The sequence below is a fragment of the Cohnella fermenti genome, from assembly GCF_004801405.1.
GTDB classification, from domain to species: domain Bacteria; phylum Bacillota; class Bacilli; order Paenibacillales; family Paenibacillaceae; genus Cohnella; species Cohnella fermenti.
In genome coordinates, this window is the sequence record NZ_SSOB01000008.1 from 1 (window position 1) to 115,343 (window position 115,343).

Here is a 115,343-nt window from a genome sequence, read left to right on the forward strand (position 1 = left end):
TCGTCTGAAAATTTCGACAACATGGTGGGTCTCGCTTGGTGTTCGCTTTTTTCGGCACCGATGGCGTTTCGTCCTGACTTTTTTCCAATTTCACAGTTTCACCTACTTGACATTGCACCGCTGGGCTCTTGTTGGTCATCTATCCAGTGTATGCCTGGAAGGAGGCGATGTTGCGGCGGAGACGAGAACGATCGGGCACAGTCGGGACGGCCTTCCTTGGCTTAGCCTTCCGCTTGAACGGTGGAGGAGGAATCGCCAGGGAGGAAGTCGGCTTGCGCGGCCTTCTCTTCCTGTCCATCGGCGACGATTCTCAGGCCCCGGGAGATCTGAAGCGCGAGCGCAAAATAAATTCCGTACAGAACGAGCTGGGCGGCGCTGGATGCGAGCAGCAGCCCCGAGCCGATCTGGTCGGCATTGGACACGAAGCGATTCAGGAGGTTGGTGCCGAACTGGAAGAAGAGCAGCGGGGCGGCGAGCCCGAAGATCCAGCGGCCCGGCACACGAGCCTCCTCCGAGTCATCCTGCGTGATGCTGCCGATGATGCGGAAGGTGGACGGAATGCCGTAGAAGTTGTAGAACGGGATCATCATGGCGGCGAGCGATCCGCCGGGAGTCCGCGGATAGGCGAGGAACAGCCTGTTCAAGTCCATGTGAACCCGGTAGATCCAGATAAGGAACAACACGAGGACGACATAGTACACAATGGACGAGAGAATCTCGACGAATCCGTAAAGGGAATAGAGCGAATCGACAAAGAAGTCGTAATCGATCGCATAGGCGACGGAACAGACCAGGTCGGTCGCGGCGAATACGCAGAGAATGCCAAGCAAGATCTTCAACAATTGGGAGAGCCATTCCGACTTCAGCTTCATGGTACACGCTCCGGATTAAGGTAGTGGGGTCTCGGCAGGGTCCAGCCCTTCCAAATAAGTTATCGCTTCCTCGAGGGTGGAGACGGGAACGACATCCAGGCGCAGATGCAGCTCCTGCTTGACGAGCTCGGCTTCCTCCTCGTTGCTGAGCCCTTCGTAGAAGAACGTCAGCTTATCCTTGGGCACGAAGAAGAGATCGACTCCTTGCGCTTCGGCCGTTCGCAGCTTGTCGCGGATGGCGCCGACCGAACCGACCGAATGATCGGCTTCCAGCGTTCCTGTGCCCGCAATGACGAGTTCGCCGCCATGGGAGCAGTCTGTGCTTCTCGTCTCTTCGTACAGGCCGATGCCGAGCATGAGGCCGATCGAATCTCCGTAATAATTTGACGTGTCTGCGATCAGCTCGTCCAATCGGGTATCCGATTGTTCCTCCGAAGCGGCATCCGACGCCAGCTCGTTCACCGATTCGACCGCATGAACGATCGTCTCGTTGCGCAGCTCCTCCCCGATGTCCAGCATCTCGTCGTAGTCGTTCACGGCGGACGGATCGACGCGGGTGAACACCGCATCCGGCATCTCGCGCTGAACGGCGTATTTCTGGTAACGGCTGCTCGCGATGCCTTCCTTGACGTAGACGAAGTGCACGCTTGCGTTCACGCCGATCTCCCGCATCGGGACGATGTCGCCCAGCGCCGTAAAAGCATAATACTGAGGCATGGTGAAGTAAGCCGCCGGCAGAGCCAGGACGAGCAGCAGCAGGATTGCAACGATCCAGGGACTCTTCCGGCCGCCCCGGCGGGCCGCTCCGGCGGCTGTTCGGGGGACAGGCGAGGCCGGAGTCGGAGCATTCGTATTCTCTTCCATCATCAACATCCATTCCTACAATTGGGGGTGGGGGTAGAAGGGAATTCGACACCAACTCCGCAAATCCTCTATTCTTCGCGAACCCTCCCCTCCCTCCGATGTTGTCAGGCAACCAGAAATTGATATAGTAGAGGTGAACGATAGAACAGAAGGGGATGTTGGTCGTGCAGATGGCAAGAGATTGGAAAATCTTATCCGGGGAACCGGTGGATTCGCTCCTCTTCCGCCAGGCGGGGGACAAGGAGTTGCGGCTGCTGGTCATGCGGCCGGAAGAGGGCGGCGGCGCTGCGCCGTGCATTGTATGGATTCATGGCGGGGGCTTCACCTCGGGAACGGCAGAGGTGCTGCTGCCGCAGTGCCGCTATTACAGCTCGCTTGGCTATGTATGCGTCAGCGTGGAGTATCGGCTGATGGAGCTCGACGGCGAGACGCCGCGTCCGGACGGGGCGCAATTGGAGCAGCAGGTGGCGGACTGCCGCGAAGCGGTGCGTTATGTGCGCCGCCATGCCGAGCAACTGGGCATCGATCCCCGGCGCATCGCGCTCGTCGGCGAATCGGCGGGAGGATACTTGGCGGCCGGGGTGACGACTCTGCCGGACGACGAGGAAGAGGAGGGCAGCGCCGATGCGGTCTCGTGCGTGCCCGACGCGTTGATTCTGTACAACCCGATCACGCAACTGCTCGGGAACTGGAAGCGCCGAATCGCCGCCGCCGTCGAAGAGAGCGCGCAGAGCTGGCTGGAGCGGCATACGCGTGCGCGGGAGATGTCTCCGCTGTTGCGCCTGACGGCCGCTCATCCGCCGACTCTGCTCATGCACGGCTTGGCCGACTCTATCGTGCCGCCCGAGGACAGCGCCGAATACGCCGCGAGATTGACAGAGCTGGGCGTGTCGGCGCAGCTCGAGCTGCTCCCGGCAAGCAGCCACGCGTTCGCGCTGTTCAATTATAAGGCGAGCGAGCGCGAACTGGCGCTGACGTTGGAGAAGACAACCGAATTTCTGAAGACGGTATTCGAGGGTTAAGCGAAGCGGCCGCACGAGACGGAGCGATTGTCCGAAGTTCGGGTAAGACTAGAGAGAGAAGACCCGACAAGGAGGAGTTCGCGATGGAGAAGAGCGGAGCTTATCAGGGAAGGCTGCGGGGCAAGGTGGCGCTCGTTACCGGGGGAGCCTCGGGGATCGGGCTGGCGACGGCGATTCGAATGGCCGAGGAGGGCGCGAAGGTGGCTATTCTCGGGCGGGACGAGCAAGAATTGAAGCAAGCGTCGGAGCGGATTGTGAAGGCTGCCGCCGTTGCTGCGACGGAAGCCGGGGACGGGACCGCCGAAGCGGGCGAGAGCCGCTGCATGACGGTGCTGGCGGATATCGCGAACGAACGGCAGGTGAAGGAGGCGATGGAGAGCATCGGCAAGCGTTGGGGCCGGCTGGACATCCTGTTCGCCAACGCGGGCGTCAACGGCGTTCTGGCTCCGCTCGAGGAGATGGAGCTTGAGGATTGGGAGACGACGATCTGGATCAACCTGACGGGGACGTTCCTGTGCGTGAAGCACGCGATCGGGCCGATGAAGGAGGCCGGCGGCGGCAGCATCGTTATCACCAGCTCAGTGAACGGCAACCGGATCTTCTCCAACTTCGGGTTCAGTGCGTACAGTTCGTCGAAGGCAGGGGAAGTCGCATTGGCCCAAATGGCGGCGTTAGAGCTGGCGAGGTACCGAATTCGTGTCAACGCCGTCTGTCCGGGGAGCATCCGCACGAACATCGGAGAGAATACGGAGCGGGAGCCGGAGGTCGACGAGATCGTTATCCCGGTCGAGTATCCGGAGGGCAATCAGCCGCTGCGGCACGCGCCCGGCGACCCGAGGCAGGTCGCGAACGTCGTGCTGTTCCTCGCTTCGCCCGAAGCCGATCATGTGACGGGCTCCGTCGTGTATGTGGACGGGGCGGAGTCGCTCCTGCGGGGGTAACGAATAACGGATGCGGGAAGCCTCCGGCGGCTCCGCTTAGGAATGGATTTTGCCGACCGCAGGCTCCGGCTTGTTGGCCGGCTTGCGGCGCTTGGCGGGGCTGGCGCACACCTGGTCGATGTACATGTCGAATGTCTCGGCCAACACGTGATGCTGGAACTGCGTCTTGGCCCGGCGGCAGCCGTTGCGAATAAGGCGCTCCCGCAGCGGGGCATCGCTGCGCAGCCGCACAACCGCCTTCGCGATCTCGCCCGTCGATTCGGGGTCGACGAGAAGGCCCGTGACTCCGTCCAGCACGGCCTCGGAAGCGCCGCCCGAACGGCCGGCGATGACCGGAACGCAGGCGGACGCCGCTTCCAGGTAGACGATGCCGAAGCCTTCCGCGTTCCCTTCCTTCAGCTCGCGAGCCACCATGATAAACTGGCTGGCCAGGTTGAAGTATTCGTTCAACCGTTCGCTTCCGCTGACGCTCCCGACGAATCGGACCGCATCCGCCACTCCTTCCTCCTTGGCGAGCCGCTCGAGCCGTTCCCGTTCCGGCCCGTCGCCGACGATCATGTACACGGCGTTCGGGATTCGCTTCAGAATCGCGGGCAGCGCTTCGATCACCCGGTCGTGCCCCTTGCGCGTGACCAGTCTCCCGACAGTCAGCAGCACGTACCTGCCCGCCAGATCATGCCTTGCGATCAGCTCCGGGCTCGGTTCCCGCTTATGGTAGATCGACTCGACTCCCGGATTGACAATGCTGATCCTCCTCGAATCCACCCCGTACTCCAGAACGAGTCTCCTCGTATATTCGCTGTTTGTCAGCACGCCGTCGGCTTTTCTCAGGATGAGCTTCACGACTTGATTTAATCCCGGGAATCTTCGGAACATGAGCATATCCATCCCGTGGGTGGAGATGATGTAGCGCCTGCCGCCGAACCAATGGAACAGCAGGCCGATAAAGCCGATCAGCACGTACCCGTACAGCGTGACGTCCGGCTCCTCGCGGCGCAGCAGCCGGCGGACATGACGGAACAGGCTGCCCCAGCGGCCGAGGTCGACGCTCTCCCCGCGAAGGAATTCACCCCGTACAATGGGAAAAGCCTGCTCCAGATCGAAGGCCGAGCTCCCCGGATAGTCGGCGGCGAGCACGGTTATCTCGTGTTTGGTGTGCTTGGCGAGGTTATAGTAATAGTTCTGCATGCCTCCGATTCCCGGCGGGAACACTCCGGTGACGAGAAGGATTCGGCTACGGTTCAAGGGTTCTCTTCCTCCTTGTGAAGGGGTAGCGGAAGGCGTGTACGAGCAGCCAGAACAGCACTTCCGCCATGATGTTCCACAGCCTGGCGATGACCGAGATGTGCAGGGCCGCATTCGCGTCGAGCTTCTGGGACAGGAAGTAGACCAGGAAGCCCTCCCGAACGCCGAGGCCGCCGGGAAGCGGACTGAGCAGGCCGAGCAGCCAGGCGGCCGCGAACGTTCCCGCCGCATAGAGAACGCCGATCTGCCCCCGATCGAAGCTGCCGACCATGAGCCAGAAGGAGATCCCCATGACGAAGTGGCTGGCCAGGAAGCAGAGCAGGCAGCCGAAGAAGCGATGCCGCGGCAGGATGGCCAGGGCGGCGCCAAGCTTCTTGCCGTCGTCTCCGGGCCCGTTGAAGCGCCGGATCAGCTTCTGCACCGGCTTCCAGCGCGACGCGAAGGCGAACGCTCCGGCGGTGAGGGAGGCCAGCCGCGGGTAGAACGCGTAGGCGAGTCCGAGCAGCGCCGCTGCGACAAGAATTAGCGGGAGCAGCGGCACGGAGCCGAGCATCGCCAGCAGCAGGATGGCGTACAGGAAGGCGGCGGCCACGAGCAGCACGGTCTCGTAGATAACGGAGGCCGTCAGCGCCTCGAACGAGATGCCTTCGCGCCCCGCGAGCACGATGCGTCCGGCATAGTTCCAGACGCCGCCGGGAATGTACTTCGCGAATTGCGAGTCGATGAAGATCTGCAGCCCCGTTCCCATCCGGAGCCGCGGCATCGTGGCGGCGTCTTCGCGCGAGCTTGTTGCCCGCACGATGAGCACCCAGATGCCGGCCTGCATCATGAGGAACAGGGAGAAGAGCAGCAGCGACGCGTAGAACCGGGCGTTCGCGCGGTATAGGAACGAAGCGATCTCCGACGGTTTGACCGGAATGTTGCGAACCAGGAAGAACAGGATGACCGCAACGAGAGTCCACTTGAGAGCCGACTTCAGCGTTGCCGGAGCGATTCTCCACCAGGCCGTCATGGCCTCGCCTCCTTGACGATTGCATGTGAGCCCCAATAGTGTGCGCAATGTTGCGAGCAATGCTTCGGGACAAGCTCCGAACAAGCTCCGAACAAACTCCGAACAAAGCTTCGAAACAATGCGAAACAGTGCGAACTGTGCGAATGGTCCGATACGGTCCGTTCGATCGGGAGCAATGCCGCAGGGAAGTCATTCCTTCATTCTAAAGCCGAATTGTCATTGCACGTTTAACTCCGATGGCGATTGAGATCAATTAACCCGGAGGAGGCGCTTGTGCATATTTCGCCTGCGAGAGACAGATGCTACCCGCGAGTTGCGAATGGAGGGAAGCATCCCATGGCGGAGAGAACGCTGTTTGCTTATTTCAATACGCCCGATCAAGCCAAGGAAGCCGTGGAGCGGATGAAGGAGCTTCGCCTGATCGACTACGCCATCGAGCGGATCGACGGCTTCGCCGGCACGGGAGTCCAGAGTCTGGACACGGTCGGTGGAACGATCGCGGGCGAGTTCCCCGGCCTCGGCCAACTGACGCTCGGAGGCGACTTCGACGGTCCGGACGCCGGCGTGCTCGCCGCCGCCAACGTCAGCGCGAGCGGGATGAGCTCCGGCGGCCCGGAGAACGTGGTGACCGGCCGCGACATCATGCTCGTCGCCGTCCTCGAGGAGGAAGACCACGACGAGGCGGAGCGCATCGCTCAAGGGTGCGGGGCTTTGTAGCCCCGCGCCGCGTTTCTTTTTCCCCCCGCCGCAGCTCTGCTCCCGTTCTCCCTCCACTCCCGTTGCTCCCTCTTCTCCTCGCCCCTCTTTTCCGCCGCTCCTGTCCCTCGCCCCCACCCTCGATGGCGGCGCTCCGACTGTCCAATGAGATGCAAAAATACACTACATATCCGGAAAAACGCCGCAATAACGCTGAAGAGATGCAAAAATACATCTGATTTCCCAGAAAGGCCGCTTATTGGCCGTTAACCGTCCCCAAGAGATGCACTTTTGCATCTCTTTGTTAGATTTTGTGCCAATTCGAGACAATGTGATGTAGATTTGCATCTCATTAATCCGACTGTCACACGGCGCAGACAGGTCCTGCTTTTCGTAATATTTTGCACATTGCGGTGAACAAACAGCATGAAATGGATAAATGAATATCCTATTTTCGTAATTGTAAGCGGCTTCTTTATCGAAGCTTCGAATTTATAATTAGATCACCAAGCTTAAGCAAGCGATGACCTACAACTGCAATAGAGCCAAAGGAGATTACGCACATGGATAATGCCAATCGACGCGCCGGCAGATGGATGCGTCAAGTGTGGGAGCAGAAGATTCTGTATTTATTTGTATTGCCTGCGTTAATGGCGACTCTTGTCTTCAGCTACGGACCGATGTACGGTGTCATTATGGCCTTTCAGGACTATGATATACTGCGCGGTCTCGGAGGCAGCGACTTCAACGGCGTTGCTAATTTCAATGCCTTCCTGTCGGATCCCGACTTCTATCGCGCCGTTCGCAATACGGCAGTGTTAAGCACGCTGAATATTCTTGTTTGCTTCCCACTGCCTATTGTATTCGCCATCTTGATCAACGAATTCGGTCCTGCGAGGTTGAAGAAACTCGTGCAATCGATCACCTATCTCCCTCACTTCATCTCTTGGGTCATTGTGTCAGGGCTGCTGTATCGGCTGCTCGATCAAGACACGGGGGCGGTCAACCTGCTGCTCCACACGCTCGGGGTGGACAAGATCGGCTTCTTCCGCGATCCCCAATATTTCTGGGGCATCTTCATCGTGGCTTCGATCTGGAAGGAACTCGGTTGGAGTTCGATCCTGTACTTGTCTGCGATGACGGCGATCAATCCGGAGTTGTACGAAGCGGCGCTCGTGGACGGCGCATCGCGCTTCAAAAGAATTTGGCATATTACGCTGCCGGGAATTCTGCCGACGATCGTGATGCTGTTGATCCTGACGATTGCCGCCTTCTTCAGCGGAGCGGGCGGATTCGAGCCGGCTTATGCACTTAGAAATCCGATGGTGGCTACTCATTCGGACATCATCGACATCTTTGCCTATTTCCGGGGCGTCCGAAACGGAGAGTACGGATATGCCGCCGCGATCGGATTGTCGCAGTCGATAATGGCGATCCTCTTCCTGTTCGTCTCGAACAAAGGCCTAAAGAAGTTGACAGGCTATTCGCTGTTCTAATTCGATCAGAAGGAGAAATGGATATGCGTAAAAGCAAGCTGAATCTTTTTGACATTCTCGTCGGCATCGTTTTCCTCATTCTCTGTTTCCTTACCGTGTACCCGTTCATCTATGCGCTGTCCTTCTCGATCAGCGATACGATCATGGCGGCGCAGCACAGCGTCGTATTCTTGCCGAGAGGACTGACCTGGCAAAATTACGAGATGATCTTCAAAGACGATAGGGTCATACAAGGCTTCCTCATATCGGCAGGCAGGACGATCATCGGCACGGCGTTGTTCGTGCTCGTTACCGGCTTATGCGCGTATGCCATGTCGAAGCAGCGGCTCAAGGGCAGGAGAATGCTGTTCATCTTTTTCGTTATCCCCCTGTACCTGAGCGGAGGCTTGCTTCCTTATTATGTTCTCATCCACGATCTGAACCTGTTCAACAACTTTCTGGTCTACGTCATACCGGGTTGCTTCTCGGGATTCTATATGTTTCTCATTAAAGTCTACCTGGAGAACGTTCCCGAGAGCATGGAGGAATCCGCAATGCTCGACGGGGCGAATGACTTGCAAATCGCCTTCCGCATCTACGCGCCGCTTGCCATACCCGTGCTCGCAACGGTGACCTTGTTCATCTGCGTCACGCAATGGAACTCCTGGTTCGATGCGCTGCTATTCGTGACGAAGCCCGATCTGCAACCGCTGCAGCTGATTCTCCAAGTGATCCTGCGCGAGACGCAGATTGACAACCTTCTGCAGGTGTATGCGATGACGACAGGCGTGAAGCCGAAAGTGAACGCCGAATCCTACAAGATGGCCGTATTGATCGTTACGACCCTTCCGATTGTGTTCATCTATCCGTTCGCCCAGAAGTATTTCGTCAAGGGCACGATGATCGGAGCCGTGAAAATGTAAGGGGATGGAAGCCGCAGGGAGAGAGATATGGGATACGTTGCCACAACGGCGATGTATCCCTTACAGCTGTTTGCAGGATTCGACACATGGAACTAAAATGGGTATCAATGATTGGCGGATATGCGGCACCTTATTGTAAGCGCTTATAATCCGGGAGGTGGCACGTATATGCACAAAGACGGATACCGATGGAATTCGTTGGCGCGATTCGTTGCCGATTTGTCGATCAAAACAAAGCTGTTGTTCTTGTTTCTGTTGTTCTCGGTTATTCTGGTGCTGGGCGTCGGCATCGTATCTTATGAGAGCTCCTCGCGTGTCGTGGACAAGCAGACGGTCGTCTATTCGAAATCGCTGTTGGAGCAGTTCAAGGATCGGGTTGACGATATGAGGGATGAGGTGCTGAAAGCCAGCATTCCGATCGTCATCAATCCTTCGGTTCAAAATAACGAGCTCAAAGGCCTGGAAATTGAAGATTTGCTTAACCGGCAATACGATATCAACTCCGATATGCTCCTGACGCTCTCCCAGAAAAAATATATTGGGTCCATCTATCTATGCAGCGAAAGTGGAATTGTAATCTCTACGGAAAACCTGGACGAACGGGACCAAAAAGGCTGCAAAACAACGGAATTCTATCATGTCGCGTTCGAGAACGTGACGGAGCCGGTGTGGATCGGGGTCCACAACAACGAGTTTGCGCGGGACACGAACAAGGAGGTCTTCACCTTCGCGCGCACTTTGTACAACAAGGAAACCTTTCGTCCGTTCGGTGTTCTGGCGATCAATCTGCCGGCCTCCGTGCTTGATGATATCGGCGGCAAAAGTGTCGGAAACCTGATCATCGCGGACCGAAGCGGATCGATCGTATACGAGGGCAGCGGCGCGTCGAGCGGCGAAGAGCGCGGCTACCTGGATGATATCGCGAACGGGGCGGTGCCGAGCGGCACGTTCGACTGGAGTCGCGGCAAGGATAAATACAAAATCCAATACAACGTATCGAAGCAGGGGGATTGGATCTATATTGCGGAAGTGCCGATCGATTACTTGCTGCAGAATTCCGCGCAAGTGAAAAAATCGATATCCGTCGTCCTGATCACCGGCATTGTCATGTCGGTCGCCGCGTCTTATTTGATTTCCTCCTACTTCACTATCCCGCTGCGCCGGATGATCCTTACCATGAGGCGGGTGCAGAAGGGGGACTTCCGGATCAACCTCGACATTCGCAATCGAAGCGAGATCGGCCAGTTGGCCGACAGCTACAAGATCATGGTGGCGGAGCTCAAGGAGCATATCGACACCATCAAGCTGGAGGCCCGTAAAAAACGGGATGCCGAGTTGAACGCCCTGCAAGCCCAGATTACCCCGCATTTTCTATATAATACGCTCAATTCGATCAAAATAATGGCCAGATTGCAAAAGATGGATGGCATAGAGGAACTGACGTCTGCGCTTATCGAGCTGCTGCAGATGAGCATCAGCCACAAATCGACGTTCATTACGATCGAGCAGGAGCTGGATATGGTTAAAAAATACGTTCTGCTGCGGAATTATCGCAGCGGAAATCGGTATTCCGTGGAATTCGATTATTCGGAGGAGGTGCTCTCGTTCATGACAGTCAAGCTTTCCCTGCAGCCGATCATCGAGAACGCGATCAATCACGGGCTTGAGCCGAAGAGTGGCAAAGGAAATATACGGATATCCGTTCGGAAGGAATATCACGATCTTAAAATTACCGTCGATGACAACGGCATCGGGATGAATGCGGAGCAAATCGCAAAGATCTGGTCGGAGGAGCGGTCCGGCGGCAGACAGTTCAGCGGCATCGGCATCCGAAACATTCATGAGAGATTCGTCATGCAGTTCGGCAGCGAGTACGGGATCGTCTACGACAGCGTGCCTGGACAGTATACGAGAGCCGTGCTGACCTTGCCTGCTTTCCGGGAAAGCGAGGCTGATCGGTATGTATAAGGCGCTTATTGCCGACGACGATATTCTCGTTCGGATGGACCTGCGCTCGATGATCGATTGGCACAAGCTTGGCATCGAGCTGACGGACGATGCAGCTAACGGCGAGGAAGCCGTTCGCCTCGCTCGCGAGACGCAGCCCGATTTGTTGCTTCTGGATATCGAGATGCCATTGATGAACGGTCTGGAAGTGATTCAACGGCTTAAAGAGGACCGATTCGACGGCAAAATTGTCGTACTGAGCTGCCATGATGACTTCGACATCGTTAAGGAAGCTTTGAAGAACGGGGCTTCGGAATATTTGCTCAAGCATATGCTCAAGCCCGACAATCTGATCGCTGTCCTGCAAACCGCGATTGGCGACCTGGAGGAGCTTCATGCCAGCAGAAATGAGCAGATGCTTATTCGTCATCTGACCGAACGCGGCAAACCCGCTTTGCGGGAGGAATTGCTGAAGGAATTGTTCGCCGGGGTATGGCGGGATCGCGAGCAAGCCGCGGAAGCCGCATCCAAGCTGGATCTCCGTCTGGGCTTTGCCAGATATGTCGTTGCCGCCATTGAGATCGACGACATGTACCGGCTCAGAAGCACCTTCGCGAAATCGGAATTAAACGGATTGCTGAAGTCCGTATTGGACGTTATCGATGCCACGCTGCCAAGGACGGCGAGTATTTTCGGACGCGTGGACGAAGGGGTGTACGGCATCTTGGTCGATTATCGACCTGAGGAAAGCTTCATGAGCGTCAATAATCGAATATTCGAAACGTGCGAGACGATTCTGGACAATATCGGAAAGTACTTGAACATACAAGCTTCAGCGGGGATCAGCAGAATCGGCGAAGGCCCGGCGATTGCCGATCAACTGTTCATGCAAGCGAAGCTGGCGCTCGAAGGGAAGCTTTATTGCGGCAAGAGCAAGGTCATTCATTACTCGGAGCTGGACTACGATAACGGCAATCCGAATCTCTGGCTTGCGGAGCCGGAGAACGACAGAGTCAGAGCGATCTTGGCGGATACCGCCAAGATCGACGACTATTTCAACTCCATATTCTCAGGACTGAGATTAAAGCCGGTGAAGCCCGTCTATATTCGTCAGATTTGCCTTGAGCTGCTCATGTTTTTAAACACGGTTGCCAAGGAATACAAGCTCTCCTACTCTGAGGTCTTTGGGTTCGATTACGTCCCTTATGATTATGTCATCGGGTTGGAGACATTAGAGGATATCGAAGGCTGGTTCTCGGCTGTCTGCCGCCGGATCAATGGCGCTTTCGCCACCCGGATCAGCAACGTTGATCCTCGGCATATCCGCTTGGAAATCCGCAGAGCGATTGAATATATCGATAAGAACTATGGCAAAGAAATCTCGCTGCAGGAAATCGCGGATCACTGCCATTTGAGCCGAACGTATTTTTCGCAAATTTTTTGCCTGGAGATGAAGGAGAGCTTCTCCGACTACCTGTCGCGGTATCGAATTGAAAGGGCCAAATATTTGCTCATGGAAACGGATCTGAAAATTTATGAGGTCGGAGCGGCATGCGGATTGCCCAATTATCGTTACTTCACGAAGCTGTTCAAGGATTTGACCGGAGTCTCTCCCGGCAAATTCAAAGGGGGAACTCCATAACCGATTGGACATCAGGCTTAACATAGCGAACAAAAGGAGAGAACAAAACGGATAAATTCGCAAGCCAGGCTCGTATTGCGGGGGGCGCCCGGTTTGATACGATAATGTTGCAATATTAATATCGCCCAATAGGGGGACAGAATCGATGAGAAGCAAACGAAAATGGATGTCGCCGGCGATCGCCATGCTCGCAATGGCGACCGCACTGGCAGGCTGCAACAGCAACAACGGAGGATCGGAGGCATCGAACGGCGAAACTTCCGCCTCAAATGGAAGCGCTTCCGAAGGAGCAGGAGCTCCGGAGCTCCCGCTGTTGACGTACAACATATTCTCCGACACGCAAAGTTTGCCGACCTGGGTGAATGAAAGCGACGACGTCATGGCTCAGTACGTCAAGGAGAAATTCAACATCCAGGTCGGAGAGGTAAGCTACCTGCAAGGGATGACGCTGAAGGAGAGGCTCAACCTGTTCATCGCCTCCAACGAACTGCCCGATGTCATCATGACGTCCGGTGCGAATGCCGCGATTGCGGCAACCGGACGGTATGCGGAGCTGGGGGACTTGATCAAGGAGCATGCGCCCAACTTCATGGAACTGGTGCCGGAGGAATATTGGAAGGACCAGTTGATCGACGGCAAGCTGTACAGCTTCGGCACTCCAATGCTGGACGGAGCGGATTATCCCGACGATCCCTTTGCGCAGCCGAACCAAACCTGGAAAGTGTTCTTTACCTCGGAAAGTCTATTGAAGCAGTTGGGCTACAAGTTTACTCCGAATGCAGAGATCAACAAGCTAATCAATGAGACGGGGCAAAAACCGACCGCCGACATGTACAAGATCGAGCCGGAAATCAAAACGCCTGAAGATTTCTACCAGTTCCTGAAAAAGATCAAAGAGACGATGCCTCAGGTCAACGGCCAGGATGTGATCCCGTTCTCGATCCCGATCTGGCTGGAGCCGCACTTCGGCGCGACATTCGGCTTGACCGGATCGTGGAAGCTGAATCCGGATACCGGCAAGGTCAGCTCGTTCCTGACCGACGATATGAGCAAGGAATACTGGCAGTACATGAATAAATTGTATACTGAGGGGCTGCTGGATAAGGACTTCGCCATACAGAAGACAGATCAACTGAACGACAAAATATTGCAGGGCAGAGTTAAGGCGTTTATGTGGTCGAGCAGCTACTCTACGAATGCAGACGTGCAGCAGGCCATTAAGGCTGCGGATCCGAACGATTCGCTGCGGGCGATTCCTCTGCCTCTGGAGCCGGGGGCAACGCTCGTGGGAATCGATCATGTAGGCAAGACAGGGTGGAGCTTCTACGTCAACAAAGACTTCGAAGATATACCCAGATTGATCGAATACTGGGATTGGACGCTCTCCCAGGAAGCGAAGGACTTGGCGGAATGGGGACCGGAAAGCCTCGGCCTGTGGGAGATCAAGGACGGCAAGAAGGTGTGGAAGGACGAGCAACTGCTAGCAGCTCTCAGAAATGACGATACGGAATATTTGAAAGAGAACTATTACGGTAAAGGTCTTGGCGGCGGCAATGAATCGATTGCGTCCAAAACCTACAGCGGTCGCGTTATACCGGGAACCGGCGGCTACAACCCGTACAGTTGGCCGCACAGCTATCCGTTCGAAGTATCGCCCGACAACTATACGATCCAGAACGGGATTCTGTCTGTCGGCGGCTTCGACAACAAAGGGTATATCTCTTCCGGGGTTTCTGAAGCGACGAATAAAGTGGTCGATTTTATCTACGGAGAGTTCGAGCAGCAATTTTCCGCGAAGCTGTTCGCCGCAAAGAACGAGGAACAGTTCGACAAGGGCTGGGATGAGACGTTGAAGTACTTCAACGACAAGATCGGATATCCGAGCGCGCTGCAAGAAATGGAAGCGGTATTCCAGAGTCGAGGGTTCAATGTCTCGTCGAACGAATAGTAAACGTTGAAGGATCGGGAGGATCGGCAAGGTGCTTTGTGTGCCGTGCCGTTCCTCCCGGTGCTTCTATCTTGAAGGAGGTTAAATCTTGGCAACGACCTATTATGTCAGCTCATCCGGAAATGACAGCAATGCCGGCACGAGTGCTTCGGCGCCTTGGCAAACGTTGACCAAAGCTTCCGCATTGACCTATCAACCCGGAGACCAGCTGCTTATCAAACGCGGAGACGTATGGAACGAATCGTTATCCCTCAAAGGTACGGGCACATCGGCATCGCCGATCGTTGTCGGCGCCTATGGCGCTGGTGACGCGCCGAAGCTATACGGCAACTGGCCCGCCTCTGGCCCGACGAAGATCAACGACGACAATTCGGGTATAACGTATACCGGCTCTTGGGGCTACAATTCATCCGCACCGGGTTACTACAACAACGATTTTCATCATTCCAATACGGCAGGCAACGAAGTGCAATTTACATTCACAGGAACCAGCGTTGCCTGGATCGGTCCTAAAGGGAGCAATGAAGGCAAGGCGGATGTATACATGGACAACGTTCTTCAGAAGACGGTGGACCTGTACAATGCTTCGTCGTTGCTGCAGCAATGGCTTTACAGCGTACAAGGGCTGCCTGATGGCACGCATACGATCAAGATAGTCGTGAGGTCTGACAAAAACCCCTCCTCCACCGATACGAACGTGTTGGTCGACTGCTTCCAATATGCGTCCTTGGATGTTGGAATTCTGATCGATACCCCTTCCGGCTGGGAAGTACGCGATCTCGAGCTGGCGAATTTCCCGACGGCTCTTAATGCAAATGCCGGAACGAGAACCAATCTCCAATATGTGCGACTGGAGAACTTGTTTATTCACGATTGTTACTTGGCAGATCACAGCCTGACGGCAGGCGACATTCTGCCACGCGCCGTGTCGATCGGAGCGGGGGATACCGGAGCATCCGTTGCGCTGTCGGATATCTACATTAAAAATTGCGTATTCGAGAATTGTACGGTCGGCATCGATATGGGCGGGGGCGTTGACGGGGCCTATAACATCAAAGATGTGACGATCTCGGGGATCACTGCGTTGGAGATGGGTTCGTCTCCATTGTCGTTGTTCCGTCTCGAGAATGCAACGGTAACGGAACTGATCTCCGTTTGCGGCGCCAACGATTATTTCTACGTCGGTTCATGCAGCGGCTTTGCCCAACATTGCAAGGATGTGACTTTTGTCCGATGCGAATTCGCTGACGGCCGACGCAACGATTGCTACGACGGAGCCGGCTTCGACTACGAAGGCTCGAACGACGGGGTCGTGTTCGATCAATGTCTGTTCCACGACAATGCCAACAGCGCGATTATGATTATGAATAATCCGTCATACAACGTCGATATCGAAATCAAGAACAGCGTCTTTTACAACGATTGCCTGAATCCGGATCCGAGATCCATCTACGCGCCAGTGGGCGAGATTGCGCTGTTGGATATCAACAACACGGGCATCGTGCATGACAACACCATTTACGATAATGTCAATGTCGGCTCCCAAGGCGGTCACAAGAAGTACGACAATAGCGGACTCAGCTTTTACAACAATGTCGAGATGCAGGAGCCGCTTGAGGTCAATGGGGCGAACCTTGCCGCCGCGGCGTCCGCCACGGCTTCCACGAACAGCGGCAGCGCGGGGAATGTCAAGGACGGTAATTTGGGCACGGCATGGACGGCCGCGACATCCGCCGACCAGTGGGTGCAGCTCGAATTTGCATCCAGCGTGACAATCAGCAAGTTTTATGTAAAAGAAGCGTCCGGTTCCAGCATCGACAGATTCCAGGTGCAGTATTGGGATCATGTCATTGGCGAATGGCGCAGTTGCTTTAACGGCAAACGCGTTCAGGCAAAACGGGTGATGCCAATCATACCCGTGAGCACATCCAAAATCCGATTTTATATTTTTAACACAATCAGCGGCAATCCGTCCCTGTCCGAGTGGGAGGTTTACCAGGCGCTTCCTCCTGCGCATACCGATGAGTTTGATAGCGCAACCCTTAATCCGAACTGGAGCTGGATCAGGGAAGATGCCGCGAACTGGAGTCTGACGTCAAAGCCTGGAAGGATGAGCATTACGCTTCAGAGCCAAGACATTTGGGGGCCGGTCAATACGACGGAAAATATTCTGCTGCGGGATACCCCGATGCTTCCGGAGTGGCAGGCCAGCACAAAATTGAACTTCCAGCCCGTTGCAAATTACCAGAACGCAGGTTTGATCGCGTATGGAGATGACGATAACTATATTCTGCTTGGTTACGGTTACGACAGCGGGGCAGGAGGGCTGTGCGTCTCAGTTGCAAGGGAGACCGGCGGAACGCCGTCCAACAGTAAGATTGCGTTCCAATCCAATCCGGTTTATCTGAGAATAAAGAAAAGCGGGACGACTTGCACGCTCGATTATAGCCATGATGAAATCACGTGGACGACGGGAGCGACCTATACCGGAATTGCCTTTGCCATCAACAAGATCGGGTTGATCGCGCAGGGCACTGCCGGGGTGAGCGCGGAGTTCGAATGGTTCGACTTTCCGTTATTGACGCGGGACCGTTTCGATGTGGATACGACGGGAATCGGCCCGGCCGGGTGGACTACGGTTGCTTCCGGAGGAACGGTCACGGTGCAGAACGTTCCGTCTGCGACCGATAAAAGCGTCAGATTACAGGATACGAACGGGTCCGCGATAGTGGGAATGAGCAAGACCTACACGCTTCAGAATGGGTGGCTGAGGGCGGCGGCAAGCATCAGGCCGGAACAAACCAATCACGGCTTGGAATTCGAATTGCGCAGCGCGGGCACTTGGATCGGATGCATTCGCTTCCATAGCGATGGCAATATCAAGTATATCGACGGGACCGGCGAGCATACCGTACAGGCTTACAGCAGCGGCGCGTTCTACAAGCTTGCATTCATCGCTAACATTAACCTGAACAAGTTCGACGTTTACGTGGACGACGTTCTGAAAGCGAGCGGCTGCGTCTTCGCCAACGGCGGGGCATCTTCGTTGGACAGCCTGAACATCGAGTCCTGGGACAGCACAACGGGAACGCATTACGTTAATGAAGTGGAATGGACGAATGTCCTTGTGATGATCGACGATGATTGGAACCGGGAGCCCCAAGGGTTCCTTCCGGGCGGATGGGCCGTCGATGCAACGGGAGGGACAATCACGGTGGAGAACGTGCCCTCCGCGGAGGACAAGAGCGTTCGGCTTCAGGATTCAAGCGGCGCAGCCAAATCGGGCATGAGCAGAACGTTCGTGGCGCATAGCGGGTGGGTCAATGCGGCTGCGTATGTCAGAAGCGATCAAGCGAGCGGACACGGTTTGGATTTTGAACTGAAGAATGCAAGCGTACGGGTCGGCTGCATCAGGTTCCATAGCGACGGCAACATCAAGTATGTCGATTCCTCCGGGGAACATACCATTCAATCTTACAGCAGCGGTGTGTTCTACAAATTCGGATTTGTCGCCAATCCGGGAACGAACAAGTTCGATGTTTATGTGAACGATGTGCTGAAAGCGAGCGGCTGCGGCTTCGAGAACAGCGCTTCCTACCTGGATAGAATCAATATCGAATCTTGGGGCAGCACTTCGGGCACTCATTATGTCAATGCCGTATCTGTACTTGCCTATTAGCAATAACGCTTTTGAATTGGGAGGTTGAATAAATTGCCGGCTTAGCCCGAGATTTCGTTAGGCCGCTTGATTGGAAAGTTGAAGCTACGGCTGCTCAAGTTCATGGGTAAGGAACCGGAAGGGTTCGTCTACAAGGGGGCAGATCGTTATCTGGACCGTTCGCCGGCCGAAAATTCTTAAAAGTTGTAATTTTGACAAGCCTGGCCGAGACTATCGGCCAGGCTTGTCAATGTTGACAGAATAAACGGAATGAGACCGGGAACTTCGCCCCTCTTTTCCGCTGCTCCTGTCCCTCGCCCCCACCCTCGATGTCGGCGCCCCGACTGTCCAATGAGATGCAAAAATACACTACATATCCGGAAAAACGCCGCAATAACGCTGAAGAGATGCAAAAATACATCTGATTTCCCAGAAAGGCCGATTATTGGGCGCTAACCGTCCCCAAGAGATGCACTTTTGCATCTCTTTGTTTGATTTTATGCCAATTTGAGGCAATGTGATGTAGATTTGCATCTCATTAGGGTGGCGAGGGGCGGTCAAGGCGAAGGACTCGAATAGGTGACAAAGGCGCGCAGGGGGCCTCTTCGCGCGGGCGCGAGAGGTTGACGCTCGGAACGAATGGTGTTAGCGTTTAAGCCATACTTAACGGCTCAGGAAAGTTAGTTTTGGGGTTGAGGAGGGTGACCGTACGATGAGCAGCAACGTTAGTTTCGCGAGAACGCGGGAGCAGGAGGAGCGTCTCCGGCTCATCGGCCAGGCGGCCGACGAGATGAAGGCGGGGGCGCACGAGACGGATCAGGCGAATGGCTTCAGCCATAAGCATATCGAATTGCTGAGGAGGATCGGTTATCCCGGCTGGACGGTTCCGAAGGAGTACGGGGGCGAGGAGATCGGCCTGTACGAGTTCTTGCTCTATCAGGAGCGGCTTGCGCAGGGCGATCCCGCCATCGCGCTCGGGATGGGCTGGCACCTTAGCGTCGTGTTCGAGCTGGCGGTTCGGCGCCCGTGGACGGAAGCGGCGCTGGCGCAACTGTTCCGCTCGGCCGTGGCCGGGGGCTTGACGAACCGGGCGAACTCGGAGAAGGCGACGGGCAGCCCGTCCCGCGGCGGCCAGTATCAGACGACGGCGAGACGGACGGCCAGCGGAAGCTACGTGCTGAACGGGCGCAAGACGTTCACGACGCTGTCGCCCGAGCTCGATACGGCGATCGTCGGCGTGACGATGGAGGAGGAAGGGGGTCACGCGGACTTCGTAATCCCGCTGTCGACTCCCGGCGTGACGGTCGATCCGACCTGGAATATGATGGGGATGCGCGGGACGGGGAGCCATGACCTCGTGCTCGACGGCGTGGAGCTGCCGGCGGAAGCGCTTGTCTTCCGGGCAACGCAGAAGAGCGGGCCGACGGTGAACCCGTACCTGCTGCACATTCCCGCGTGCTACCTGGGAATCGCTCTTGCGGCGAGAGAGGAAGCGCTGGCCTTCGCCGCGAGCTACCAGCCGAATACGCTCGACCGCCCGATCCTGTACGCGCCCAACATCGGCCAGCAGCTCTCCGGGATCGAGCTGGAATTGTCGGCGGCGCGGCACTATATGTACGCGGCGGCGGCTCGCTTCGAGGAATCGGACGGCGATCCGGGCTACTGGCAGGCGGAGCTGGGGGCGGTCAAGGTGTTCGCGGTTCAGACGGCGCTGTCCGTGGTGGACAAGGCTCTCCGGATCGCCGGGGCCCACGGCTTGGCGCAGTCCCATCCGCTGGGCCGGCTCTACCGCGATGTGAGGTTCGGGCTGTCCAATCCTCCGATGGAAGACAGCGTGATGCGCCTTCTCCATCAGAGAGCGATCCTGGAGGTTGAGCGGCAGGCGGACTAGGCGCTTCGCCGCCTACTTGATCCGGAACGTCCGGGGCCCGATCCGCTTCACGAGAACGAGTGCGGCAACGAGATACAGCGGCGTCAGGATCAGGGCGGCGGCGAAGAAGATGGAGGCCGGGGCCTCGATCCAGATGCTGGCGCCGCAGAACATCGAGACGAGCGCGTTCAAGACGTGGAACATCGGGTTCTTCGAATTCCATTCGACGCTATACGGTTGGAAAATATAATACATAAACAGGTGGTGCACCGAGAAGAGGACGGACAGCGACAGCGCGTAGACCCATAGCATGACGAGATCCCCGCCTAACGGGGCGCCGATCGCAACGGCCACAATCGTTAACGCGGCGGCGATGGCGGCGGCGACAATCAGGTTGAGACCGACGATCCGTCTCAGGCGGATTCGGAAGTGCCGATTGGCCGCGTTGCGATAGAAGCCGTATCTCAATAAACTCAGGTCGCAATTGTAGAACATCGCCTTGCACACTCTCTCTCCTATGGAGAGGAAGAAGAGCGCCAGAGGCAGATAAGGGAAGATAACCGACAGCTCCGGTTCGGCGATCGACTCGCGCTTCAGCAGCGCGAAGAGCGTTCCAACGAAGGCGATGCCGCCGATGATCGCAAGCCTCCTGTACAACGGCTGAGCGATCAGTTTGCGATGCCGAGCGAAGAAGAGGGAATTTAAGTACGCGTACCCTTCTTGTCCCCGTGCCGGCTCATCAGTCAGATTTTCCCCCGTATAGTCTCCTGTCGCCTTCTTCACGTCGGCCTTCTGCGCGTCCGCGAACACCTGGCCGAGATTCAGCAGCGGGTCGTCTCTCTTCGTCGCGGCTTCGACCGCTCTCGCGTAATCGGGGTAACGGGCCAGCCGGACGGCTGCGAAGCTTCCCCATAACGATACCGTTAACGCCAAGGGACCATTGACCAGCAGCTCCACCCGATACGGCACCGTCTCCAGGAGGAGAGGAGCGTACGCCGCAGCATAGCCGATGCCGATCGTCAGCCAGACAATGGCGTTGTTCTTGATCAGCACCATGCCTGTCTTCTCGAACAGTCTCAGATGCTGATACTCGATCAGCACTCTCCACAAGGTGGCCGTCGCCGCCAGCAGAACGCCTTGAAGCGCGGAGCCTCCGAGGATCTTGATGAAGAATAGCAGCGCCGGGACGAATTGGACGAAGAACAGGACGTACCGATAGCCGAGAGAGGCCTTCATGTACCGGGCGGCCGCCACCCTCATCAGCTTCACCGCGATATACTTCTCCCTCTTCGTCTCCAGAACAACCGCAGAGGTGACGCCCGCCACGACGAAGCTGAGCAAGAGGAACAGATGGAAGAATAGCCGAAGCCGGTCCTCCTCCGGAAGATCCCCGCCCAGCGCTCCGATCGGCAAGTAGAAGAGCAGACCCAGGTAGGCGAACTTGGCAGCGAATCCCCACAGGAGGCTGACGATGCGCACGATGACGTACATGAAGCGCTTGAGCTTCAGGTTGGAATAGGCGGTGTCGGGCAGAAGGCGGCCGATGAAGGGCACCTTGCGAAAATAATAAAAGAACCGATTGGCGGTCGTCGACGTCCGGATGGAGAGCAGCGTATTAAGCGTTCCCGTCATGGTTCTCATTCCTTATCTCTCATCTCTCATCCCTCATCCTTCAGCAGCTCGATGACGCTCGCCTCGAACTCCGGACTATGCAGCAGCTCGGACGGCACGGAGGACAGCGCCCCGTTGTTCAAGACGACCAGTTCGTCGCACAGATCGGTAGCCAGTTGCAGAATGTGGGTCGAGAAGATCAGAATATGATCCGTCTTCATCTCCCGGAGCAGATTCTTCATCTCCAGCGCCACGATGACGTCGAAGGAAGTCAGCGGCTCGTCCAGCAGAATGACCGGCGGCTTCGTCAGAAGGAACAGCAGCATCTGAAGCTTGTTCTTCATGCCGTGAGAGTATCCCTTGATCAGCCGGTGGCGGTCTTCCTTCGCGATGCTCATCAGATCGAAATAATCGTCCGGCGTCCGGCCCGGTTCGAGCTTGTCCTTGTTGATGTCCATGAAGAACTTCACGAACTCGTAGCCGGTCAGGAACTCGGGCAGAATCGGAAGCGAATAGACGTACCCGACGTCCTGCTCCCGCAGCTCCCTCGCCGTGTCGTTCTCCTCGAGCAGCGCCCGGCCGCCATCCATCTTCGTTTCTCCGCTTAGGCAGTTGAACAGCGTTGTTTTGCCGGCGCCGTTGCGCCCGAGCAGACCGTAAATCTTCCCTTGTTGGAAAATAAATTCCGCTCCCTGGAGCACCTTCTTGTTGTCGAATGTCTTCACGATATGGTCAAGGACCAGTTGCAATCGCATTCCCTCCGTTCTCCCGGTTAAGCCGCAAATCGGGCAGTTCTATCTATTTACGGGAGAAAGGGGGCGTGGTCTCAGCAAAGGCCGGGACACTCCCTCGACAGCACGACGACCCTGCCGGTAATGATGCCGTTGTCGTCTCTGTGGAACAGCACGGCCTTGTAGCTCTCGTCGTCCCCGCTGATAGGGAAATAATCCGAATAGCCGACTTGATCCTTCTTGAACAATTGATCGATAGGCCGCGATACGTTCCAACCGTTATACGAATACTCGATATCGCCCGATTCGTCATAGCTTACTTCTTGAACGGATTCGGCGATCGTCTCGCCGATCAACTCTCCGGCGCGAACTTGGGCCCGCAATCGTTCAATCCATTGCACCCAGTCTTCCTCCTGCTCCTCCTGCTCCTCTTGCTCGGCAGAGTCCGAAGTCGGGTTCGACAGCGCTTCTACGTAAGCATCCGCTTTGGCCGGGTCCGCCTTGGCTGCATCGAGAGGGAGATCGAATAGCACCGAGGCACCGGGATAGTCTTCTCTGGCATGGATCTCGCCCGTCGCTTCGTCATAGCGGAACGCATCGTTGCTATAGAACGGACTGCCGCTGCTGATCGCCAAGTACACTCCTCGATCCGCAAAAATCTCCACCTCATCCAATGAGATGATTCTGTACATGACCCCGTCTATGACGTCTTCGCTGAATCCACCATTCATTGAGGCAATGTTCACTTGCCACGGCTTCAAACCTTTGACCAACGGCGAGACGAAGAAGGGGACCTTGCCGAATTCGGGGTCCGGGACGTCCGGCATTGGCTGGCCATCTCGTCTGGCAATGGAGACGACCGCATAGGTTCGGTTAGGATAGACGTCCTCACTGGAATGGCGGGATATGCTAAGGTCGACTCCGGATACGATGCCAAGCAACGTAAACCGATAATCTCCGGAGTCCTTGGCAGCATTGATCCGAATGGCCTCTTCGCTCTCGAACGCTTCCGCCAATTGCGGGTCACCCAGGTGCTCGGCAACCTGCTTGGCAGTGAATAACTGAGTCGCCGCGTACGCGGATGCTCCTGCTATCAGCACGAATATGGCAACGAATAACCCAATGAATAATCTCTTCTTGTAGTTGGTTCTCATTCGGCTCCGCTCCGTTATTTGATGGATGATGCTCTGATTCAACGGCTCCTCAGGCTCCGCCGCAGAAGCCAGAGATTGTCTGAGCATACGCTCCAAATCCGCATCCTTCATGGGGATTCAACCTCCAATGCTTGTCTCATTAGCTTGCGCGCCGTATGAAGCCTGCTCTTCACCGTACCTGCCGGAATTCCAAGCGCCGAAGCAATCTCTTCGACGGCCATATCCGCCGTGTAGTACAGGTAAAGGGGGAGCTTTAGCTTATCGCCTAGACGATTGGCGGCGTCCTGAACCATGCTGCGAAGCTCGAGCGACAGCACGGCGTCCTCCGGCGTTGCTTCGCTTGCGAGCGAATCGAACGTGCCGGCGCCAGTTGCTGCATCAAGCTCCGACGTAGGAACAATCCGTTGCCTCCAGGCGAACTTGCGACGATGATTCCTATTCAGCCGGATGGCGATCGATAGGAGATAAGCTTTAGGATTGCGGGACGCGTCCATCTTGTGTCGGAGCTCCACGGCCTTAAGAAAGGTTTCTTGATATAAATCGTCAGTATCTGCTTTGTTCCCCGTCAGTCGGTAGCAGAAAGCATAAATCGACTTGCCGTGTTGCCTCACGAGCTCGATCAACTCATCGGGTTCCAAGCGACTTGCTCCTTCCTGAATGGCCATTCTCTTAAATATTGTCATAACGGCGGGCTTGGTTCATTTCTTTTTTTGGGGGATTGGGGGGTGAGGGGAATCGAATGAGCATCGAGCATTATACGACTCTGGCGAATACGGCGAAGTCCGCTTGTCAGCAATTCGTTGCAGTAGGACAAAAAAAGAATGCCTTTAATCCGCGCATCCTGCGGGTTAAAGGCATTCTTATATAAATATCGAACTGTAAGTGCAAATTGGTTGCGGGGGCAGGATTTGAACCTGCGGCCTTCGGGTTATGAGCCCGACGAGCTACCGGGCTGCTCCACCCCGCGATAGAATAACAAAGCATATTGAACTTTAACGTTCCCAGAAGACATATATTACAGCAGTTTGAGTTAATATGCAACCCCAAAATAATCTTTATGGCGAGATCAACACGGTGTGAACGATTCTTGGGTTCGCTCCGCGCATAGGGCCAACTTCTTGTTCCGCAACCGGTTCATCAACAACAAGCCGGGCAATATCCAAGACGAAGGCGAGAACAACCCCGTCATCTCGAACAAAAACGGCTAAAGCTGACTAGACCGGAAGTAGTCATTAGAGGGCCTTGGCAATTTGCGTTGTCGGCGGTATATTGAATCTAATCAAGCTTACCTGAAGGGAATAGGGAGTAACGGATGGATAAATTTTCTTTCTCTTCGATCTTGGACGGGAAGTCCCAATCGTTGCCGGAGCAGATCGCAAGCCACATCATGAGGAAAATATTCAAAGGCGAGCTGACGCAAGGAACCCGGCTGATCGAATCGGATATAGCGGAAGAGTTGAACGTCAGCAACATTCCCGTTCGGGAGTCCTTTTATCTGTTGCAGAATACCGGTGTCGTGGAACGGCTGCCCAGAAGGGGCGTGCGCGTGAAGTCCTTCTCCCAGCAGGAGATGGACGACTACACGGAAGCGTTGGTTCGCTTGTCCGAGCTCGCGATCGATTATTCGGAGCCGAAGTGGGATGAAGAGAAGCGCGATCGGCTGCGGAAGTATCTGGTCGAGGCAGAGCGGTCACTTTCGCAAAATGACATTCTGGAGTATGTGGTCAACGTGCATCGGTTATGCGGGCATATCTTCCAAGTGGCCGAGAATATCGCCTTTATGAGAATTTACTCGGACATCACGTTTATTACGAACGCCTACTCTCAGTTGAAGTGGAGTGACGTCGAGAAGACGCGAAGCCGCTATGCTTACCTCGAACAGATGGTCCAAGCCATTCTTCGTTCGGACTTTGCCCAAGCGAAGGAAGCCTTCGAGATTTTAATCCGGCAATCCTTGAATCTATAAACAACAAGAGACAGCCCCCTCGCGGGAAGCTGTCTCTTGTGCTATTGCGAATGCATTTCTCTTAGTTGGCCATAACTCCGCCATCCACGGGCAATTCGGTGCCGGTGATGAATTTGGACTCGTCCGAGGCCAGGAAGAGCGCGGCATAGGCGATATCGATCGGATCGCCGAAGTGGCCCATCGGCGTTTTGCCCAGATAGTATTGCTTGGCTGCCTTCGCTTGCTCGTCTTCTGTCTCCAGGAAAGCCGACATCGGAGTGCGGATTTGGCCCGGGCAGATGACGTTGGAGCGCACGTTATCCTTGCCGTAGTCGACTGCGATGTTGCGGGACATGCCGATCAGGCCCGCCTTCGCGGCGCCGTAGCCGGTGCCGCCTTGGCCGCCGATCAGGGCGCCGATGGAAGAGACGGTGACGATGGAACCGCCGCCGTCCTTGATCATCTCGGGAATGGCGTATTTGCATCCCAAGAACGCGCCTTTAAGATTGATGGCCATGACCTTGTCCCACTCGTCGGGATCATGGTCGACCGCCTTGAAGGTGAACGGACCGACGATTCCTGCCGTATTCACCAGGACATTCAATTTGCCGAAGGTGTCGACCGCCGTTTGGATGGCGCTAATCCACTCTTCGGAGGAAGAAATATTTAATTTAACCGCGATGGCGTCTCCGCCGTTAGCCTTGATCTCATCCACGACAGCTTGAAGACCTGCAACGTTCATGTCCGCGCCGACGACTTTCGCGCCTTCCTTAGCGAACAGGCGGGCCTGCTCGGCTCCCATTCCGCTGCCTGCACCCGTAATAATGGCTACCTTGCCCGTAAGTCTTCCCATGATGACGCCTCCATAAGTTTGATAAGAATCGCCAACAATATTATATATAATATATAATTTCGTCACAGACATTATATATTATATATAATTTAATGTCCATCGGGCGAACGCCGGGAATCCTCTCGACCAAGGAACAATCTCCAAACCAACCATGCTATAATCACCCTAGAAGCTGCACCCAGAAAGGTGATCGCCATGAGCGTAATACGTCTAGAGAACGTCACGAAGAAGTACGAAGACTCGATGATCTTCCGCGATATTTATTTCCGAGTAATGCAAGGAGAGCGGATCGGTCTCATCGGCCGGAACGGCGCCGGCAAGTCGACGGTGTTTAAGCTCATCCTGGGCAAGGAAGAGCCGACATCGGGCAAGGTAGAGGTAGATCCGCAGGCGAGAATCGGCTACTTCTCGCAGTTCTCGGAGCTCAGCGGGAGCTTGTCCGTTCAGCAGGAGCTGGAAGCTTGCTTCGAGCAGGTGGCTCTTATCGAACGGGAGCTGCAGGAGGTCGGGGACAAGCTCGGTGTCGTCACCGACGATAACGAGATGGACAGGCTGCTCGCCAGGCAGGCGGAGCTGTTCGAGCAGATGGAGCATCTTGATGGCTGGAACGTGTCCGTCGAGATCGATACGGTGCTGACGAAGCTCGGGTTCAACGACCGATCGCGGCATCAGCCGATCGACGAGTTGTCCGGAGGATGGCGCAACCGCGCGGCGCTGGCGAAGATGCTCATCGAGCTCCCCGATGTCGTACTGCTCGACGAACCGACGAATTACTTGGACATAGAAGGCATCGCATGGCTGGAGCAATGGCTGTTCCGGTTCAAGGGCGCCATGATTCTGGTGTCCCATGACCGGCAATTCATTGACAAGGTCGTCACTCGCACCATCGAGATCGAGAACTATCATTTTCAGGAATATGAAGGCAACTACACCGATTACGTCCGCAAGAAGAAAATGCGCAAGAAGGAGCTCGACCGCCAGTTTGAGTGGGAGGAGGAGCTGCTTCTTATGGAATCCGAGGCGATCGACGAGCGCGCGAATCGCAAGTCGGGCTCCAAGGACCGTCTCTCGCGCAAGCTGGCGGACAACAAGAAGCGGGTCGAGCCGCATCCCGTCAACGTGCTGATTACCGATATTTACGAGAGGCTGCGCTTCCCGGACAAGCTGTGCGAGGCGAAGAAGATCGGGCAGACCTACGAGGGGCGGCAGATCTTCAAGAACGTCAGCTTCGATATTCAGAAGGAAGATCGGTTGGTTATCTCGGGGCCGAACGGAAGCGGGAAGTCTACGCTCATCAAGGCGCTTACCGGGCAGGAGAAGCCGGAGTCCGGAGAGGTCATCTGGGAGAAGGGCGTCAGCTACGCCTACTTCAACCGGATGTGGGAGGAGCTTGATCCCAAGGATACCGTCAGCCACGCGGTGAATACGTACGGACTGGGGCTGGACGCCCCGCGCAAAAAGGTGAATAAGTTCTTGGCCATGCTGCAATTCTCGGAGGCGGACCTGAGCAAAGTGATCGGCAATCTGTCGGGCGGGCAGAAGGCCCGGGTGGCGCTGGCCAAGTGTCTCCTCTCGGGCGCCGCCGTTATCATCCTGGACGAGCCGACCAACCATCTGGACCTCACGAGCATTCAGGTGATGGAGCAGGCTCTGATTCATTTTCCCGGTGCCGTCATTACGGTAAGCCACGATCGCTTCTTCATCGACAAGATCGGGACGAAGATGCTGGTCTTCGATCCGGCAACGGGAGTGACCGAGCGGAGTTTGTAGGGGCGCCAAGGAGGCGCATGGTAAAAAATATATCTTGAACTTGCGTCAAGTGAACATCATCTGACAAATTATGTTATAATGGGACAGGCACATAGAACGGCTTGCAAGGGTGGTCGGCTACCTCTCTATGAAGGGAGGGATGCCCATGGAGGTTAAAGACTCTTTGATGTTGATGATCAGTTTTGGTGCGTTAATCGTTGCGCTGATCACGCTGATTGTTGCCATCATTGCAGTAATTAATCAACAAAAATAGACCGCCCTCTTGACAGGTAAACGGTCTATTTCCGACTTCATTACCGAAGCCGACCGCCTTTGAAGCGGTCTATTGTGCTGAAGGAGTCGTGTTAGCCGCACGTCTCCTTCTTTAGCTTGATTATAACAGCGCAAGTTTATACATGCAATAAACAGCCCGGCAACTCAAAGACTATCATTTGAACAATGCCATCTCACTTCACCCGATCCAACTCGTCCATAAAGGCCGATTTGTTCGCATAAGAATCGCGAAGCTCGCCAATCAAGCTCGCTTGATTGGCGCTTCCCGCTATCTTCCGATAACGCCGCAACATGTCGCATACCTTCTGGTAACCTTTCCTTTTCGTCGCCAAGCTTGCCGTCTTCCTGACATGAGCGCTATAGATGTCGCTAATCTCATCCCCGAATTTCCCCGCAAGCCTGTCGGCGTACGATTCAATGACATCCGGGTTCTCCTTCACATACGCCATCATCTCGTCCAAGTCGTTCGCCTCGGAGATGAGCCGGAGATACATGCCTTGTGCACGCCAGCCTTGTTCCATCTTGAGCTGCTGCTTCAAACGATCGTACAGGGCATCCCGATCTTCACCGGCCAACTGCTGAAGCTCGTTATAATATTCGAACTTGCCGGCAAGCAACAACTGCTCGGCCAGTTGTGCCTGATCTTCCTTGCGTTGCAGCTCGCGGTAGGCGGCATACCTGATTTCCTGCCATTGTAACACTAACCCCGCATAATTCCCGTCCTGCTGTTCGCCTTCCACAGCCAATTCCACCACACGGGGATAATTCTTCTCTCGCATAAATTTATTAATGAGGGTTTCTCTAAAGGAGCTGTAGTGGAGATTGTCCGCAATAAATTGTTCCGTCTCTTCTTCTTTGCCGTATTCCTGAAGGACGCCCAGCCACACTTTGTTTAAGGCCTCACTCGTGTACCTCCGCCCCTCTTGGGTTGCGTTCGTGTGAATGCTATCATCTATTTTCGCTTTTAACGTATGTCTTAAGGTGTTAACATCGGCGAAGCGGGCACACATGCCGAGCAGGGCGACCTTGTAATCTTCCCATCCTTCCAAAACCGCACTGTCGCTCTGCCGCAGCAGCTTGTGGAATACCTGTTGTCTTAATTCCGGTTCCCATTCAACGTTGTCCGCTATTGCCCCGTCGATTGCCTCAAGCGCTTCATCAGCCAGCCAGCCGATATCCCCATCGGAATCGTCCGCATATTGGAAGGCTTGCACCGCTTCCTCCAACACGAGGCAGGCGATATCCAGCGCTAGAAGCATATTCTCGGTCTCCCCGCACTTCTCGAGCACCGCGATCATCTCTTCCGCGAAGCGGTCCGCTTTGGTTCTTCCGCAATCAATCCAGCCGTATCTGCCCTTATGCTTCTCGATGATAGAAGCGATCAGCTTCTTGCATCTATCAAGCTCTTCGGCGTCATGATAATGAATGTTCATTCGTTTCTCTCTCTATCGCTTTTCAATTTGATCTGTGATGCCATAATATCATATTATCTTGTCATTATCGCGCCGACGGGCAAGGGGGACTCCCATGAAGAACGATGTCGAGGCGATCGCTCGGGAATTCGCGGAAGGGGTCCTGACCATCAAGGCCGTGCATCTCGGGGCGATGAAGCCGAATGTGCATTATCCGGAGAATACGAGCGATGAGCCGATCGCGTTATCGGGCTTGCTGTTCGTCATCAGAGGCAGAGCTATGTTCAAATTCGACGGCAAGGCTTACGAACTCAAGGCAGGCAAGGCTGTTCACGGGGCGGTCGGCATGAAGCTGCGGCATCAGGTGACGGGGCCGGAGGACTTGGAATATCTGCTCGTCCATTACGAGCTGTGGGAGCCGGGTTCGGAGTCGCAGAACGGCATCCGTTACAACAGGACGAGCTATATGATGAATTACGGGAACCAACCGACCACAGTGGAGAAAATGTACCTGTTAAACCAGGCATGGAACACGCCTGGACAGCTTACGTCGGTTCGCTGCAAGGAGCTGTTCTTCGGCCTCGTCCACGATATGCTGTCTGCCGCGCGAGGCGGAAGCGTGCAGGTTCATCGCGGCGAGATCGACGATGTCGTCTCATACATTCAACGGTTCTATATGGAGCCCCATACCGTCGATTCGCTGGCGGCGCGATGCGGCATGAACGCCAAGCGTTTCTCGTACCTGTTCAACAAGTATACGGGGATGTTCCCGATCGACTACCTCATCCGGCATCGGCTCGACCGGGCCAAGCAGCTTCTCGCGACAAGCGACTGCGCGATTCTCCAGGTGGCGGGGAGCGTCGGGTATGCCGACACGCATTACTTCAGCCGACTGTTCAAGAAGAACGAGGGCTGCTCGCCGGGCGAGTATCGCCGCCGGTTGGGCAATCGTCCACTTCCGTTCCGCTAATCGTCTATTTGTCGAACCCGCCTGATTCTTTATAATGTTCTTCGATTAGACTGTCGGCCGAGCAGGTCGAGGAGAGCAGGGTTCCCATGAGGACAATCGAACGTGCAAGCATCGGAGGGCGGACTATCGACGTTTGTTTGCCTCCTTCTTATTTTACCTCGGGCAAGCGATACCCCGTTGTTTACGTCATGGGCGGGGGAGAACTCGTCAAGCATTGCGAGAATCATCTGCACCGCCTGTTCCTGGAGGGCTGGCTGCCGGAGCTGATTCTGGCAGGCGTTGAAGCGTTCGACGGGCACTATCGCGCCTGCGTTGACGAGTTGGCGGGCCGGATCAAGCCTTATGTGGACGAAAATTACCGTACGGTGGCGGATGGCGCTCGAACGGCGATCGTCGGGAGTGCGGGGGGCGGGCTGATTCCCTTATATGCGGCGCATCTTCGGCCCGACGCCTTCGGCCTCATCGGGGCCTTGTCTCCGTCATTGGGGGACGAAGGGGCAATGGGGTTCTTGCGCGAGCAATCGGCGGTGCCCGAGCCGCTGCGGATTTTCTTGTCCGTTGGCGCACAGGAGGGCATTGCGGAGCGGGATGCCCGGCGCAACGCGGCCATGTATGCGCTCGAGCTTCGCAGGCGGTGGCAGTCGCAGGGGCTCGGCGAGGACCGGCTGGCCTTCGAACTGGAGGAAGACGGCACACACGATACGATGTTTATCGCACGATATTTTCCCCAAGCGTTGTTGTGGTTCTACGGGCAGGATGCGGAACGGCCGCCGGGCATGACGGGGCAAGGCGCAGCCGAGCCGTTGCGCTACGAGATCCCGGGCACGGACACGTACCGGCTGCGATCCGAACATACGGGGCTCGGCTACTGCATCTTCGTCTCGCAGCCGATAAGATCGGCTCCGGCGGAAGGGTATCCGGCGCTCTATGCGGTGGATGGCAACGCGCACTTCGGCTCGATGGCGGAAGCGATGCGAATGCAATCGTGGCATCCCGAAGGAATTGCGCCGGGGCTGATCGTCGGCATCGGATACGAGTCGGAGGAGCCGTTCGTGTATGGCCGCCGAATGTACGACTTCACCGTCGAGACGCCGGAATCGGAGCTGCGCTCCGACGGGATGGCGTGGCCTCCGACAGGCGGAGCGGACTCGTTCCTTCTCTTCTTGGAGCAGGAGCTTCTGCCATTTATCCGGAGCCGTTACCCGGTTGACGTATCCCGGCAATCGTTGTTCGGCCATTCTCTGGGAGGGCTGTTTGCCTTGTACGCGCTCTTCGACCGGCCTTCGCCGTTCCGTTCGTTCGTGGCGGGGAGTCCTTCGATCTGGTGGAACAAGTATCATCTGCTGAGCAAGGTGCCGGAGTTCGAGGCGAGGCTGGGCCGGGGAGCGGTGCAGGCGGAGCTGATTCTCGCGGTCGGGTCGGAGGAGGAGCCGTCGATGATCGAGGACGCCGTGCAGCTCTGCCGGAGATTGAAGCCGTATGAGAATCGGGGGCTGGAGATCGCCTGTATGCTCATCGAAGGGGAAGACCATCTGTCGGTTATCCACCCGATGATCAGCAAAGTGTTCAGGCAAATATTCCGCAACGGCCGGGCAACGCAGAACGGTTGAGGGACGTGCGGCGGAACGCTGGAGGGGCGAGCGATGGGGAGCGGTGGAGCTGCCGAGCGTCTCCGCCGGCCGGACCGTCTCGGCGGTCGATTGGGGAATCGTCCACCTTCGGTTCGGGAATTATCTATTTGAGAACCGGGTCTCTTCCGCTATAATGTTTATGCGAATGAAAATCATTATCATAAACATAGCGGAAAAGGGGAAAGAAACACACGATGAAGAAGCCCATAAGAAAATATGCGTTATCCGTCATGACCGCTGCTGTCGTTCTGCTGCTTGGCGCCTGCGGCAATGCCGACAACTCGAATGTCACGCCGTCGGCCTCGTCCGCCGCTTCCGAATCGGCCGCGGTCTCTCCATCTGCTGCTGCCTCTGCCGCGGCTTCCGCCGCAGCTTCATCCGAGCGCACGTTGACCGACGATTATGGACACCAGGTGAGCATCGAATCCACCCCCGAGCGGATTCTTGCTCCTTATATGGAAGATGCGTTGGTGACGCTCGGCGTAACTCCCGTAGCGAAATATTCGGCGGGAGGCACGGTGCAGGAGCACCTGGAGCCGTGGCTTGCCGACTTGCCCGTCATCGATCTGATGAGCGGCCTGTCTCCCGAAGCGGCGCTCGGCTTCGAGCCTGATCTTATTATGATCAGTTCACACTTCCTGCCGGTCGAGAATTACGAGACGATTGCGAAGGTGGCCCCGACCTATCTGTTCAACGGCGAGGCTGGCGATTGGGGAGAGCAATTGCGCAAGGTCGGCGAGCTGCTGGGCAAGGAGGAGCTGGCGGAGCAGAAGCTGACCGAATACGACGCCAAGATCGCCGAGGCGAAGGAGCAATTGTCCCAATCCGTCGAGGGGAAAAAGGTGGCGATCCTATGGCCGTCCGAGAAGGAATTCTACGTGGTGGGAAGCGAGTTCCTGTCGGGCAAGTTGCTTTACGGCGAACTGGGCTTGGCAGCGCCCGAGCTCGCGAGCGCAACGCCGGATAACTTCGGTACGCTCTCGCTCGAGAAGCTGCCGGAGTTGGATGCGGATGAGCTGTTCGTCATTACGCCGGAAGGCCAGACCGAAGAGCAGGTCGACAAGCTGCTCGCCGACATGCCGCTATGGAAAACCATGCCGGCAGTTAAGAACGGCCGCGTCCATCATGTGTCCTCCGGCCACTGGATCAATTCCGCTTACATGGCTAACCTGGCCGTGCTGCAGGATGTGACCGAAGCTTTGCAGGGTTAGGCTAGTGGCATTAGTGACAAAAAGGCCAGGATTCCTCGGAGGAGGGTCCTGGCCTCTTGGCTGTTGGGACGGGGACTGTCGACTTCCGAATTCCGGACAGAATTCCTTCCGGGCGCCGATTGACAATTGTGCAGGGGAAACGATAAACTGGATTTAGTTAAATATTAAACTATATATCGGGGTTCACTCTAGTGGAATTCACGGAAGAGGTTCAGGGCTATGGATGATCTGCAGCGCTACGTGTTGGAGCAGCCGGTAGAGGTGGAGGCTTTCTTCGCGATGGTGGACACGACGGCCGAGCTTATCGGCGTCTCGGAGAAGTACTGGTCGTCGCAAGGAATCAATGGAGCGCGCATCCGGATTCTGGTCGAGATCGCCAAGGCGGGCGGCGCGATTCTTCCTTCGGTTCTGGCGGAGAGAATCGGAGTGACGAAGGCCAATATCAGTGTGCTGCTGGCTCCGTTGGAACGACAGGGTTATATTCGCAGCGCCGATGACCCGGAGGACGGCCGCAAGCGCCGGGTGCTGCTGACCGAGGTAGGGGAGAGACTGCTGCTGGACGCGCTGCCCGGCAACCGATTGACCATTGGCAAGCGGATGACGAAGCTGAGCGCCGACGAGTTGAAGCAATTGCTGTCGCTGCTGCGCAAGCTGCGTGGGGACTTGGGCGAACCGGGTTAGCTTTACTTAGCGGAAGCTTCCGCAGGCGATCCGCCGATCGGCCGATGCATCGGTCCGGGAGGGCCCTGGCCGGATGTCCTGTCTCTTGCCGGCGGCCCCTCCTGCATCCCGCATCCATCGCCTGACAAACCACCCCGCCGACCATTTTTATGCTAAAAACCACATACAATCGTTGCCCGACGGACGCTAACGTCCAATTTATGCTAAAAACCACATAAAACCGGCGAATGGAGGGGGTTCGGAGCGCGATAAGTGTGAAAAATCACATAAAACCGGCGAATGGAGAGGCTTCGGAGCGTGATAAGTGTGAAAAATCACATAAAACCGGCGAATGGAGGGGGGGTGGAGCGCGATAAGTGTGAAAAACCGCATAAAAACCGCCGCCCGGTGGCTGTAGCCGCCCGTTTGTCCAGCCGTCGCCCCGATAGGAGTTCAACAATCCGCAATCTAGCGATTTTCACACCCATGTTCCCGTCGTGTTCAGCATTTTCGGCAATTGTTCTCGTTAATGCAGTTGTTTTCGCCAATTTAGTTAAATATTTAACTTTCTAATCCAAGGAGACGATCCCATGCGTATAGTCCTTACCGGTTCAACAGGCAAGCTCGGAGGATTGATTGTGCAGCAATTGCAATTCCGGTGCCGTCCGGAGGAGATGATTCTCAGCATCAGACGGCCGCAGGGGGCTCAGGCCCAAGCGTATCGGGAGTCCGGCCTGGACGTTCGGTATGGGGACTACGATGTGCCGGAATCGCTCGCACCTTCTTTTGCCGGGGCTGACAAGCTCTTGATGATCTCCTCCCCGAGCATGGACGATACGGCGCGACTGGCCCAGCACCTCTCCGTCGTCAATGCGGCGAAGCAAGCCGGAATCGGGCACATCGTTTATACGAGCCTATTCGCGCCGGAGAAGGGACGGTTATCCGTGCACAAGCTGCATCTGGATACCGAACGGGCGATCAAGGAGTCGCAGCTTCCTTACACCATTCTGAGGAATGCCTATTATTCGGATATCGTGAAGCTTCTGGGCACTCGGGAGGCTGCAGCCAGCGGTATCCTGCCAAGCCCACCGGGGAAGTGGGTGTTCAATACCGCCTCTCGCATCGACCTGGCGGAAGCCGCCGCCAACGTATTGACGGAGGACGGGCACGGGTACCGGACCTATGAACTGACCCCGCCTCGTACCTGGAATCTAGGCAATCTGGCACGTTCCCTTACGGAAGCGACGGGGAGGCGGGTGGTTCACCGCACGGACCCGGGCTATCGGAATGACCTCTACCGAATGCTGCCCTGCTCCGAGATGTCGTTCGTCTCCGGCGATCTGGCCGGGCTGGTCGGACGCCCTCTTCGTTCCGTGGCGGACGAGGTCCGGGATTTGTTCGGTTAGACGCTTAGCCGCCTTGACGGTGCACCGTTGCCATGGTATTATTTACTAAATTTGAAGGCCATGTAACCTTAGGGTTCAACCTCGCGGCAGTGCGCGGTTGGGCCCTTTTTTGGCATTGGCGGCCTTCCGGAGGAAGAGAGGAGAAGGAGTATGGCGGATAAACAGGAGTTGCTGCGGAGAATGGACGACATCGGGCGGTCGCTGGCGGGCCATCAAGGGGCGCATGCGGTATTCGGACTGGGCTCGGTGGGAGTGGAGACGGATCGCATCGACGAGTATTCGGATCTCGATTTTTTTGTTGTTGCGGCAGAAGGGGAGAAGCACCGGTTCATCGACCGTCTGGATTGGCTGGAGGACGTCTGTCCGCTGGCCTACCGGTTCATGAATTGCGAGATGGGTTACAAAATCCTGTTCGAAGACGGCATTTACGGGGAATTCGCGGTGTTCGAGGAGACGGAGCTGGACAGCGCCCTCTATTCGGGCGGCCGAATGGTGTGGAAGCACCCGTCGTATACGAACGAAGCAATCGTCGACGGGCAAGCCGCGATTCCGAGCAATCGCTCGGTGTCGGTCGATCATGTGTTCGGCGAAGCGCTGACGAACCTGTACGTCGGGCTTGGCCGATACCTCAGAGGGGAGAAGCTGTCCGCGATGCGCTTCATCGAGAGCTACCCCATCGACGGCTTGTTGTCGGTGATGCACCTGTTGGAGCCGGAGGTCGACTATTACCCGGATCGGTTCGGCAACGAGAGGAGGGCGGAGCGGCGGTTCCCGAAGTTCGCGAGCGTGCTGGGCGGCATGCTGCAAGGGTACGACCGGATTCCGGAATCGGCCCTGCAGTTGCTGAGCTACCTGGAGAGCTTCTACCCCGTCAATCCGAGGATGTGCGAGGAGATTCGGAAGCTGGCCGAACACGGCATTCGGATGCGGGAAGCAGCCGGGGGCTCGGGGAAGTGAAGATTTGCTGGCGGCTCATCAGCCCTTCGGCGGATGAGATGAAGAAGGGACACAGATGGCGGAGTAGACGCGAATTTTCAACTTCATTTCCGCCATCCGGTGCCAAAATAATGAATATAGTTGGTTTTTCGACTATATTTTGCGGATTTGTTTTTTTAGGCTCGAATAAGATTGAAATTTCGATCATAATCGTCCATTTAGCGCTTCCCGGCTGAATTAAACATGAAATTTCGAGTTTAATCTGCCAAGAGGGGGGGAGTGGAGGAGGCGAGGAGAGGGGCGAACAGGCCTCTCCGATGCCCTCGCGAACGTTCTCATCAATGCCATCATCCATACTCTCAATACCGTTCTAACCTACGCCCCCGTCAATGCTGCAAGTGCCCGCACCGTCACCTCTCCTCGCTGATTCGCCCAACTAACTAACTAACTAACTAACTAACTGTTCTCTTGGAGACAGTATTCTCAGAATAGGTCCGGGCTCTGGACCGTCCCGATATATTCGTAAGTGGTGACTCTTCTGGACGATCCTTTGGCGATGGCTCTGAACTTGCCCTTCTCCACAAGCGTTCGGCAATGTTTGACAACCGTGGTGGGGTGAATCTCCAATTCCTCCGCGGCTTCGGCCGGACGCAGAATTCGATCATGGCGTACTGCGATGCGCATCAATTCCCGCTCCATCCGCGAGTGGCGGTTGTGCCCCGTACTCCCCCGGTTCGTAGACAAGAAATACGGGGCCAGAGCCGATCGCAACGAGGATAAGATAAAATCGGGATTCTCCTTCAGTTCATCCAGAGAGATATAAAACACGAGGTAACCTTGAGTCTGCAGGTAGAGTCCTCGGTTGAGGTCCATTCGATATTTGCTTCGATCGGTACCGTGCGAGCCAAAGTCCATAATCTCGAAGACGATGTACAGAGCGCCAACAAGCCACATGAAGTCGACGAAGTAGGGTCGCCCACGCCAGTCCTTGACCTCATATTCGGGGTGCAAGCCATGCAAGTGGCCGACAAGACGCCACCACACCCGCTCCGCGAACAGCCGATTTCCATATCCGTGCCCACGCTTGAGCGCATCCCTCCGCTCTCCTTTTCTGCGTTTGAGATGATCCCTGATCCATTGCTCGTGTTCCTTCTCGAGGCTCATTCCCTTCACCTCTTCCCATTGGATAAAAAACACAACGCCCCGCCTCCTCCCATTCGGAAGGAAGCGGGGCGTTCTTCGCCTCGCGGTTGAACTGCTATACTCCGTATTGTGCCACAAAACGGTCGCGTACGGCAAGGGGGAGGCGCCATCCCGACCGATTAACATGCCGGCCGCTCAGAGTCTCCAGCCAATCTCCCCCGGGCGCCCAAGCAGATAGCCTTGCGCGTAATTCACCCCCATCGCGAGAAGCTTGTCCAGCTCGTCCTGCGTCTCGACGCCTTCCGCGATCAGGTCGATGCCCATGCGGTCGGCGGTGAGGACAAGGGTCTCGAGGATGTGCGCTTTGTACGAGTCCGTGTGGAGGCCGCTGACGATCGCCCGGTCGACCTTGATGTAGTCGGGCTTCAGCTCGACGACGGACAGCAGCGAGGAGTAGCCGGCGCCGACATCGTCGATGGCGATGCGGTAGCCTTGGCTCCGATAGTGAGCCAGAACGCGCTCCACCGAGCCGAAGTCTTCGATGCTGGACCGCTCGGTAATCTCGAACACGACCTGCTCCGGCGTCAGGCGGTGCTTCCGCAGCAGGTCGAGCGTCCGCCACGGGGTGAATTGCGGGTCGTTGATGATCTGGGGAGTCAGGTTCAGGAACAGCTTCTCCCCGGGGCGCAGCCCGGCGCTGCCGGAGATCGCCTGCTCGCGCGCGAGCTGGTCCAGCGGATAGTCCATGCCGGCGCGCTCCGCGAATTCGAACAAGGGAAGCGGACCGGGGAAGACGGCGGACCCCTGCGGCCGCGACAGCGCTTCGTAGCCAAGCGGCCGCCCTTCGCGGATGTTGACGATCGGCTGGTATACGCAGCGGAGAGCCTTCTCCCCGAGCAGGCGCTCCAATTCGCTTAAGCGGAGCGCTTCGTCCAGCGCATCGGCGTTATGGCTGTTCTGCAGCGCTTCGCGCGTCATCTCGTGGACCTTGAGCTGCGGGTCCCTGCCCCTCTTGAGCAGGCCGAAGGAGCAGCCGGCATGGAGCCTGGCGTTCGCGGCCGCCCCGCGATGCGGACGCATCGTCTTCTCCAGCTTGCCCTTGAACTCCAGGGCAGCCGTCATAAGGGACCGCTTGAAGGGCAGAGGGCCCGAAGGATCGGGCGAGCAGAAGAGCAGAATCAAGTCGCCATGAGCCCATTCGACTCGATAAGGAAGCAGCGGCTCCTCGAAGCAGTCGCGGATGAGCTGCTCGACCCGCTGCTTGGAACGGGAGTCCAAGAGGGTTCTTCTTCTCTCCTCCCCGCTCCAATAAAAGTAGATTAATGCCATCTCTCTGTCCGAGGCCCTTGATATGCTTAGCCCGGGGTACGCTCCCAGCGCCATTCCCTTGTCCTCCTCGCTGTCGTTAAAGCTGTTCACTGAATGACGCCTCGTAGATTGCGTACGAGCTGCCCGGCTTATCCTTCGCGGTCTTCTTGCACGCCGCGGCCCATTGGGACAACTGCTCGTGGCTGACGGCCCGTGAACCGTCCCAGCGGACAACCGCGATGGACAACGATACGCCGGGCTGCTCCACCTTGGTCCCGTGCCGGTTCACCACGGTCATCGGGCGGGCCTCCCCGTAGAAGGCGTCGACGCCTTCATGGAATCTATCGATGAAGGAGCGGCAGCAGGCCTCCGCATCCGAGCGTTCGCTAATGGCGATAAAATCATCCCCGCCGATATGGCCGAGGAATCCGTTCATTCCCAAGGCCCCGTTCGCTCCCAAGGCCCCGTTCGTCCCCATGCTCCCCGGCTTGTCTTCCTCCGATTCTCCGAGCACGGAGCCCAGGGCGGAGGCCGTGTACTTGATCATGTCGTCTCCGGCGCTGTAGCCGTAGCTGTCGTTGAACCACTTGAAGTAGTCGAGATCCGCGTAGTAGACGCTGAAGGGCCGCTTCGCCTTGACGCGGGCTTCGATCTCCCGGCGGATGCTGTCTCCGCCCGGAAGCCCCGTGAGCGGATTGACGCGGCGCGCGGCTTCCGCCTGCAGCGAAGCGAACGATTCGAGCAGCACCTTCACGGTAACGCCGCCGATGCAGTTGCCTCGTTCCGTCACGATCACCGCATCGTACAGTTGGGAATCCGAACGCTTCATGGCGCGCCTGGCCACCGTCTCTACCGGGACGTCCGCTTCCGCGACCAGAGGAGCTCCCTCCATGATCTTGTCGATTGTTCGATGCCAGTACAGCGGCACGCCGAACTTGGATGCCAGCATCCCGTTCAGCCGTTCCCGGGTGACGAGGCCCTGCGGGGCCGTCCCCAGCCCCACGACGATCCCGTGGCAATCGGGATGAGACTCGAACCATTCGGCTGCGGCCGCGACAAGCGTATGGGGAGCCATGACCGGCATCGGAGCCGCCAATCGCCCGATCTCCATGCCGGAGATATCGCGAAGGGGCGCCTCGGCGGCCTGCAATACGCGATCCTTCCCGCTATCCCTGCTCCCGTCACCCTTCTGCTCGCTATTCTCTCTCTCCCTGATCCTCTTCGCGAGCTTGGCCGCATCGGCGTTCAGCGCGGTCTTGGCCAACGACAAGGCGTCCGCGATCGTATCCAGCAGCCGCTGCTCGGCTTGGCGATCGTACGGGCTCGCCCCCGCCGGAACGAAGCCGAAGCCGATCGGGCCGGGCGCTTCGGGCCGCTCGCAGGCGATCTGGCGCAGGTGCGTCTCGGTTCGGGCGAGAACCTCCTCCAGACGCCGCTTGTCTTCGGGCAAGCGGAGGGCGAGCAGCAGCGTCCGGTCGCTTAGCCAGGCCCAGACGATATCCGGCCGGCCTTCCGACCACAGCTTCAGCTTCTTCTTCGGCCATGCCGACGCCTCGGGCGGCAGGCGTCCGGCCAGAAGACCGACGGGCCCCTTGCGCGCTCCTTCCGCAATCGCCCGCACGCGATCCTGATTCAGTAGACTATCCGACCATTTGCCCAATGGCAGTCGCCTCCCTACATATTTCCTATTGTAGAAGAGAAACGTTAACTGTATGTAAGATTTTCCCTCGTAAAATAAAAAAACGTCGAAATCAGTCGAATCGTCCGGGATCATGCGGACCGGCTGCCGATATCTTCTTCGTGAACACGGTGCAATTCCGAAGGAATTCGGGCGATTGCCGTCGAATTCGTAACCTATGATGAGAAGAAGGAAAATCGCGATAATCGTAGCGCTGTATCTCCTCGCCCTGCTGATCGTGCGGTTCGCCTGGATGGTCGTCCAGACGGATTCCGAGCGGGCGGCGGCGGAGAATGGACTGCTGGACCTAAGCCGGTGGAACCCGGCCTCCCAACCGATTCTCTCCCTGTCCGGAGAATGGGAGTTCTATCCGTCCCGGCTCCTGACGTTCGGTCAGGCCGACGGCGAAGGCCCAGCCTCGGCCGGAGTCGTCCCGGAGCTTGTGTCCGTGCCCGGAAACTGGAAGAAGCATCTCGATACGGCTCAAGGGTCCAGCTTCGGCTACGGAACCTATCGGCTGCGCATCGTGCTGCCCGATGGGGCTCTGCCCGAGCTGGCCGTTCGGGTGCCTTCGCTGTCCGTGTCGTCGGCGTTATACGTGAACGGACGTCTGCTCGGCAGCTCCGGCCGCCCGGCGGAGAACGCTTCTTCGTATGAGGCGGACGTCGTGCCTTATTCCGTCCGCATCACGGCTGAAGGCGGCATTCTGGACCTTGTTCTGCAGGAGGCCAACTTCGATGATCGGGTCAAAGGCGGGATGACGACATCGATCAAGCTCGGAACGGCCCATGCGATCGATCGGGCCTATTGGATATCCGCGGGCGCACAGGCGGCGATTATTCTGCTGACGGCGATGCACAGCCTGTACGCCTTCGCCTTGTACTTCATCGGGACTCGGCAGAAGACGCTTCTGATCTTCGCGCTGCTGGGGATGTGCTCGGCGGTGAGCGTCCTTTGCAACTCGGACCTGCTCCTGACCACTTGGTTCGGGGTCGGATTCGAAGCCGCTTATGCCACCTTCTATTTATCCTACTTGGGAGGAGCCGCGCTGCTGTTGCAGTACGTCAGGCACCTGCTCCCCGAAGACGCGTCCCTCCGCCATTCCCGCTGGCACCTCGTCGCCAGCGTTCTCTTCGGCCTGTTCGTCCTGGCGATGCCGGCCAGGGTGTATTCCTATGCGGATTCGCTTCATTCGCTTCTGCTTCTGACGGCGTACGCAGGTGCCCCTGTCTACTTCTACCGCGCGGTTCGCAGAGGCGCTCCGGATGCGATCTACCCGCTGCTCGGCACGGTCGCCCTTGCCTCAAGTCTGCTGTGGGGACTCATCGACACCGCATTCTTGCTTGATTACGGCTTTTATCCGTTCGATATCCTCGCCTTCTTCGTTGCCTTCGCGCTGTATTGGTTCAAGCGGTACTTCCGCAATGCCGACGAGGCCGCCCGGCTCACGCAACGACTGCAGGCGGCCGACAAGCGCAAGGACGAGTTCCTGGTCCACACGTCGCACGAGCTCAGGAATCCGCTCCATGGCATTCTGAACGTGGCGCAGGCCGTGATCGACAGCGGCGAACGGGCAGATGCGGGAGCCAACCGGGAACGGCTCGAGCTGCTGCTCTCCGTTGGCAAGCGCATGTCCTTCCTGCTCAGCGACCTCATCGATCTGAATCGGCTGAGGGAGAACCGGCTGCGGGTGAACCCGAAGCCAATCCGGCTGCAGGCGAGCGCGGCGGGCGTGCTGGACATGGTCCGGTTCATGGCCGAGGGCAAGCCGATTCAACTGGAGCATCGCATTCCGAGCTCGCTGCCGGCGTTATTGGCGGACGAGAACCGACTGCTGCAGATTCTGTTCAATCTTCTGCACAACGCGGTCAAGTTTACGAACGAGGGACGGGTCTGGATCGAAGCGGAAGCCGAAGGCGGCCAGATCGTCATTCAGGTAGCGGATACCGGGATTGGGATGGACAAGGCGACGATAGAACGGATTTTCCAACCTTATGAGCAAGGGGAAGTTCAGGAGGAGACGAATGCGTCGGGATTCGGCCTGGGCCTGGCGATCAGCAAGCAACTGATCGAGCTTCAAGGCGGTCGGCTGACGGTCCGCTCGGCGCCGCATGCCGGCTCCGTCTTCCGATTCACGCTGCCCGCAGCGGAGGCGTCCGAGGAAGAATCGGCGAAGAACGAGGTCGCCGCCGCGTGGCTCGAAGCGGGAGCGGACGAGGAGAAGGAGGAAGGGAAGGAAGAGGCAGCGCCGCCTGGAAGCGGGCCGACAGCCATCGTTCCAAGGCCCGGCGCTCCCGAGGCCGACGATCGCGCACGCATTCTCGCGATCGACGACGACCCGGTCAACCTGCGCATTCTTAAGCATGCGCTCGCGGCGGACCGCTACGAGATTGCCGCGACGACGAGCGGAGCCGAAGCGCTCGTTCTGCTGAATTCGAAGCGGTGGGATCTGGTTATTGCGGATGTGATGATGCCGGGCATATCCGGCTACGAGGTCGCGCGGACGGTGCGCACGATGTTCACTTCCTCCGAGCTGCCGATTCTGCTGCTTACGGCCCGCGACCGGGCCGAAGACATCGAGGCGGGCTTCCGGGCGGGCGCGAACGATTACATCGTCAAGCCCGTCGATACGCAAGAGATGCGAATGCGGGTGAAGGCGTTGACGGACGTGGCCCGCTCATCCCGCGAGCAGAAGCGGCTGGAGGCGGCGTGGCTGCAGGCGCAGATTCAGCCCCACTTCCTGTTCAATACGCTCAATTCCATCGCCGCGCTTGCGGACGTCGACGTGGCCCGAATGCGCGACCTGTTGAGCGCCTTCGGCGAATACTTGCGGGGCAGCTTCGACACCGCCAATTCGGAGCAACTGGTTCCGCTCCGGAAGGAGCTGGATCTCGTTCGCGCCTACCTCTACATCGAGAAGGAGCGGTTCGAGGACCGGATACGGATCGAATGGGAAGCGGACGACCATCTCCAGCTTCTGGTGCCGCCGTTGTCGATCCAGCCTCTGGTGGAGAATGCCGTCCGGCATGGCATTCGGAGGCGGTCCGCAGGCGGCACGGTGCGGATTCGCGTTCGGGAGTCGGGGGACGGGGTGGAGATCGCGGTCGAGGACGACGGAGACGGCCTGGAGCCCGAGCTGCTGGCCCGGGCGCAGCAGGAGCGCAGGTCGCTCGGCCGCCATTCGGGCATCGGGCTGTCCAATACCGATCGCCGGTTGAAGCAGACGTACGGGGAAGGACTTCGTATTCTGAGCCGTCCGGGAGAGGGGACGATCGTCTCCTTCGTTATTCCGAAGCCGTCGTCTTCCCCTTAAGGAAGGCCACCGCACCTGGCGAGCACCGCTCACTCCGCCAGGCAGGGCAGCGCCTCCGCGGCGCTGACGCAATTGCGTCCGTTCCGCTTGGAAGCGTACAGCGCCTCGTCCGCCCTGCCGAGCAAGGAATCGAGCTTCTCGAGTTTATCGAGTTTATCGAATTTATCGAGCTTATCGGATTTATCGAATTTATCGAGTTTCCCGGGCGCACCGCCGCCCGCCCGCGCTTCGGCCGCGCCGAAGCTGGACGTGAGCGCGATCGCTCCCTGCGGCGCTTGCGGCACTTCGAGCGGAGCCGTCTCGATGGCGATTCGCAGACTTTCGGCGAACCTCTGTCCGCCCGCCAAGTCGTACCCCGGCAAGGCAATGACGAACTCCTCGCCGCCGTATCTGGCGAACAGCATCTCCTCCTCCATCCGCCCGCGGCAGACCGAGACGACGTGGCGGATGACCTTGTCTCCCATATCGTGGCCATACGTATCGTTAACCCGTTTGAAGAAGTCGATGTCGAACAGAACGACGGTGAACGGCCGCCCGCCTGAGGCGCACTGCTCGAGCAGCTCCCGGGCGAGACGGACGAAGTGGGTTCGATTATAGATCTGGGTCAGTCCGTCGTAATAGGCTTGATGCTCCAGCTCCGACTGCAGCCGCTTCAGCGCCGTGACGTTGGCCAGGGAGAGCAGATGTCCGGCCTCTTCTCCGTTGGGATGCTTCAGAACGGAGGTTCGAATCTGATAGCAGACGGGGGAGCCGCCCGATACCGTCCAGATGACCTTGTCCAGGCTGCCGTTCGGGAGCAGTCGGATCGAGGCGGGCATTCCCGTCAGCTCGCTCCAGAGAGGGTCGAAGTCCCGTCCGATCATGGAGGCCTGAAGCCCGGGGAAGATGCGCGCCGTCGTCCGATTATAATCGACCAGTCGCTCCGTCGAATCCAGAACGATGAAGCCGATCTCCGTGGTGTCGAAGATCGTCTCCTTGGCGATCGGCACGACGGTTAGTTGCCGATTGGCAAGAAGCGCCCACACATACAGTCCCGAGCTGACCGTCAGGCCGATCGGCACGGGATCGAATCCCGGCGGCAGCAGCTCGAACAAGTAAGCGAGCCCGGCTATCATCGGGGCGGCTTGCCCGCCGATAAGGGCCAGAAGCTGCGGGCGATAGGGCCGGCGCGATTGTCTCCATCTGGCGAGCAGCAGGAAGAAGCAGATCAGCCAGCAGCAGAACACGAAGCTGTTGAAGACGATATACCATTCCGCGACTTCGATGACCAGATGAGGCGAGACCGGGTCGTCGCTTAAGCGGAATTGCTGGTAGAAGTAGCGGTGGCTGTCGTTCGTCGCGAGAATGATCCACGTGACGACGGGCATGGCGAACACGGCCGTCTGGAGAGGCCGGGCGAGCGGCGTGCCCAGGTAGCGGAGAACGATCAGCAGGCCGACGGGGACGGAGAAGGGCATCCCGATATATTCAAGCAGATTCCACCGCTTGATCTCGTCAATCGTTTGGCTGCTCAGCTCGAAGGCATAGCCGAAGCTGTAGACCGCCAGCAGGGCCGAGTACAGGATCAGGAGACGGGAAGTCGGCACCCGGGTTCTTCGCGGGAAGACGTATAGGCATAGGAAGAGGTTAAATATTCCTGTGAGACTGATCGTCGTGATATACATCGTCAAGTGCGAGTTCACCGTGCTCGACTCCATCCTTCATCCATAACTGTCGTTACAAGTAGGTTACCATAGGATACTGTCGCGCGTACGATTTTTTTACAAAAATAGGACTCGATTCGACGGCAGCTCCGGTTTATCCTCGCACGGGATTCTCCCCCTTGTTCACGATTGGCTCGACGGACGGGCATGACGAACGAACTTGCGGCCGTACTCCCGGCATTGCTCCTGCTCCTCCCGGCTCGGTCCGTATTCGATCTTCAGAGAATCCTGAACGATAGTCGCGCCGCGCTGTCGCAGCTTCTCTTCCAGAACATCGACCGCTCCGCAATAAATTCGGTAGCTCATATCCCCGCTGCCGAATACGGCCGCCCGTCGGCCCTCGAGCGCAAGCTCCTCCAACTCGTCCGTGAAGTCCAGGAATTCATCGGGCAGCTCCCCGTCTCCCCACGTATAAGCGCCCAGCAGAAACGCGTCGTAGAGATACAAATCTTCCGCACGACACTCGTCTGCCAGAATCAGCTTGGCCTCCGAGCCTTCGGTGCGGATTCCTTCCGCGATCAGTCCGGCGATGTCCTCCGTATTGCCTGTCAGGCTGGCGTAAACAATCAAGATCGTACTCATGTTGTACTCCTCCTTAAGAGATAATGGGTACTCTCTATTTTATTGATAATGATTATCAACTTCAATAAGCGATTGGTTTTATTTTGAAGTTGGCGGGCATGGCGCCTGCATTATTGGCCGATCTATGGCTGAGTTGCGTTCGCATTCGCGGATTCGCGGATTCACGGATAAGTCGTCATGTCCTCGTCATGTCCTGCCCCGTCCGCTCGTACACTGGATAGGAGGAAGCCTGTACGGAGGGCTTGCCGCAGCGGGAGGGGAAGACATGCGAATTACGTCCGGAGGGTATGAAGCGGTGTACCATGGCAGGGTGTTCGGTTACGGGCTGAATCCGATCCAGATCGTTCTGTCCGAGGAGCGCGACCCGCTCACGTTCGTGTTCAGCATCGAGAATGATCCGGAGCGGGACGACTTCGACACGGACATTCGGCTCGTTCGCCAGGATACGGTGAAGATCGTCTGCGTCAACTTCCCCCGGGGCAAGCCGATCGGCAACCGGGACATGATCCATCTCGGCGTGCTGAACAACCGGAAGCTGAGCCTGCGGTACGAGGTGAACATCCACTACGACCTGTCGACCTGGGTGCTGTCGTTCACGTTCTTCGCGGGAGAGGGGGTTCCGGAGCATGAATAAGCTGGAGATTCAGGACCCGAAGGTGGCCAGCAAGATCATCGCGGCGAACGCGGAGAGCGAGAAGCGCAAGGCGGAGCTGGGGGTGCTGGGGAGATTCTTCGGTTCCGGGGAAAATGTGCGGTTATACATCGTAGGAATGATAGCGCTTCTGATTCTGCTGACCGCGCTGGCGTACACGATGATCCCGGATCGGTATCGCTCGGCGGAATTCGGACTTAAGGAGCTGTGGACGCTGGTGGTGCTGCCCGTGGAATCGACCATTATCGGCTATCTGATCGGATCGAGGTCGGCAAGCTCATCCAACGGCTGAAGAGCCGCGCGGGGGAGTCCCCGGCGGCTCTTCGCCTGCATCACGACTTGATCTCGTTCATCTGGTCGATCAATTCGTCGACGGCCTGGTCGACCAAGTACGGGCCGTAATTCCACTTGTCGCGGGTGACGTTGATGATTCGGCCGTGCTGAACGGCGGGAATCGTCCGGTAGACGGGCTTCTGGATCATCTCCTTGAAGTTCGCCAGCTCCTCGTCCGTCATCTGCGTGAAGAAGTAGTCGGCCGGCTGGGCGACGAACGCTTCTTCCGACAGCGCGGCGCCTCCGTCTGAATATTGCTTCAACTGCTCCGGCATCTCGAAGCCGTAATCCTTGTAGATCAGCTTGCCGAGCGTGCCGCCTTCCCCGCCGATCAGGAACTCCCCTTCGTAATGGATAAACGTGATCGCCGTCGTGCCGGGAGCCAGCTTCACGTCGATATGGTCGCGAATGCGCTGCAGCTTCTCCTCGAACTTGGCGATCCAGGCTTCCGCCTCGTCCTGGCGATTCATGATGTCGCCCATGTCGCGCAGCGTGTTGACGACATCCGGGTCCCCGCCCCAGGCGACCGCGATTGTCGGGGCGATCTTGCCGTAGTTCGCATAGCTGGCAGGATCGAAGTAGTCCGGCACGACGATCAGATCGGGCTGCAGCGCCGCGATCGTCTCTTCGCTGCCGAGTCCTTCTCCGATATTGCTCACGCCGGCCAGCTCATCGGGATATTGCTCCAGCGTTCCTTGATCGGCGCCGACCGGCTTAAGACCGAGCGGAAGGAGGTAGCCTCCGTACACGACGACGACGGCTCTCTGCGGCGCGGCGGGAATCTCCACCCGATTGCCGAGAGCGTCCGTGTAGGTTCTTGTCCCCGACTCCGCAGCTTGTCCCGTCTCTTCCGATGCGCCGGGCACGTTGTTCGTTCCGGACCCGCCGCACGCGGCCAGCAGCAGGGAGAAGGCGAAGAGCAGGCTTGCCGCCAAGGTAGGCTTTAACGTTCGATTCAATGCGTTCACACCCCATGTCACTTGTTGATAATGATTATCACTAAGACTATCAACACTATAATCGCCAGCGGCAGGCGGGGCAATGAACGAATTGGACGTCAATGTCGGACGAATTGAACCTTGCAGGCCGAGCAGCCGCATCCGGTATTGGACCGGCGTGACTCCCGTCTGCTTCTTGAACAGCCTCGTAAAATAATACATATCCGAGTACCCCACGCTCTCGGCAATGTCGCGGATGGAGACGTCGGTCTCGGCCAGCAATTGCTTGGCACGGTTCATTCGGGCGTGAACAAGATGGGAGAGAGGGCTTCGCCCGTACTTGCGCCGGAACACCCGCGAGAGATAGTGCGGGCTGTAATGGAACGTCTGGGAGAGCGTCTCCATGGAGATCGCTTCGCGCAGACGGCTGCGGATATAATCGGCAATCTCGTCGGCCAGTTGAGGCTTGGCGGGCTGCTCGGCATCTTCGTTCAACTGGCGGAATTGCTCGTGTACGAATTGGTAGAACAGGCCGAACGCTTGAAGCTTGTCCAGCTCGCCGCCTTCCGTCCACAGCGGGTGCATCCGCTCCAAGAGCTGGCGAAGGAGCCAGGGACGGCCCGCCTGGTAGTGATAGCGAAGAGAGTGCGCCGGCGTTCCGGACGCAAGCTCCAGCGGCTTATACAGAATCAGATAGTATTCCAGGGGCGGCCGATCGCTCCCGACAGACAGGCTGTCGCCGCGCACGCCGTGCAGCATCAGCTCGCGCCCGTTCGCCGTTCGCCCGCCATCGAGACGGATCGCGGCCTCCCCGCGGGAGACGAACAGGAACGCGTTCGCCGGCAGGCGATAAGGAGGTTCGCTTCCGGGCTGAGGCGCAATGCGCCGAATGTCCAGCAGCTTGACCGGCACCGTTCTCCAATCGCCAATCGCTCCCGCCTTGTCCATGCTCGCAGCCCCCTTTTGTGCCCGCAATATCGTCTTTAGCGATCATACCATTCCGCCTGGTCCTATGTTACCATAATGTTGCTTCCCGCTAGACACATAGAACGGATTGGAGAGATTCCCGCTCGTGGACTCCTACCTGACGACATTCGTAACGCTGGCCAGCACATCGGCCGTGCTGAACCTGTTCCTGTGCGCCTTCGTGTTCCTGAAGCGTCGGGATTACGGGGAACTGGCTTCTTCCTTCATTATGAGCGCGGCTGCAACCACGATTTATGCCTTCGGATACGCCTTCAGCCTGACTTCTTCGACACTTGGGCAATTGAAGTTCTGGAACGTCGTTCAATATATCGGGATGCCGTTCGCACCGCCGCTCGGGCTGCTGTTCGTCATGCGCTACCTCGGGAAGCGGGTCCCCAAGCGGGGGATGGCCGCGCTTCTTGTCATTCCCGTGCTCAGCCTGCTTATCGACGCCACGAACGATCTTCATCACCTTCAGTATGCGGTTTACGAGACGGACCCGGCCCGCGGGGCCCCTTATGTTCATATCGAATACGGCATCTGGTTCGTTATTCAGGGGATTTTCCTGTTTAGCTGCATGTTGGCGGCGTTCCTTCTGCTGCTGGCTCGCTGGAAGGAGACGACCCGGCCTTACCGGCCGCAATTGCTCTCGCTGCTGTGCGGGCAGCTCGCACCGATGCTGACGGCTTTCCTCTACCTGGTGGGGATTGCGCCGGAAGGGATCGATACGGTGCCGATGGTCGTCTGGATCTCCTCGGCGATGTTCCTCTGGGCGATCGTGTCCTCGCATATGCTGACGATCGTTCCGATTGCGAAGGAGACGATCTTCCACAGCATGAACGACGGCGTGCTTGTGCTCGACGGCCAGGACCGACTGGTCGAATTCAACAACGAGGCGAAGAGCATGCTGGAAGGGCTGGACCGCTCCATGCTTGGACAACCTCTGGGGAAGGTATGGGCCGCCCTGTTCGGCACCGCCTTCCCGTTCGCCTCCCCGGCTCGGTCGGATAATGGGGAGCTCAGCCTGACGGTTCAGGGAACGGAGCGCATCTATCAATCGCGGGTGGCCGCTCTGCGGCGTTCCGGCCGGCAGGGCGAAGGTCGGCTGCTCATCTTCACCGACATTACCGAGCTCAAGAGACTGCAGACCCGGCTGGAGCATCTGGCCTATTATGACGAGCTGACGGGCATCTACAACCGGCGCGCGTTCTTCGAGCGCTGCCGGGCCGGCTTCGCCGAAGCGCGGAAGGAAGGGGAGCCGACGGCGGTTCTTCTGATGGACATCGACTTCTTCAAGAAGGTCAACGACACGTACGGCCACGACACCGGCGACCGGCTGCTTGAGCACTTCGTCGCGGTGTGCCGGGCTTGCTTGTCTGAGGACGCCGGCCTGTCGGAGGACATGCTGTTCGCCCGCTATGGGGGCGAGGAATTCGTGCTGGCGCTGCGCGGGTTCTCGCCGGAGGAGAGCGTGGCTCTGGCGAATCGGGTGCGCGAGCGGGTCGCGGCGAATCCGCTGCTCACCGCCGAGGGCGAGATCGCCGTCACGTCGAGCATCGGCATCTCCGTATCCGCAGGCGAGCAGGAGGAGACGCTGCGGCAGCTTCTTCAGCGGGCCGACGAGGCTTTGTACGCCGCCAAGCGGAGCGGGCGGAACCGTTCCGTGTTGCACGAGGGTGCGGCGACGGCTCCCGCATCTTCCGCGCAATAAGACGGGGGGCCAGGCGGGGATGGTGGGGAGACGGGATGGCGGGATGGGTGGGATGGACGGATTGCGCGGCATAAGCGGGGATGTTACGGGACGAGCGGGATGAGTGGACTGGCGGGGATGGGCGGATTGGGCGAGATGAGCGGAACGAGCGGGATGGATGGGATGGGCGGATCGAGCGCGATGGGCGAGATAAGTGGGATGAGCGAAATTAGTGGAATGAGCGGATGGGCGGATTGGGTGGGACGAGTGGAGCGGGCGGGAGGGCGGACTGTGCGGGATGGACGGGATGAATAAGCTTCCCACGCAATGGGGCCACGCGGCCGCGAAGCTGATGGAGCTTCGCGAGGCCACCGAATCACCGTCGCTTCCGCTGATCACCACCGAATTTTATGTGAAAATTCACATTCGCGCAGCTCGATATCGGGCACTTTGAACGATTATATGTGAAAAATAGCGTATATGGAGAAAATTCCGTCCCGAAGTGCCGGATATATGTGAAAAACCACATAAAACGCCGCGATTGCCTCCCTATCCAAGCTGACGAATGTGAAAAATCACATAAAATCGCAAAAGTCATCCAACCAGAGGCGCAAATAGCGCAGCAGGAGAGCGGACAGCCTCCCCGACCAGCTCCCGAGATCCCCAACCGCAAGCTGATCTTGAAATTTTAATCCTGATGGCTCGGCGCAGACCTTATCGGGTCGCACGAGTCGTTTTTGGATGGAGTGGAGTCTCGGCCATTCTGTAAAAGAAGGGGTGTCCAGAAGCGTTGGGGACACCCTTCTTGGCGCGCTTCCGTTCCGACCGAGCTCCTCCAACCGCCCGCCTCGACCGCATTCGTCCAACCGCCCTCCTTCAATCACGCCCCTCCAACCGCGCTCCCCGCCCGTCCGCCCTCGACCACGCTTCCCCGACCGCGCCCCCTTCAACACATTATCCTCACCCGCACTCCTCCGCAACAATCCACATTTCTCCGCGGACTTTCATTGACAACCCGTGCGCTTGGTTTTATAATGACCATTGGAATGATAATCATTATCAATCGACTAAAGGTGTCTTCGGAGCCCCAATTGGTGCCGAAGCGGCTCTGTGTCGGTGACGGATAGGATAAGGCGATTCGATTCGCTCCTTCTCCTTATCCGACATTCTAAAAAAATATAAGAATAGGGTGGGTCTGCACAATGAATACGCAACGGAATACCAGACGCAAAATCGCACTGCCAACAATGTTCGCTTCTCTTGCCCTGATGCTTCTCCTCGCCGGCTGCGGCGGGAACAACAATAACAACAACGGCAGCGCATCGCCTTCCGCTTCTCCGAGCGAGAGCGCGCCTGCCAGCGCGTCGGCTTCGTCGGAGGCTTCCGCTTCCTCGGAATCCGCTGTTCAATACCCGCTCACCATCAAGCACGCTCTCGGCGAAGCGGTCATCGAGAAGAAGCCGGAGCGCGTCGTCACGATCTCGTGGGCGAACCAGGACGTGGCGCTCGCTCTCGGCGTCGTACCTGTAGGCTTCTCGGAAGCCAACTACGGCGTCCAGGACGGAAGCGGCCTGCTGCCTTGGACGAAGCAGAAGCTCGAAGAGCTCGGCGTAACGGCTCCGAATCTGTTCAAGGATACGGACGGCCTGGACTTCGAGGCGATCTCGGACGCGGAGCCGGACGTCATCCTCGCCGCTTACTCGGGCATTACGCAGGAAGACTACGCGACGCTGAGCAAGATCGCTCCGGTCGTCGCTTATCAGACGACCCCGTGGGTAACGAGCTGGCGCGAGCAAATTCAGTACGATTCCTTGGGGATGGGCTTGCAAGCGGAAGGCGAGCAGCTTATCAAGGACACCGAGAAGTTCATTGAAGAGAAGGTCGCCGCGTATCCGGAGCTTCAAGGCAAGACGGCTGCGTTCGCTTACATCTCTGCGGCGGATCTGTCCAGCTTCTACGTCTACACGCCGGGCGACCCTCGCGGGGACTTCCTGACCGATCTGGGGATGAAGTACTCCGAGAACGTGACGAGCAAGGTTGAGGCCGGCAGCTTCTACCTGACGGTCAGCGCCGAGAACGCCGACATCCTGAACGACACCGACATCATCGTGACGTATGGAGACGACAAGCTGCTCGCGGCGCTTCAGGCCGATCCGCTGCTCGGCAAGGTTCCGGCTATCGCGAACGGCGCCGTTGTCGTGATTGGCGATGGCACCCCGCTCGCAGCCTCCGGCACCCCGAGCCCGCTCTCGATCCAGTACACGCTCGACGAGTACCTGGGCCTGCTCGGAGAAGCTGCCAAGAAGGTCAATGGCTAATCTGACGGCTTCTCAAGACAAGCCGCAAGGCACGCAGGTGCCGAAGCGCTTCGCGATCGTTCTGATTGTCGGTCTGATCGCGCTCGGCGTCTGCGTGCTGGTGTCGCTGGCCTTCGGCTCGCGGGCCATGGGGCTGAAGGAAGTGCTGGACGGACTGTTCCGCCCGGAAGTCGATTCTTACAGCGCAAGCGTCGTTCAGAAGAGAATCGGCCGAACCGTCTTCAGCCTCCTGGCCGGAGGAGCGCTCGGCGTCTCCGGTGCGCTGATGCAAGCGGTCACCCGCAATCCGATCGCCGACCCGAGCATTCTGGGCGTCAACACCGGCGCCACGCTGTTCGTCGTCGGCGGGATCGCATTCTTGAATATCGGCTCGGCGAATGAATATATCGTTCTGGCCTGCATCGGGGCTGCGATTACCGCAATCTTCGTCTTCGGAGTCGGCTCGCTGGGACGCGGCGGAGCGACGCCCATCAAGCTTGTGTTAGCGGGGGCGGCCACCAGTGCGGCCCTCTCTTCGCTTATCAGCGCCATTATGATTCCGCGCGCTCAAGTGATGGATCAATTGCGTTTCTGGCAAGTGGGCAGCGTCGGGGCGGCTACTTGGGACGATATCGCCGTGTTCTCGCCCTTCCTGATCGTCGGCATCCTGATCGCCTTCGTCACGGCTCCCGCGCTCAACGCGTTGGCGCTCGGAGATGAGGCGGCGACCGGACTCGGCGTGCGGACGGGAGTTCTGCGTCTCGTCGCATCGGCGGCCGGAGTCGTGCTGTGCGGCGCCGTAACCGCGCTGGCGGGGCCGATCGGCTTCGTCGGGCTGCTTGCCACTCACCTTGTCCGCCTGTTGATCGGCCCGGATCAACGGTATTTAATCCCCATGTCGGCCTTGGCCGGCGCCGTCGTCCTGACGGTGTCGGACGTCATCGGCCGTATTCTCGGAAGCCCCGGAGAACTGGAAGTCGGCATTGTCACCGCATTCGTCGGGGCGCCGATTCTGATTCTACTAGCGATGAGATCGAAAGTGCGATCCTTATGATGAATAACCTTACGACGAATAATACGATTGCGTACATTATGGCCGGCAGGCGGCAGAGAAGCCGCCGATATTGGGGGGTTACGACCGTTCTCGCGGTCATCTCCTTGCTGCTGTGCTTCCTTATGCTCTACTTCGGGAATACGATCTATTCGATCGACAAGATCGCCCGGGTGCTGGGGGGAGAGCAGATCAAGGGCGCGACCTTCGCCATTCATACGATCCGGCTGCCGCGGATGCTGGCGGGGCTGTTCGCCGGCTTCGCCTTCGGCGTGGCCGGGCACATCTTCCAGACCATGCTGCGCAACCCGTTGGCGAACCCGAACGTCCTCGGCATCACGACCGGCTCGAGCGCTGCGGCCGTCTATTGTATCGTTATCCTGCATACAAGCGAAGCGGTCGTCTCCGTCGTCTCGGTGGCGGCCGGGCTGGTGACGGTGACGCTCCTCTATCTATTGTCCCGCAGGCGAGCCTTCTCGATCGGACGATTGATTCTGGTCGGCATCGGCCTCGACGCCATGCTCAGCTCCGTCATCACGTACCTGCTTCAGAAAAGCGCCTCCCAGGACGTTCCCGCCGCCTTCCGGTGGCTGAGCGGCAGCCTCAACGGCTCCAAGCTGGAAGAGCTTCCTCCGCTGGTGATCACGGTTCTTGTGCTCGCCCCGATCATTCTTCTGCTTGGGAAGCATCTCAGCCTTCTGGAGCTGGGCGAGCAATCGGCGTCTTCCCTTGGCATCCATACGGACCGCACCCGAATCGCGTTGATTCTGTGCTCCGTGTGCATGATCGCGATGGCTACCGCGACGACGGGCCCGATCGCCTTCGTGTCCTTCCTGGCGGGCCCGATTGCGAGAAGGCTGGTCGGCGTGGGCCATACCAACATTATTCCTGCGGGTCTTGTCGGCGTCATTCTGGTTCTGGCGGCGGATTTAATCGGACAATTTGCGTTTGAGACCAGATTCCCCGTAGGCGTCATCACCGGCATTCTCGGAGCGCCTTATCTGATCTTCTTGCTTATCCGAATGAATCGAAAGGGAGATTTCTAACATGAAGCCGACCCATCAGTTCCTGGCCGAAGATACCGTCGCGGGATACGAGCACAAAACCATTATTCACGGAGTCAGCCTCTCCATTCCGAGCAACAAGATAAGCGTCATTATCGGAGCGAACGCCTGCGGCAAGTCCACGCTGCTCAAGACGATGGCCAGGCTGATCAAGCCGGAATCCGGGAAGATCACGCTGGACGGCAAGCCGATCGATAAGTTCGCTCCGAAGCCGCTGGCGAAGGTGCTCGGCCTCCTGCCGCAATCTCCGATCGTGCCGGAAGGGATAAGCGTCTCCGATCTGATCGGGCGCGGCCGCTTCCCGCACCAATCCTGGCTCGGCGGCTGGACCAAGAAGGATTACGAAGCCGTCGCCGAAGCGATGGAGATCATGAAGATTACGGAGCTGGCCAACCGGAATATCGACGAGCTGTCCGGCGGCCAGAGGCAGCGCGTCTGGATTGCGATGGCTCTGGCACAGCAGACCGACATCCTGTTCCTCGACGAGCCGACGACCTTCCTGGATATTACGTACCAGGTCGAGATTCTCGACCTGCTCACCGACCTGAACCGCAAGCACGGCACGACGATCGTCATGGTTCTCCACGACATCAACCTGTCCGCCCGGTATGCCGACTACATCTTCGCGCTTCGCGAAGGCAAGCTGCTGGCGGAGGGCGAGCCGTCCGAGGTCATCACGAGCGAACTGATCAAGGACGTGTTCGGTCTCGATTCCACGGTGATCAGCGATCCGGTGTCCGGCTCTCCGCTGATCGTGCCGATCGGCCGCCATCACGTTGTGAAGTAGAACCGCCGAAGCCTCTTGTTATGTGCATGATAAAGTTTTCCGATCGTTCCGGGCCTTGTATCTCTTCCGAATCTAGTATAGGTTGGAGGAAAAGGAGGCCGATGGCGATGGAGACGTTACGAAGAATGGTTCGGCATCTGTTCTGGGCGGACCGCGAGCTGGCGGCCGGGGTAGAAGCAAGCGGCGGCGACAACCGCGAGGCGCTTCGGCTGCTGCGGCATGTCGCAATCGCGGAGAAGGTGTGGCTCACCCGGCTGAACGGCGGAAGCAGCGTGTCCCTGCAATTGTGGAGGGACGATGCGGAGCTTGGCGAGATCAAGGCCTTGTTCGCCGACAACGAGCGGGGGTACGATGAATACCTGGATACTCTGAGCGAGGATCGGCTGGACGACATGATCTCGTACACGAATCAGAGCGGAACCGGGTTCCGCACGTCGATCCGGGACATTCTGACCCATGTCGCCCTGCACGGCCAGTATCACCGGGGACAGATCAATCGCGCCATCCGGCAATCGGGCGGCGAGCCGAGAGGTCTGGACTTTATCCTGTTCTCCAGGCTAAGCGAATAGCAACGAGTAGAAGGCCGGCAGGCTGCGCAATGGCGCGGTCCGCCGGTTTTTTGTGTCGATTGGGGTGGGGCTGCGGAATTTTATGCGCAAAATCACATTGGAGCGGCTCGATAGCGGGTGGTTTGGACGATTATATGTGAAAAATAGCATACATGGACAAAATTCCGGCTCGAGCTGCCGCATATATGCTAAAAATCACATAAAACGCCGCAATTGCCCCTCAATCCGCGCCGACGAATGTGAAAAATCATATAAAATCGCAAAATTGCTCAAACCACGAAGGTCGAATGGCGGCGCGTCGGGGGCGGGGGGAACAGAACGGGCAACCTTGCCTCCAAATTCGCCGTGAACTTATTCGCTGTCTCGAGCGTCTTAGGACCGAAGGCGAACGATCGAAGCGGCGCCGCTGACGAGATACAAACCGGCGATTGCCGAAGCCGACGACATTGCCCGAGAGGAGCACCGCACGACATGAGCGCGAACGAGCTTGAAGCCTCCGTCCCGTCCGCCGCATCCGCCGCCCGTATCCGGCTTGCCGTGCGGGGCGATGCGAAGGCGCTGGCGAGCCTGCTGCAGGACCATTATCCGATGCTGTACCGATACATGCTCAAGGTTGCGATGAACAAGGCGCTGGCCGAGGACCTCGTGCAGGAGACGATGCTGAAGGCGATCGAGCGGATCGGCACCTTCCGGGCGACGGCGAAGTTCTCGACCTGGCTCATCTCCATCGCGACGAGGCTGTATATGGACGAGCAGCGCCGCAAGGGACGGGAGCGCAAGTGGCAGACCGGGGAGCAAGCCGTCCAAGCGATCCGGTTCGAGGCATCCTTGGCGCAGGAGGATTGGCCGCAGGCGCTTGACGCACTCTCGGGGCTGCCGCCGGACGTTCGCGTACCGATTCTGCTGAAGCATTACTACGGCTATTCCTACGAGGAGATCGCGCGGTGGCTCGACATTCCGATCGGGACGGTCCGCTCGCGGCTGCACAATGGCTTAAACCGATTGCGAAGGGAGTTGAACGACGATGACGAAGCGCGGACGTGAGCGGGAGACCGACGGCGACTTGGGGGGGAACGCGGGCCCAAGCAGGACGTCCGGGGAGCAGAGAGAGACGGAGGCGGAGGAGGCGAAGGCGTTCGAGGAGCTGCTCGGCGACTCGTTGAGGGGCTGGGACGCCAGAATCGAGCCGTCCGTTCCGCATCTTCTGGAGCTGGAGGAGCTCGTCTCCAGCCATCGCGAGGAGACCCGGCGCAAGCTGCGGCGCGAGCTGGCGAAGCTGTGGCTGCTCGGCCTGCCGATCATTGTCGGCATGCTGATGCTCTTCCGTTGGAACGCGATCGTCTTCGCGATCGCACAGGGAGCCGCGGTGACGGGCGCCATCCTCTTCCTGGCCGTCGACTCGCGCCGGAATCGGGAGGGCAAGCGCCGATGGAGCTCCTAGACATGGCTGTTCTGGCGGGAGCCGTCCTGATCCTGCTCGGCCAGTCCACCTGGCTGTACACCGACGCGCGCGGCCGCAGCCGTTATCCGTGGTTCTGGGCGATCTGGGGGCTGATCCAGTGCCCGATGCCGCTGATCTTCTACTGGTTGATCGTACGAAGGAGAAAAAGGTAGCCAAGGAGGCCAACTTGCAATGGACAATCTGACCCAATCGCAATGGATATCGCTGCTCGTCCCGCTGCTTGTCCTGCAGCTTGCTCTAATGATCACCGCGCTGGTCGTTCTGGTCAAGGCGGAACGAACGCGGGGGCCGAAGTGGCTGTGGGCTATCATTATCGTAATTGTTAATCTGCTCGGTCCGATCGCGTTCTTCCTGTTCGGCAGAAGGGCGGACTGACAATGGCGCTGCTGACCGTAGATCGGCTGACGAAGCGGTTCGAGGGAGCGCTTGCGGTGGACGAAGTCGGCTTCTCCGTCGGAGAAGGCCGCTGCGCCGCGCTGCTCGGACCGAACGGCGCAGGCAAAACAACGACGATCCGAATGCTGACGGGGCTGCTTGCTCCGACCGCCGGAACGATTGCGCTCGAAGGGATGAAGCCCGGCCAGGATCGCCGGGAATGGATCGGCTACCTGCCGCAGCACCCGGCGTTCTATGGCTGGATGTCGGGACACGAATTCCTTGTCTGCGCCGCACGGCTGTGCGGGCTGTCGAAGAAGGAAGCGGCAGAGCGCAGCGGCGAGCTGCTGGAGCGAGTCGGCCTCGGCGCAGCGGGCAAACGCCGGATCGCCGGCTATTCCGGCGGGATGAAGCAGCGGCTCGGCCTCGCGCAGGCTCTGATCCACCGGCCGAAGCTGCTCATTCTGGACGAGCCCGTCTCCGCGCTCGACCCGATCGGCCGGCGCGAGGTGATGACGCTGCTCGGCGAGCTGAAGAGCGAGACGACCGTGCTCTTCTCGACGCACGTTCTTCCGGATGCGGAGGAGCTGTGCGACGACATCCTCGTCATGGCCGCCGGACGGCTCGCCGCGGGAGGCTCGCTCGCGGGCATTCGCGAGCGGAATCGCCAGCCGGTGCTGTCTCTGGAGACGGAAGGGGACGCCCGGTCCCGGGCTTGGCTGGCGGCCTGGCTGAAGCGGCTGCCGGATGGGTTCGAGACGGCTTCCGCAACATCGACGGGAGCCCGGCTGGTCGTCCGCGATCTCGAGGCGGCGCGGCGGACGGTGCTGCGCGAGCTGGCGGACGAGAACGTCCGCGTGACGAAGCTGGAGGTCGGCTATACGACACTCGAGGATCTGTTCCTGAAGGCGGTGGGGAGCGCATGAGCCTGAGCCTGAAGATGAAGATGAAGATGAAGATGAGTACTGGCATGCAGAAGTGGCTTGTCCTGTTCCGCAAGGAGTGGCTCGAGATCGTGCGCAGCTATCGCATTCTGTGGCTGCCGATCGCCTTCGCCGTGCTCGGCGCCTCGCAGCCGATCACCTCGTTCTTCATGCCCGACATCCTGGCGAGCGCGGGCAACCTGCCCGAAGGCACGGTCATCTCCATTCCCGCGCCGACGCCGCCCGAGGCGCTGGCCGGCGCGCTGTCGCAATTCGGCGCCATCGGCCTGCTGCTCGTCGCGTTATCGTCCATGGGAGCCGTCTCGGGGGAGCGGACCAGCGGCACATCCGCGATGATTCTTGTCAAGCCGGTGCCCTTCGCTTCCTTCATCACCGCGAAGTGGGCGGCGCTTGTCCTGCTCGCGTCGCTCTCGCTCGCCGCAGGCTACGGCGCCGCCTGGTACTACACGGAGACGCTCTTCGGCTCCGTCTCCTGGCGGGACGCGCTGCCCGCCGTGCTCCTGTTCGCGCTGTGGATGAGCTTCGTCGGCACGCTGACGCTGCTCTTCAGCGCGCTTCTGCGAAGCGCTGCGGCCGCCGCCGCGGCGGCGCTGGCGACGGCGGCGGCGCTCTCGCTCTCGGCAAGCTCGCTGCCGTTCGAGCAGAGCTGGAACCCCGGCCGCCTGTCCGCACTCGCGGCCGGGAGACTGGTCGCCTCTGCCGCATCGCCGGCAGGCGGCCAGACCGCCGGCGACGTCTGGCTGACCGTCGCCGTCACGGCGATCGCCATGCTCGCCGCGCTCTTCGCCTCGGCTCGCGCCGTCAGGCGCAGGCCGGCCGACGCCTAGCCGCCCTATACAAGAAGGCCGGAGCCCTCGATTCGAGGTCTCCGGCCTTTGCCGCCCTTGCTTATGGCTTTGCCTTGAGGTGCCCTTACGCCTTCGCCTTGATGTACCCTTCCGCCGTCAGCAGCTCGGCGATCAGCACCGCGCCGCCGGCCGCGCCGCGCAGCGTGTTGTGGGAGAGGCCGACGAACTTGAAGTCGTACAGCGAATCCTCGCGCAGACGACCCGCGGACACCCCCATGCCCCCTTCGAGGTCCCGGTCGAGGTTCGTTTGCGGACGATTTTCCTCTTCGAAGTAGGTGATGAATTGCTTCGGCGCGCTCGGCAGCTCAAGCTCCTGCGGGCGTCCCTTGAAGCTGTTCCAGCGATCGAGAATCTCTTCCTTGGACGGCTTCTGCTCGAAGCTGACGAACACCGTCGCGAGGTGGCCGTCCGTGACCGGCACGCGAATGCATTGGGTCGTGATGTGCGGCTCGCTCGCCTTGACGATCGCCCCGTTCTCGACCGTGCCCCAGATGCGCAGCGGCTCCTGCTCGCTCTTCTCTTCCTCGCCGCCGATGTACGGGATGACGTTGTCGAGCATCTCCGGCCAGTCCTTGAAGTTCTTGCCCGCGCCGGAGATCGCTTGATACGTGGATGCGACGACCGTCTTCGGCCCGAATTCCCGGAGCGCGTTCAGCATCGGAACGTAGCTCTGGATGGAGCAGTTCGGCTTGACGGCGATGAAGCCGGTCTCCGTGCCGAGGCGCTTGCGCTGCGCTGCGATCACCTCGAGGTGGCTCGGGTTGATCTCCGGAATGACCATCGGCACGTCCGGCGTCCAGCGGTGCGCGGAGTTGTTCGAGACGACCGGCGTTCCCGTCTTGGCATAGGCTTCCTCAAGCGCCTTGATCTCATCCTTCTTCATGTCGACGGCGCAGAAGATGAAGTCGACGTCCGCGGCGACCTCTTCCACCTTGGAGGCGTCCTGCACGACAATCGCCTTGACGTCCTCCGGAATCGGAGTGGACAGCTTCCATCTTCCTTGCACGGATTGCTCGTAGGTCTTGCCGGCCGAGCTTGCGCTCGCCGCGATCGCGGTCACCTTAAACCAAGGGTGACCGTCGAGCAATTGGATGAAGCGCTGCCCCACCATGCCCGTTCCCCCGACGATGCCTGCCTTCAATACTTGCGTCATTGTATTCACGATCTCCCTTCGATCTGGTTCTGAGTCTGATTCTGAGTCTGATTGCGGTTCATTCGTCGTCCTCGTTACTTCCTATTACATGTGTTCCGGTCCCATATTGCAACAATAAAAAAATCCCACCCCCAAGACAGCAAGCTGTCTCAGGGACGAGATTGGATTCCCGTGGTACCACCCCAGATTCGCGGAGATGTCGCCATGTCCGCCTCTTCGAGTACGGCCCGCTGCGCCGGGGCTTATACTCTAGCTCTGTAACAGGAGCTCCTGTCGCGCCACCCTCCGCTTGCACGGGTTCCGGCTCGCTGCTCGGAGTCTTTTTTCGATAGGGGACGCCATGCTCCTTCACAGCAACCGGAGCTCTCTGGGACGGTATCCGTCTACCTACTCTTCTCGTCATCGCATTTCGTTGTTGAATTATTTTAACAGATGGGGATTGCTTCCGTAAATGCTTTTTTGATGGATTCCATTGACAAGGAAAAGAATGGTACAGTATACTCCTCTTAAATGTAAATATTACAATTAAGAAGTTGGGGAGGATTACGTGGCACATCTTCTAATGATCGAAAGTTGGGTAGGAGCAAGCGGCAATCTGCTGCCGCCGCTTCTCCGGTCGCTGGGGCATACGTATACGTTCGTGACGCGCAAGCCGGCGCATTATCAGAATGCGCACAGCGAGGAATTGCATCCCGTGCTGCGGAATGCCGATTCCGTGCTGGTGACGGACACGAACGATGTTCCGGGCATGATCGACTTCCTGCAGCCGTACCGCTTCGACGGGGTTATTACGGTATGCGACTACTATATCGAAGCCGTAAGAGAGGTGGCCGGCGCTCGCGGCTTGCCCTGTCCGTTCCCCGAGAAGGTGAGGACGGTGCGGCAGAAGCACCTGATGCGCCGGGAGCTTGACCGCGCGGGACTGAGCAATCCGAAGTATCGGCTCGCCTACAGTTGGATGGAGGCTGCCGAGGCTGCCGAGGAGATCGGGTATCCGCTTGTGCTGAAGCCCGTCGATCTGGCATCAAGCGCGTACGTCCGTCTTATCCGCGATCGCCGGGAGCTCGAGGAGGCTTACCGGGGGCTTGAGGCGTTCCCTCTTAACTTCAGAGACCAGCCGCGCGAACGGGCCTGCCTGCTCGAGGAATTCATGGAAGGGGAGGAGGTCAGCGTCGAGAGCTTCTCCTTCCGGGGGGAGACGACGGTGCTTGGCATAACGGATAAATCCGTCACGGGCGCTCCCTATTTTATCGAAAATGGGCATATGTTCCCAGCCAAGCTGGACGAGTCGATACAGGCGGAGACGGTACGGTTTGTCCGGAGTGTGCTGGAGGCGGTCGGCTTCGATCATGGCATTGCGCATACGGAGGTGAAGCTGACGGCGGCTGGCCCGCGGATTGTCGAGATCAACCCGAGAACGGCCGGCAATTATATTGTCGAGCTGATCGAACGCGTGACGAGCGTTGACCTGCTGCGGGTCTTCGCGGAGCTGTCTCTCGGCCTGGAGCCGACCGTCGCGCCTGCGACAGACGGGCCCGCCAGCGCGGCCGCCGTCTTCCTCGTTCCGCCGCAAGGAGGCTGTGTATCGCAAGTTGATGGAGTCGAGACGCTGGCTGCGGATGAGCATGTCGTGCGCTACAAGGTGGAGAATTGCGCCGGCAAGTCCATCGCGGCTCCGATCGACAATGCGTGTTATCTGGGCCACGTCATTGCGGAGGACAAGGACGGGCCGAATGCCCGGCTGTTCGCGGAACAGGCTCTGGGGCGCATTGCGCTCAAGTATGCTCCCGATCCCGAAGGAGCCGGCGTATGAAGCAAGAGCGGGGAGACGCCCGTCTGAGCGTGGCGGAATTGCGGCAATCCATCCTGCGGGGAGAATGGGGGAGCCCGCCGGAATTGCTGCCGATCACGGGAGCGTCAACGATTTACCAGACCACGAAGTTCCCCTCCTCGACGATCAGATACCATAACCGTTATCTGCTGCTCCGATCGGAGGCTTACTTCGGAGCCTGCTCCTACACGGCGGATCAGTTGGATGCCGAGGTTGCCGGGCAATTGTCGGGAAGCTCTCTTGCTAACGTCATACGGGATGACCGGCTTCCCATACATATAGCGGCCATGGACGCTTATCTCGGAGTGGTGCGGCCCCATGCGGAGAACTGCAGCGAAGTCGTGGACATACCGGCCGGAACGCCCATTCAGAGAGCCAAGCTCCGCGATGCGCTTATAGCGGACATGGCCGACATTCGGCCGAAGCGGAATGTTGCCCTGATCGGAGTCGTCAATCCGCTGGTGGAGGCGATTCGGGAGCGCGGCGGCAATTGTCTGCCTTGCGACCTGCAATTGGAGACCACTGAGTGGGGGGATGCGGTGGAGAAGGACATGGAGAAGGTGCTGGAGCGCGCCGACAGCGTAATCTGCACCGCCATGACGCTCGGGAACGGGACGTTCGATCGCATTGTGCAGCGAGCCGCAGAGCGGCGGATTCCGCTCACCGTGTATGCGCAGACGGGAAGCGCGGCGGTTGCTCCATTCGTAGGCAGGGGCGTCGCCGCTCTGCTGGCCGAGCCGTTCCCCTTTACGCAATTCAGCGCCGGAGCCACGACGCTCTATTGCTATAAGGGAGGAGGCGACGGATGAGGCTGAGGACGGACACGGACAATCTGCTGCATACCAATCCATCGCTTTACCTGGCATTCAACGGGGACAACGATGAGAGCATGGCGCAATTTATTCTGAAGCTCTTAAGCGATTATAAGGCCGGCAAGGCGGTGCTGGATGTCGGCTGCGGAACGGGGCGCGAGGTTGCCGCTCTTCGGCGGGCGGGGTATGAAGCCGTCGGCCTGGACAACTCGGAGGAGATGCTCGCATGGGCGAGAACGCATCATCCCGGAGCGGAATTCGTTCACGGCGATCAGGCCGACTTCTCGCTGGGGCGCCGGTTCGATGCGTTGTATTGCGTAGGCAGCACCTTCCTGTACAACTTCACGAACGAAGCCGTTCTCGCGAGCCTGCGCAGCTTCAGAAGGCATCTTCAGCCGGGAGGCCTGCTCTATCTTGACATGCGGAATGCCGCCTTCTTCCTGACGCCGGAGGGGCAGCGATGGCTCAGCGAGGAACTGGCGGAAGAGACGACGGCGAACGGGCATACGGTCTCGCTTCGCACCCGGTTCAGCATAGACTGCGCCAAGCAGCTTCTGCTGAGGGACTATCGCTGGACCGTGCCGGGCCGCGAGCCCATTGCGGAGCGGCTGGAGCATCGGCTGCTGTTCCCGCAGGAGCTCGCCCTGTATCTGGAATTGACCGGCTTCCGCCCTTTGCAGCTCTTCGATGAACCTGCGCCTCATATCAGCCGTTTCGAACGGGGGCTTCCGCTCGAATTCGGCGGGGATATGCAGGGAAGACGCATGCAAGTCATTGCGCGTGCCGTGTAAGATAAGCAAGACATTACGAGTGCTGCCGGATGGCAGGTGGAGGATAAGATGAGAAAAATAATGTTGGCATTGTTTCTAATCGTAATTATTACTATTATGGGGTGCGGCAACGGGGACAACGGCGGGAACGGCGGCAAGGGCGGCAAGGGCGGCAAGGGCAACAACCAGGCGAACAATGCATCGGCTTCTGCCGAGCCGTCGACCGCAAGCGCGGCTGCGTCGGAAGCGCCTTCCGCAGCCAATGCATCGAACCCGCAAGAGCTGATCGTGGCAGGACCGGACATTGCGGCCAGCCTGGACCCGGTTCAGCCGCTCACCTCCAGCTACCTGCGTCTGATCGGAGCCGGGGAGGCGTTGTTCAAAGTGAATGCGGAGGGAGAGGTGGAGCCCGAGCTTGCGGAAGGAGCGACGGAGACGGACGCCACGACCTGGGAGATCAAGCTGAAGGAGGGAATCCGCTTCTGGAGCGGCGAGCCGATTGACGCCGACGCGGTTATCGCTTCGCTGGAGCGCTCCAGGAAGCTCGATGTGCAGGCATTGCCCTTCCTTGACGATCTGAGGCTGAGCAAGATTGACGACCGGACCATCCGGGTTCAGACCACGCGCGAGCACCTGCCCGTTCCGCTGAACCTGTCATACTACCAGACGATTATTCATAATGCTGAAGCGAAGCAGGATTCCGTGGAGACGATGGATCTGTCCGGCATGTACAAGGTTGTGGAATTCGTTCCGAAGCAGAAGCTGGTTCTGGAAGCGAACGACAACTATTGGGGAGAGAAGTCCGGAATTCAGCGAATCGTATTCGAGGAGATCAAGGATGAACAGACGAGGGTGCTGTCCAGCTTGAGCGGACGCAGCCATGTGGTGCTGAACGTTCCGGTGACGAGTCTGGCGCAATTCGGCGGGAACCCGGATGTCGAGCTGGTGTCCGCTCCTGCCGCCAATACGCAGACGGTATATCTGAATCTGAGGCAGCCTCAGCTCTCGGATGTCAAGGTCAGGCAGGCGCTGTCGTGGGGACTGAATCGGGAGGAGCTGATTACGCTGGCGGCCGAGGGGCAAGGCGAGCCGGTCGCGACCTGGCTTAGCTCCAATCCCGCCTATGCGGAAGCGAGGAACGCGGTGTACGACAAGTTCGACCGGGATCGGGCCGCCAAGCTGCTGGAGGAGGCAGGCTGGAGTCTGGGCAAGGACGGCATTCGATATAAGGACGGCAAGCCGCTTGTTCTCCGCCTGATGACCTGGGGAGGGGACAAAGCGCTCGGCGAAGCGCTTCAGAATCAGTGGACGCAGCTCGGCGTGAAGGCGGAGGTGCAGCATGGGGATTACAGCCTGATCGAGACCGCTCGCGAGTCCGGCAATTGGGATGCCGTCATCGAGGCGTGGAGCACCTTCGGCGATGAGTTCGCTCTGCTGTCGGGGCAGTATTCGCCCGAGGGAAGCGCCAACTACGGCGGCTACAACGATGAGCGGACCAACGAGTTGCTGGCGGAGCTGGAGCAGGCGTCCGATGCGAAGATGCGTCACGAGCTGGCGCTCCGGATCAACGAACGGGTGGCGGAGCAAGCGCCTGTCCTCAGCTTGTTCCCCCGTCCGCAGATTACGGCCGTAAGCAAGTCGCTGCAAGGGCTTGCGCCTCACTTCCGGCAATTCGAGAATGTCGTGAGCGCCAAGCTGGCATGGGCATCGAATTAGGCTGCCCCTATGCAGAGGATGTTCCTGCGGAAGCTGACGGGGGCGGGCATTACGTTATTGTGCGCAACGCTGATCCTGTTCGTCCTGATTCGGCTTGCGCCCGGGGACCCGGTCAAGCTGCATCTCGGCCCCTCCTCGGATGTCGCGCTCGACAGCACGGAGGCCTACGATCAGAGAGTGGCCGAGCTGCGCACGCAGCTTGGTCTTGACCGGAGTATATTCGCCCAGTATACGACCTGGATGAAGCGGCTGCTGCAACTGGATCTGGGGACGTCCATCCACACGGGGAGAGCGGTCGGCTCGGAGCTTGCCGACAGGCTGCCCGCTACCCTTGCCCTTGCCGTCGCGGCCCTGGCTATTCAACTGGCGCTGGGGCTGGTCCTCGGAACGGCTTCGGCGCTGAAGGCGGACCGGCTTCAGGACAACGTTATTCGTCTGGCGTGCGTGGTTCTCGCCTCTGCGCCGGCGTTCGTGATAGGGCTGTTTCTGCTGTCGTTCTTTGCCGTATCCCTGCATGTGTACGACATAAGCAACGAGGCGAGACCGGAGAGATTATGGCTGCCTGCCGTCACGCTTGGAGCGATGGGAGCGCCGAATTTGATTCGGATCATCAGGGCGAACCTGTTGGCCGAGCTTGGCCAGCCTTATGTGCTCTCGGCGCTGTCGAGAGGGCTTGCCCGCAAGCTCGTCGTCAGGCATGCGCTGCGCAACGCCCTGCTGCCTGTCGTTACGGTTGCCGCGCTCTCGTTCATTGGGCTTATCGGCGGCGCGGTCGTCATCGAGAGCATCTTCTCCTGGCCGGGGATCGGCAAGTACGCGCTCGACAGCATATTGCTCAAGGATTATCCCGCCATTCAGGGCTACGCTCTGGTCGTGATAGCGATGGTGGTTGCGATTCACCTGCTTGTGGATGTGGTTTATCTATTCCTTGATCCGCGAATCCGGCGGGGAAGGGAGGGGGATGTCCATGCCTAGCTCCGCCATGAAGCGTCCGCTCGGTCTGACGGTCGGGATCATCCTCCTTGGCCTGCTCGCCCTTGCGATCGCGGGCGCGTCCTGGCTGTCGCCGTATGATCCGCTGGAGCAGCGCGTCGCCGAACGGCTGGAGCGGCCAAGCGTCGAGCATCCGCTGGGAACGGACCGCTTCGGCCGCGACGTTCTCTCCCGCTCGCTCCACGGCGGCCAGCATACGCTGCTCGCCTCGGGCACCGCGCTCGGTGCCGCACTTGCCGTCGGGCTGGTTATCGGGCTGCTCGCCGGCCTCTATCAAGGCTCTGTTCTCGATACGGTGTTCATGCGTCTCATCGATGTGCTGCTGGCTTTTCCCTTTATGGTTCTTGCCCTGATTATCGCGGCGTTCTTCGGCACCGATCTGCTTCATCTGCTGGCGGCCGTCGTCTCGGTATGGTGGGTGTCCTTCGCCCGCTTGACGAGGAGCGTTGTTCTGCATGTCAAGAATGACGGCTCCTTCGCAGCGGCGAAGGTGCTGGGCGCTTCGGACGCAGCCATTATGCTGCGGGAGCTGCTTCCCAAGGCGATCGGTCCGGTGCTGATTCTGGCAACCTTCGAGCTGGGGAGCCTGATTCTGTCGATCTCGGCGCTCTCGTTCCTGGGGCTCGGCTCGCAGCCGCCGACTCCCGAGTGGGGCAGCATGCTTGCGGACGGTCGGGATCACTTCCTGCAAGCGCCGCACATCCTGATCGGGCCGACCCTCTTTATCGTGCTGACAGTGCTGGCGTTTAATCTGATCGGAGAAGGGCTGCGGGATCGGCTGGACCCGTATGAGAGGTCGGATATATAGGAGGGCGTGGATGTTGAACAGGAACGGGAACGGTCATGCGATATTGAACGGGAACGGTCATGCGATATTGCGGGTTCAGGGCTTGCAGGCGGACTATCAACAGAATGGGCGGTACGCCGAAGTGCTTGGCCCCCTCTCCTTCGAATTGGGCAAGGGAGAGATCGTATCCTTGCTGGGAGAGAGCGGCTCGGGCAAGTCGACGCTTGCCAAGGCGTTAACCGGGCTGCTTCCGCCGTCCGCCAGGATTGCGGGAGGGACAATGACCATCGCCTCGGGCTCGCCGGTTGATCTGACCGGCAAGCAGGTGCCGTGGCAACAGATTCGGGGAAGACAGATCGCGATGCTGTATCAGGACGCGCAGCAAGCGCTGAATCCCATGCTGACGATCAAGCAGCATTTTCGGGAAAGTCTGCGATTCCATCGTCTCGCTTCGGCAGAAGAAGTGGAGGACATAAGCTTAAAGCTGCTGGGAGCCTTGAACTTCCCCGATCCGAACAGCGTATGGGGACGATATCCGTTCCAACTCAGCGGGGGGATGTGCCAGCGGATTTGCCTTGCCTTGGCGCTATGCCTGAAGCCGGCCGTGCTGATCGCGGATGAGCCCACATCCGCCCTGGATACCGTAAGCCAGAAGGAAGTGCTCGATTTATTGCTGCGCGTAAGGGAGCAATTCGGCCTGACCGTGCTGCTGATTACTCATGATATCGCCGTGGCGAATGCCGTGAGCGATCGGGTGATGGTGTTGAACCGGGGAGCCATTGAAGAAGAGGGAAGCACAAGAGCGGTGCTCAGGAAGCCGAAGGCGGCCTATACCCGCGAGCTGCTGGCTTCCCGCGTATCCAAGGCAGGCTCCTCCGAGGAGGTTGAACGGCTGCGGCTTCATGAACCGCTCATGGAGGTCGTGCAGCTTAAGAAAACTTTTAACCGGAGCAAGCATGTGCTTCAAGGAGTGAGCTTGACGCTGCACCGGAAGGAGATTCTGGGCATTCTGGGGCAGAGCGGCTGCGGCAAGTCGACCTTGGCGGGGTGCATGGCCGGCCTGGATTCCCCCAGCGGCGGCAGCATCCTGTTCCGCGGCACGGATATCGGCCGATTACGGGGGAAGGCGAGGCGCGACATGTGCAGGCGAATCCAACTGGTCTTCCAGAATGCGCGGGCGAGTCTCCATCCGGGCCGCACCGCCATTCAGATCGTTCAGGAGCCGCTCCGCTACCTTCGTATCGGGAGCAAGCGGGAGCGGAAGAGGCTTGCCGTGCATTATCTCAATGAGGTGGGCATCGTCGGCGACATGCTGACGAGGCGGCCGCCGCAATTAAGCACGGGACAGTGCCAGCGGATTGCGATTGCCCGTGCCCTTGTCCTGCAGCCGGACGTTCTCATCTGCGACGAGGCGGTCTCCGCATTGGATATGAGCGTGCAGGCGCAAATTCTCGATCTGCTGAAGCGTCTCCATCGGCAGCATGGGATCGCGATGGTCATGATCTCTCACGACATTCGTGTCCTGAGATCCTTCTGCCACAATATAGCCGTCATGAACAACGGAAGCTTCTGCGAGGTTCGGCAGGCAAGCGCGCTGCTTCAAGAGAGCGATCAGCCCTATACGCAATTGTTGCTTAAATGCGCGGGAGATATGGAAGTCGGGCTGGGTTAATCTAGGCAAGGGGGAGACGCCATGATCGGGAGCATTCTCGAGACGATCGGCCGTACGCCGCTTATCACCATTCCTAATACGAATACGAAGCACGAAGGGCAAGTGCTGCTCAAGTATGAACGCTATAATCCGGGAGGAAGCATCAAGGATCGCCCGGCCTTGTTTATTATACAAGAGGCTGAACGCCGAGGCTGGCTGCACCCCGGAGGTACGATTATTGAATCTTCCAGCGGGAACTTCGGCATCTCTCTCGCCATGATCGGAGCGGCCAAGGGCTACCGGGTGGTGATTCTCGCCGATCCGAAGACAACGGGCGCCAATCTGGCGCTGCTAAGGGGGTTCGGAGCGGAGGTCATCATTGTTACGGAACAGGACGATTCGGGAAGCTATCACAAAACAAGAATCTCGCTCGCGAACAAGCTGGCCGGAGAGATCGACAATTCCTTCCGCCCCGATCAATGCTTCAACTTGTTGAACAGCGAGGCGCACTACCGGAGCACGGCGCGCGAGATCCTGGAGGCTTGCCCCGGCAAGCTCGCAGCGTTCGTCACGGCGGTCAGTACGGGCGGGCAACTGGGCGGCATATCGCATTATATGAAAATATACGCACCGGAGGTGCAGATCATAGGAGTGGACGCGGTCGGTTCTACTATATTCGGCGGCGAATCGGACGCCTATCGCATTCCCGGGATCGGACTTAGCTGGACGCCCGTGAACCTGAATCTGAACGATATCGATTGCGCCTACAAAATAACGGACGAGCAAGCTTTCGTTGCCGCGCGGGCCTTCGCCCGCAATGAGGGCATTCTGATGGGACCGTCGAGCGGAGCCTGCGCATTGGTCGCCCTGAAGACGGCTCAGGAGCTGGCTCCCGGCGAGCGGGTTGTCTGCATGGTCTCCGACGGCGGGGAACGTTATATTCAAACGTTGTTTAATGAGGAGTGGATGGGAGAGCAAATCTTCGCCGCTTCCGTCGGCGCGGAGGAGCTTCGCACCATGGCCCGCCGGCTGCAGCCGTGGAGCGTGCGCCCGAATTATCGGCCCGACTTGGTTCAGAGTCTTGGAGTGCCGGAGACTACGTTGCATATGAACAGGGATTCGGGTCGCCTGGCCCGGCAGTCGACGGAATGACGGCGATGACTAACCGCGCTCTATCCCCGCCCTTCCTGCGCTTATATGCGCTTGCCTTCTTATTCTTCAGCGCCAATGCCATATTGAATGTCATCCTGCCGTTGCGAAGCGAAGCGCTTGGGGCGAGCAACGGGCAGATCGGCCTGATTATGGGCGCCTACATGTTCACGTGCATGTTCTTCAGGCCCTTGGCCGGCCAACTGATCCATAAGCACGGGCCGGCAAGCGTGCTTCGCATCCTGTTGATCGTGAATGGCCTTGCTCTTGTCGTGTATTCCTTTGCGGGGGTGGAGGGCTATGTGGCCGCTCGTATGATGCAGGGAATATGCACCGCCTTCTTCTCCATGTCTCTGCAGATCGGAATCATTGACGCTTTGCCGGAGGAGCAGCGCTCCCAGGGCGTGTCGCTTTATTCCTTGTTCACCTACATGCCGACCATTATCGGTCCGCTCCTGGCCATCGGAATTTGGGACTGGGGAGGGATGGGGGCGTTTACGGTTGCGATGATCGCTATTGCGTTGGTGACGGGCCTATTCGGCTATAGCGTGCCTATACAGTCGGCGCAGCCCATCCAGTCGGTTCAGCCGCAGAGCATGGGCGGCTCGATCAGGCAGCTCGTTCGTCAACGTCCGCTGCTGGTCTGCAGCGCGCTGATGCTCGGCATATCTGTCGTGTTCGGTGCTGTCACCGCTTTTATTCCCTTGTATAGCAAACAAGTCTCGGGCGGACATTCGGGTGTGTTCCTTATGATTCAGGCATCGGTCATCGTGACGGGGAGATTTGTGTTCCGCACACGGATTCCTTCCGATGGCAAGTGGCCAGCCGGATTCGTCTGTACGGTGTGTCTGCTTGCTTCTGTCGGGGCCATGCTGCTGTCCCTCTCGCTGGCCTGGGGGCCGCTGGCCTTCTACGTCGCAGCGGTTACGATCGGCGTTGCGCAGGCGCTTCTGTATCCGACGCTGATCTCGTATTTATCCTTTGTTCTTCCGGGCGCAGCTCGCAATGCCATGATCGGATGGTTCCTTGCAGCGGCCGACCTCGGCGTCTCCATGGGAGGGGGGGCGCTGGGACCGGTAGCGGATCGCTATTCGTACAGCGTGATGTACGGTGCCGCCGCCGGGCTGGCCGTTCTCGCCGCCTGCCTGGTCGTGTTGAACCGGACGGACAACCGTTCACGATCGGAATAACCGGCGTCCAATCGCGGATTTTTTTCGTTCCTTTGGCATCATTTTCATGCTTTCTTTAGTCGGTCTTCAGCGGGATTTCAGCTTCGGCGGACTATAATCGGAGCATGATTCACAACTGAAGGAGACGACCCCGATGAAGCAATCCTCCACGTTCGCCCCTGCCGGAATCCGGCGGAGATTCGGCTCGGTCCGCAGCAAGCTGATTCTCTCGTTCCTGTTCGTTATTCTTGTGCCGAGCCTCGCCATCGGCGGCTTTGGCTATTTTATCGCGAAGGACAAGCTCGACGGCCAGCTTGAGAACGTGGCGAACAGCGATATCGCGCTCGTCGACAAGCTTGTCGATCAATACATACAGCCGAAGATGTCGGATGTCGAATTCCTGGCGAGCCGAATGACGGCAGCGGCCGATCAAGAGCTTCTGGACAATTATGCAAGCGCTCATCCCGAGGCGGAGCAGGTTCTGTACATCCCGGCGACAGGGGAGGCGCTGTCCGCTTCGTCGGCAGCGGAGACGGACGCCGATCCTAGAGGCAACGACTTCTACGCCCTGGCGTTGGAGAGTAAAGGAACCGTCGTCTTGTCCGAGCCGTATACGTCGGAAGCGTCCGGGAACACCGTCGTCGCGATCGCGAGAGCAGCGGAAGACGGCAGTGCGGTTGTCGCCGTCGTCGCCGATCTGACCGGGCTCGCGGAAGACATCGGCGAGATCCAGATCGGCGAGGACGGCTTCGTCATGATCGTCAGCGCCTCCGGAACGAGCATCGTCTCCCCTCCGTGGGGAGCGAGAGGGGAAGGAGGCGCGTCAGGGACGGGAGAGGAACTCCCTGCGGATGCGAGCGGGGTGACGGCAGGCCAGGAAGCCGCCGCCGCACCGGACGGAGAAGCGGCGCCGGAGGGAGGCGAAGGCGGCCCGCAAGCTCTCTTCGCCGGAGACACGGGCGAGATCGACCAGGAGTCTCCGGGGGGCGACAGCCGCCATCTGATCTACATCACGAATGAGCTGACCGGTTGGAAGATCGCTGGCGACCGGTCCCCCAGCGAGGTGACCAAGGCGGCGGCGCCGATTCTTAGCAACACGATTCTCGTTCTCGTGATCTTCGTTCTGATCGGAGCTGCGCTTATGTTCGTCATCGTCCAGTCGATCGCACGGCCGCTGAAGTCGCTGACGAATGCCTCCCGCATTGTCAGCGAAGGCGATCTCAGCTTCCGCGCCGATGTGAATTCCAAGGACGAGTTCGGGGAGCTCGGGGCATCGTTCAACCGGATGGTCGACTCCTTGCGGGCGGTTGTGTCGGAGGTGTCGGAGTCGTCCCACCGCCTCGCCTCGTCCTCTCAGCATCTGTCGGCCGGTGCGACCCAGACTTCCTCCGCCGCTCAGCACATCGTAGAGGCGATCGGCGAAGTGGCGGACGGGGCCGCGCGCCAGGTTGAGCTCGTACAGACCGGCTCTCGGGAGATTTGGACGGTCTCGGAGCAGATCCGGCAGATCGTCGGCAGCGCGCAGCAGGCTTCGCGGACGACGGGCGAAGTGGCGGAGAAGTCGGCCGAAGGCGGGCAAGCGGTCCGCGACGCCGTGCGCCAGATGAATTCGATCAGCGTGTCGGTGGACGGATTGGCGGAAGTCGTTCGCCGGTTGGTCGACTCCTCGATGGAGATCGGGAAGACGATCGGCGTCATCTCGGACCTGTCCCAGCAGACGAACCTGCTGGCACTGAACGCAGCCATCGAAGCGGCCAGAGCCGGAGAAGAGGGCAAGGGGTTCGCCGTCGTTGCCGGCGAGGTGCGGAAGCTGGCCGAGCAGTCCGACAAGTCGGCGCGGCAGGTCGCCTCGCTGAACCAATCGATCCGGACGGAGATTTCCAGCGTGCAAGCATCGCTGAAGGCCGCGCTCGAAGAGGTAAGCGAAGGGCTGGACGTTGTGGAGACGGCGGGCAGGCTGTTCTCCGAGATTGAATCCTACGTCGAGGAAGTGGGCGGTCAGGTACGGGGAGTGTCCGTCACGGCGGAAGAGATCGCCGCCGGTGCGACGGAGGTCGTCAAGGCGATCGAGGACATCTCCGGCGTCTCGGGCGAGGCGGCGGCCGGAGCGCAGACCGTCTCCGCCGCGACGGAGCAGCAGCTCGCCTCCATGGAGCAGATCTCGTCGTCCTCGGCTTCCCTGACCCGCATGGCGGTCGAATTGCAGTCTCTCGTGGATAAATTCAAGCTATAAGCAGAGCTTTTACCGCTTTAGTAACATCGTCGACAATAAGATACATGCTGCTGCACTTTGTTGCAAAATATCTTAATGCAGTTGAGTTTGCTAGTTCGTCTACCATTTTCCATGAGGCAGGACTGATAGTAAGACTTCCTTCGGCTTTCAGGAAACTGGATTTTATAAATTCCCAAACAGCATCGAATGCCTCATCGCCAAACGGCTCGATCTTTCTGCAATCAATTTGATAGGTTTTAGTTAAGTTATGTGCATGGCTATCAGAGGAATACGGAGTCCCAAATAAGTCTTTTACAATAGGATGCAACCTGTTTTCCGCATGTAATTTTTTGAGCTGACATTCCGTGCCGGGAAGCAGGTTTTGCATTTGAATCTTGAATAACTCTTTTTCCCTATATAAATATTGAATTTTTGCAAAATGACACGCAACTTCGTTGATTGCCGTCTCACGCACTTCGGGTGGCGTTGGTATGTGAACCAAGGCATTTGAATAATGCATTGCTGTCGTTGTTAAAAAGAATTGGGCGATTAAAGAAATGTCGGTCGTTGCAGCATCGTTCTTTAAGGTCTTTATGCTCAGATTAGGACTGTGTTGTTCATGAGAAAAGTCACTCATTCTCCTGTCTATTTCTTTTAACCAATTCAAATTATCACCTTCAAAGTGGGCGTTTTTTTCATTTGGAAGTTGAACCGGGGATTTTAACAAGCACCCTCGTTTCGATACTCCATGTATGGTATGAGATGCTATTGCGATGAGGTCGGAGGCTGCGAATAACAACGATCCGCCCTCCTTATCTAGCATAGGAACCGCAAAAATGTCGAAATTAATAAATAGGTGACGAATTTTTCCAATCTGTGGTACACTGGAAGAGTAGTCCAATATTACCGGAGAGGTCGTGTCGCCAGTGTCCGTAGAATCGTTAAAAGTGCAGATCATCAAGAAGGCATGGGAAGATCCGGAATTTAAGCAACTTCTGCTGGCTGACCCTCAGACCGCGTTGAAGCAGGAATTCGGCGTCGACATTCCGGAAGGAGTCGAGCTGAAGGTCGTTGAAGAGACGGCTTCGAGCTTCTATCTGGTCATTCCTCCCGAACCTTCGGCAGATGACAACCTGAAGTATTCTTGGACCTAGTTCGAGCGGACCAGAGGGAACCGAATGAGCGCTTCGGTTCCTTTTCCTTTCTCGCTTCGGAACTCTAAGCTTCCATCCATGATCTCAATAAGGCGGTAGGTGACCATCAAGCCCAGGCCAGTGCCTTTAGACTTGGTAGAGAAGTAGGGTTCTCCCAACCTTGCGATCTGTTCAGGGTTCATCCCTTCGCCGTTATCCGCAATTCGAATCAGTACCCAATCTGTTTCCTTCTCCGCATCGATCTCGATAACCCCGTTCTCCTTAAGCGCTTCAATGCTGTTCTTGATCAGATTCATAAAGGCTTGCTTGAACTTCGAAGGGTTGCCCACGATAATCAGCCCATCCGGAAGCTGGATTTTGAAGACGGCGCCGCTAATGGAGGCGAGCGGACTCATGATCGTTTCGACCGTGTTAAGCTCTTGTTTGATATCGATCTCCACCACGGTATCCAGCTCGGGCTTGGCGAAGGTCAGGAAGTCCGTGATGATGAGGGAGGCCCGGTCCAACTCGTCAATTGCCATGGAGAAATGATTCTTGTTTGTTTGATCCGAAGAGCTCGAGATCAATTGCAAGAACCCTCTCGTGACCTGCAGAGGATTGCGCACTTCGTGAGCGATCGAAGCCGCCAACTCGCTGACGAATTTTAATTTCTCCGTTCGTTGCAATTGGTGATTAAAGAGCTCGAGCTCCTTGGAATAATCGAGCAGCTTCTGGTGGTCCGACTTGATCTTGCGGGCCAGCACAATAACCAACGATACGATCAGCAGAATAATGCCGAACTTCCAGAGATAGACGATCGGCAGCGCGTCGCTGGTATATAGCTGAATTAGATCGACAACGCCCGTCGTCGCAAGCGCGAGAAAGCCCAAGGAGAGGATAATGCTGGCCTTGTTCCCGCGGATGGCCTGAATAATGGACTGGCTGAGTACGAGCAGCAGATGCATCAGAATTAACGGTGCCAGCATCCAGAACGTGAAGAGCTTGTAGTAGACAAAGAAGGGATCGCCGATGATAGCGTTCAAGATGAGGATCAGGACGCCGAACGCGCAATAAACCGCAAACCATGTTCCGAACTTGCGGAATAACGTCAACTTCCCCTCGAATATCGTGCCTACGTAGAGATGCAAGGCAGGGAAGACGACAAGCATCGACATATCGAACAAGAATTGAAGCCACTTTCCGATATTGCGGAAGTAAACATAAGGGAAAGTGGAGTAGGTGATAATCAATATACTGGTTGCCAAGGCTATCAGGCTAAGAGCAATCCATGCCCTGCGTTGCTGATGGGTCAGGTAACCGGAAATAAGAAGCATAAGGATGGCCAGGAAGCCGACGGAAGCGCCAAGGAGCAAATTGGGCATCTCTTGTCGGATGAACGATTCGGACAACTGGTTGAATTCCCCGAGTTGAATATGGCTGACCAGCCCCGCTCTATCCAAGGAGCTGATTCGAATGAGCAAGGTGGAGGGCTCCGTTCGGGCTGGAAGTGCGGACAACAGCATATTACGATCGTAGCTGTAATTCCGATCGGAGTGATAGAGCATCGTGCCGTCCTCAAAGACATCAATGTTCAGGCCGTAAATCTGACGAACAAGAAGTCCGGGAGTTAACCACTCGGATGTCGGAGGGATCGCAATTCGAACCCATGCTCCCTTGTAGCCTTCCGGAATTGCTACGAGGGGATTGTGAACGTTCGCGGCTATCCAAGAATCGGAATGCGGTGCGGTATCGGTCGGAGAAGCGTTCTTCTCGATCCATTGGATATCCCAATTTGTAATGGAGGTTGCATGTTTCTTTTCCGCTGCGAATGCATGTTCGGGCAAGCTTGCCCCTCCAATTGTAACGATAAGGGCAAAGAGAATAAGAATAACCGCCTTCAAGCGGAAAGCAAGCATGATTTCCCTCCTTCAGACTGGTGCCGATATCCAATTTATATTCGACATCATTCGCCATATTCCTATTCGTTCTTTTTTATCTCTATATTAATTTGTAGTCAAAAGGTACTATCAAATTGTATACGGACAATATACGGATTAGTATGGATGCCGTATAGACCCCGCCTCCGCTCGGGAGGCGGGGTTAGCGGGGCCGGTTGCCGCTCCGGAAGAAGGTCCGCTCCAAGAGGAGATAGAACGCATACAGCCCCAAGTACGAGCCGGACGCAAGAAAGACCTCGTTCAAGAAAACAGCATGGATTTTCGTCATAAACACGGTTCCGTCCCGAATGATCTCGTACACGGAGAATGCGGCGATGTTCCCGAAGAGCAGGGCCGCGATCCAAGCGCAAGCGTCGAAGGCGCGCGCAGCCGCCGGCCAGCGTCGTCCCGCCAGCAGCATGAGACCCGGAAGCAGCAGGCTGGCTATTCCAATCATTAATCGCATCGTATCACCTCGAATTCAGCTTTGCCGCTAAGCCTTCTTTTCAACCGTGCCCGCACCCGCCTGTCCTCCCCGGAATATCCTGCTAATGGAACCTTACTCTAAGCAGGAGAGGATGATTCGGTATGATTGGTTCGCTGACTCATTGGATGGAGGTTGCGCTGTGGGTTGTGCTCGGCTCGATGGCGGCCGACTTCCTGGTCGGGTTCTTCCAGTCGCTCCAGAACAGCAAGCTCGCTAACGCGAACGAACCGGTTCTCGGCTACCTGAAGGGGATCGTCATCTATGTGCTGCCGCTTCTTATGCTGGCGGGAATCGCTTTGCTGGACGAGACGGGCTGGATCGTCAAGACGGCCTATTATATAGGTGCCGCCGCCGTCGTCATCAAGTATCTGAAGGACATCAAGGCGAAGCTGTAGCTGCGGCTCCGCGTTCCGCCCCGGAACGGAACCCGGCTCTCTGCCATTCAGGCGGAGGGCTTCTTGGCGTGCGGACGAATGATATAATTCACCTATCAGGCCGTTCGGGTCAGGCTGCTCAGGCTGCAGAACGGGGCACGGATAGTCGGGCGGCGGCGCCGAATTTCCATTACCGTTAGAAGCGAAGGAGGTCGTTGGGTGGATTCCTTGAAGCGGATGAACGATGCGATGACGTATATCGAAGAGAATCTGGCGGGGGAGATCGATTACGCGGAAGCTGCGAGGCGGGCGCTCTGCTCCGAGTACCACTTCAAGCGGATGTTCTCGTTCCTTGCCGGGGTTCCGTTGTCGGAGTACGTTCGGCGCCGGAGGCTGACGCTGGCTGCGTTCGAGCTGCAAGGCGGCGGTGCTCGGGTGATCGATGCGGCGGTGAAGTACGGCTACGAGTCGCCGGATTCGTTCGCGAGGGCGTTCCTGCACTTGCATGGGATCAAGCCGTCCGAAGCGCGCGAAGGCCGCGGTTCGCTTAAAGCGTATCCGCCGATGACCTTCCGACTATCGATACAGGGAGGACACGAGATGAAGTATCGGGTGACAGAGAAGGGGCCGTTCCGGATCGTCGGCCTTCATCGGAGGGTGCCGATCGTCTTCGAAGGGGTGAATCCGGAGATCGCGGCCATGTGGGCCAGTCTGGATGAGGAGACGATCGCGTTGTTGAAAAGCTTGTCGAACGATGAGCCGCAAGGGCTGCTCAGCGCTTCGGCGAACTTCGGCGAGGGGCGGATGGAGGAACGGGGGCAGCTCGATCATTATATCGGGGCGGCGACAACGAATCCGGCTCCGGCCCATCTGGCCAGCCTGGAGGTTGCCGCTTCGACCTGGGCGGTTTTCGAAGCGGTCGGGTCGTTCCCGCAGACGCTTCAGAACGTATGGGGACGCATCTACTCGGAGTGGTTCCCGTTGTCCGCGTACGAGCTGGCCCCGGGGCCGGAGCTTCTGTGGAACGAGTCGAAGCTCACGTCCTCGCCGACGTTCCGCAGCGAGATCTGGATTCCGGTTGTCTATCGGGAGCGCCCCTAAACGCCCTCTTGCCAGATCGGTCCGGGTCTCCTACACTCATAGGATAGACAGCATAATCGGACCGATAGGATGGACGGCAGCGTCCTTCTTGACTTCACCGGCAGGAGCGAATTCCACTTGATGAATCGGCAACATCTGATGTCCAATCTGCTCCTTCTGCTGACCGCATGCATCTGGGGCTTCGCCTTCGTCGCGCAGCGACAGGGCATGGAGCACGTCGGCCCGTTCACCTTCAATGCGGTGCGGTTCGCCTTGGGCGCCGCATCGCTTGTGCCGCTTATTCTGTGGCTGGATCGGCGAGCGGGGCGATCGAAGGCGGAGAGACGGCGGCAATACGGCAAGGGGATGCGGGCCGGCTTCTGGGCGGGGCTCGTCCTGTTCGGCGGCGCCTCTCTCCAGCAGATCGGGCTTCTCTATACGACGGCGGGCAAGGCGGCGTTCGTGACCGGCTTGTATATTGTGATCGTGCCTTTCCTGGGGCTCTTCCTTCGGCAGCGTCTCGGCTTGAACAGTTGGGCGGGGGCCGTGTTGGCGGTCGTCGGGCTGTATCTGCTATGCGTGACGAACGATCTGTCGCTTAACCGGGGCGACCTGTACGAGCTGATCGGGGTGTTCTTGTGGTCGCTGCACATTCTCGTCATCGACAGGCTGTCCAAGACGACGGACGTGCTGAAGCTCTCGCTGTTCCAGATTATCGTCTGCTCGGCGCTGAGCTTCCTTGTGGCGCTGGTCACGGAGTCGATTCGGCCGGAGGATGTGGCGGACGCGCTCATTCCTCTCCTGTACGGCGGCATCTGCTCGGTCGGCATTGCTTACACGCTGCAGATCGTCGGTCAGAGGGGCGCCCAGCCGACGCATGCGGCGATCATTCTGAGCATGGAGTCGGTGTTCGCGGCGATTGGGGGCTACTGGCTGCTGGACGAGCTGCTCGGCACGCGCGGCGTGCTCGGCTGCCTGTTCATGCTGGCCGGCATGCTGCTCCCGCAGCTTCCCTCTTGGAAGCGGAAGAGCCCGCAGACGATCTCTTAGGGGCTGTCCGGGGGAGTGCGGCAGGCTGGATGTCGTGGGGCGGACGGGATTTTGCGAAAAATCATACTGGTGAGTTACGGCAACGGGGAGTTTGGACGATTGTATGTGAGAAACCGCATATATGAGGGTTGTTCCGACCCGGACGGCCCTTATTTATGCTAAAAACCTCTATGACAACATGGACAGTTGCCACCCCCTGCAATGAAAATATCGCGTATAAGTTCCGCTTGCCATCCCGCCCGACATCTCTTCCCCCTCCCCATGCACCTATTCCCTCAGGCGGCATTAGGTCTCTTCTCCCTTTCGTTCAGGATAAGGAGCTGCAAGGTGAACAAGCTGACCCAAGAGCAAAGGGTATGTTCGTCAAGCGGAGGTTCCTGATCCAAGGGGAGAAGAAGCATAAGGGGTTAGCAGGGGGATCGCGCCCTTGCCCGACCCATAATATGGAAGTTGCCTCGTCGACATGCCGACCTAGCGGGGCGGGTGCTAGACGGTAGCGGGACTTTTTTGTCTAAATCCGGTACAAACTGCCATTAGCGAGACTTTATTTTCGTATTAAATCGTATAAAAAGCTGCGATTCATACGGAATCCAGGCCGACGAATGTGAAAATTGCATAAAATCGCGTCAATCGTCGGATCGAGGGACGGGAGGAGCGGATGGAGGGGCGCGCCGACCATGTCGACCATTGCCTAACGCCGTGCCCCGCCCGCTCCTTTGCCCGCCGCCCTTCTTGTAGAACTCTCCTTCAAGAGCTGTAGTATCTCGTCTCGGTGTAGACGGCCCGGCCGTCCGCGTCCAGCCATTCGATCGTATACTCGCGGCCGCCGGACGGCAGGAGCGCGAACCAGTACGTCTCTCCGTCCGCCTCCATAAGCTGCACGGGGATGGACGGCCGCTCGGCCGCCGAGACGATCTTCACCTCGCGGATTCGGGGGTCGATGACGATTCCGAGGCTGTACGGGTACATCTTGCCGTTCTCGCCGCCGAAGGCGTTGTTGTCGACGATCATGTAATCCTCCCGGGCCGCGTACTTGTTGGATGCCACGGTGTAATAGACCCCATTCTGCTTCATGAGGCTGGTGGATCCGGCCTGCTTGGTGCTCCACCGCAACTTCGCTGTGCTCCAATCCGGATCATCCCACTTCCACAGGTTGACCCCGAGCGAGATGGATTCGTTGCCTGCGGATTCATGGGAGACCTTCCATACGACGAACGCCGTTCCTTCCTCGTCCGACTGCGTGCCGATCCATTGCTTGCCGCCGACAAGCGTCGTATCCGCCGCGGTGAGCCTGCGCCACTCTTCGTCGGTCGGCTCCGGCTTCGCGGCGATCGCATCGACCTCTTCGGCCGCATCGGCCCCGGCGGCAGCGGAAGCGATGGGAGAAGCTCCGGCAGGGGACGGAGAAGCCGCTTCCTTGCTCAAGAAGGAGAACAGCACGATGACCGCCGCTCCGACGATCGCCGCAGAATAGGATAGGGTTTTCCCCCAGGCTATTCTCCCCTTACGGTTGCCCGCTTGGGCTTCCTCTCGAATGGCCCAGGCCAGCCGTTCGGTGAATCCCGCGGTCCGGACGGGCTCCTCTCGCAGCTCCTCGTACCACTCCGGATTAGATGGGCTCATACGACCATTCCTCCTTCAACAGGGTAGACATTCGCTTGCGCGCGCCGAACAGCCTCGACTTCACGGTTCCTTCCGGAACGTCGAGAATCCTTGCGATCTCTTGCAGGGAGAGCTGGTACTTCGCATGGAGCACGAGCGCTTCCCTCATCTTGACCGGCAAGGAGAATACATGCCTCCACACATCGCTTGCCGCTTCGCGCTCGAAGTAGGCCTCCTCGGCGGAACGGTCCTGGCGGGAGGGGGCGAGCTTGCCCGGAAGAAGCACCCGGCGGAAGAACGCCGAGTTCCGGTAATTGAGGCTGATGTTGCGCGCGATTCGCAGCAGCCACGTTCGCACGGAGGACTCGCCGCGGAAGCTGACGAGGTGGCGGTAGGCCTGCAGGAACACGTCCTGGGCGATATCGTCGGCCGTGGCGCGATTCTTCGTGATGGAATAGGCGAAGCTCCAGACGTCTTGTCCGTACTCCTTCATCAATTCCTCCAGCGTCATCGGGTCCATGGCCGTCATGTGCTTCAGAGAATCGGGGCTCAATGGGATCACCTCAACCATATAGACAAGGGATGGCCTGCCGAGGTTCATAATTATTATGGGGAATTTGGGCGATTGCCCGGCGAAGGGTCTCCGTTATTGTTGCAGATTGGCGGGCAAAAGAAAATCGGGAGCCCGTCAGGCTCCCGATTGCGGCTGTTGCGCGTATAAGGTTCAGTCGAGGAAAGAAGCGACGATCTTGGCGATCTCCGCACGGGTGATCGTCAGCTTCGGATTCAGCTTGCCATCCGTTCCGCCTTGCAGGACGCCTGCCTGAACGAGCGCAGACACGGCTTCGCGGGCCCAGGAGGAGACGTTCGCGTTATCCTTGAAGGAATCCAGGCTGCTGCCCCCGGAAGCGGAACCGAGCTTGTCCTTCATCGCGCGGTACAGCAGGACGAACGCTTCTTCGCGGGTGAGGTCCTGATCCGGGTGGAAGGTGCCGTCCGCGAAGCCGCCGGCAATTCCTTGCTCGGCCAGAACGTTGATGTAGGAAGAGTACCACTTGCCGCTCGGAACATCCTTGAATACGTTAGCGGAAGCGCTGCTTGTGTCCAAGCCCAGCAGTCGGGCGAGAACGGCCATGTATTCGGCGCGAGTCATCCGCTTGTTCGGCTGGAAGCTGCCGTCCGGCATTCCTTGCATAATGCCCTTGGATGCCAGCTTGGCGATCACTTCGCTTGCCCAGTGTCCGGTGCTTACGTCGACGAAGCTGGGGGCATTCGTTCCAGGGTTCGTCGGATTGGTTGGACTCGTCGGGCTGGTCGGATTCGTCGTCGATCCGTCCGTCTCTTCGCCGGATTCGTCATCCGGTTCCGTGGTTGTCGGATTCGTAGGCGTAGAAGGCGTGACAACCGGTGCGGCGGCTACCGTCACAACGGCTTCGGCGCTTCCGTAGCCGTCGGCGCTGACCGCGCGAATGACGGCCGTTCCTGCGCTGAGCGGGCTAACGACGCCGTTCTCCGTTATCGTTGCAACCGCCGTGTTGGAGCTGCTCCACGTGACCGACGCTTCGCTGCCGCCCACTGGAGTGACAGCAGCGGTCAATGTCGCGCCGGAACCGGATGCGGTAAGCGAGAGCGTCTTCCGGCTCAGCTCGACCTTCGTCGTCTCCAGCTCGTAGACGCCGACCTTGCCGCCGACTTCGAAGGCGACGAGCAGCAGGGCTCTGCCGGTCGGGCTCTCTTCCGCCGGGATGAACTCGAGGCCTTCCGGACCGGTGAAGGTGTCCAGGTTGACCTTGTTCTGTTCGTCCGCGAAGACGCGGCTGTTCGTGTAGTTCACGAACGTCGGAGCGGTCGGATTCGTGATGTCGTAGGTCATAATGCCGCCCACGCGCTCCAGGCCGACGAACGCGAAGATATGGTTGCCGACGACGCCCGTCTTGATGTCTTCCGGTTCAGGGCCCTTCTTCGTGCTGCGGTCGTCCATCTTGATCTTGCTGTTGCTGGCGTTGAAGTATTCGGGAAGCCGCTGCGACGTGATCACTTCGAAGTCGCTGCCGCTGTCGTACACTTGCTCCAACGTATCGGCGTTCCAGATCGAGAAGGAACGGCCGCCGAGCATGTAGATGCTGTCATTGCCGCGGTCGGTAAGAACTTCCACGCCGTCGTACTTCGTCGTTCCGTTCACGAAGGCGTACGCTTCGGAATCCGGGTCGAGAGACGCCTTGATGTCCCCGAGCTTGGCGATATTCGCGCGGATCGGATCTTCCTCCGGCCATTCGGTGGCGTCGCCTTCGTTGGCCGTCAGCAGGTACGTGACGCCGTTCACGCTGTAGGAAGCGATGCCGTCCGGCATGTAGGTGCCCTTGAACGGAACGTTCTCCAGCAGGATCGAGGAATCGCTCTGCACATCAAGCGCGTTGGCCGCTTCGCTGAAGTCCTTGTAGCCCAGGCTCTTCACGCTGACAACCTGCTTCGCCCCGATGTCGATCGTTGCGATGGCATTGTTCTCCTGCAGGGAGACGTAGGCCGTCCCGTTGTCGGAGGACAGCGTGATATATTCCGGCTCGAAGTCGAGGTAGGCATCGGCCTTGGAGCCCTTGCTGCGAATGATGCCGTCCTCGTCGACGCTGCCGCGGATATGCACGTCGTCCGCGATCGCCTCTTCGTCATCGAAGTACACTTGAACGGACGTTCCCGTCGTCGTGTCGACGATCGTGACGCTTCCCGCCGGATCGTTGATTCCGTCGCGAGGCTCCCCTTCGTCCGCGGACAGCACATAGCGGCCGTCCTTCGTGGACTTGACCATGTCCGGCTGCACGCCCGCCTGGAAGGAGCGGAGCAGGTTGCCGTCGTAATCGAGCTCAAGAATCAGGCCTTGCTTAAGCGAATCTTCTTCTTGAACGGCGGCGTAAATCCGCTTGGTCGTCGTATTGACATCGACGCTCGTCAGATCGCCGAACGCGAAGCCTTCCGTCTGCTCGGCGAGCTCGGCTACCAGAACGCTCTTCTCCTTGTCGAGCGTGCCGTCCGCTTGTCCCAGGCTGACGATGTCCAGGCTCGGCGGGGTTGCGGAGCCGTTCACCAGATAGAACTTGCCGTTGTCCTTGTTGAACTTGACGATCTCGGCAACTCCGCCGTCCGCGCTCGTGGCGCCGACGGAATAATCCGCAATCTTGTTGATTGAGAGGGTGTCGGTTACCGTTGGGCGGTAGGTGTCTACGTTCAACGAGAGCGTAACCGACTTGACGTTCGCCGTCGGAGTCGCGCTGTCCGTAACCGTGAAGGTGATCGGCAATCCGAGTGCCACAGCGGTCGGGGTGCCGTAGACGGCTCCCTCTGTCGACAGGCTCAAGCCTTCCGGCAGTCCCGTGGCGGAGAATGTGTAAGGAGCTACCCCTCCGGCTGCGCCGATCGAGGCCGTATAAGGCTGATTCGCATAAGCCGCAGGAAGGGAAGTCGTCTCGAAGTTCAGCGGGTCGGGCAGGTCCGCCCAGGCACCTTCCTCGCTGTCGTGCGGACGGTTCGCCTCGTATGCGGAATCCGTGATCGAGCTGTAATCGACTTGCCTGAAGTCATTCTTGTTGTTGTCCGTGTCTTGGAAGTCGATGCGGCGCAACGACTTCTTCTTCGAGGTGCCTGCCGAGTCGCCCGTGGGATAGTCGGTCTCGTAGCCGTCGATGTCGCTCCCGCTGTCGTTGCTGCCCGTTCCGAGCATGTCCACGTATCCTTCGGGAAGCGGGTCGGCGGCGAAGGGATTCTTCAGGTCGTTCGACAGTCCGTCGTCATTGCTCATCAACACGACCTTCAGGCCCTTGTTGTTGATATAGCGATCCCAATCCAGGTCGCCTTTGTCGGACAGATCGACCTTCGCTCCCGTCGTTCCGGTCGCCTTGGCGCGGACCAGGTAAGAGGACTTGGCCTTGATCGTGCCGGACAGGTTCAATTGCTCCCAATTGCCCGTCGGGCCTGTCTTGCCGCTGCGATCCGCATATTGCAGCGACCAGCCGTCCAGGCTGACGTCGCTGTCCGTCGGATTGAACAGCTCAATGAATCCGTGCGAGGCGTAGGCATCGGTAGCGGAGGACAGCCCCGCGCCGTACACCTGCTGGATCACGATGTGAGGAACGGTAACATCGTAGGTGCCGCTCGAGATGTAGGGCGTGCCCGGAACGACCGCAGGGGCCGCATTCGCCGCCGGGACTGCTGCGAGCAACGCGCCGATCGACAGTTGCGCTGCCAGCGTTGCGGAGATGATTTTGCTAAGAGAACGGTTCAAAAGACAGATCACTCCCATCAATAGAGTTGGATTACCTCTAAGTCTAGGGGGTGAATGTTCGGCCGTCGTTAACGCGGCTGTTAAGACTGTGTTAAATTGCGGGCTTCGGAATATCCCGTCAGCCCTCGATGTCCCTCCGCGACAGAATCGCCAAGGACACTCGGTACGAGACGTACAGCAGGACCAGCCCGGCGAGCGGGAGCCCGATCAGCACCTGCAGCTTGGACGGCAGAGCGATCCGCGAGAGATCGATCGACTTGTTCAGGCTTGCGGCCAAGGCAGAGGACAGGAAAATCATGATCACGGAAATAATCGAGCTGTTGCGGGGCCCGAGCAGATAGTGCAACGGGTAATAGACGGACGAATACAGCAAGGCGACCGCCGTTCCGATTGCCAGGACAAATCCGTTCAGGGTGAAGACTTCATCCGGGAAGCTCCGGCTGATCAACTGCATCAGCAAGGCCATCGCGATTCCGATCGTCAGGTAGAGGAAGGTGGACGCGTACTTGGCTCGCACGATCTGGCTGCGCTTCACCGGCAGGCTCCCGATAAACAGCATGCTCTTGTTGCGCAGCTCGATGTTGGAGACGAAGATGGTGAGCATGATGGCCGGAAGCATGACGATAATGAGCGGCGAATGCGGGGAGCGGGCGATGAGGCCGAACACCGCTCCGTAGCCGAGGACGAACAGCCAATACCACTTGAGTGCGATGATGTCTTTGCGGATCAGGTTAACCATGGGCGGGCACCCCTTTGGCGGTAAGATACATGATGTCTTCCAACGAAGCGCGTTCGATCCGGGCGTATTCGGCCAGCAGCCGTTCGGCTTCCATCCGGTTGCTCGTCAGCGCCTCGAAGCCGACGGAGGACTCGCGAATGCCGACGAACAGGCGGCGCACGTCCGCATCGAGCAGCGACAGGTCCCCCCGCACGATCGCGTAACGATCGAAGACCTCCTCCTTCGACTCGTGGAACGCGAGCTTGCCTTGATGCAGGAATGCGATATAATCCGCGATGCGGTCCAGGTCCGTCGTGATGTGCGTCGAGAACAGAATCGTCTGGCGTTCGTCGAGCATCAGCTCCGCAAGAATATCGAGCAGCTCGCGGCGGAAGACCGGGTCCAGCCCGGCGGTCGGCTCGTCCATGATCAGCAGCTCCGCCTGATGGGACAGCGCGAAGGCGAGCGCCAGCTTCATCTTCATCCCCTTGGACAGGCTGCGGATCGTCGCCTTCGGGGAGAGCTCGAAGCGTTCCAGATAGCGGCGGAACAGCCGCTCATCCCACTTACGGTAGAAGGGAGCATAGACGCTCTTCATGGCGCCGATCGACAGATGCTCGTAGAAGTGGCTGTCGTCCGCGACATAGCCGATCCGCTCCTTCAGCGCGTCTTCCTTCCCGGCGAGCGGTTCTCCGAACAGCCGCACTTCCCCGGCAAGGGGAACGCTCATTCCGAGCATGGCCTTGATCAGCGTGCTTTTGCCGGCGCCGTTGGCTCCGACGAGTCCGGTGATGTAGCCTTGCTTCACGTTAAGCGTAACATCCTCAAGAGCGAATCGACTGAACCGCTTCGTCAGGCTGCGGATCTCGATCGCGAACTCGCCCCGTCGTCCGTCCACTCGTTCGTTCATTCGTCCGTCTCCTCCATTTCTTCCAGCGCGAATCGCATGTGCGCGACAAGCTCCTCGAACGTCATCTGCAGCGAACGGCTCTCCCGAAGCACATCGAGAATCTTGCCCTCAAGCAGCCGCAGCCTCTGCTCCTTCAGGAATTCGGGGCTTGCTCCCGAGACGAACGAGCCCTTGCCCATAACGGAGTCGATGAGGCCTTCCTTCTCCAGCTCCTCGTAGGCGCGCTTGGTTGTGATAACGCTGATCTGCAGGTCCTTCGCGAGCTGGCGGATGGACGGCAGCGCTTGCCCCGGCTTCAGCTCTCCGCCCAGAATCAAATTCCTGATCTGATGTACGATCTGTCCGTAGATCGGCTCGATAGACGAGTTGGACAACATAATGTGCATGGGATTCACCGCTTAAAGTGTAATTAGAGTATATATATAATATATACACTATAACCACTCAAGTCAAGCGAGCGAACGGCACGGGAAGAGGGTATAATGCAGGAATAGGCAGTCTAAGGAGGGAAAAACCGATGAGCGAGGAAAAAACGGGTTTGGACGCGGCTGCAGGCTGGAACTTCGACAACAGCTATTCCCGGCTTCCCGAATCCTACTATAGCCGAATCGAACCGACTCCCGTGCGATCGCCGCGTCTCCTCGTCCTGAACGAGCCGCTGGCCGAATCGCTTGGTCTGAACGCCGGGGCGCTCCGGCAAGAGGGGCAGACGGCGGCGCTCGCCGGCAATCGAATCCCCGAAGGGGCCGCTCCGCTTGCCCAGGCTTACGGGGGCCATCAGTTCGGCCACTTCAACCGGCTTGGGGACGGCCGGGCGATTCTGATGGGAGAGCAGCGAACTCCGTCCGGCGAGCGGTTCGATATTCAATGGAAGGGATCGGGGCCGACTCCGTATTCCCGCCGGGGGGACGGCCGGGCGGCGCTCGGGCCGATGCTGCGCGAATATATCGTCAGCGAGGCGATGCACGGGCTCGGCATCCCGACGACCCGCAGCCTGGCCGTCGTCGCCACGGGGGAGATCGTCCACCGCGAGACGGAGCTGCCCGGAGCGGTGCTGACCCGCGTGGCCTCGAGTCATCTGCGCGTCGGCACGTTCCAATACCTGATGGCCTGGGGGACGCCGGAAGACGTGCGCACCCTTGCCGATTACGCGATCCGGCGCCATTACCCGGACGCTGCGGACGAGGCCAATCCATATCTCGCCTTCCTGGAACGGGTCGTCCGGAGCCAGGCGAGGCTGATCGCACAGTGGCAATTGGTCGGCTTTATTCACGGCGTCATGAACACCGACAACATGGCGATCGGCGGCGAGACGATCGACTACGGCCCTTGCGCGTTCATGGACGCGTACGACCCGGCGACCGTGTTCAGCTCCATCGACGTCCAGGGCCGCTACGCCTACGGCAATCAGCCGCCGATCGGGGGCTGGAATCTCGCCCGCTTCGCCGAGACGCTTCTGCCGCTTCTCCATCCGGACATGGACCGGGCGGTCGCCCTCGCGGAGGAGACCTTGTCGGACTATCCGGAGCTGTACCTGCAGCGATACTTGGCCGGCATGAGAGCGAAGCTGGGGCTCTTCGGAGCCGAGGAGCGGGACGAATCGCTGATCAAGGACCTTCTCGATCTGATGCAGGAGCACGGCGCCGACTACACGAACACGTTCCGCTCCCTGACGCTGCATGGCACGGCGCAGGGGTCGCCGCTGGCCGAGAGCCCGGCGTTCGCGGACTGGCAGCGGCGCTGGGAGGAGAGGGGGGCGCTCGGCGCTCCCTCCCCGGAAGCCTCGCGCGAGCTCATGCGCGGCAGCAATCCGGCCGTCATCGCCCGCAATCACCGGGTCGAGGAAGCGCTCGAAGCCGCCGGCTGCGGCGATCTCGGCGTCATGGAGAGGCTGCTTGCGGCGCTGCAGGACCCGTTCGCCTACTCCGCGAGCCAGGAGGAATACGCGGAGCTTCCGCCTGAGCCGGAGCTGCCCTATCAGACCTTCTGCGGAACCTAGAGAGAAGAAGGCATTACGTGAAGAAGATCGCTCCAGGAGCCGACAGGCGGCCCGAGGGCGATCTTCTTCGTTGTTGCCGGATGGTGGATGGTAGGCGTACGTCCGAATAATTGAATTAATTCCTCTGAGTTCGACTCGATTCGACAAAAGTAAACATAATACCGCAAAAATGTATATAGAACATTAAAATATTTTAATTTATATTAAATGGGTGTCGAGAAAGCTATAGGAAATAGTCCAAAATGTCGAGTTGAGAGGGCGAATCGGGAATGAAAGTTGCCAAACGTACGTGGGTCTACGGTCTTGTGTTTTGTTTGTTGTTGCAGCTAATAGGCTGGGCGAGAGGGCCGGTTCAAACAGCAGTCGCAGCCGCTTACGATCCTGCTCTGCAGCCGGCGGTCATCGCGGGCGGTACATCTCATACGTTATTTCTTAATGTTGATGGGACAGTATCTGTCAGTGGTTCAAGTACCATTGGGAGTTTAGGGTTGGGAAGCGCAAGCTCAACAATCACTACTCCTCAAGTCATTCCCGGGTTAAAGGGAGTTATCCAAGTCGATGCGAGGCTGAATAGTTCATACGCTCTTCTGGAAGACGGAAGCGTGATGGGGTGGGGGCAGAATGCTTCGGGTCAATTGGGGTTAGGTGATTCGATAGCCAAATACTCTCCGACCAAGATAGCGGGGCTATCCAATGTCAGGCAGATTGCGGCAGGTGACGAATTCGCCATCGCGGTACTTCAGGATGGAAGTCTCATGGCATGGGGCAAAAATGTTTACGGAGAGTTAGGAAGTTTCCCGACCGCGACAACCACCTTGACACCGACTAAACTTACGGGCATTAGCAACGTCAAACAAGTGTCGATTGGATATAAATTTGTGACGGCATTATTGCAAGATGGAACGATGATGACCTGGGGCTACAATGATCAAGGGCAATTAGGGAACGGCAATACAACCAATTCTTCTGTTCCGACTCTAATCTCGACTGGAACACTATCAGGACAGAGGATTACACAGATCGTTGCAGGATATAACTTCGTATTAGCATTACTGGCTAACGGAGCAGTAAGTTCTTGGGGGGATGGGGCTCAGGGGCAATTGGGGAACAATGCAACAATTGACAGCAAGATACCGATTCTCGTATCAGGATTGTCTAACGTTAGATATATTAGTGCAGGAATGTATAGCTCCGTTGCTGTTCTGAATGATGATACGATAATGACGTGGGGACATAATGGATACGGGCAACTTGGCACTGGCGATACTGCTACCAAGCTTGTTCCTACGCTTGTTCCTATCGATTCTCGCGTGTCTCACGCATACAACGGTTACTACAATACATTTATTGTAGACTATGATTCGAATGTCTATGCAGCGGGCTACAACTCCTCTTATCAATTGGCATTGGGGGATAACGCGTACAAGAGTGTGTTTTCTCGAATAACAAATCTAAAAGTCCCTTCGTCTCCGCTGCTCCTTGAAGCAAACCTGAGTTATCTATTTGATGGAGATCCTCTGGCCATAATTAGCAGCCCCTACTCGTATTCCTCTTATTTGCTCAAGGATGGGCAAGTTTATGCCTGGGGGCTCAATTCATATGGGCAGTTAGGGTTAGGGGATACAACCTCTCGTTATATTCCAACGTTGATTCCGGGGTTGTCGGGAGTTAAGCAACTGGCGGTTGGTTATTATTTTGTATTGGCATTATTAGAGGATGGAACCGTTAAGGGATGGGGCTACAATTCTAGCTACCGTCTAGGGCTAGGAACTACGACATCGCAATATAGTCCAGTAACAATCAACATGGGCGGGGACAAAATAAAGCAAGTTGCAGCGGGTTATGATCATGCATTGGCGCTTACGGAGAATGACAATATTTTAGGTTGGGGGTCGAACAGCTACGGTCAGCTCGGGCTGGGGACATCAACGATTGCAAGCAAGGCCACTCCGACTCTTATCGCTACTTCTTCAGGGATGAAGCAAGTAGTTGCCGGTAATTATTATTCGTTAGGCTTATCGGAGAACGGGAAAGTATATTCATGGGGACTTAATACGAACTATCAGTTGGGACTGGGCACTTCTCAAAGTAGCATTCTTTATTCCATGACCTTAGTGTCGTCGATAGAGAATGTTGCAATTACACAATTGGCGGCCGGTTCCGCACATGTATTAGCATTGGATAGCAGCGGCAATGTATACGCCTGGGGCTACAATTATTATTCCCAGTTGGGTATGAATGGGACAGCCAGCTTATCAAGCCCAACTCTTCTTCCCATCACCGGCATTAAACAAGTTGCAGCAGGCTATTCCGATTCCATGGCTCTAATGAACGATGGAACCGTCATGTTCTGGGGACGGAATATCTACGGGAAGTCCGGGAACAGTGGGACGGGAAGCACCGTTACGGTACCAACCCAAATACCTAATTTAACCTCGATCAAACAAATCTCCAGCGGATATTTCCATTCACTGGCCATGGATCAATCCGGAGGCATCACGTCATGGGGGTATAATTCCTACGGGCAACTTGGCTTAGGAGTATCCAATTCATCCACTAATTCAATTCCTGCCCCTGTGACTTTCGGAGCGGATCTGGCCTCTATTCGAGGCTCCGTCAGCGGTCCGTACGACAGTAAAGTTAGGTTAAAATATTATCTGGATGAAGAGACGCAACCGCGTGAGGAGAAGACGATTCGCGTACCAACGACAGGAACAGCCGACTACAGCTTCTCACCGCTGGATAACAGCACACTGTCGAACGGATCTCACACCATCCGAGTGGTATCCAGCACTCCCTATCAAACAACCCAGAAGACGCTTACGCTATCGATTGATCGCGAGGCTTCCGCTCTTCCAACAACTATAACACCATCTGCAAATAGCATAACGGCAAGTATAAAAATAGATGATTCTGCTAGTGTATCGTCTTCTTCTCCATACCGCATTACCGTTGGCTCTAAAACAAGCGGCTGGGTATCCAATACCCTGTCTCAAACGGGTACGGTATCGTCGACGGAAGCCATGGACTTCTCCGGTGCGGGCGCAAGGAACATTGTTAAGCTCGCTAACGGATGGTGGGTCATTGCCGGTTATTCCGGTAATCCGGCAATAGGGATTCGATTCATGGTGTCCAAGGATAATGGGCAATCTTGGTCCCAATTAGCGACTTTGGCTGATGATGGCAGCATTGTATCGGCGCCATCTATTACAGCTGTTGGCAATCAAGTGGCGGGAATTGTCCGCGCCGGTTCGTCGAGTATCTGGTCGTTTTCCTTCGATGCAGTCTCCCAGGCTGACGAGAATATCATCGGCGATACGATCATGGTCGATTCTGGACAGACGGACATCTCTCTTACTGACAATGTATCCGTTGCTGTCGATTCCAATAACAAGATACATGCGGTGTGGTCGAGTAAGAATCCATCCTATTCATCGAGATATAACATTCGTTATAGCCAAAGCTCCGACGGAGGGAAGACGTGGAGTGCCGTAACCCAATTTAATGGGGGGACGAGCTATGATTCCCTTAATCCTGAGATCGTTATTATTAACAATCTTCCGGTCATTTTCTATAGCTATAACAACGGTTCGACCTACTACATCTACAAATATAGCTTTAATGGTTCGTCATGGTCTTTGGCCTCCATATATGCTGGAGCAGCTTACATTCAAGAGAGACCAAGCGTTTATGTGGATGGCAGCAACGTTTACTTGGCTTGGGCGAGCAAGGATAGCACCGATACTGCGGTCACCAACATTCGATTTATGAGGTCGACAGACGGTGGAAGCACATGGCAGACATCGATTAAGCTGACAAGCGGCAACAGCTATGTGCAGAAGAATCCTGCCATTACCAAGGATAATGCGGGCAAGCTGTATGTTCTATTTAGCGGAATCGACTCGAGCGTAAGTACGGTGGCTTCCAATCTGCGCTTGGTGACTTCTGCAGATGGGACGACCTGGACAACGCCCACGGCGCTTACCTCGTTAACAAGCGGAAGTGCAGATCAACCGTTAGTTCCAAGAAGCTTCAAGATGGATTACTTAACGAATAATCCCACTACGATTTATCAAGACACGACCAGCAATAAGACGGTAATCCGCGGAACCAATTCCTCGGGTTACACATATACGGCGTCCGGATTGACTTCGAATACCCAGTACAAAGTCACCGTTGAAGTCAAAGATTCTTCAAGCATTATTCGATTAAGTACACAGGACGTATATACACTAGCTGCTGCCCCGACGCTTAGCGTCTCAACGAGCGGCAAGCTGCCTGTATTAACTGTAACGGACACGAATCCCGCGACGACGCAGTATCAAATTATGTCTGGCTCGAAATATTTGACCACGGAGGGGAAGTGGGTTAATAATCCGGTCAGCTTCGCGCTTCCTTCCAAGAAACTGATCTTGACAGATTGGGACGCCAAGAAGTCTTACTCTCTTAAGGCTCGGGCATTGAATTCGGATGGTATGGAAACGGAATGGTCGCCTGCTGTTTCATTGGGCCAGACGGCTGCTCCCCCGGCATCGCCTAAGAATGTGAAGCTGCAATCAACAAGCTCTTCAGTCTTAATCAATTGGTCGCCTGTATCCGAAGCGACAGATTATGAGATCGAGATTGACGGCCTAGCTTCGCTTATCAGCACAGGCGGAGCATTGAGCTATGTTCATTCGGGGGTAACATCCAATACACTTCATATTTATCGAGTTCGCGCATTAATTGAAGGGACGCCGGGGGCATGGAGTACGCCGCAAAGCATCCGTACACTGCTGGTGAAGCCTATCGTCCCCCTACAGATTACGGCGAATGCCACCGCCAAGACTGCCACGATCACGTGGGCAAGCGTCGCCAATGCTTCTGCTTATGAGCTGGAATGGGATGGGAATGCAATCTCGGTGGGCAATCAGACCCTGTTTGTTAAGAGAAACTTGCCTGTAGCCAGCCAGCATTCCTATCGCGTAAGAGCTTTAAATGCAGGTGGGGCCGGTCCATGGAGTGGGATGAAGTTCATCATGACCACCTCGGCATTGCCTAATGCTCCAGTCCCTGCTGCTTCCAGAGTTGGCCACACATCTGCGACGATTGCTTGGGCAACCTTGGATGATGCAACGGCCTATGAGGTAGAGGCGGACGGCGTATTATTCCAGGTCGGCAATGTTCCCAGCTCTGAGTTTACCGGTTTGTTGCCTCAATCGAATCACCAATACCGGGTGCGGGCTTTGAACGAGATGGGAGCAGGCAATTGGAGCAGCCTCTTGACGATACAAACCAATCTTTTGCCTACCCCTGCCAAGACAACGGAGACGATATCCGATACGAGCATTACCTTCTCTTGGGAAGGAGTTGAAGGGGCTGCGAGATATGAAGTGCAAGCCGATGGCAGCACAATCAGTGTAATAAGCACGAGTTATACCCATTCGTCCCTCCAACCGGAATCCAACCATAGCTATCGGATTCGTGCCGTTTCAAGCGCAGGGTATAGCGGCTGGACGGAAATCATGACCTATTCGACATTGCCGCTTAAGCCGAGTATCCCGATGCAGATCAGCGCAACGGCGTCCAAGGATCAAATATATCTCACTTGGAGTGCGGTAAGTGAAGCAGTCGGCTACGAGGTCGAGATCGACGGGCAAGTCGTCATCGACAACTTTAATGCGACCACCTATACCGATATCTTGCTAGATTCCTTCTCCGAGCATCAGTACCGGATTCGATCCCGTTCGGATGCCGTGCAAGGGGATTGGAGTACCTTGATTGCGATAAGAACGCAACCGGAACGTCCTGCGACGCCTGCGAATATTGTCGTCAACTCAATGGGCAACCTCGTGACCCTGGAATGGACAGCCGATCCTTCCGCCATTCGTTACGAGGTAGAGGTTGACGGAACGGTTACCAATATAGGCGATAAATCCAAGTACACTCATCGCCGTGTCGCTAAGGGGACGGAACATCGATATCGGATTCGGACGATCAATGTTAGCGGAACAGGAGATTGGAGCGGCATCATCATCAACAATACGGTAACTGCCAAGCTGACCAAGGCCAAGATGCTTGACTTTGGGCTGGTCGGAGTGAATGTACTGGACTTCACTAAGTATACGCTGCAAGTCTCATACGATCCGAACGCAATGGAAGTAACGGACCTGTCGACACTGACGGCGGCCAAGGAGCTTAGTGCGGGTCCGATTGCAGGGACGAGCCTGAGCATCATTTCCTTCAAGCCGGGGCTTATTGTGTTTACGACGGACCACGCTGTCTCTTTGGACGAATCATGGACAGGCGTCATTAACAGCATTCAGATTAAAGCGAAGGTGTCCGGGGGTTCCTCATTGACTTATAGCGTGATCGAGAAGCCAGTTGTATCGTCGATCAATTAAGAAGTTAACCTAATCTGTTGTCCTCGGAGGATTCATATGAAGCGACTTGGCAAATCCATTCAATACGTAACGTTATTCTCTTTGCTTCTGACATCGGTGTTCAGCGACTTGTCCATCACCGCGAAGGCGGCACCAGCATCGTCCAATACGAAGGCGGAGAAGACGGAGCGTCATAAGACGCAATTGCTCGTTAAATACAAATTCTCTGCGGACGGAGCGTCCATCGAAGCGAGTGTGAGGACAAGGCTTAAGCTCGAGAAGCTGGAAGTCAAGAAGAGGAATCCAAGATCAGGAACGGAACTGCTTCAGATCGGTAGTCAGGATGATCTGAATTCCACGATTGCGGAATTACGCAAGAACCCGAATGTCGAATATGTGCAGCCCAATTATATGCTCTATTCTACTGCGATAGCGGATGCCAGATTCGAAGAACAATGGGGACTAAGCAATTCGGGGCAGAATGTGGGGCAAGCAGGAATCAGCGGCATAGACATCGGAGCGAGAGCGGCTTGGGAGACAACGATGGGGGCTTCCTCCGTCATGGTCGGCGTCCTCGACACCGGTATTGAGATCGAACATCCGGATCTCTCCGGCAATATTTACACAAATCCGAACGAGGTTCCGGACAACGGAATTGACGATGACGGCAACGGTTATATAGACGATGTGCACGGCTTTGACTTTATTAATCGAGATTCCAGCATTTACGACAGCGCTTCGGACGACAAGCATGGGACACACGTGGCGGGAATCATTGCTGCACAAGCGAATACAGATGGTATTCGGGGTGTAGCGCCTAATGTAACAGTTCTGCCGCTCAAGTTTATTTCGAATGGAGCAGGGTACACCTCCGATGCTATTGAGGCCATCGAATATGCGGAGAAGATGGGCGCCAGCATCATTAATATGAGCTTCGGAGGCAGCGATGCCAATCCTGCTCTTGAAGATGCTATGGCAGCAAGCGGCATGTTATTCGTTGCAGCGGCAGGCAATAACGGAGACAATTCAGAAGTGAAGCCTGTCTATCCCGCTTCGTTCGACATTCCCAATCTGCTGTCGGTAACGGCTATTGATAATAAGGGCAAGCTGGCCTCCTTCGCAGATTATGGAGAGTCCGTGGACGTTGCCGCACCTGGGGTCAGCATTCTGAGTACAGTTCCTGGCAGCGGCTACGCCTTCTTAAGCGGGACGAGTATGGCTGCGCCATTCGTAGCGGGGATTGCCGCCTTGATTAAGAGTATGTATGCGGATTTAACATCGAGTTCGATTGCAGAGAGAATCAAGAATGGTGTTCAGGCCTCGAGTGCACTTGCGGGTAAAGTTGGCGCTTCAGGCTGGGTGAACGCAATTGGAGCGTTGGAAGGCCAAGGCGCTTCTTCGAACGATAACGGATCTTCATCTGCGACAGGGAATTCGATACTGTCCGAAGGCAATGATACCCTGGTCGTAACTCTTGCGGTGGACGTATCTTCCGATCTTATGGAACAAATCCACTACGGAGAAGAAGGGGTTAATGTCGCAACGGGCAACTATGGGCGAACGGAGACAGATATCAGCGTCACTTCTCCCGGCTTCGTTGTGAACTTAAGCCGAACGTACAATTCGCGAGATGATCGAACGACGAGTTCCATGGGCCGGGGCTGGACATTTGGCTTCGAAGGCAGTGTCAAGGATGATACGACGAGCCCAACCAAGTTCAAAGTCGTTCGGCTTCCGAGCGGCGGAGCGCAGGTGTTCGTGAAGAACAGCGACGGCACCTATACGGCTAACGATTCGCACAGCACCTTGGTCAAGCAGTCGGACGGCACGCATGTGTTGACAACGGCGGACCAATACACCTATGGATTCAACACGGCAGGTTATCTGACGTGGATGCAGGATCGCAACGGCAATAAGGTGACGATCGCTTCCGATGCGGCGGGCAAGGTTAGAAGCGTCATGGATACCGTCGGCCGAAAATTCATTATCAACTATAACGCTGCCGGTTATATCACCTCGATTGTCGATCCGATCGGGCGTAAAGTTACCTATACGTATGATTCGCTGAATCGGTTATGGAAGGTGAACGACCCGAGTGGGAAGGACACAAGGGTATACATGTACGATAACAGCAATTATTTGACCGCCATTAAGAATGGCGCAGGCAACCTTGTGGAATCCGTCTTGTACAGCCATTCGACCGGAACGGACCAACACAAGGTCACTCGCACGATTGATGAGAACGGCCATACTGTCCAGTACACTTACGATTCAACCAACAAAATGACCAAGCTCAAAAATATCGACGGTTTGCTGACCGTTAAGTGGTATGACACGGCCGGTTATGTGGTGAAATCTCAGGACCCGGAGGGTCGCCTGACACTTGTGGAGTATTTTACAGATTCGAGCAGCTATAACAAGTACGGAGAAGTAAAGTCGGTTACGGATCGCTATGGCAATAAAACGCAATACGAACGTGATTCCAATGGCAATGTTACAAAGTTAATCAATCCGGATGGCAACTCAAGGGCCTACGTCTTCGACTCCAAGAACAACCTCATCAGTGAGCAGGATGAGACCGGTCGGCTTACGTACTATATTTATGACGCGAGTCAGACGCTTCTCTTGAAGAAAGTTCAGCCATTAAACGGAACAGATGCTTACAGCGATAAAGCGGATCAGACGCGGTTCGCCATTACGCAATATCAGTATTATTCGGAGGCGGAGGACGCGAAGTTGGGCCATAAAGCCAAGAAGCTGCTTCGCTCTGAGACCGATCCGGAAGGAGGCAAGACTGTTTATGCTTATGATTCTCAAGGCAATGCAACGAGCGTTACGGATCCGGATGGCAATATCACAACCCGTTCCTATAACGGCGTTGGCTGGCTGACAACGCAGATCAGCGCGGAAGGCTATCGTACGGAACATGAATACGATTCGATTGGTCACGTCGTCAAGACGATAGGCGATGAAGGAGAAACGACGTTTAATGAATTTAATAACGACGGTCAGCAGACGCGCCAAGCGACACCGAATCAGTACAAGAACAATATGGAAGGAACCCGTTGGACCTATGATACGAACGGTCAAGTGAGCACCGTTACGGATGCCTTGGGATATACGACGAGCTATACCTATGATGTCTATGGCAATGTGGCAAGCGTCACTCAGCCTAACGGATCCATCACGTTGTATCAATATGACGCGATGAATCGGATCAAGAAGAAGAGCTTCCAATCGAATGCAGGTTCGGAAGCATACACGCTGGAGACGTATGCATATACCGTCTTATCCAATGGCAATACACAATATTCGCGCAGCGTGTACTTGAACGAGAAGGATATCGCGACGACAACCGTTACGTATGACGTGAATGGCCGAGAAGTTGTTAAGCAGCAACCGGACGGAACAGAAGCGACAACATCCTATTATGCGAATGGATCTGTTAGATCCGTAACAGATGCCCGAGGCAATTCGAGCTACTATGAATACGACGGATTAAATCGTGTGACGGGAACATGGTCTCCTCTGGATGGGGGCAAGTACACCTATAAAGGGTATACGTATGACCTTGCAGGTCGTGTGATACTGACCTCGACGGGTAAAGACCCGGTCAATGCGTTCAGTGTTCCCGCGAGAAATCGGACGATCTGGACGTCAACTGTTTATCAGGCCAACGGGACAATCGCTTCTACGCAATCCAGCGATGGAGCTGAGACGATTTATACGTATGATGCCGACAATCGGCTTACTCGTGAAGATCACGTTGCCTCTGCCGATGAGACGTTGACAACGGAATACGTGTATAACGACTTGGGCAAGCCGCTTGCTGTCAAGAAGCATGTCCGGGCAGGGGATCTGGACGGCAATGCCTTCGACGACGATACCGATACTGTGTTGACTACCCGGTATTCCTACGATCTGGAGGGCAATCTTCTATCAACAGTGACTCCCGACGGTGTGGAATCCGTTATGACATACGATGCCTTGGGCCGATTGACTTCGACAAGCAAGGAGGGTGTAGACGAGAACGGATTGACGACGATCGTCCGAACGAGCTCGACCTATGACGGTCAAGGTCATGTCCTGAGCAGCATGGATGGGCGCGGCAATATGACAAGCTATGTGTATAACGCAGCCGGCAATCTGACCAAGCAGGTTGACTCCGCGGGAGGAGTGCATCTATTCGCTTATGACCGCGCAAGCAGGAAGGTGGCCGAAGTGTCGCCGGGCAATTATAAGGAAGGCGAGCTTCTCTCCAAGATGAGTCGGACCGTGTACACCTACGATATTATGGGGCGTACTCAGGCTGTCACGGAATATTATGCAGAGAAGACGTTAAGTGCCTCCTACGCATGGATGGAGACGGAGATGGCACGCGTAACGCAGGCATTCAAGTACGACGAGAATGGGAACGTCATCAAGAAGCTCGACGGTGAAGGCTACCTGGCCGGCACCGGTACGACGATTGATGCTCGTATTCAGAGCGGCTATGGGACAATTCTCTCGTATAATGCCGCGAACCTGCTTGTCACGGAACTTGATCCGGTCGGCGCGGAACGAGGCTTGAAGTGGACAACGAAGATCAGTTATGACGGAGCCGGACGTCAGGTCTCTGTGACCAATGCCAACGGCGTTGTATTCGGCAATCGATTGGATGATGCGGGGAGAACAACTGAGCAGACTCTTCAGTCCGGAACGGCTGCGCCAGAACGGGTACTGCACCGCTATGTTTACGATGCGATTGGCAGGAAGCTTAACGAGACGGATGGTAACGGTAATGTTACGACTTACACCTATAATGCCTTTAATCAGACACGGACGGTTGTCGAACAAGGGGACGACTCCATACCGGAATTGACGTTAGTTGCGCAATACGATGCTATGGGGAGAGTGACGTCGCAGAGCAATTCGGCCAGCACGATGAATCGGTTCGCATACGATTCCTATGGCCGTATTCTTAGCGAGACGGAGTCTGGGCTAGACGGCACAGATGCAATCGTAATGAAGGATCGATACGACGCCAATGGCAACAGGCGCTATCATATCGATGGCAATGGCTATGAGACAGAGTATCGCTATGATAGCTTGAATCGATTGACGATGACGTTAACATCCGTTACGGACGTAGCAGGCAATACAACGGTTCGAACGGATTCCCAGAGCTATGATGCCAACGGTAATGTTATTGAGAAGAAGGATTGGCTTGGCAACAAGCAACAATTCGTCTACGACGCCCGCAACCGTCTTATTGAGACTAAGGATGCTGCCGGGATCGTCATTGAGAAGCTGGTGTACAACGCGAATGATTCACAGCTTGCTTCGTATGACGCGCTTAACAGGGCAACCAGCTTCGCCTATGATCGCAACAATCGCCAAGTCAGCCTCACCGATCCGGCTGGCAATACCACCTCGCAGGCATACGATAACGTTGGCAATCAAGCCAGCGAGACGGACGGCAACGGCAATATTACTCGGTACAAGTACGACGAGCAGGGGCGATTGATTAGCGTTGTCAATGCTCTGGGAGAGATTACGGCATACACGTATGACTTGAACGGGAATAAGCTGACCCAGCGGGATGGCACCGGTCATGTTATGACCTATGAGTATAATGCTGTCAATAAGCTTGTTCGTACGATCTATCCGGGAGGTCGTACAGGACAAGAGGGAAGCTATACTTACGATCTGTCCAAGGTCGAGTCGATGACCTATACCGTTACCGGACAATTGGAGACGAGACAGGATCGTAACGGCAACACCACCGCGTATGTCTATGATGCCCATGACCGCCTTCTGTCGACGACCGTGACGGGACCGGAGCTGACTTCCGACGAGTCGGAACGACAAATTCGTTACACGTACGACAAGAACGGCAGCCAGCTCAGTGTGACGGATTCAACCGGAACGACTCGCCGTACCTATGATTCGCTCGGACGCGTCGTCTCCAAGTCCGTTCCGGGTATCGGAACGAGCAAGTTCCAGTACGACGTGACTACGGGGTTGACAACAGGCTACTATGCGGAGATCACGACCGATGCCAAGAACAACAGTACGACCAAGGTATATAATAATGTCGGCCGTTTGAAGTACGTCATTAACGGTACGAGCCCGACTGCAACGGCTACAGTGACTTATGAGTACTTCTCGGATGGCAGCCAACAGACCGTAACGTATGCGAACACAACCAAGGAGTCGTATACGTACAAGACGAATGGTTTGCTGGACACACTCAAGAATTACAAGGGTTCAACCTTGCTGGACCAGTACGTCTATACGTACGACAATGCAGGCAACCAGAAGACGAAGACGGAGACGGTAAACGGCGTGGCCAAGGGAACCACCTCCTATGCGTATGACGTACTGAACCGGCTGCAGATCGTCACAGAGCCGAGCGGCAAGAAGACCGAATACGCCTTCGACGGAGCGGGCAATCGGATCACCGAGCGAGTGACCGAGGGCAGCCAGTTTACGATTATTGATTACACCTACGACGAGCAGAATCGCCTTCTGGCGACCACGCAGGCGAGTCTCTCGGGAGAGACGGAGCGCGTCGACTATACGTATGACAACAACGGCAACATGATCAGCAAGTCGACGGAAGAACGCAAGAAGACGGACCCGATGAACCTGCCAGAACCGACATTCGGGATCTTCGTCTACGGGCAGGTGACGGATAACCCGCGAATCGTGACGGTGCTCGAAGGTGTAGCCCGCTACGAATACGACGTCTTCAATCAATTGATTCGGGTGTCGACGGGCAACGGAGGGGCGAGTTACCAATACAACGGAGAAGGCCTGCGAGTTAGGAAAACAGGAAGCGACGGCGAGACGACCAACTACATGTATGAATACGACAAGGTCGTGCTGGAGACGGACGGCAACGGGAAGCAAACCGCTCGCAACCTGTATGGGCTGAATCTCGCGACAAGAACGGTAGGAACGGCAACCTATAGCTACCTTTACAACGGACATGCGGACGTCACCTCTCTCACGGATGCGAGCGGAGTCGTGCAGAGCACCTATTCCTATGACGCATTCGGCAACATCGTCTCCCAGACGGGAACGATAAACAGCCCGTTCCGATACGCCGGCTACCAATACGACGACGAGAGCGATCTGTATTATCTCAATGCTCGTTATTACGATCCGAAGATTGCGAGATTCTTGAGCGAGGATACGTATCGGGGGCAGGCAAACGACCCGTTAAGCTTGAATATGTATACGTATGTGCATAATGAGCCGATGATGTATTGGGATCCGACGGGGCATGCAGAAGCGAATACAAATGCTACTGTGACGTTACGCACAATTGTTGAAGATGCATATGGAGGGCAGATCACAAAGTGGGATAATCAAACGAAAACAGCCACAGTTAACATTAATGGTCAAGTATTCACCATTAAAGCGGATGGAGTAACAGCTGGAATCGTTAGTGGAAAGGTTATCATTAATACAAATACTTTGGATCAATTGTATAATAGTAACCAGAACAATCAAACTACAATGCAAACTTCCGCAACGACAGAGACAATAAGCGCTAAAATTTATAGTAACTATTTAAAAGGAAATATTATAGAAAGAACAGTAGCAAATGATTATAAGCCTACGCAAGAGATCGCGAAAATAATTAAAGAAGTAGTAGATGATAAGAACATTACCCTTAGTCAAGTTGAGTCAATTGTTACTGTATTGAAGTTCGCTCAGGCAGTTCAGAATAGTAGTATCTCTAGTATGACAACGGAACAGTACACAGAAGCCATTCGTGCGAATACAGTTGATCCGTTTGCAGAAGCTTCATTAAATCTTTTGCCTATTGTTGGAAATGTCAAATCCATAGGTGATTTAATTTATGGAGAAGATATCGTAAATGGAGAAGTGCTTAGTACTACTGATAAATGGACTACAGCCGTATTTGTTATTATCCCTCAGCTTAGATTGCTGAGAAAGGGGAAAAAGATTGAAGAGGCTCTAGAGGAAGTTGTGCCAGGGTTGAGGGGGACGGGGAATTCTGGATCATTAAAAATGAATCTGCAATTGTTTGCAGAGGTTAACTTAGATGTGAAACCTCAAGCAAATAGCACCAAATTGCAAAATTTTATTAACAGTTTATACAAAGGGCAAGGAAATCCCAATCAAATTGGAAATGGTACTACTATGGATTCCATACGGTATGAGGTACACACAGGTAATCCTGTGGAGGGGAAGTTTCACTCTCAAAAAGGCCAAGAATTTATGAATGGGATAAATAAACTAATAAGCAGCGGAACTTTAGACGCTCAAGACGAAGTAATAGCCAAAGCAATAGTTCAAGATATTGCCAACGCATTGGCAGGAAAGTAAGGTGAGCAAATGGATTACGAAGAATTAATTAATTATTTATTGATTCAATTTCCATCTTTGAAAGAAGAATATCTTGAAAATGAGCACATGCATGGACTGCCGCATTGTGTATACGAAACCATCTTAGTACCTGAAATAGAAGTATGGTGTAAAACAAAGAACGATAACAATCTTGTGAAGTTAAGTGATTTTCTTGAAGAACTACTTCTGTCAGATGATTCAAAAATTAAGGAGGTTGTAAATGTATCAGTATTAGAGCCCATTGTACTAGGTTCAAAAGATATTATTCCATATTTAAGTAGACATCTTCATGAGGTTTCCCAACAAGAGTTGGATTATTGGCAAAAAAGATACTCAATAAATGACAATTGAAAATTGTCATATCGCTTGAGTTCCTATTTCGGTGGGTGGCTACCGGTGCCGAATGTCCCCATTATTGAACCAATAACACATTTAACCCATGTAATACCGTATATTGATTTCGTCATTTCATTTGTACGCACATCGATGTTTGAATTTTATAACCAAAATAACGTTATACCGATACAATAAACAGGTCTATTATGGTCAGATACTACCATGATTGACCTGTTTTTTGTTATCTTTGTTTTCTTCCGTTTTTTTCAGACCCCTTCGGATGGCAACGTTAAGAATGGTACTTGGCCAGTGATTGCTAATCGGCAAATTGAGAATCTGAATGATATCTATTTTTGGACAGAGGACGCAGGGGGGGATTCGTTACAGAAAAATAATGGAACAGAACAGTTCTAGGGGAGGCAATGGATATCCATATTTCTAAGGAGGAAACACTACATTATTCCCCTTATGGGATAGCCAATGAAAGTTCATTGCCGAAAATGTTGCAACGGATAGTTCAACGATTGGCGCTTGTATCCAGTGACTGATTGAAAAACCTTGACGGGCAGCATGCTCTTCAAGGTTTTCTTTCTTGAGGGGGGTTACTCAGTTACCGGCTGTTTATGATCAAATAGAAATGGAGGGCTTGTCTCAGTACATTTTATGTATATCTGAAGGTGGGGGATGGGGAACCGGCCTGCATCAAGGGCAACCTCCCCCTTGATGCAGGCGAGTCTCTCGGGAGAGACGGAGCGCGTCGACTATACGTATGACAACAACGGCAACATGATCAGCAAGTCGACGGAAGAACGCAAGAAGACGGACCCGATGAACCTGCCAGAACCGACATTCGGGATCTTCGTCTACGGGCAGGTGACGGATAACCCGCGAATTGTGACGGTGCTCGAAGGTGTAGCCCGCTACGAATACGACGTCTTCAATCAATTGATTCGGGTGTCGACGGGCAACGGAGGGGCGAGTTACCAATACAACGGAGAAGGCCTGCGAGTTAGGAAAACAGGAAGCGACGGCGAGACGACCAACTACATGTACGAATACGACAAGGTCGTGCTGGAGACGGACGGCAACGGGAAGCAAACCGCTCGCAACCTGTATGGGCTGAATCTCGCGACAAGAACGGTAGGAACGGCAACCTATAGCTACCTTTACAACGGACATGCGGACGTCACCTCTCTCACGGATGCGAGCGGCGTTGTGCAGAGCACCTATTCCTATGACGCATTCGGCAACATCGTCTCCCAGACGGGAACGATAAACAGCCCGTTCCGATACGCCGGCTACCAATACGACGACGAGAGCGATCTGTATTATCTCAACGCTCGTTATTACGATCCGAAGATTGCGAGATTCTTGAGCGAGGATACGTTTAGAGGGCAGGCGAATTATCCGCTCAGTCTGAATTTGTATACGTATGTGCATAACGAACCGATTAAATATTTGGATCCGACGGGTCATCTCATTGCGAGCGACTCCAAATTAAGCGCGGATGCTCAAGCACAAATCATTGCCCTGACCAGTGCGTATTATGCAGCTACGACCAAATCCGAGAGAGATGCGATTGCAGCAAAGGCGGAGGCTGTTCGCAAAAACGACAAGAATACATTTACTGCAATTACAGTGGAAATGTCCAGTCAAGTCCAAACGATTATTAATACGGCTACAAGTACGTTGGCGAGTATGACTTATTTGACCGCAAGTAGCTGGAGTAATCTGATTCGGAGCCATAACGTGACTTCTTCAAGTGTATCATTCGGGGTCAGCCGCGCAACGACAACGACATTCGGCAAGACAGACATCAACGTTACAACGAACAATATTTATTTTAAAACAGCGACAGCAACGACGAGTCGAAGTTACACGAACCACCTAACGACAGCGGAGGAGGCTTTTGTAAACAATATTCAAAGAGGAGTAGGCGGCACAGTCAACGTAGAGCAAGCGGTAACGTTACTAAGCTTGCTGGAACAGAATAAGGATAATGAGGCTAATCAGTATATCCTATGGCAGTATTCCAGCGGCAAAGGCGTAAACTCTTCAGAGACCAAGTTGTTGATCAACGGAGTAATCGCCAGCGGGCACAATACGGGTTCGAGTCTGAACAAGCTGTATACGACAGTGACCGGCCAGAAGGAGAGCAACTCCTTTGACAATTATTTAGGTCTTTTAACAAGTGCGAAGAATGGCGATAATATTGATGTAATCAATGCCGTGATGGCCCGCGAATATTTGATGTATCAGATTGATTTGAAGAACGCCCAGACTTCACAACTGTGGAGTATTGTTGAATCAAACATGGAACTCGGAATAGCAGGCGCGGCGAACTTCGCAGGTAGATTTGCCAAGTTGAGATTTGCTATGCCTAAGGGTGCGGGTAATGGAGGTAGAAATCTCTTCAACTCTACAAATCCTAAAGATTTCCTTGATGAAGCGTTGGAACAGCAGGGATTGACGAGTATACCTAATGGACTTAAGCATCCTTGGACAGCTAATGGTTATGTTTACGAGGTAAGGATACATCCTGGCAATAGTCAACACACCAATGCTGGGAGTATTTATAGGGTCTCAAGAAAATCAGTTCCGAATTCTGACCCTAAAGTTCAAGGAAGTGGTACTGAATATTTAGGAACTGATGGTAAGTGGTATAAGGAAAGTGAACTGAAAGAGTTCTTTAAGGATGGTACGAAAAATCCTAATTTTAACGCTACTGGTGCAAAAAATACACACATAGATTTACCATAGGAGATGATTCTTATGTTTGTAATGAGTTTAGATGAGGTTAATATAGAAATTGACAAAATCAATACTTACTTAAGCCGATGTTTATGGATGGATTTTGAGTTTTGCCGAATGAACGCAGGACAAGTTGTTTTATCAGGGAGCATAGACCAAAGCAGTAGTGAATATGCAATAGATATTGAGTTTGAACAACCGTATTTTGTTTCAACTTTGTTTTTATGGCATACTGATACGTCCAAAGTATTTATTGAGTTAGCAAATAATGATGAAGCAAATGAAATGAATCAAAGATACAAGATAGAATTAGGGAATTACATTTTTAAAGTTAGCGTGGAGGATTTTGATAGCCCACCAATTATCGTGGCGGCAAAAAAAATATCATGTAAAATCCTAGATGAAGATCCTTTTCCACAACAGAAATAGAACTACTTGAATAAGTCATGACCTTGATTGGCTTCATGCCTTTCAAGGTTTCTTTTTTGGTGGGTGCTACCCAGTGCCGAATGAAAACATCTTTCAACCAATAACACATCTAACCCATGTAATACCCGTATAACCTCAATTCCCCCGAAATTGTAACTATGGAGCAGTTGAGAAGTAAGCGTCAAATAGCCCCCACCTAGCGATGGGAGCGAGATCTGATTAGGCTATTCCTTAGATTTAGGCATCCGACACGCCTCTGGAAGCTGGTCGGACCAAGGCATGAAGGGCTTAAGCACTTCGGGCGATAGCGGACCAGATAGCTGGGGCAACTGCTCGAAGAGATACTTCAAGTAGTTGTACGGATGCAATCCGTTCTCCTTTGCAGTCTCCAATACGCTGTAGATCGTCGCGCTCGCTTTCGCACCGCGAGGCGTATTGGCGAACATCCAATTCTTGCGCCCGATCACGAACGGTTTGATCGACCGTTCACTCCGGTTGTTGTCGAGCTCCAGTCTCCCGTCCTCAAGGAACGCTGTCAGCTTCTCCCACTGGTTCAAGCTGTAGGTGATCGCCTGTCCTGTCAGACTCTTGGGCAAGGTACGAGACTGCTGCTGCTTCAGCCACGTTCGGTAGGCCTCCAACACGGGCGCGCTCTTCTCCTGTCGCTTCTCTCGGCGTTCCTCCGGTGTCAACGACGCAAGCTCACGTTCAATGGCATACAACTGGTTGCAATACGCCAGCCCCTGACCTGCGACACTTCCGAGCTTGCCCATCTCCGGCGGCGCTCCTCTCAGCGCCTCGTCGAATTTCCGCCGCGCATGCGCCCAGCAACCGACGAGCTTCACCTTCGCTACCTTGTGATAACCGGAATAGCCGTCTACCTGCAAGTAGCCTTTGAATCCGGACAGGAAGTTCCGAGGATGCTCGCCTCCGCGTGTTCGCTGGTACTCGTACAGAACCGCCGGCGAGACGCCGCTTCCCGTCCGATAGAGCCACAGATACGATTGCGACTCGGCCGACTTGCCTGGTTCTCGAAGAACCTGCAGCGTCGTCTCATCCGCGTGTAGCACTTCTTGCCTCAGCAAATAGGATTTCATTGCTTCGTACAGAGGCGTCAACCAGAGCTCTGCTCCAACCATCATCCAGTTCGCCATGGTTTGACGAGAGAGGATGTAGCCCAAACGCTCGAACTGCTTCTCTTGCCGATACAGCGGCAAACTCTCGACGTACTTCTGCACCATGACATGCGACAAGAGCGATGACGAAACCATGGAACCGGGATGTACCGGCTTTGGCATGGATGCCGTCACGATTGGCGTTTGCAGCTCATGACGCTCGCAGTGGCGGCAAGCGTACACCTGCCGCACGTGCTTGACTACCTTGAATTGTGCTGGCACAATGGTAAGCTCATTCCGCGTCTCGGTCGACATCTCATGGAGCGAACCGCCGCAGCATTCGCAGATTCGTTTCTCTTCCGCTAGCTCGTACACGATGGTCTCGACCGGCAGGTTCGAGAAGTCTTCTTCTCGTTTGCCTGCCGTGCTCCGCCGCGTATAGGTGATGGTCTCTTGGGGCATTTCCTCGCTTGGTGGCGTCGCGAGCAACTCCGCCTCATTAAACAGATTGAGTTCCATCTGATCCGGGTTCGTCTGCTCGCTCGAAGCACCGAATCGCTTGTGCTGCGCCAAACGGAACTGTTCTTCGTACCATTTGAGCTTGGCAGATAGTTCGGTTACTTGTTGTTGAAGAGATTCAATGGTAGGGGATTCCGCTCTATTTTCCATACGTCATTCTTTCGACAGAGGAAGGCTCAGACCTGTCGGAATCTGTGACGAAACAAGGAAGGAAGACCTTGCTAAATGACGGTCTCGGCGAGGACTTGCGGGTGAGCGTGGCGCTGACTGAGCGAAAGTCCGTCCAGCAGCCAGCGGAGCTCGCGAGTGGTGACCGTGACGGGGTCGCGGGAGTCCTTGGGCCACTGGAAGGTGCCACGCTCTAGTCTGCGGTAGAACAGCCAGAAGCCGTTATGCTCCCAATAGAGGATTTTCAACTTGTTCCGCTCGCGGTTGCAAAAAACAAACAGGCATGGAGAGAATGGATTCATCCCAAGTCCCTCTTGGACGAGAACCGAGAGTCCGTCGATGGATTTGCGCAGATCCGTGCTGCCGCAGGCCAGGTACACCTGGCGGGTGGTTAGTTCGCTCAGCATACGGTCTCCAGGGCTTGTACCACATCGCGGAGCAAGGCGGGATTGAATCCGGCTTCGACCTCGATAATAGCAGCACCGATACGGATCCGAAGGCTAGAGGGGTGTCGTTTCGGCTCAGGAGTGACGATGGCTTTGATAAAAGTGGTGGATGAGGTAGCCCTTGTAGGGGAAGCTGAACCGCTTAGCCTTTTCATCCACGTGTATAGCCCGCGACGATCTACCTGATTGGCTTTGCACCATCTTGTTGCCTTCTCTCCGCTGGAACGGAAGGCGGCGACTCGTTCCTCCCATTTCTTCCGCACCTCTTCTCTAGCCATGAAAAAACCTCCTCTAGGTGAACTCTGAGGAGATTATCTCATGGAACTATTCAGGGAAGAAGGTGGGGAGGGTTTGACGCTTACGTTGAGAACGGAAGAACCCTTATGGATAAAGGGAATTTCGTGTGAAGGTTGTTGAATCTCGAAGGAAACATAGTTATAATTGTAACTATAATTCCAACATATGGAGATAATTTACCATGACCTATCGCGTGCATCATTACAATAAAAAGAACGGCGTTACCTACGTATACGAAGCCGTCTCGGTTTGGGATAAAGAGAAGAAGGCTCCACGAAACAAGCAAGTTTGTATCGGTAAGCTAGATCCGGCAACATGATGGAAAGTCTGTGAATCTTCATCATATGACCCAAAGGAATGATAGTTCAATTGCTGAAGTCACACAAACGTTCTATCAAGAAAATAGTAAAGTGTTGCATATTAATCCTAATACAGTTCCATCAGGCATCAATCGAAACGAATTTAATAAATGGAAATCGGATTATTGGAAGAATCGAGCAGACGATTTTAGATAACGGGAGGAATACAATTGAGTCTGGAAACTTATCTAGAAGCTAAGGAATTAATACAGAACAATAAGGAAAAAGGATTTTTTGTAGGCTCACGTTCTGATGAATTGATCTCTTTAGCTGAAGAAGCAACAAGAATAAAGTTCACTGGCTTCTACACAGATTTTTTGAAGACATTCGGCGCAGGCAACTTTGGGTCACAAGAAGTTTACGGGATTATTGGTGATGATTTTGAAAATTCTTCTGTCCCTGATGCGATTTGGTTCACACTAACTGAACGACAAGAGGTCAACCTGCCTGATAACCTGCTCGTTATATACGATACAGGTAGTGGTGAACTTTATTGTCTAGACTTTAGTTCTGAAGAACCTCATGTCGTTGAATTTGTTCCGGGAATTGATTCGGACCAACAGAAGTACAATGTTATTGCTAAAGACTTCGGAGATTTTTTATTAGACCTTGTAAAACAAGAACTGTAGCTGAAAAACCTTGATCGGCTTCCTGCCTTTCAAGGTTTCTTTTTTCAGTTGATCTCTAAAGACTATAAAGCATCGAAAGATGTGGGACGTATTTCGGCATTTATGACAGCTGTACAGGAATCGGCGAGGCTACCCGGTGCAGAATGATGGGCTGAATCTCGCGACAAGAACGGTAGGAACGGCAACCTATAGCTACCTTTACAACGGACATGCGGACGTCACCTCTCTCACGGATGCGAGCGGCGTTGTGCAGAGCACCTATTCCTATGACGCATTCGGCAACATCGTCTCCCAGACGGGAACGATAAACAGCCCGTTCCGATACGCCGGCTACCAATACGACGACGAGAGCGATCTGTATTATCTCAATGCTCGTTATTACGATCCGAAGATTGCGAGATTCTTGAGCGAGGATACGTATGCTGGAAAAGCGGAAGATCCGTTGTCGTTGAATCGGTATATGTATGTTAATAATGAGCCAGTAATGTACTATGATCCTACTGGTCATTGGTGTCAATCTTCAAAGGGTAGTCACGCTGGAAGCACGCCAGATAAGTGTACAGATCCAAATAATTTTATACCGGATAGTGTTTATTATGCACATCTTGGATTACAGACTTCAACTAAACCACTGGTTGACACTGGCTCATCAAATTCAATTACATCAACAAATTCACCATCATCAGGAGGCAAAAAAACTAATCTTGTAGAAAATACTAGTTCAGCAAATACCACTTCGAATTCACAACCGCAAATAGTAAATTATTTAATGCAACAATCAGACATAGATTTAGATCCAGCGGTTCAGCAGGTAATATCATATTATGATGATATTGTATTATATGCTCATGTGGCATTAGATCAAGGTATAATTAACACTTCTGAATATAATAGGTTGATGTTGCTTTGCAAGAATGATATTGATGAGCTGAGGAAATCAAACAAGTTTGATGAGGAATTGCTATCAAGTAGTGATGTAGGTAGATCATTAACAACCATGTTGGGTAGTACAGTTGCTGAGGTCGGTTGGACGATTGTTGACATTTCTCTTCTCACTATACCAGTAATAGATGTTATTACTGGGGTTTTAATTGACCCAACTCCAGCATCGGCGGCTACAAGAACTGGAGATACTCTTGATAAAATTAACAAGAATCAGGGTATTATTGAAGAAATTCTAGCAAAGGATTCTAAGTACGGGGCGAAATACACTGTGTATGAACTGTATGATGATGAAGGGAAAGTTAAATATATTGGAAGAACACGCCAAGATATTAGATATAGGCTGAGCCAGCATGAATTAAACGATTCGGTTAAACGCGGATTAAATATTAGAGTTGCTAGAATAGAAGGAAAGCCACTCACAAATTTGTCATACTCTGAAGGTAGGGGTCTTGAGTCTAAATTGTATGAAATGATGTTAGATAAAGAAGGGAAACTATTGAATAGAATTAAGCCGTTGGATTTAAGTGAAATAGACAAAGGTACTAAAAAAGGTTTAAAAGCTCTTGAATATTTAAAAAAGGCAACAGCCTTTTTGAAGAAATAAACAAGGAGGAAGTCTAGTGGCCAAAAAGCAAAAGTATAAGACTGGAGATTTAATTCTGATACCATTAGAAAGTGGAATTGGAAATATGGTGGGTCGTATCTTGAGTATTGATGGAGGGGCGTTGCTACTGGAGATTTATAGAATGCATCCAATAATGGAAGCGGCTAACTTTGATTTTAATGTGGCCTCCAATGATAAGCCCATCCTTAATATGTGGTGTTACGATAAAGCTGTTAAGAATGGTACTTGGCCAGTGATTGCTAATCGGCAAATTGAGAATCTGAATGATATCTATTTTTGGACAGAGGACGCAGGGGGGGGGGGTATTCGTTACAGAAAAATAATGGAACAGTTCTGGGGGAGGCAACGGATATCCATATTTCTAAGGAGGAAACACTACATTATTCCCCTTATGGGATAGCCAATGAAAGTTCATTGCCGAGAATGTTGCAACGGATAGTTCAACGATTGGCGCTTGTATCCAGTGACTGATTGAAAAACCTTGACGGGCAGCATGCTCTTCAAGGTTTTCTTTCTTGAGGGGGGTTACTCAGTTACCGGCTATTTATGATCAAATAGAAATGGGGGGCTTGTCTCAGTACATTTTATGATATCTGGAGGTGGGGGATGGGAAACCGGCCTGCATCAAGGGCAACCTCCCCCTTGATGCAGGCGAGTCTCTCGGGCGAGACGGAGCGCGTCGACTATACGTATGACAACAACGGCAACATGATCAGCAAGTCGACGGAAGAACGCAAGAAGACGGACCCGATGAACCTGCCAGAACCGACATTCGGGATCTTCGTCTACGGGCAGGTGACGGATAACCCGCGAATCGTGACGGTGCTCGAAGGTGTAGCCCGCTACGAATACGACGTCTTCAATCAATTGATTCGGGTGTCGATGGGCAACGGAGGGGCGAGTTACCAATACAACGGAGAAGGCCTGCGAGTTAGGAAAACAGGAAGCGACGGCGAGACGACCAACTACATGTACGAATACGACAAGGTCGTGCTGGAGACGGACGGCAACGGGAAGCAAACCGCTCGCAACCTGTATGGGCTGAATCTCGCGACAAGAACGGTAGGAACGGCAACCTATAGCTACCTTTACAACGGACATGCGGACGTCACCTCTCTCACGGATGCGAGCGGAGTCGTGCAGAGCACCTATTACTATGACGCATTCGGCAACATCGTCTCCCAGACGGGAACGATAAACAGCCCGTTCCGATACGCCGGCTACCAATACGACGACGAGAGCGATCTGTATTATCTCAATGCTCGTTATTACGATCCGAAGATTGCGAGATTCTTGAGCGAGGATACGTATGCTGGAAAAGCGGAAGATCCGTTGTCGTTGAATCGGTATATGTATGTTAATAATGAGCCAGTAATGTACTATGATCCTACTGGTCATTGGTGTCAATCTTCAAAGGGTAGTCACGCTGGAAGCACGCCAGATAAGTGTACAGATCCAAATGATTTTATACCGGATGGTGTCTCACCGGCGAGATGGAGCCACGTTTCGTTTTTCACCAGTCCACCCGCCGTCTAAATTTTGCATGGGTTTAATAATACTGGACAGTGAAAAGTTCTCCAAAGAAAAATAACCCAATCTAGCGATTTTAGTGTATCCTTTAGTTCTCACACAGAAAGGATAAAATCGCTGAAAGGGTTATAGACTGTAGTCTACCCGATTTCCGAGCGATTGACCAGACGACATGCTCCCATACCTCGATAAAATCATGCAAGAATTTCGTTCCTGCTTCTCCAGACAAGCCGCCTTTCACTGGTTTGTTATTGTCGTGCTCGGCTTGATGCTGCGCTCCG

The 115,343-nt window shown here is 56.2% G+C and carries 91 protein-coding genes, 1 tRNA gene and 1 pseudogene (1 of these 93 running past the window's edge); 63 read left to right on the forward strand and 30 right to left on the reverse strand.

Annotated features, from left to right (window positions below; genetic code table 11):
- Positions 1 to 221: 221 nt before the first annotated feature.
- A complete protein-coding gene (locus E6C55_RS07735) occupies positions 222 to 872 on the reverse strand; it encodes a hypothetical protein (protein ID WP_136369210.1) in 651 nt (216 codons plus the stop codon).
- A 15-nt stretch (positions 873 to 887) separates the two neighbouring features.
- Positions 888 to 1,739: a hypothetical protein gene (locus E6C55_RS07740; RefSeq protein ID WP_136369211.1), complete on the reverse strand. Its 852-nt coding sequence runs from the start codon at positions 1,737 to 1,739 to the stop codon at positions 888 to 890.
- Positions 1,740 to 1,906: 167 nt separating this feature from the next.
- Here E6C55_RS07740 and E6C55_RS07745 point away from each other — a divergent pair, with 167 nt between their 5' ends.
- The gene (locus E6C55_RS07745) at positions 1,907 to 2,758 is read left to right on the forward strand and encodes an alpha/beta hydrolase (protein WP_230986611.1); all 852 of its coding nucleotides are present in this window, start codon (positions 1,907 to 1,909) and stop codon (positions 2,756 to 2,758) included.
- Positions 2,759 to 2,841: 83 nt separating this feature from the next.
- Entirely contained in the window at positions 2,842 to 3,699 is an 858-nt protein-coding gene (locus E6C55_RS07750; RefSeq protein WP_136369213.1) for an SDR family oxidoreductase, read from the forward strand.
- Between the two features lie 36 nt (positions 3,700 to 3,735).
- Here E6C55_RS07750 and E6C55_RS07755 read toward each other — a convergent pair whose 3' ends face one another.
- Both E6C55_RS07755 and E6C55_RS07760 read right to left on the reverse strand, forming a co-directional pair.
- Positions 3,736 to 4,944: a glycosyltransferase family 4 protein gene (locus tag E6C55_RS07755; protein WP_136369214.1), complete on the reverse strand. Its 1,209-nt coding sequence runs from the start codon at positions 4,942 to 4,944 to the stop codon at positions 3,736 to 3,738.
- Complete coding sequence (locus E6C55_RS07760) at positions 4,934 to 5,956, reverse strand: lysylphosphatidylglycerol synthase domain-containing protein (RefSeq protein ID WP_136369215.1); 1,023 nt, start codon at positions 5,954 to 5,956, stop codon at positions 4,934 to 4,936. Before E6C55_RS07760 ends, E6C55_RS07755 begins: the two co-directional genes overlap by 11 nt.
- Positions 5,957 to 6,292: 336 nt before the next feature.
- Here E6C55_RS07760 and E6C55_RS07765 point away from each other — a divergent pair, with 336 nt between their 5' ends.
- From E6C55_RS07765 to E6C55_RS07800, 8 genes are all read left to right on the forward strand, one after another.
- Positions 6,293 to 6,673 (forward strand): hypothetical protein, encoded by a 381-nt coding sequence (locus E6C55_RS07765; protein ID WP_136369216.1) that lies wholly within the window; start codon positions 6,293 to 6,295, stop codon positions 6,671 to 6,673.
- A 542-nt stretch (positions 6,674 to 7,215) separates the two neighbouring features.
- Positions 7,216 to 8,148: an ABC transporter permease gene (locus E6C55_RS07770; protein WP_136369217.1), complete on the forward strand. Its 933-nt coding sequence runs from the start codon at positions 7,216 to 7,218 to the stop codon at positions 8,146 to 8,148.
- A gap of 23 nt (positions 8,149 to 8,171) precedes the next feature.
- Positions 8,172 to 9,050 (forward strand): carbohydrate ABC transporter permease, encoded by an 879-nt coding sequence (locus tag E6C55_RS07775; RefSeq protein WP_136369218.1) that lies wholly within the window; start codon positions 8,172 to 8,174, stop codon positions 9,048 to 9,050.
- A 168-nt stretch (positions 9,051 to 9,218) separates the two neighbouring features.
- A complete protein-coding gene (locus E6C55_RS07780; protein ID WP_168735530.1) occupies positions 9,219 to 11,018 on the forward strand; it encodes a sensor histidine kinase in 1,800 nt (599 codons plus the stop codon).
- Positions 11,011 to 12,639: a response regulator transcription factor gene (locus E6C55_RS07785; protein WP_136369220.1), complete on the forward strand. Its 1,629-nt coding sequence runs from the start codon at positions 11,011 to 11,013 to the stop codon at positions 12,637 to 12,639. Before E6C55_RS07780 ends, E6C55_RS07785 begins: the two co-directional genes overlap by 8 nt.
- A gap of 145 nt (positions 12,640 to 12,784) precedes the next feature.
- Entirely contained in the window at positions 12,785 to 14,587 is a 1,803-nt protein-coding gene (locus tag E6C55_RS07790) for a type 2 periplasmic-binding domain-containing protein (RefSeq protein WP_136369221.1), read from the forward strand.
- Positions 14,588 to 14,675: 88 nt separating this feature from the next.
- Positions 14,676 to 18,266, forward strand: a complete 3,591-nt coding sequence (locus E6C55_RS07795) for a beta-xylosidase family glycoside hydrolase (protein WP_136369222.1) — start codon at positions 14,676 to 14,678, stop codon at positions 18,264 to 18,266.
- Positions 18,267 to 18,957: 691 nt separating this feature from the next.
- Entirely contained in the window at positions 18,958 to 20,136 is a 1,179-nt protein-coding gene (locus E6C55_RS07800; protein WP_136369223.1) for an acyl-CoA dehydrogenase family protein, read from the forward strand.
- A 12-nt stretch (positions 20,137 to 20,148) separates the two neighbouring features.
- On the opposite strand, the gene E6C55_RS07805 is transcribed toward E6C55_RS07800, so the two are convergent.
- The 5 genes from E6C55_RS07805 to E6C55_RS07825 form a co-directional block, all read right to left on the reverse strand.
- Positions 20,149 to 21,756: a hypothetical protein gene (locus E6C55_RS07805; protein WP_136369224.1), complete on the reverse strand. Its 1,608-nt coding sequence runs from the start codon at positions 21,754 to 21,756 to the stop codon at positions 20,149 to 20,151.
- A gap of 17 nt (positions 21,757 to 21,773) precedes the next feature.
- Positions 21,774 to 22,481, reverse strand: coding sequence for an ABC transporter ATP-binding protein (locus E6C55_RS07810; protein ID WP_230986595.1), 708 nt, complete (start codon positions 22,479 to 22,481; stop codon positions 21,774 to 21,776).
- Between the two features lie 71 nt (positions 22,482 to 22,552).
- Complete coding sequence (locus E6C55_RS07815) at positions 22,553 to 23,722, reverse strand: hypothetical protein (RefSeq protein ID WP_136369225.1); 1,170 nt, start codon at positions 23,720 to 23,722, stop codon at positions 22,553 to 22,555.
- Positions 23,719 to 24,294: an RNA polymerase sigma factor gene (locus tag E6C55_RS07820; protein ID WP_330999612.1), complete on the reverse strand. Its 576-nt coding sequence runs from the start codon at positions 24,292 to 24,294 to the stop codon at positions 23,719 to 23,721. Before E6C55_RS07820 ends, E6C55_RS07815 begins: the two co-directional genes overlap by 4 nt.
- A gap of 207 nt (positions 24,295 to 24,501) precedes the next feature.
- Positions 24,502 to 24,578, reverse strand: a tRNA-Met gene (locus tag E6C55_RS07825).
- Positions 24,579 to 24,687: 109 nt separating this feature from the next.
- On the opposite strand from E6C55_RS07825, the gene E6C55_RS35060 reads away from it, so the two are divergent.
- Positions 24,688 to 24,819 (forward strand): hypothetical protein, encoded by a 132-nt coding sequence (locus tag E6C55_RS35060; RefSeq protein ID WP_269145543.1) that lies wholly within the window; start codon positions 24,688 to 24,690, stop codon positions 24,817 to 24,819.
- Between the two features lie 104 nt (positions 24,820 to 24,923).
- Entirely contained in the window at positions 24,924 to 25,577 is a 654-nt protein-coding gene (locus E6C55_RS07830; protein WP_136369227.1) for a GntR family transcriptional regulator, read from the forward strand.
- A 61-nt stretch (positions 25,578 to 25,638) separates the two neighbouring features.
- Here E6C55_RS07830 and E6C55_RS07835 read toward each other — a convergent pair whose 3' ends face one another.
- Positions 25,639 to 26,409, reverse strand: coding sequence for an SDR family NAD(P)-dependent oxidoreductase (locus E6C55_RS07835; protein WP_136369228.1), 771 nt, complete (start codon positions 26,407 to 26,409; stop codon positions 25,639 to 25,641).
- Positions 26,410 to 26,604: 195 nt separating this feature from the next.
- Here E6C55_RS07835 and E6C55_RS07840 point away from each other — a divergent pair, with 195 nt between their 5' ends.
- Together E6C55_RS07840 and E6C55_RS34605 are read left to right on the forward strand one after the other, a co-directional pair.
- Positions 26,605 to 28,179, forward strand: coding sequence for an ABC-F family ATP-binding cassette domain-containing protein (locus E6C55_RS07840; RefSeq protein ID WP_136369229.1), 1,575 nt, complete (start codon positions 26,605 to 26,607; stop codon positions 28,177 to 28,179).
- A 145-nt stretch (positions 28,180 to 28,324) separates the two neighbouring features.
- Complete coding sequence (locus tag E6C55_RS34605; RefSeq protein ID WP_230986597.1) at positions 28,325 to 28,432, forward strand: putative holin-like toxin; 108 nt, start codon at positions 28,325 to 28,327, stop codon at positions 28,430 to 28,432.
- Positions 28,433 to 28,625: 193 nt separating this feature from the next.
- Here the strand turns inward: E6C55_RS34605 and E6C55_RS07845 are convergent, their stop codons facing one another.
- Complete coding sequence (locus E6C55_RS07845; RefSeq protein WP_136369230.1) at positions 28,626 to 29,711, reverse strand: hypothetical protein; 1,086 nt, start codon at positions 29,709 to 29,711, stop codon at positions 28,626 to 28,628.
- 268 nt (positions 29,712 to 29,979) lie between these two features.
- Between E6C55_RS07845 and E6C55_RS07850 the strand changes: the two genes are divergently transcribed.
- From E6C55_RS07850 to E6C55_RS07875, 6 genes are all read left to right on the forward strand, one after another.
- Positions 29,980 to 30,834, forward strand: a complete 855-nt coding sequence (locus E6C55_RS07850; protein ID WP_136369231.1) for an AraC family transcriptional regulator — start codon at positions 29,980 to 29,982, stop codon at positions 30,832 to 30,834.
- Positions 30,835 to 30,920: 86 nt separating this feature from the next.
- Positions 30,921 to 32,444, forward strand: coding sequence for an alpha/beta hydrolase (locus E6C55_RS07855; RefSeq protein ID WP_136369232.1), 1,524 nt, complete (start codon positions 30,921 to 30,923; stop codon positions 32,442 to 32,444).
- Between the two features lie 215 nt (positions 32,445 to 32,659).
- Complete coding sequence (locus E6C55_RS07860; RefSeq protein WP_136369233.1) at positions 32,660 to 33,676, forward strand: ABC transporter substrate-binding protein; 1,017 nt, start codon at positions 32,660 to 32,662, stop codon at positions 33,674 to 33,676.
- A 219-nt stretch (positions 33,677 to 33,895) separates the two neighbouring features.
- Complete coding sequence (locus tag E6C55_RS07865) at positions 33,896 to 34,357, forward strand: MarR family winged helix-turn-helix transcriptional regulator (protein ID WP_136369234.1); 462 nt, start codon at positions 33,896 to 33,898, stop codon at positions 34,355 to 34,357.
- A gap of 569 nt (positions 34,358 to 34,926) precedes the next feature.
- A complete protein-coding gene (locus tag E6C55_RS07870) occupies positions 34,927 to 35,742 on the forward strand; it encodes an NAD(P)H-binding protein (RefSeq protein WP_136369235.1) in 816 nt (271 codons plus the stop codon).
- Between the two features lie 150 nt (positions 35,743 to 35,892).
- On the forward strand, positions 35,893 to 36,699 hold the full coding sequence (locus E6C55_RS07875; protein ID WP_136369236.1) for a hypothetical protein: 807 nt from the start codon (positions 35,893 to 35,895) through the stop codon (positions 36,697 to 36,699).
- Between the two features lie 462 nt (positions 36,700 to 37,161).
- On the opposite strand, the gene E6C55_RS07880 is transcribed toward E6C55_RS07875, so the two are convergent.
- The 3 genes from E6C55_RS07880 to E6C55_RS07890 form a co-directional block, all read right to left on the reverse strand.
- Positions 37,162 to 37,875 (reverse strand): hypothetical protein, encoded by a 714-nt coding sequence (locus E6C55_RS07880; protein ID WP_230986598.1) that lies wholly within the window; start codon positions 37,873 to 37,875, stop codon positions 37,162 to 37,164.
- A 141-nt stretch (positions 37,876 to 38,016) separates the two neighbouring features.
- Positions 38,017 to 39,240, reverse strand: a complete 1,224-nt coding sequence (locus E6C55_RS07885) for an EAL domain-containing protein (RefSeq protein ID WP_136369237.1) — start codon at positions 39,238 to 39,240, stop codon at positions 38,017 to 38,019.
- The gene (locus tag E6C55_RS07890; protein ID WP_168735531.1) at positions 39,227 to 40,789 is read right to left on the reverse strand and encodes a GGDEF domain-containing protein; all 1,563 of its coding nucleotides are present in this window, start codon (positions 40,787 to 40,789) and stop codon (positions 39,227 to 39,229) included. The genes E6C55_RS07885 and E6C55_RS07890 overlap by 14 nt, the downstream gene beginning before the upstream one ends.
- Before the next feature lie 199 nt (positions 40,790 to 40,988).
- Here E6C55_RS07890 and E6C55_RS07895 point away from each other — a divergent pair, with 199 nt between their 5' ends.
- The gene (locus tag E6C55_RS07895; protein WP_168735532.1) at positions 40,989 to 44,120 is read left to right on the forward strand and encodes an ATP-binding protein; all 3,132 of its coding nucleotides are present in this window, start codon (positions 40,989 to 40,991) and stop codon (positions 44,118 to 44,120) included.
- Between the two features lie 29 nt (positions 44,121 to 44,149).
- Here E6C55_RS07895 and E6C55_RS07900 read toward each other — a convergent pair whose 3' ends face one another.
- Both E6C55_RS07900 and E6C55_RS07905 read right to left on the reverse strand, forming a co-directional pair.
- Positions 44,150 to 45,802 carry a histidine kinase N-terminal 7TM domain-containing protein gene (locus tag E6C55_RS07900; RefSeq protein WP_136369240.1) on the reverse strand — a complete coding sequence of 551 codons (1,653 nt, stop codon included), beginning with the start codon at positions 45,800 to 45,802 and terminating at the stop codon, positions 44,150 to 44,152.
- 144 nt (positions 45,803 to 45,946) lie between these two features.
- Positions 45,947 to 46,405 carry a flavodoxin gene (locus tag E6C55_RS07905; RefSeq protein ID WP_136369241.1) on the reverse strand — a complete coding sequence of 153 codons (459 nt, stop codon included), beginning with the start codon at positions 46,403 to 46,405 and terminating at the stop codon, positions 45,947 to 45,949.
- Between the two features lie 265 nt (positions 46,406 to 46,670).
- Between E6C55_RS07905 and E6C55_RS07910 the strand changes: the two genes are divergently transcribed.
- Positions 46,671 to 47,039, forward strand: coding sequence for a DUF6864 domain-containing function (locus E6C55_RS07910; RefSeq protein WP_136369242.1), 369 nt, complete (start codon positions 46,671 to 46,673; stop codon positions 47,037 to 47,039).
- Positions 47,032 to 47,349, forward strand: a complete 318-nt coding sequence (locus E6C55_RS07915; RefSeq protein WP_136369243.1) for a hypothetical protein — start codon at positions 47,032 to 47,034, stop codon at positions 47,347 to 47,349. The genes E6C55_RS07910 and E6C55_RS07915 overlap by 8 nt, the downstream gene beginning before the upstream one ends.
- A 40-nt stretch (positions 47,350 to 47,389) precedes the next feature.
- On the opposite strand, the gene E6C55_RS07920 is transcribed toward E6C55_RS07915, so the two are convergent.
- Positions 47,390 to 49,276, reverse strand: coding sequence for an AraC family transcriptional regulator (locus E6C55_RS07920; RefSeq protein ID WP_136369244.1), 1,887 nt, complete (start codon positions 49,274 to 49,276; stop codon positions 47,390 to 47,392).
- Positions 49,277 to 49,400: 124 nt separating this feature from the next.
- Here E6C55_RS07920 and E6C55_RS07925 point away from each other — a divergent pair, with 124 nt between their 5' ends.
- The 13 genes from E6C55_RS07925 (at position 49,401) to E6C55_RS07980 (ending at position 60,360) form a co-directional block, all read left to right on the forward strand.
- On the forward strand, positions 49,401 to 51,005 hold the full coding sequence (locus E6C55_RS07925; protein WP_136369245.1) for a histidine kinase N-terminal 7TM domain-containing diguanylate cyclase: 1,605 nt from the start codon (positions 49,401 to 49,403) through the stop codon (positions 51,003 to 51,005).
- 277 nt (positions 51,006 to 51,282) lie between these two features.
- The gene (locus tag E6C55_RS33720) at positions 51,283 to 51,438 is read left to right on the forward strand and encodes a hypothetical protein (protein ID WP_168735533.1); all 156 of its coding nucleotides are present in this window, start codon (positions 51,283 to 51,285) and stop codon (positions 51,436 to 51,438) included.
- 748 nt (positions 51,439 to 52,186) lie between these two features.
- A complete protein-coding gene (locus tag E6C55_RS07930) occupies positions 52,187 to 53,302 on the forward strand; it encodes an iron-siderophore ABC transporter substrate-binding protein (RefSeq protein WP_136369246.1) in 1,116 nt (371 codons plus the stop codon).
- A complete protein-coding gene (locus tag E6C55_RS07935) occupies positions 53,295 to 54,335 on the forward strand; it encodes a FecCD family ABC transporter permease (RefSeq protein WP_136369247.1) in 1,041 nt (346 codons plus the stop codon). Before E6C55_RS07930 ends, E6C55_RS07935 begins: the two co-directional genes overlap by 8 nt.
- On the forward strand, positions 54,332 to 55,378 hold the full coding sequence (locus tag E6C55_RS07940) for a FecCD family ABC transporter permease (RefSeq protein WP_230986599.1): 1,047 nt from the start codon (positions 54,332 to 54,334) through the stop codon (positions 55,376 to 55,378). Before E6C55_RS07935 ends, E6C55_RS07940 begins: the two co-directional genes overlap by 4 nt.
- Before the next feature lies 1 nt (position 55,379).
- On the forward strand, positions 55,380 to 56,183 hold the full coding sequence (locus E6C55_RS07945) for an ABC transporter ATP-binding protein (RefSeq protein ID WP_136369248.1): 804 nt from the start codon (positions 55,380 to 55,382) through the stop codon (positions 56,181 to 56,183).
- A 107-nt stretch (positions 56,184 to 56,290) separates the two neighbouring features.
- Positions 56,291 to 56,752, forward strand: coding sequence for a DinB family protein (locus E6C55_RS07950; protein WP_136369249.1), 462 nt, complete (start codon positions 56,291 to 56,293; stop codon positions 56,750 to 56,752).
- Positions 56,753 to 57,223: 471 nt separating this feature from the next.
- On the forward strand, positions 57,224 to 57,796 hold the full coding sequence (gene sigY, locus E6C55_RS07955; RefSeq protein WP_136369250.1) for an RNA polymerase sigma factor SigY: 573 nt from the start codon (positions 57,224 to 57,226) through the stop codon (positions 57,794 to 57,796).
- Positions 57,777 to 58,193 (forward strand): YxlC family protein, encoded by a 417-nt coding sequence (locus E6C55_RS07960; RefSeq protein WP_136369251.1) that lies wholly within the window; start codon positions 57,777 to 57,779, stop codon positions 58,191 to 58,193. Before sigY ends, E6C55_RS07960 begins: the two co-directional genes overlap by 20 nt.
- Positions 58,181 to 58,366 carry a sigmaY antisigma factor component gene (locus E6C55_RS07965; protein WP_136369252.1) on the forward strand — a complete coding sequence of 62 codons (186 nt, stop codon included), beginning with the start codon at positions 58,181 to 58,183 and terminating at the stop codon, positions 58,364 to 58,366. The genes E6C55_RS07960 and E6C55_RS07965 overlap by 13 nt, the downstream gene beginning before the upstream one ends.
- Before the next feature lie 19 nt (positions 58,367 to 58,385).
- The gene (locus E6C55_RS07970) at positions 58,386 to 58,589 is read left to right on the forward strand and encodes a PLD nuclease N-terminal domain-containing protein (protein WP_136369253.1); all 204 of its coding nucleotides are present in this window, start codon (positions 58,386 to 58,388) and stop codon (positions 58,587 to 58,589) included.
- Positions 58,590 to 58,591: 2 nt separating this feature from the next.
- Positions 58,592 to 59,515: an ABC transporter ATP-binding protein gene (locus tag E6C55_RS07975; protein WP_136369254.1), complete on the forward strand. Its 924-nt coding sequence runs from the start codon at positions 58,592 to 58,594 to the stop codon at positions 59,513 to 59,515.
- Positions 59,512 to 60,360 (forward strand): ABC transporter permease subunit, encoded by an 849-nt coding sequence (locus E6C55_RS07980; RefSeq protein ID WP_136369255.1) that lies wholly within the window; start codon positions 59,512 to 59,514, stop codon positions 60,358 to 60,360. The genes E6C55_RS07975 and E6C55_RS07980 overlap by 4 nt, the downstream gene beginning before the upstream one ends.
- An 85-nt stretch (positions 60,361 to 60,445) precedes the next feature.
- Here E6C55_RS07980 and asd read toward each other — a convergent pair whose 3' ends face one another.
- Positions 60,446 to 61,534: an aspartate-semialdehyde dehydrogenase gene (gene asd, locus E6C55_RS07985; RefSeq protein ID WP_136369256.1), complete on the reverse strand. Its 1,089-nt coding sequence runs from the start codon at positions 61,532 to 61,534 to the stop codon at positions 60,446 to 60,448.
- 547 nt (positions 61,535 to 62,081) lie between these two features.
- Between asd and E6C55_RS07990 the strand changes: the two genes are divergently transcribed.
- The 10 genes from E6C55_RS07990 to E6C55_RS08035 all read left to right on the forward strand — a co-directional run bounded on the left by E6C55_RS07990 (position 62,082) and on the right by E6C55_RS08035 (position 74,645).
- Positions 62,082 to 63,347: an ATP-grasp domain-containing protein gene (locus E6C55_RS07990; protein ID WP_136369257.1), complete on the forward strand. Its 1,266-nt coding sequence runs from the start codon at positions 62,082 to 62,084 to the stop codon at positions 63,345 to 63,347.
- Positions 63,344 to 64,174: a Rossmann-like domain-containing protein gene (locus E6C55_RS07995; protein ID WP_136369258.1), complete on the forward strand. Its 831-nt coding sequence runs from the start codon at positions 63,344 to 63,346 to the stop codon at positions 64,172 to 64,174. Before E6C55_RS07990 ends, E6C55_RS07995 begins: the two co-directional genes overlap by 4 nt.
- Positions 64,171 to 64,968 carry a class I SAM-dependent methyltransferase gene (locus E6C55_RS08000; protein WP_136369259.1) on the forward strand — a complete coding sequence of 266 codons (798 nt, stop codon included), beginning with the start codon at positions 64,171 to 64,173 and terminating at the stop codon, positions 64,966 to 64,968. The genes E6C55_RS07995 and E6C55_RS08000 overlap by 4 nt, the downstream gene beginning before the upstream one ends.
- A 48-nt stretch (positions 64,969 to 65,016) precedes the next feature.
- Positions 65,017 to 66,663 (forward strand): ABC transporter substrate-binding protein, encoded by a 1,647-nt coding sequence (locus tag E6C55_RS08005; protein WP_230986600.1) that lies wholly within the window; start codon positions 65,017 to 65,019, stop codon positions 66,661 to 66,663.
- Positions 66,664 to 66,672: 9 nt separating this feature from the next.
- Entirely contained in the window at positions 66,673 to 67,638 is a 966-nt protein-coding gene (locus E6C55_RS08010) for an ABC transporter permease (protein ID WP_136369260.1), read from the forward strand.
- Complete coding sequence (locus tag E6C55_RS08015; protein WP_136369261.1) at positions 67,631 to 68,464, forward strand: ABC transporter permease; 834 nt, start codon at positions 67,631 to 67,633, stop codon at positions 68,462 to 68,464. The genes E6C55_RS08010 and E6C55_RS08015 overlap by 8 nt, the downstream gene beginning before the upstream one ends.
- Positions 68,465 to 68,474: 10 nt before the next feature.
- Positions 68,475 to 70,115 carry an ABC transporter ATP-binding protein gene (locus E6C55_RS08020; RefSeq protein ID WP_136369262.1) on the forward strand — a complete coding sequence of 547 codons (1,641 nt, stop codon included), beginning with the start codon at positions 68,475 to 68,477 and terminating at the stop codon, positions 70,113 to 70,115.
- A 21-nt stretch (positions 70,116 to 70,136) separates the two neighbouring features.
- Positions 70,137 to 71,246 carry a cysteine synthase family protein gene (locus tag E6C55_RS08025; RefSeq protein WP_136369263.1) on the forward strand — a complete coding sequence of 370 codons (1,110 nt, stop codon included), beginning with the start codon at positions 70,137 to 70,139 and terminating at the stop codon, positions 71,244 to 71,246.
- Positions 71,243 to 72,433 (forward strand): staphylopine family metallophore export MFS transporter CntE, encoded by a 1,191-nt coding sequence (cntE, locus tag E6C55_RS08030; RefSeq protein WP_136369264.1) that lies wholly within the window; start codon positions 71,243 to 71,245, stop codon positions 72,431 to 72,433. The genes E6C55_RS08025 and cntE overlap by 4 nt, the downstream gene beginning before the upstream one ends.
- 133 nt (positions 72,434 to 72,566) lie before the next feature.
- Entirely contained in the window at positions 72,567 to 74,645 is a 2,079-nt protein-coding gene (locus tag E6C55_RS08035; RefSeq protein ID WP_136369265.1) for a methyl-accepting chemotaxis protein, read from the forward strand.
- On the opposite strand, the gene E6C55_RS08040 is transcribed toward E6C55_RS08035, so the two are convergent.
- On the reverse strand, positions 74,635 to 75,423 hold the full coding sequence (locus E6C55_RS08040; RefSeq protein WP_136369266.1) for a hypothetical protein: 789 nt from the start codon (positions 75,421 to 75,423) through the stop codon (positions 74,635 to 74,637). The two genes, E6C55_RS08035 and E6C55_RS08040, sit on opposite strands and share 11 nt — an antisense overlap.
- A 127-nt stretch (positions 75,424 to 75,550) precedes the next feature.
- Between E6C55_RS08040 and E6C55_RS08045 the strand changes: the two genes are divergently transcribed.
- Positions 75,551 to 75,778 carry an NHLP leader peptide family RiPP precursor gene (locus tag E6C55_RS08045; RefSeq protein ID WP_136369267.1) on the forward strand — a complete coding sequence of 76 codons (228 nt, stop codon included), beginning with the start codon at positions 75,551 to 75,553 and terminating at the stop codon, positions 75,776 to 75,778.
- Here the strand turns inward: E6C55_RS08045 and E6C55_RS08050 are convergent.
- Positions 75,775 to 77,673, reverse strand: coding sequence for a sensor histidine kinase (locus tag E6C55_RS08050; RefSeq protein WP_136369268.1), 1,899 nt, complete (start codon positions 77,671 to 77,673; stop codon positions 75,775 to 75,777). The two genes, E6C55_RS08045 and E6C55_RS08050, sit on opposite strands and share 4 nt — an antisense overlap.
- A gap of 184 nt (positions 77,674 to 77,857) precedes the next feature.
- On the reverse strand, positions 77,858 to 78,160 hold the full coding sequence (locus tag E6C55_RS08055) for a transposase (protein WP_136369269.1): 303 nt from the start codon (positions 78,158 to 78,160) through the stop codon (positions 77,858 to 77,860).
- A 122-nt stretch (positions 78,161 to 78,282) separates the two neighbouring features.
- On the opposite strand from E6C55_RS08055, the gene E6C55_RS08060 reads away from it, so the two are divergent.
- From E6C55_RS08060 to E6C55_RS08070, 3 genes are all read left to right on the forward strand, one after another.
- Positions 78,283 to 78,576, forward strand: a complete 294-nt coding sequence (locus E6C55_RS08060) for a hypothetical protein (protein WP_136369270.1) — start codon at positions 78,283 to 78,285, stop codon at positions 78,574 to 78,576.
- Between the two features lie 198 nt (positions 78,577 to 78,774).
- Entirely contained in the window at positions 78,775 to 79,656 is an 882-nt protein-coding gene (locus E6C55_RS08065) for an AraC family transcriptional regulator (RefSeq protein WP_136369271.1), read from the forward strand.
- Between the two features lie 120 nt (positions 79,657 to 79,776).
- Positions 79,777 to 80,685 carry a DMT family transporter gene (locus E6C55_RS08070; protein WP_136369272.1) on the forward strand — a complete coding sequence of 303 codons (909 nt, stop codon included), beginning with the start codon at positions 79,777 to 79,779 and terminating at the stop codon, positions 80,683 to 80,685.
- 747 nt (positions 80,686 to 81,432) lie between these two features.
- On the opposite strand, the gene E6C55_RS08075 is transcribed toward E6C55_RS08070, so the two are convergent.
- The 6 genes from E6C55_RS08075 to E6C55_RS08100 all read right to left on the reverse strand — a co-directional run bounded on the left by E6C55_RS08075 (position 81,433) and on the right by E6C55_RS08100 (position 88,574).
- Positions 81,433 to 82,308 (reverse strand): hypothetical protein, encoded by an 876-nt coding sequence (locus E6C55_RS08075; RefSeq protein WP_136369273.1) that lies wholly within the window; start codon positions 82,306 to 82,308, stop codon positions 81,433 to 81,435.
- A complete protein-coding gene (locus tag E6C55_RS08080; RefSeq protein WP_230986601.1) occupies positions 82,295 to 82,840 on the reverse strand; it encodes an RNA polymerase sigma factor in 546 nt (181 codons plus the stop codon). The genes E6C55_RS08075 and E6C55_RS08080 overlap by 14 nt, the downstream gene beginning before the upstream one ends.
- A 171-nt stretch (positions 82,841 to 83,011) precedes the next feature.
- On the reverse strand, positions 83,012 to 86,560 hold the full coding sequence (locus E6C55_RS08085; protein ID WP_168735534.1) for a choice-of-anchor I family protein: 3,549 nt from the start codon (positions 86,558 to 86,560) through the stop codon (positions 83,012 to 83,014).
- A 118-nt stretch (positions 86,561 to 86,678) separates the two neighbouring features.
- Positions 86,679 to 87,299 carry an ABC-2 transporter permease gene (locus E6C55_RS08090; protein WP_136369275.1) on the reverse strand — a complete coding sequence of 207 codons (621 nt, stop codon included), beginning with the start codon at positions 87,297 to 87,299 and terminating at the stop codon, positions 86,679 to 86,681.
- On the reverse strand, positions 87,292 to 88,188 hold the full coding sequence (locus E6C55_RS08095) for an ABC transporter ATP-binding protein (protein ID WP_136369276.1): 897 nt from the start codon (positions 88,186 to 88,188) through the stop codon (positions 87,292 to 87,294). The genes E6C55_RS08090 and E6C55_RS08095 overlap by 8 nt, the downstream gene beginning before the upstream one ends.
- On the reverse strand, positions 88,185 to 88,574 hold the full coding sequence (locus tag E6C55_RS08100; protein WP_136369277.1) for a GntR family transcriptional regulator: 390 nt from the start codon (positions 88,572 to 88,574) through the stop codon (positions 88,185 to 88,187). Before E6C55_RS08100 ends, E6C55_RS08095 begins: the two co-directional genes overlap by 4 nt.
- A 131-nt stretch (positions 88,575 to 88,705) precedes the next feature.
- Here E6C55_RS08100 and E6C55_RS08105 point away from each other — a divergent pair, with 131 nt between their 5' ends.
- The 6 genes from E6C55_RS08105 to E6C55_RS08130 all read left to right on the forward strand — a co-directional run bounded on the left by E6C55_RS08105 (position 88,706) and on the right by E6C55_RS08130 (position 108,429).
- Positions 88,706 to 90,187, forward strand: a complete 1,482-nt coding sequence (locus E6C55_RS08105) for a protein adenylyltransferase SelO (protein ID WP_136369278.1) — start codon at positions 88,706 to 88,708, stop codon at positions 90,185 to 90,187.
- A 269-nt stretch (positions 90,188 to 90,456) separates the two neighbouring features.
- Positions 90,457 to 96,570 (forward strand): RCC1 domain-containing protein, encoded by a 6,114-nt coding sequence (locus E6C55_RS08110; protein ID WP_136369279.1) that lies wholly within the window; start codon positions 90,457 to 90,459, stop codon positions 96,568 to 96,570.
- Positions 96,571 to 96,606: 36 nt separating this feature from the next.
- A complete protein-coding gene (locus tag E6C55_RS08115) occupies positions 96,607 to 104,892 on the forward strand; it encodes a S8 family serine peptidase (protein WP_136369280.1) in 8,286 nt (2,761 codons plus the stop codon).
- Positions 104,893 to 104,901: 9 nt separating this feature from the next.
- Positions 104,902 to 105,264 carry a DUF7674 family protein gene (locus E6C55_RS08120; RefSeq protein WP_136369281.1) on the forward strand — a complete coding sequence of 121 codons (363 nt, stop codon included), beginning with the start codon at positions 104,902 to 104,904 and terminating at the stop codon, positions 105,262 to 105,264.
- A gap of 669 nt (positions 105,265 to 105,933) precedes the next feature.
- Positions 105,934 to 108,009 carry an RHS repeat-associated core domain-containing protein gene (locus E6C55_RS34165; protein WP_136369282.1) on the forward strand — a complete coding sequence of 692 codons (2,076 nt, stop codon included), beginning with the start codon at positions 105,934 to 105,936 and terminating at the stop codon, positions 108,007 to 108,009.
- A gap of 12 nt (positions 108,010 to 108,021) precedes the next feature.
- The gene (locus E6C55_RS08130) at positions 108,022 to 108,429 is read left to right on the forward strand and encodes a hypothetical protein (RefSeq protein WP_136369283.1); all 408 of its coding nucleotides are present in this window, start codon (positions 108,022 to 108,024) and stop codon (positions 108,427 to 108,429) included.
- Between the two features lie 224 nt (positions 108,430 to 108,653).
- Here the strand turns inward: E6C55_RS08130 and tnpC are convergent, their stop codons facing one another.
- From tnpC to tnpA, 3 genes are all read right to left on the reverse strand, one after another.
- Positions 108,654 to 110,213, reverse strand: coding sequence for an IS66 family transposase (gene tnpC / locus E6C55_RS08135; RefSeq protein ID WP_136369284.1), 1,560 nt, complete (start codon positions 110,211 to 110,213; stop codon positions 108,654 to 108,656).
- Between the two features lie 71 nt (positions 110,214 to 110,284).
- Entirely contained in the window at positions 110,285 to 110,638 is a 354-nt protein-coding gene (gene tnpB / locus E6C55_RS08140; protein WP_136369285.1) for an IS66 family insertion sequence element accessory protein TnpB, read from the reverse strand.
- Entirely contained in the window at positions 110,632 to 110,955 is a 324-nt protein-coding gene (gene tnpA, locus E6C55_RS08145) for an IS66 family insertion sequence element accessory protein TnpA (protein WP_136369286.1), read from the reverse strand. Before tnpA ends, tnpB begins: the two co-directional genes overlap by 7 nt.
- A 200-nt stretch (positions 110,956 to 111,155) precedes the next feature.
- On the opposite strand from tnpA, the gene E6C55_RS33730 reads away from it, so the two are divergent.
- From E6C55_RS33730 to E6C55_RS35355, 7 genes and pseudogenes are all read left to right on the forward strand, one after another.
- Entirely contained in the window at positions 111,156 to 111,293 is a 138-nt protein-coding gene (locus E6C55_RS33730; RefSeq protein WP_168735528.1) for a hypothetical protein, read from the forward strand.
- A 25-nt stretch (positions 111,294 to 111,318) separates the two neighbouring features.
- Positions 111,319 to 111,489 carry an HNH/ENDO VII family nuclease gene (locus E6C55_RS35350; protein ID WP_136369372.1) on the forward strand — a complete coding sequence of 57 codons (171 nt, stop codon included), beginning with the start codon at positions 111,319 to 111,321 and terminating at the stop codon, positions 111,487 to 111,489.
- A gap of 14 nt (positions 111,490 to 111,503) precedes the next feature.
- Positions 111,504 to 111,962 carry an SMI1/KNR4 family protein gene (locus E6C55_RS08155; RefSeq protein ID WP_136369287.1) on the forward strand — a complete coding sequence of 153 codons (459 nt, stop codon included), beginning with the start codon at positions 111,504 to 111,506 and terminating at the stop codon, positions 111,960 to 111,962.
- A gap of 247 nt (positions 111,963 to 112,209) precedes the next feature.
- The gene (locus E6C55_RS08160) at positions 112,210 to 113,511 is read left to right on the forward strand and encodes an RHS repeat-associated core domain-containing protein (RefSeq protein ID WP_230986612.1); all 1,302 of its coding nucleotides are present in this window, start codon (positions 112,210 to 112,212) and stop codon (positions 113,509 to 113,511) included.
- 16 nt (positions 113,512 to 113,527) lie between these two features.
- Complete coding sequence (locus tag E6C55_RS08165; protein WP_136369289.1) at positions 113,528 to 113,932, forward strand: Imm26 family immunity protein; 405 nt, start codon at positions 113,528 to 113,530, stop codon at positions 113,930 to 113,932.
- A 206-nt stretch (positions 113,933 to 114,138) separates the two neighbouring features.
- Positions 114,139 to 115,068: an RHS repeat-associated core domain-containing protein gene (locus tag E6C55_RS08170; RefSeq protein ID WP_136369290.1), complete on the forward strand. Its 930-nt coding sequence runs from the start codon at positions 114,139 to 114,141 to the stop codon at positions 115,066 to 115,068.
- Positions 115,069 to 115,258: 190 nt separating this feature from the next.
- Positions 115,259 to 115,343: pseudogene (locus tag E6C55_RS35355) on the forward strand (transposase) (its annotated part continues 182 nt past the right edge of the window); the annotation flags it as partial.

What these genes read in the sequence shown, in the direction of transcription:
- E6C55_RS07735 (WP_136369210.1), bottom strand. Translation starts at nt 872, where the DNA reads ATGAAGCTGAAGTCGGAATGGCTCTCCCAATTGTTGAAGATCTTGCTT.
- E6C55_RS07740 (WP_136369211.1), bottom strand. Translation starts at nt 1,739, where the DNA reads ATGATGGAAGAGAATACGAATGCTCCGACTCCGGCCTCGCCTGTCCCC.
- E6C55_RS07745 (WP_230986611.1), top strand. Translation starts at nt 1,907, where the DNA reads ATGGCAAGAGATTGGAAAATCTTATCCGGGGAACCGGTGGATTCGCTC.
- E6C55_RS07750 (WP_136369213.1), top strand. Translation starts at nt 2,842, where the DNA reads ATGGAGAAGAGCGGAGCTTATCAGGGAAGGCTGCGGGGCAAGGTGGCG.
- E6C55_RS07760 (WP_136369215.1), bottom strand. Translation starts at nt 5,956, where the DNA reads ATGACGGCCTGGTGGAGAATCGCTCCGGCAACGCTGAAGTCGGCTCTC.
- E6C55_RS07765 (WP_136369216.1), top strand. Translation starts at nt 6,293, where the DNA reads ATGGCGGAGAGAACGCTGTTTGCTTATTTCAATACGCCCGATCAAGCC.
- E6C55_RS07770 (WP_136369217.1), top strand. Translation starts at nt 7,216, where the DNA reads ATGGATAATGCCAATCGACGCGCCGGCAGATGGATGCGTCAAGTGTGG.
- E6C55_RS07775 (WP_136369218.1), top strand. Translation starts at nt 8,172, where the DNA reads ATGCGTAAAAGCAAGCTGAATCTTTTTGACATTCTCGTCGGCATCGTT.
- E6C55_RS07780 (WP_168735530.1), top strand. Translation starts at nt 9,219, where the DNA reads ATGCACAAAGACGGATACCGATGGAATTCGTTGGCGCGATTCGTTGCC.
- E6C55_RS07785 (WP_136369220.1), top strand. Translation starts at nt 11,011, where the DNA reads ATGTATAAGGCGCTTATTGCCGACGACGATATTCTCGTTCGGATGGAC.
- E6C55_RS07790 (WP_136369221.1), top strand. Translation starts at nt 12,785, where the DNA reads ATGAGAAGCAAACGAAAATGGATGTCGCCGGCGATCGCCATGCTCGCA.
- E6C55_RS07800 (WP_136369223.1), top strand. Translation starts at nt 18,958, where the DNA reads ATGAGCAGCAACGTTAGTTTCGCGAGAACGCGGGAGCAGGAGGAGCGT.
- E6C55_RS07805 (WP_136369224.1), bottom strand. Translation starts at nt 21,756, where the DNA reads ATGAGAACCATGACGGGAACGCTTAATACGCTGCTCTCCATCCGGACG.
- E6C55_RS07810 (WP_230986595.1), bottom strand. Translation starts at nt 22,481, where the DNA reads ATGCGATTGCAACTGGTCCTTGACCATATCGTGAAGACATTCGACAAC.
- E6C55_RS07815 (WP_136369225.1), bottom strand. Translation starts at nt 23,722, where the DNA reads ATGAAGGATGCGGATTTGGAGCGTATGCTCAGACAATCTCTGGCTTCT.
- E6C55_RS07820 (WP_330999612.1), bottom strand. Translation starts at nt 24,294, where the DNA reads ATGACAATATTTAAGAGAATGGCCATTCAGGAAGGAGCAAGTCGCTTG.
- E6C55_RS07830 (WP_136369227.1), top strand. Translation starts at nt 24,924, where the DNA reads ATGGATAAATTTTCTTTCTCTTCGATCTTGGACGGGAAGTCCCAATCG.
- E6C55_RS07835 (WP_136369228.1), bottom strand. Translation starts at nt 26,409, where the DNA reads ATGGGAAGACTTACGGGCAAGGTAGCCATTATTACGGGTGCAGGCAGC.
- E6C55_RS07840 (WP_136369229.1), top strand. Translation starts at nt 26,605, where the DNA reads ATGAGCGTAATACGTCTAGAGAACGTCACGAAGAAGTACGAAGACTCG.
- E6C55_RS34605 (WP_230986597.1), top strand. Translation starts at nt 28,325, where the DNA reads ATGGAGGTTAAAGACTCTTTGATGTTGATGATCAGTTTTGGTGCGTTA.
- E6C55_RS07845 (WP_136369230.1), bottom strand. Translation starts at nt 29,711, where the DNA reads ATGCTTCTAGCGCTGGATATCGCCTGCCTCGTGTTGGAGGAAGCGGTG.
- E6C55_RS07850 (WP_136369231.1), top strand. Translation starts at nt 29,980, where the DNA reads ATGAAGAACGATGTCGAGGCGATCGCTCGGGAATTCGCGGAAGGGGTC.
- E6C55_RS07855 (WP_136369232.1), top strand. Translation starts at nt 30,921, where the DNA reads ATGAGGACAATCGAACGTGCAAGCATCGGAGGGCGGACTATCGACGTT.
- E6C55_RS07860 (WP_136369233.1), top strand. Translation starts at nt 32,660, where the DNA reads ATGAAGAAGCCCATAAGAAAATATGCGTTATCCGTCATGACCGCTGCT.
- E6C55_RS07865 (WP_136369234.1), top strand. Translation starts at nt 33,896, where the DNA reads ATGGATGATCTGCAGCGCTACGTGTTGGAGCAGCCGGTAGAGGTGGAG.
- E6C55_RS07870 (WP_136369235.1), top strand. Translation starts at nt 34,927, where the DNA reads ATGCGTATAGTCCTTACCGGTTCAACAGGCAAGCTCGGAGGATTGATT.
- E6C55_RS07875 (WP_136369236.1), top strand. Translation starts at nt 35,893, where the DNA reads ATGGCGGATAAACAGGAGTTGCTGCGGAGAATGGACGACATCGGGCGG.
- E6C55_RS07895 (WP_168735532.1), top strand. Translation starts at nt 40,989, where the DNA reads ATGAGAAGAAGGAAAATCGCGATAATCGTAGCGCTGTATCTCCTCGCC.
- E6C55_RS07905 (WP_136369241.1), bottom strand. Translation starts at nt 46,405, where the DNA reads ATGAGTACGATCTTGATTGTTTACGCCAGCCTGACAGGCAATACGGAG.
- E6C55_RS07910 (WP_136369242.1), top strand. Translation starts at nt 46,671, where the DNA reads ATGCGAATTACGTCCGGAGGGTATGAAGCGGTGTACCATGGCAGGGTG.
- E6C55_RS07915 (WP_136369243.1), top strand. Translation starts at nt 47,032, where the DNA reads ATGAATAAGCTGGAGATTCAGGACCCGAAGGTGGCCAGCAAGATCATC.
- E6C55_RS07920 (WP_136369244.1), bottom strand. Translation starts at nt 49,276, where the DNA reads ATGGACAAGGCGGGAGCGATTGGCGATTGGAGAACGGTGCCGGTCAAG.
- E6C55_RS33720 (WP_168735533.1), top strand. Translation starts at nt 51,283, where the DNA reads ATGGACGGGATGAATAAGCTTCCCACGCAATGGGGCCACGCGGCCGCG.
- E6C55_RS07930 (WP_136369246.1), top strand. Translation starts at nt 52,187, where the DNA reads ATGAATACGCAACGGAATACCAGACGCAAAATCGCACTGCCAACAATG.
- E6C55_RS07935 (WP_136369247.1), top strand. Translation starts at nt 53,295, where the DNA reads ATGGCTAATCTGACGGCTTCTCAAGACAAGCCGCAAGGCACGCAGGTG.
- E6C55_RS07940 (WP_230986599.1), top strand. Translation starts at nt 54,332, where the DNA reads ATGATGAATAACCTTACGACGAATAATACGATTGCGTACATTATGGCC.
- E6C55_RS07945 (WP_136369248.1), top strand. Translation starts at nt 55,380, where the DNA reads ATGAAGCCGACCCATCAGTTCCTGGCCGAAGATACCGTCGCGGGATAC.
- E6C55_RS07950 (WP_136369249.1), top strand. Translation starts at nt 56,291, where the DNA reads ATGGAGACGTTACGAAGAATGGTTCGGCATCTGTTCTGGGCGGACCGC.
- sigY (WP_136369250.1), top strand. Translation starts at nt 57,224, where the DNA reads ATGAGCGCGAACGAGCTTGAAGCCTCCGTCCCGTCCGCCGCATCCGCC.
- E6C55_RS07960 (WP_136369251.1), top strand. Translation starts at nt 57,777, where the DNA reads ATGACGAAGCGCGGACGTGAGCGGGAGACCGACGGCGACTTGGGGGGG.
- E6C55_RS07965 (WP_136369252.1), top strand. Translation starts at nt 58,181, where the DNA reads ATGGAGCTCCTAGACATGGCTGTTCTGGCGGGAGCCGTCCTGATCCTG.
- E6C55_RS07970 (WP_136369253.1), top strand. Translation starts at nt 58,386, where the DNA reads ATGGACAATCTGACCCAATCGCAATGGATATCGCTGCTCGTCCCGCTG.
- E6C55_RS07975 (WP_136369254.1), top strand. Translation starts at nt 58,592, where the DNA reads ATGGCGCTGCTGACCGTAGATCGGCTGACGAAGCGGTTCGAGGGAGCG.
- E6C55_RS07980 (WP_136369255.1), top strand. Translation starts at nt 59,512, where the DNA reads ATGAGCCTGAGCCTGAAGATGAAGATGAAGATGAAGATGAGTACTGGC.
- asd (WP_136369256.1), bottom strand. Translation starts at nt 61,534, where the DNA reads ATGACGCAAGTATTGAAGGCAGGCATCGTCGGGGGAACGGGCATGGTG.
- E6C55_RS07995 (WP_136369258.1), top strand. Translation starts at nt 63,344, where the DNA reads ATGAAGCAAGAGCGGGGAGACGCCCGTCTGAGCGTGGCGGAATTGCGG.
- E6C55_RS08000 (WP_136369259.1), top strand. Translation starts at nt 64,171, where the DNA reads ATGAGGCTGAGGACGGACACGGACAATCTGCTGCATACCAATCCATCG.
- E6C55_RS08005 (WP_230986600.1), top strand. Translation starts at nt 65,017, where the DNA reads ATGAGAAAAATAATGTTGGCATTGTTTCTAATCGTAATTATTACTATT.
- E6C55_RS08010 (WP_136369260.1), top strand. Translation starts at nt 66,673, where the DNA reads ATGCAGAGGATGTTCCTGCGGAAGCTGACGGGGGCGGGCATTACGTTA.
- E6C55_RS08015 (WP_136369261.1), top strand. Translation starts at nt 67,631, where the DNA reads ATGCCTAGCTCCGCCATGAAGCGTCCGCTCGGTCTGACGGTCGGGATC.
- E6C55_RS08020 (WP_136369262.1), top strand. Translation starts at nt 68,475, where the DNA reads ATGTTGAACAGGAACGGGAACGGTCATGCGATATTGAACGGGAACGGT.
- E6C55_RS08025 (WP_136369263.1), top strand. Translation starts at nt 70,137, where the DNA reads ATGATCGGGAGCATTCTCGAGACGATCGGCCGTACGCCGCTTATCACC.
- cntE (WP_136369264.1), top strand. Translation starts at nt 71,243, where the DNA reads ATGACGGCGATGACTAACCGCGCTCTATCCCCGCCCTTCCTGCGCTTA.
- E6C55_RS08035 (WP_136369265.1), top strand. Translation starts at nt 72,567, where the DNA reads ATGAAGCAATCCTCCACGTTCGCCCCTGCCGGAATCCGGCGGAGATTC.
- E6C55_RS08050 (WP_136369268.1), bottom strand. Translation starts at nt 77,673, where the DNA reads ATGCTTGCTTTCCGCTTGAAGGCGGTTATTCTTATTCTCTTTGCCCTT.
- E6C55_RS08055 (WP_136369269.1), bottom strand. Translation starts at nt 78,160, where the DNA reads ATGCGATTAATGATTGGAATAGCCAGCCTGCTGCTTCCGGGTCTCATG.
- E6C55_RS08060 (WP_136369270.1), top strand. Translation starts at nt 78,283, where the DNA reads ATGATTGGTTCGCTGACTCATTGGATGGAGGTTGCGCTGTGGGTTGTG.
- E6C55_RS08070 (WP_136369272.1), top strand. Translation starts at nt 79,777, where the DNA reads ATGAATCGGCAACATCTGATGTCCAATCTGCTCCTTCTGCTGACCGCA.
- E6C55_RS08075 (WP_136369273.1), bottom strand. Translation starts at nt 82,308, where the DNA reads ATGAGCCCATCTAATCCGGAGTGGTACGAGGAGCTGCGAGAGGAGCCC.
- E6C55_RS08090 (WP_136369275.1), bottom strand. Translation starts at nt 87,299, where the DNA reads ATGGTTAACCTGATCCGCAAAGACATCATCGCACTCAAGTGGTATTGG.
- E6C55_RS08095 (WP_136369276.1), bottom strand. Translation starts at nt 88,188, where the DNA reads ATGAACGAACGAGTGGACGGACGACGGGGCGAGTTCGCGATCGAGATC.
- E6C55_RS08100 (WP_136369277.1), bottom strand. Translation starts at nt 88,574, where the DNA reads ATGCACATTATGTTGTCCAACTCGTCTATCGAGCCGATCTACGGACAG.
- E6C55_RS08105 (WP_136369278.1), top strand. Translation starts at nt 88,706, where the DNA reads ATGAGCGAGGAAAAAACGGGTTTGGACGCGGCTGCAGGCTGGAACTTC.
- E6C55_RS08110 (WP_136369279.1), top strand. Translation starts at nt 90,457, where the DNA reads ATGAAAGTTGCCAAACGTACGTGGGTCTACGGTCTTGTGTTTTGTTTG.
- E6C55_RS08115 (WP_136369280.1), top strand. Translation starts at nt 96,607, where the DNA reads ATGAAGCGACTTGGCAAATCCATTCAATACGTAACGTTATTCTCTTTG.
- E6C55_RS08120 (WP_136369281.1), top strand. Translation starts at nt 104,902, where the DNA reads ATGGATTACGAAGAATTAATTAATTATTTATTGATTCAATTTCCATCT.
- E6C55_RS34165 (WP_136369282.1), top strand. Translation starts at nt 105,934, where the DNA reads ATGGGGAACCGGCCTGCATCAAGGGCAACCTCCCCCTTGATGCAGGCG.
- E6C55_RS08130 (WP_136369283.1), top strand. Translation starts at nt 108,022, where the DNA reads ATGTTTGTAATGAGTTTAGATGAGGTTAATATAGAAATTGACAAAATC.
- tnpC (WP_136369284.1), bottom strand. Translation starts at nt 110,213, where the DNA reads ATGGAAAATAGAGCGGAATCCCCTACCATTGAATCTCTTCAACAACAA.
- tnpB (WP_136369285.1), bottom strand. Translation starts at nt 110,638, where the DNA reads ATGCTGAGCGAACTAACCACCCGCCAGGTGTACCTGGCCTGCGGCAGC.
- tnpA (WP_136369286.1), bottom strand. Translation starts at nt 110,955, where the DNA reads ATGGCTAGAGAAGAGGTGCGGAAGAAATGGGAGGAACGAGTCGCCGCC.
- E6C55_RS33730 (WP_168735528.1), top strand. Translation starts at nt 111,156, where the DNA reads ATGACCTATCGCGTGCATCATTACAATAAAAAGAACGGCGTTACCTAC.
- E6C55_RS35350 (WP_136369372.1), top strand. Translation starts at nt 111,319, where the DNA reads ATGACCCAAAGGAATGATAGTTCAATTGCTGAAGTCACACAAACGTTC.
- E6C55_RS08170 (WP_136369290.1), top strand. Translation starts at nt 114,139, where the DNA reads ATGGGAAACCGGCCTGCATCAAGGGCAACCTCCCCCTTGATGCAGGCG.